The sequence below is a fragment of the Rickettsia asiatica genome (genome assembly GCF_007989425.1).
Classification (GTDB): Bacteria; Pseudomonadota; Alphaproteobacteria; order Rickettsiales; family Rickettsiaceae; genus Rickettsia; species Rickettsia helvetica.
Genome location: NZ_AP019563.1, coordinates 865,073 through 947,500 on the forward strand (window position 1 = coordinate 865,073; position 82,428 = coordinate 947,500).

Consider the following 82,428-nt stretch of genomic DNA (forward strand, 5'->3'; position numbering starts at 1 on the left):
AAGATACTTCATTTGATAAGGCTAAGACAAGCGGAATGAAAGGAGTGGATAATCCTAATTAAAGTTAGAATTATCATTTATATTAATTATGAGAATAATTAATAATAACTTTAGGATATTTAGAGGCTATTTTTAATAAAGATATAGAGGTTTACGTCTTCCTTGTTCCCATTCTTGTAATGTTCTTACATTAACTCCCATAAGTACAGCAAAAGCTGATTGAGAAAGATGTAAGTGTTTTCTGATATCTACTATATCTTCTTTTGTCTCTATTTTCTTTATGTGTCCTTTTCCTAATTTTATATCTTGAATCGATTGCAAAATTTCAGCTCCAATATCTCTTTTTGTGTTCATAAACCTAATTCTTCTTTTATTTTTTTTAAAACAGAAGCTAGGATATTTTCAGCTTCATTTTTTGCATATATGGTTAATAACCATATCTGTTCTTCTTTACTTTTATAATAATAAATTATACGGACACCGCTACGCTTTCCTTGTCCTTTAGTCATCCAGCATATTTTTCTAAGTCCACCAACTACCTATTATAACATCCCCTGATTTAGGATGTGGTGACAAGTGCCATTGAAAACTTGCATACTCATCATCTGTAAAATATGAACTCAACAATTTATTAAATAAAGGGGATTCTATATATTCCATATAAACATTATATGTCAGTGACGTATAATGTCAACAATATTCCTGCAAAAAACCATCTGTATATCTACTTTTGGTTGCTCTTTGAAGATTTTCCTTTATTAGTAGGAGTATTAGATGGTGTAAATGAATTATTATTTATAAAAGCAGTAGGGCTTTGTTTCTTCATTCTATTAATAATTTGTTGTTGTTTAAGATTATTTATCTTTTGTTTTCCGGCTATCCTTATAGATTTAGTAATTTTGGCAGTTTCTACAAATATTTCCTGAGGAGTTTGTAGCTGATCAATTTGCTCGTAATGTTTTTTAAGAAATTCTTCTTTTATCTTTGGTTTTACTCCTTTCAAATCAACATATGTTTTATATAACTTCTTTAATTTTGTTTTAGATTCTTCTATTTGTTTTTTGGAAGATTTTTGAGGAAGTAATTTAATCGCATTAACAAGACTACTACCTATTTCTTTTATAATATTAACTGCAGGAGAAGTTATTTTCTTTATTCCTTCATAAATTTTATTTAACCCGCTAGCAATAACATCTAATATTTTAGGCTCATATTCTTTAGATATAGGGGGTGTATCTTTAATAATATCCCTAGCTTCAGTTAGATTATTAGCTAAATGAAGTAATGCTTTTTTCTCCTCTAACTCAGTAGATCGATTAGCATATAAACTAGCTATATCTGCCTGAACATCTATAGTATCGGTAATTATTGATTTAGTATCATTAAAAGAAAGATCTAGAGGTGTCTTTTTTTGCGTTATAGGGCTGTCTTCTCTTAATTTATCTAGCCTATCGCGTATTGCTTGGTCTTTTTGATCATTGAGGTTTTTACTTTTTTGTTCTAGTTTAAGTTCAGATTGCATCTGCTCAATTAGATCGTCTACTTCATTACCGGATTTTTTTGTGGGGACATAAGGTCTATCTTGGAGCTTTGCAAACCTTTCTTCTAATTCTTCAAGTGTTGGAGGAGTGCCTTTAAGTTTTGCTAGTCTTTCTTCTAATTCTTTTATTATTTGATCGTCTTGCTTTTTCTTAGACATAATATACCTCTGTAATAATTCCTAGGCTCTGTGAAAGAAAATTAATAAGATTTTTGCAGTAATAGTTTTCCTATTTCAAAAAAATCTTATGATTTACAGCAAAAAATAGCAAAAATAGATTAATTTAATTTTCTTTCACAGAGCCTAGTTATTAATAACACAAACTACTAACTAAAATAAAGTATTTTTTAATATGAGTTAAGATAGTAGCTATTAATACATATTAGCTCTATGACCGATTTTTATAACAGCTACTGTTGATTTTTGAATAGATACACTATAGAATTACACGATAATTCCCAAACCTGTATCTATATAAATTTTTAACTCGCCTTTTAAAGGTTTACCGAGTTCTATAGGGTTTTGAGCAAGATATAATTCTACTTTATCAAGTATTTTTAAAGGGTAGGTAACTCGGCTAATTCTGCACGTGCCTTATTTTCCCATATAACTTTAAACATTTTTCTTTTTTAACCATTCCCTAACTTCGTCAGTAGTATAAGTTTTAAAATCAGGAGCATTAATTCTTTGTAAAGCAATTTTAGCATCTTCCATATCTTCTTGCATTTCCTGTAGATAATATTTAATTGCTTTACGTACTATATACCCTTTTGATCTGTCTAAGTTTTTTGCTGAGCATGCCAAACTATCATTTAGTTCATCCCTGTTTATGTTTCGATAAACTGTTATATTCTCTAAGAGCAGCATATTCTATATGTTCTATATTACTTTCTTTGCTAAACTTCTTTTTAATAAATCCAGCAAGCTTACTTAAATGATCTCTTGATATTCTAACATCCCAAATTTCTTGAACTTCAGGAGTCGAAGCTTTATAAGCATTAACAAAATCGTTACCTTATAAATCCTCAAGTCTTTTTATAGAGAGTAACAAATCTTTAATAGCCCCTTAGTAGGATGGTGTTGTACTAACGAATCAGAACATAACATATCAATATTATCAAGGATTCGTATACCAAACCTAACAAGAAACTTAGACATTTCTATATAGTCAAGTTCATTATCTAAATAATATCTAGCATCAAAAACATCATGCAAAGCAGTTCTTACTTCTATATCCTCAAATTCAGCATGCAGATCTGCCCCTCTTTTTAAGAAAAGCTTTGCAGCCTCAATATTATTCCATTGAACAGCAGAATGAAAAGGTGTTCTACTATCTTTAAAAGCTCTTTGATCCACGGTAAAAATATTGTTATCAAGTAAATAATTTATAACATTTAAAGCATCTCCTATTGCAGCCATATTAAGCAAATTTAATATTTCATCACGTTCGTGTATTACAAAAAATCCGGATTACCTCCATTTCTAATACACTGCTCTATTATAGGTAATAAACTCTCATTTCTAGCAGCTAAAACTACTATTCTTTCTAATGCATAATTTCCAAATATGTGTTGAGCTGCTAATATTTCTTCTTCTGACCAATTATTTTGTTCGCTACCTAATTTAACTAATAATATTTTTAGTTCTTCTAGCATAATTTTATCTTAACTGCATTACATCATATAGTTTATAAATACTTATCCAGCACATCAGACATGATTTTACGAGCTACGGGGGCGGCGGCTTTACTGCCCCCTCCGCCGTGATCAACAAAGACGGTGACGGAATAACGAGGATCGTGATAGGGAGCGAAGCCTAAGAACAAGGCATGATTACGCCTCTCCCAAGCAATAGAGTTGCGGCTTAAATCATCTTTAGCATTTAGTTTGCCTTGTACTTGAGATGTACCTGTTTTACCGGCGAGCTGCCTATTTTCGCCTAAAATTCTATTATAATATGCCGTACCGCCAGCAACATTCACGGTATTATACAAACTTTCTTGGATTATTTTGATATTTTCGGGCTTAATATTGACATTATAAAATTCCGGATCGTTTTTTAATATTCTAGGCGTATATAGCTTGCCGTTACTTGCAATAGCCGTAATAAACCTTGCAAGCTGCATCGGCGTTACCCCTAGAAATCCCTGTCCGATTGCTAAATTAAAACTATCCCCTATTGACCAAGAAAGCTTTAATTTTTTCTTTTTCCATTCTTTTGACGGTACAAACCCGCTATTTTCAGGAGCTAAATCAATACCGGTTTTTGAGCCGAATCCAAATTCTCTTGCAACTTCAAGAATTTTATCCAGACCTACTATTCTTGCTAATTCATACATATAAATATTACAGGAATGCTTTAAAGCAGACATCATATCTATCGTCCCGTGTCCGCTATGATTCCAACATCTAAAGCTATTAGTACCAAGAGCAGAGCTACCGTCACAAAAAACGGTTTTATTAGGGTTAATACCTACTTCAAGGGCTGCAAGTACGGTAATTATTTTAAAAACCGAACCTGGGGGATAAGAATTTTGTATTACCTTATTAATTAAAGGTTTATAGGGATTCCTCGTTAAATTCTGCCAATAATTTTCCGATAATTTACTGAAATTATTTGATTCAAAACCCGGTGTGGAAGCACAAATTAGTATGTTTCCGGTTCTAGTATCCATAACTATTGCCGAAGAACCTTTAGGATTTAAATATTGCTGTATATTTTGCTGAAGAGAAGCATCGATATTTAAATGCATGTCTTCCCCTGATTTAGTAGGGGTTCCTGTTATTTCTCTTACTTGTTTACCGTAAGCATTTACTTCAACTTTTTTATAACCGAATTCTCCTCGTAATTTGTTATCGTAATATTTTTCAATACCGGATTTACCGATATTAAAATCACTTAAACTATGTATATTTAACTCTTGCTTCTCTTGCTCATTTATTTGACCGAGATAACCGATTAAATGAGAAGTAGTGCTTGAAAAAGGATAAAACCTTAAATATCCTATATCAATAAATATCGAGGCCAATTTATGCTTTTGTTCTTCAATCATCGATACTTGCTGCCAATCAAGCTGATCAAGTATTATTAAAGGAGTGTGGCGACTAGATTTTTTAATTTTTTGCTTAATATAATTATATTTTTCCGGAGATAAATTTAAAATATTACTAATTATTTCTAATTCATCCCTATAATTATTATTAATGCTCCTATCTATTACTAGCTGATAACATGGTTTATTAGTAGCTAAAATATTGCCGTCTAAATCGTAAATCCTTCCTCTAGTCGGCGGCAGTACAACAAAATTAATACGATTTTTATCCGATAAAGTCTTATATTCTTCACTTTTAATAAGCTGTAAATAAAACATTCTCATTCCAAGCAGCGATAAAAATCCGAGTTTACCTAATCCGATTATAAAAGCCCTACGTGAAATCAACTCACCATGTAGTATTTTTTTATTTAGCATATTTCTTGAAATAATTCATAGGAGAATCAAGTATAAGACGAATTATATTATAAGAAAATATAGTTGTTAAAAATTGAAAGAAAATTATTAAATATCCGTCTGCTTCTAGCTTCTTGATTGTTACTAGTAAATATTTAAAATTCAATATAAATAAACAATAAACGCAAAAAATAATGAAATTTATTAAATAGTTTTTAGCTACAAAATATTTTGAAGATAATTTATAAATCATATATGCCGATAAAAAAACTAACGAATTTGTACCGATAGGCATACCGCTTATTTGATCTATCAATAGACCGAGAAAAAATATGCTAAAAATATTTAAGGAATATAACGACATAAAATAATAAATAAATATAATTTCCATCGCCGGAAAAATTCTGCTTTGAATATTTATTTTATAACTCACCAACGGAAATAATATTATAAAAAAACATAATAAAGCAACCAGCAATTTTAATATTATTTGTAAGCTATTTTTATATATTTCCTGTTTTAACTTTAACATAAATTATCTTATTTTTTGTCATTGCGAGCGACTGAAAGGAGTGTGGCAATCCAGGAAATAATTAAAAAAAAATGCTAAAAATTAGCATTTTTTACTGGATTGCTTCGTCAAAACTTACAGTTTTTCCTTGCAATGACGACTCGGTATACACCCAACAACCATATCCACTCGTGTACAAAATATAAATTAATTTTCTATTTTGTACAGTTTTAAAAATAGACTATCCGGCGAATGGGATATTATTTTTCTTGTATTATAACAGAATTTCCTTTATATTATCTTAATTAATTAAATTAGGTAAATTTATGAAATCAAATATACCTAAAGTAATAACTAATACTGAGCAGGCAAATGGAAACCCAATGAGGTTTAATATAGCTCTTAATACTAAGTAGATGTAAAATATAACGGGTTTGAGGTCTTAAGTTTATACTACTCCAACCCTTCCCCTTATATACGTTTTACTTCTACAAAGCATGCTGATAAATCATTGATTATAAAAAATTATAAAGAGTTTTCTACCTATAAACAACTATACATACAAGCTTACATAGTGCCTCAAGAGGGTGATAAAATAACTGTCCAAATATTTGAAGTAGGAAATAATACATTTTCTATAGATGAGGATTTTAATATAGAAATATTAGGTATTCCTACAAATTATTTGAATTAGGCTCTATTTAAAAGAACTTACAATAACTCACAATAGCTAGGATTACATCTTTTATCATCACCGCTAAGTTCCGACTCTTCTTGCTCATCGTGATTTGGGGGCGTAAGCGTAAATAGTTGTTTTGTTATAATGTTAGGTCTTTTTAACGTGGGATCAAAAGACGGAAGACGCCTGATAGCGGTAGTGTTAATAAGTTCATTCGTTGTATCTTCATTTTTTGACATAAAAACCTCCTTTTTAGCTTATATACTCGTCATTGCGAGGAAATTTACGGTAGTAAATTGACGAAGCAATCCAGTAATTTTTTCTGGATTGCCACGCAGCCTACACGGCTGCTTGCAATGACAAAATCTATAGTTATTAGGCAATATTTTTAATTTTCAACTTTCCTCTTCACTTTGTTCTATCGGTTCTAAACCATATAAAGATATCATACGTTCAAATACTCTACCGGCAGTAGGGGCAGCCGTCCAGCTTGCTGTTGCAAAGCCAAAGCTTTCTTTAGTCGGTTTTGGTTCATCAAATCTAATAAAAATAACATATTGCGGGTTAGATGCAGGCAGCATACCTAAAAACGATGAAGCTCTACTATTTTTTAGATATTTCTTTTTTCCCCCTGCACCTTGTGAAAGTTTTTCTGCCGTACCGGTCTTACCGCCGATAAGATAGCCTTTGACCTCTGCTCTTTTACCGTTACCTTCTTTTACTACCGATCTAAATAATTTCTTCATTTGGGTAGAGGTATTTTCACTAAAAACTTTTGTACCTATTACTTTTTCATCCTTTCTTTTTAATAAAGTAAGATCATATAAAATACCGCCGTTAACAACCGGTAACATTGCTCTAACAAAATGCAAAGGGCTAATCGAAATGCCGTAGCCGTACGACATAGTAACACTAGTTAACTCATTCCATCTTTTCTCAGAAGGAAATAACGGAGTACCTCGTTCAGGTAATTCTATTTGTAACTGATCTAATAGACCTAATTTCTTTAGGTATTTTTTAAAATTGCTTTTACCGACTTCAAGCATAATTTGACTTGTGCCGATATTTGAAGAATATAGAAAAATCTCAGGTACACTATGCCACCCTTGCCTTGGCGTATAATCCTTAAGCTGGAATCCTCCTACTTTCATATAGCTTATATCATAAGCATCATTCATATTTATTGCACCGGTATCAAAACCGACTGCCATAGTTAATGCCTTAAACACCGAACCCATTTCGTAAATGCCGAGACTTGCTATATTAAACAACTCTTCCGGTTTTGCTAAACTCGGATGATGAGGATCGAAATCAGGCTTATTTACTAATGCTAAAATCTCGCCGTTATTTGGATCGGCAATAATGCCTACTGCCCCTATAGCATTAAATTGCTTTAAAGTTTTATCAATCTCCTCACTTAAAATACTTTGCAGTCTTATATCAATCGATAATTTAAGTGGCTCTTTCTGTTTTCCAGGTTCATTTAATTCATGATCTGAATTAGTTAAATATTTATCGTAAGCGAGTTCTAATCCACTAAGCCCTACCGAATCTCTACCTACATAACCGACAACATGCGACAATAAATTAGAAAACGTATAAATTCGTTTCTGTTCTTCTTCAAATTCAAAACCAAGTAACCCAAGGCTAGTTATTTTTTCTTGCTGACTAGGTAATAAGTCTCTTTTTACCCATATAAAGCTTTTATTTGACTTAAGTTCTGCAAGTAATTTAGCTTTATTAATATCAGGTAGAATTTCTGCTAGCTTTTTTACGGAAGTTTCAGGATCAAGTACTATTTGTGGATTAGCAAATAATGATGCAGAAGGTAGGTTAACGGCTAATAAATTACCGTTTCGATCAACTATTTCTTTTCTAAATTGATTATTTTTTTTAAAAGAACTTTGGTTTTTATCGTAAACATTTGTAGCAACGATTATTAACCTGTAAGATAAAGTACAAAAAAGAAAAGAAAAGCCACAAATAACCATTAATAATCGGATTTTTGTATTCTTACTACAAATATTCCAAATTATCAGACTTTTAATTGTAGGTTTCATTTTTCCAAAATTTGTTTCATATATTATTTATGGTGTTTTAAGTGGGTAGTGATCCCGTCATTGCGAGGAAAGGCGAAGCCTTGACGCGGCAATCTCATAAAGCAGTATAAAATTCCTGAGATTGCCGCACGATCTTCGACCGCTCGCAATGATGATTAGATATCCACGCAACAAGGCCGACTTGACCACGGTATGACAATCACTTAACTCTACTCGAAACAGTCTGTATATACTTATTATTCGTAATTCTTTTGTAACGCCATTTACTACTCTTTGAAATACTAATATTATGATCAAATTTAATATTTTGATCGATATTTGGCACTAATGGATCTTTTATCATTTGATAAGATTTAACTGTTTCTAATGTTAAGTAAGCTGCTACAAGCTTTTTTAGTCTAGCCGGCGAAAGTAAATAAGCTTGCTCTGCTTTTAAAATATGAATATTATTATTCTCACTATTTATCTGTTTTACAACGCTACTTAATTGATAATCAAGAGTTGAGACTCGCTCCTTTATGCTAAACAAACTACATATTGCTATAATTGTTATCAATAATATTAAATAGTGAAACTTTCTTATACTCATAATTAATTACTCATATATCGCTTTTGCTGCTCGAAGTTTTGCTGATCTCGCTCTAATATTTAGCCCTACTTCTTTATCTGACGATGCTAGAGCTTTGTTAGTAATAATCTTAAGCCATTTATTTGGATCAATTGCCATATCATCTTTAGCATATTTTGATCTTGCTATCGGCTTTTCCGAATTTTCTTTAAAAAAATTCTTAACTATCCTGTCTTCTAAAGAGTGAAAAGACACCACAACTAAACGTCCATCTTTCTTTAATATATTTTTTACATTCGCTAAAAACCGCTCTAACTCCCCAAGCTCATCGTTTATATAAATCCTAATAGCTTGAAAGGTTTTAGTGGCAGGATCAATTTTGCTTTTTCTAAATCCTATACTACTCCTAACAATCTCGGCTAACTTGCTTGTACTATCAATTCTCGCCGTTTTTCTATATTCTACAATTCTCTTAGCAATTCTTCGTGAAAAGCTCTCATCACCGTATTTGTAAATTACATCGGCAAGCTCTTTTTCCTCTGCCATATTTACAAACTCCTCAGCACTAAGCCCCTGCCCACTCATACGCATATCGAGTGGTCCGTCATGCAAAAACGAAAATCCTCTATCTGCTATATCTAACTGCATTGATGAAACGCCTAAATCCAGCACTATCCCATCAATTTTTTTTTCCTTAAGCTTTGTAAAGCTATCCGCAAAATTCGTTTCTATAAAATCAAATCTCTCACCATAATTTTGCTTAATTTCTTCGGCTTTTTTAATCACGTTCGGATCACGATCCAAAGATGTGACATAACAGTAACAGCTTTCCAATATTGCTTTGCTATACCCTCCTGCTCCAAACGTACAATCTAAATAAGACTCACCGTCTTTTGGAGCTAAATTTGCTAGCATTTCATTTAGCATTACCGGTATATGAGATTGCAGCATCAATTCGCATTCCTTAGAGTTAAACGCTTTTCATGAGCGATTTTTTGAGCAGAATTTAAATATTTCTCAAAATTCTGCGGCTGCCAAATCTCAAAAATCACCCCCTTACCTACAAAACATGCCTGCTCTTCGATCCCTGCATGCTGCATTAAAGACTGCGGCAATATAACTCTTCCCTCTCCGTCAAACGAAAGCTGCACGGCTTCCCCAAATATTATAGTCTCAAACGCATCACGCTCTTCGGAATAAGGATCAAGCGTCTCGATCATCTGCCTTAATTTCTCGATATGCGAAATACCGCACACTTCTATACAATTATTCCTAATCGACGGATAAGCAATTACACCGTTAAATAGTTCTTTCCCTAGTACCGCACGGTAATTCGCCGGCACCGACACCCTACTCTTTTTATCAACACCATTTACATACTTAGATAAAAATACATTCATTGGGTTAATTTGGGATTTAATGGAAAATTATAGGATATTATAGGAATATAATGGAGTCAAGCGTTTTTAACAAGCATGGGTTAAATTATTAACTTGTGTCTTTATTGTCATACCATGGCTTGACCACGGTATCCAGTAAAACAACTTAAAATGTTAATAATTTTAGTATTTTAACTGGATACCGTGGTCAAGCCATGGTATGACATCGAATGCGTTTTTCGATCCATACAACAAAGTTATGCTTAGCAGGAATGACATAGAATAAAAACTGTCCGATACTATGCTCTTTCTTGCATATCTTAATTACAATAATTTAAAATAAAAAACATAAAACTTTAAAAAAAATATTGATTTGTTAATTTTTATTATGTTAAATCTAAACTAATTATTAATATTTTTTAATAATTAGTTTACTTTTAATATAAATAAAGGTTAATTATGCCGTAATTTGAATGTATAGCCACGATACTTAGATCACTCGGAAGTTATCAACCTAACTTTCCTTTACCTTATTTGTTTAATATTGGCGATAAGCTATTTACTTCTGTACCCTATCATGCATTTATGAAAGATAATACTACTAATACCCCCTTATAGATTTTGAAGAATGTGAAGACAACGCAAATTATAGAATTCATAACTGGGCAAGAATTTTAATGAGAAAATGTCCGGAGGAAGCTAAACACACCATTAATCTATAATAAAAGATGGACACAAAATAAGCTTTATATTTAATGATAGTTTTGAAATATTCTCAAATAATACGATTTCTATTTTCGGTGAGCTATACGATGTTATCGGAAATATAATAAAAGATTCAAATATACCGGCTTTTATAGGCTTTAATACTATTGAAGATTGTATTATTAATGCTAACTTTGAAACTAATTTAAGAAACTTTACTTCATATGCTTTAGGGCCAACAATACATACTGCCGGGTTTATGATGTTCGATAAAGAAGAATCAAATATGCCGTCCGGTGATTCTTCAATTACTTCAACATTTTTATCATTCACTAAAGACAGAGTAGTAACAATTTGTTGTGTAATTTTTGCTATATTAGCTATTTTAAAAATACAAGAATATTGTAAAAATAGTAAAAAAACTTTAGACCAAGCTAATGATAATACTTATACGCCGATGGAGCTATTAAGTAAAAAAGAAAATAAGTTTATAGAACATCAAGATAATATATATATAATCCTGATAAAGATATTTATGAAAAATATAGTACTACCATTTTAGGTTCTGCATCTGAAGTTTAAATTAATTATAGTATATTAAAAAATAATAACCTATAGTGAATGTCATTTAAAAACTTAACCTAATTTATGCTTAAAATACCTATAGATAATATTATTGTATTCATATATCTAATATCTATTCTACTCATTGGTATATATTACCGAGCTAAACATAGTAGTTTTAAGAACTATGCAAATGTCGAAAGTAAAGCGAAAAATAGTAAGCTGTTATTAATAGCTACGATATTTGCAAGCTCTGTCGGAGGTGCTACCACTTTCGGCATTATGGAAAAGGCTTTTTTAGGGCATGAATATTATGCTTACGCTCTTATACTTACAATACCTATAGATATATTAATTGCGATCTATATAGTGCCTTTAATTGCCAAACATTACGGAGCTGAAAGTATCGGTGACATCATGAGTACATATTATGGTAATATCGGTCGTGTTATCGGCGGTGTTAGCTCAGTCATTGTTTCAGTGGGATTTTTGGCTGCACAAATAAGCGTCAGTGGCTATATTTTCCAATATATCTTAGAAATAAATTATGTAAATGGGGTAATTTTAAGTTATAGTATAGTACTTATATATACTACAATAGGCGGTTTACAATCTATTGTTTTTACTAATTTACTACAATTTTTGGCGATGATAATCGCTATACCGACCATAACTTTTATCAGTTTAAATAAAATCGGTTTTGTAGATTTTATTAATAACCTACCTACGGAAAATGCAAATTTTGATCAGAGCAACCTACTTTCTTATACGATTACAGCAGCTTTAAGCTTTAGCGTCATGAATCTATATCCTACATTTATCCAAAGAGCTTTAATTAATAAAAATCCTACGCAAATAACTAAAGCAATATATGCAAAATCCGCTATATATTTTTTCTTCTTGATTTGCATTACTCTAAACGGTTTAATTGCTTATAAGCTTTATCCAAACCAACCATCAAATTTAGTATTACCTTATTTAATCAACCAAATCATCCCGACTTTAATTCAAGGGATAGTAATGAGCGGCCTCTTAGCTGCCGTTATGTCTACTGCTGATTCTGATTTAAATGTTACTTCTATAGCTATTGTTAAAGATATAATCAATCCTATTTTTAAGGTTAAAAATCAGCAAAAATTATTATTAATTGCCCGAATTATTAACGTTATAATAGGAAGTTTTGCGATAATTGTAGCCTTAAAATTTAGTAATGTAATTGATTTAGTAGTGTTCTTTACCGGTTTTTGGGGACCGGTAATATTAGTACCGTTAATAACAACGCTTTTCGATGTCAAAGTAGATAAAAGAATAATGGTCTTATCATCACTCGGCGGAGCAGCTACTTTCTTAATATGGGAATATTATTCTTTATACCTAAAATATTTCAACCTGAAAGGAGTTTTGATAGGAACAATCACTAGTCTGATAATATTTATTTTAGGACGAATCGTCATTGCAAGCGACTGCAAGGAGCGTGGCAATCTAGAAAAATAATAAAAAAATTCTGATTTATAGAATTTTTTACTGGATTGCATCGTTAATTACTTCGTAATTTTCCATAGCTCAGACGAAAAAAAATCGATTCATGCAACAAATACCTATCATTATGAGAAAGTTTCTAAATTAATGTTATATCTTATTCCCTTAAGTTCTCCAGTTTTATTAAATGCTTGAATTTCTATTAATTCTTGAAGATCTCTTGTGGTGGTAGCTTTAGAAGTTTTAGTAATATTTACATAATTTTTAGCACTTAAATAAATTTTTCTCTAAATCTAATATATGTAAGTTAGGCCAATCCTTATGCTGCCAATTCCATATCATGAGTTATAACAAGAGACTTTATATTTATACTCTATTCCAGGCTTAGTAGAAAGAATTCTTGAAGCTAGTAAAGAACCGTTAGAAGAACGTATTAGCCATGAAGCATTTTGGAAATCATGAAACTTAAATTACTAGATTCCTGCTTTTAGCGTTATTGTATAACTTCTATATCATTCCCGCACGGCATTGTTGCGTGGATCGAAAAACGCATTTGGTGTCATACTGTGGCTTGACCACAGTGTCCATAAAAGTAACTTAAAGTACTAAAATTTTAGTACTTTAAACTGGATCCTGCGATCAAGTCGCGGGATGACAGGGATAGAATCGATCCACACAACAATGCCACTTTTAGCTAAGAATGACATCAGTTATTATCTACTAACCTTATGCAACGTTCTAAAAATCATCTCGGCAAGTGACTTACTAATGCCGTTTACTTTAGCAAGCTCATCTATGGTTGCATCGCATACTGCTTTATATGAACCGAAATAATGCAGCAATGCTTTTTTACGAGTTTCACCTATGCCCTCTATATCGTCAAGGCTTGATATTTTTATAGCACGTGATCTACCTAGTCTATGATTCTTTATGGCAAAATTATGAGCTTCATCTCGTAAGATTTGTAAATATTTCATAATCGGCAAATTTTTATCCAAAGTAAATACTTCCTTACCTGTCATATGGAATTGTTCAAGACCGGCATTTCTATCTACTCCTTTCGACATACAAACAAAAGGAATATTCATTTCAAATTTATCCATTACCTCTTTAACAATGCCTAAATGCCCTCTACCACCGTCTATAATCATTAAGTTTGGCAATTTATGCGGCTCATTCTTAAGTCTAGTTAATCTTCGTGTTAAAACTTGCCGGAGCATTTCATAATCGTCACCTTTTATGTCATCTCCGCGGTTCTTTATGTCATCCCCGCGAAAGCGGGGATCCAGATTGTTTGTTAATGTACTGGATCCCGTGGTCAAGCCACGGGATGACAATGTAGAAGCAGGGGATGACAATGAGAAAACCCGATATTCCTTTTTATCAAAACCGGCTTTACCGGCAACTATCATAACGCCAACCACAAACTTACCTTGAATATGGCTATTATCATAAATCTCAATTCTTTCAGGAATTTCAGAAAGATCAAATAACTCTTTGATTTCAAGCATAATCTCTTGCTTTTTTGCAAATTTCTTCAAATATTGCTCTAGAGAGAATAAAGCATTTGTCTCGGCATGTTGCACTAATTTAGCCTTACCGCCTTTATTAGGTACTGTAATATTAAGCTGAAGTATATTGTTGATTTTCTTAATCACTTCTATGACATTCTCTTTATCATTAATTTCATGATTAATAATAATTTCTGCAGGCACTTGTTGTTTTTGATAAAATTGTAATAAAAAATATTCTAATACTTCTTCTTTGGTACTATTTTCGGTAGAAGTAGGAAAATAAGGAATATTACCGCATGCTTGCCCTGCCCTATATAAAAACACTTCTACGCAATAATGTCCGTTCTTTTCTACAATAGCGATTATATCTGCATCTTTAACAATATCTGAAACCCCAGCTTTAAGCTGCACATAACTAAGTGCTTTAATGCGATCTCTAATTTCTGCCGCCTCTTCAAAACGCATCTGACTACTTAGCTCTTCCATCTTTTTAGATAGGTTCTCTTGGAGTTCTTTAGTACGACCTTGTAAGAAATCTTTAACCTGAGTTACTAAATCTCTATAGTCTTCCTTGTTTATTTTACCTATGCAAGGAGCATAACAACGTTTTATTTCATATTGTAAGCAAGGGCGAGTACGTGAATTAAAGTAATTATCCGTGCAGGAACGTAATTTAAAAATTTTTTGTAGTTCGGTCAAAGTAGTATTAACTTCCGCACTTGAGGCAAAAGGACCAAAAAATTTTCCGTCATTTAGAGTTTTACCTCGATATTTTAGCAATTGCGGGAAATCATGATCTAAACGTAACTTGATGAAAGGAAAAGACTTGTCGTCCTTAAGAAGAATATTAAATTTCGGCTGACATTTCTTGATTAGCTGTGCTTCTAAAAGTAGTGCTTCAACTTCGGAATTAGTGATGCTATACTCTAAAAAACAAGTATTTGCAATCATCCGAAGCGTCTTATTATCTAAATCGCTTTTAATGTAATTAGTAAGGCGTTTCTTTAAATTTTTCGCTTTACCGACATAGATAACTTGCTTGTTAACGTCAAACATCCGATAAACCCCTGAACGTTCAGGAGCATCTATAAGTTTAGATTTAATTAAATCACTTCCGGTAATTGCTGGGGTCATATTTTATTTGTTCGTCATTGCGAGGAAAAACTGTAAGTTTTGACGAAGCAATCTTGTGCCAAAGTCCTGAGATTGCCACGCTCCTTTTTAGTCGCTCGCAATGATGTTTTTCCTAATTCCCCGCTGTATTATACGGATTGTCATTTGCTACTTTAACATCCACTATTTTTCGTGTATTGTCATCAAAGAAAAAGGTTATTTTAAACTCATCTCCTACATTTAAATCTACTTTTGGGTCATAAAGCATAATATGCATGCCACCGGGCTTAAAATCAACGTTAATATTACCGGCAATTGAAAATGGATAATCCACTTTTACCATTTTACTAATCCCTTGATCATTAATTGTTTGATGAATTTCTATTCCACTTATCTTATCTGAAGATATATTCACTAAATTATAACTCTTACTTCTACTATTTATTAATGTAAAATACATAGCAGAATTGCTAACTTTACCTTGTACATTTGTTGTAGGTCTTGCCCAAGGCTGTGCAAAGTTAACGGCTGCCTCTGCAGGTAATAGATCATCGGGCTGATCAGAAGAAGAATTTGTAGAATTAGGATTTTGAGCTGTTTGGTTATCAGCATAGCTTACTGCACAAATTAAAGTTATAAAACTAATTAATAATGTTTTTAGCATAATAATACCCTTGATAAATTAAAATACAAATATTAGCATAGATTAAATATAAATCTAGTTTTTTAAAAGATATTTTTTGTACATTGCTTGCGGAAATTTCTCTATTGCATAACGAACTGCGGTTCTTGGCATTTGTAAAGTATAGCGATCTAAAAAATCTATTAACTGTTTTTCATCTTTTTTTCCTGCTTCACGTAGCATCCAACCTACTGCTTTATGCATTAAATCATGTTTATCGTTTAAGAGTGATTTTGCTATTTCAAAAGTCGTATCTAATTTATTATTTTTGATAAAATACCAAGTAGCAACTATAGCTATTTGTCTTTCCCAAAGAATTTCCGATTTTGTTAATGTAAAAAGATAATCCTTTTCTTTATCCCATAAATAAGCTCCGATTATATGATGAGCTGACGCATCCACTAAATTCCAATTATTTACGTATTTTATATTGTTTAAATAAAAATTATAAAAAACTCTTTATCTTGTGCTTTCTGATATTGCATAATCAAAATAACTAACGCTAAAAACCTTTCTTCATTAAATTCTGAAGTAATAAGTCGGCTTAAATCCCCCACATCTAAATTATAATAACTTTTAGCTACCTTACGTAAAGTCGGCACGGTAACTCTCCAATAAACCGGTCATGCTCTCTATACTCTCCTTCCCTAGTTTTTAAAGAATAGCGTTCTACGTTCTACAGGAATAGTAGCCTTCTCAAGTAAAATATTTCTAATTTGTTGTAAATTTTCTCTCATGATCTATAAGCCATTTGTTACGATGTAATCCCCCGCCATATCCCCCAAGTTCACCATTGCTATTAATAATACGATGACAAGGAACAATTATTGCTAACTGATTCATACCGTTAGCATTTGCAACAGCTCTATAAGAAGTAGGTTTGCCTAAAGCTTTAACCTGATTTAAATAACTTCGTGTTTCACCGTAAGGTATATTAATTAATTCTTGCCAAGCCATTTTTTGAAATGGGCTTCCTAAAAGATGTATAGGCGTATTAAATTTTTGTAAAGTACCTTTAAAGTACAATTTAAGCTCCTCTTCAATCATTAAAATCGGTTCAGTACTTCCAGGAATAATAGCAGATTCCATCTTAATCCTTAGCATTTCAATTTCCCGCTCTAGACCTTTTCTATCAACAAATTCTAATAAGTAAAGTAATTTTTCATCGCTAATTACAATCATAGCATCAAGAGGCGTATCTAACCAAGCTGCTTTTAAAATATTTAAATGCCGATTAAATTTTGTTGGCGGGGTCCCTCCCATTATTTTAGAAAAAGCATCTCGAACACCGCTACTTGACTCATAATCCATATCAATTTGTGTATTAATTACCGATTCACCCATGCGAATTTGCTTCATCGCAATACCCATACGCCTTGCTCTTGCATATTCTACAAACGTCATACCGAAACGTTTTTTAAATTGACGACGTGCTGTAGAAGCATCTACTGATAGCTCATCAAAATCACTATCTTTCCATCGTTTAGCAGGATTAAGCTCAATAGCATTAACAAGAGTACGAACTAAATCCGAAACTTCGCAAGGATGAGAAAGAAGGCTTGCAACGCTGACAAGGTCTATATGAAGCATGCAAAGCTTCCTTAGCAGTTTTATAAAATTCACAATTTTCAAATTTAGGTTTCCGTGCAGGACAAGTCGGTCTACAAAATACTCCTATTGTTTTAACCGCTACAAAAAAGATATTTTCATATCTGTCATCTTTACTAATTAATGCCTGATAATATTCTTGTCTTTGAAGCTCATTAAACATATTAATTTATCCTATAATATAAATTTATAATTATATTATAGGAACTTTTTAAAACCCCTGTAACCGAAATTCAGGCATTGGTTTTTTATTTAATAATTCTGTCTCTCATGATCAATAAGCCATTTTTTACGATCTAGCCCTGAACCGTAACCGCCAAGCTCACCGTTATTATTGATGATGCGGTGACACGGAATAATTATAGCAAATTTATTTGCTCCGTTAGCATTTGCAACAGCTCTATAAGATCTTTCCATACCTATTAATTTAGCTTGAGTAAAGTAACTTCTTGTTTCACCGTAAGGTACATTCATTAGCTCTTGCCATACTAATTTTTGAAATTCGCTTCCTAAAAGATATATAGGAGTATTAAATTTTTGCAAAGTACCGCTAAAGTAAGATTTAAGCTCCTCTTCAATTGATAGAATCGGTCTAGTGCGATCTTCAGTAATAGCCGATTTTGTGTTAATCTTAAGTCTTTTCATTTTATGCTCTAATCCTTTACTTTCAGCAAAATCGAGCAAATAAAGCCTCTCTTCATCACTAATTGCCAGCATAGAACCAAGAGGCGTATCAAGCCAAGCGGATTTTAAACTCATTTTTTACCATAAATATAGTTTCTTAATATCATAGTATTTAATTACAATTCAGCTATTGATTTTTTTATTTAACAATCTTAATATTTCTTTAACCAACAATTTATAGGTTATAATTATGAAAAAAGCACATGTTTTTAAATATTCTCAGGTAATTAAAACGGATAGAATGGCAACTATAGCTCAAGTTAGCAAACACTCTTCTATAGATCCATAAAATGTTGGAACTATAGCTATAAATGAAGAAAAAGACGGTGGGGTAATAGATCAGTATAAAACCGGTAAAATCACTACCGAAGAATTTCATACAGAAATGAATGAATTAATTGAAAAAGCAGGCGGCACTCCTATTACAAATCTTGAAACATTTGATAAATGCTGGAATGCTATGTGCAAAGTAGAACATGAAAAGCTAACAGAGCTATATAATTTACAACAAACACATAAATTTCATATCTTATTGTAGGCGGTACAAACGAATTACAGCATAATTATATTCCGCAAGAAATACAAAAAGCTCCGATTAAACCTAATATTTCTTATACACTTTCATATGAACTCGATACATTAGATAAGAAAAAATTAGAACATTATACAGAAAATGTTTTAAAAGCACAAAATTATGAGCCGATATGGCACACTGATAATCAACATGAATATGAACAAAACGCTTTAGAAATATTAGGAAAATATTACGATAATTCGTCTATAGGCGAATAATTATTAAAATTTTTGGATTTTATACTAACGTATAGTTGTGGTGGAGGCTAGTGTATGATTTGCTATCCGCCCTATCTAAACGACTATACTTTTTTTATGCAGCAAGATTCACAAGCAGCATAAAAATTTAAAGGGTGGGGACAAGTTATCCCAGCTTTTCATTATATTATGGCACTATAACTTAATTAAGTTATTACTTTATTATTTTATCCTAAAGTCTCAACTTCCATTCCCCATTTTTCATTTTCTAAGTAAAAAGTAATATTATCCCTTATTTCAATAGGCAAATTCGATATATGTATCTTATCTTCACAAATCTTTTAGGTGTTAATTTTTTACATATTCTAGCAATAGTAAAAGGATGTATTTTAATGAAGTTATTCATTTGCTCTATTATAAATTCGGAGTTATCAACTTCTTGCTTTTATAAATGTTCTGCTAATAATTTCTTATTTAATATTCTATAAAATTTTGCGGCACTTATCATTTTAACAAAATTATTTATATTATCTTTACCTAAAAAAGATTCTTTTAAAAATAAAGCTAATTTCTCTGCTAAAATATTATTATATGAGATTTTTTCTTATATAAATTTTTTTACCTCTTCATGGGAATTTGTCAATGTATGATTAATAGCGTCATTGGACATTTTGTTAATAAGCAATTTACAAACTTTTTCTAAGCCTTTTTATCAACAGCCCAAGTTAAAGCTGTATTATCAATATAAACTTTGCTTAACTCTAGCATATCCATTTTAGCAATTAATTTCTGTGCTTCAGCTTCATTTTTTACGTATATTGCTTTTATTAACTCTTCATTTGAGGGTTGCAACCATTTTTTAAACATACTAATATCTTTATTAAATTCTATAAATTTTAATATTTTGTTAAAAATGAGCTATAGACAGAATCATAATAAGGAGTTTTAAGAATGCAATAGAAATTTAATTAGAAGTATAAATAAATGAATTGAGATTGATTTAAAGCAGAATCACTAGAAAGATTCAACATTATCTAACTTTTTTTGGACAGCAAAAAGTCCTTAGTTTATAATGTGTTCGCTGTTTGAGATATTTATAAATTGGAATAGAAATAAAGAATGGTGGAGATGAAGGGAATCGAACCCTTGACCCTCTGCGTGCAAAGCAGATGCTCTACCCCTGAGCTACATCCCCGATTGTGTAGAAGATATATTGTTTATAAGTAATTAAGATAAACTTTTAACTAGTCCCCAAGGTAATGGCTGACCATTGCTCCCTACGACTAAATCTCCGGAAGATTCATACTCGGCAGCTAGAAAAGAATTTTGAGCAGCAATAAGCTTTACCGGTTTGATTTTCTGACCGTTATGACAATATTCTTTAGCCTGTTCCCTAGAGGTCGGGTTATTTTTGGAAGCTGTTTTTGCTTTAGCTTTAGACATATACTATTAACTTTTTCTTAAACTTGTGAAGAATATAAAACTTTTTCCTAAACTTGTCAATAACTACCATGTCGATAAATAGACATTACCTAGAAAAAAGTGGTTTTGTTTTACACAAATTTTAAAAAATCCCTTATTGTCATTCCTGCTTTCGCAGGAATCCAGTAAAACATAGAAAAAATTTATTTTTTTATGTTTATTTTATCAAATATACCTTAATATCAAGGTTATTTTCTGGATTCCCGCCTCCACGGGAAGGCATTGTTGCGTGGATACCCAACCGTCATTGCGAGGAGCGAAGCGACGCGGCAATGACGGAAAAATCGATCCACGCAATAATGCCCCGCGGGAATGACATCCTGAACGTTCGTACACTATTAGAGTCAAGCTACAGAGTGACAGTAAAAAACCGAAGCTTAATAACAATCATTATTCTTCTGGTATTATTGTACTTTCACCGGCTAACGCTATTTTAAATTCTGCTATTTCTGATACTGTTTTTCCATCATATATACTAAACCCTACTCCTTTAAATTCTACTTTTGCATTGATATCGGCACCATATTAATAATAGCTTATATTTCATCATCTTGAATATTTTTCGAAGTATATCGAACGTTTTTAGCAACCGCATGTAAAGGCGTTTCTCCGGATTTTCTTTGATCAACTGTAAGCTCCTTTCTCAAGTATAATAGTTCTGCTACATTCAAGTGCTTACCGCTTCATATAAAGGTGATCCTAACCAAGCTCCTTCGTTACCGTTTACTGCAGCTCCTTTTGCTATTAGATATTCTGCTACTTTATAATGTCCATAACGTGCAGCTAAATTTAAAGGAGTGTCCTTAAAAATATTACTACACATATTAACATTTGCTTTTTTTTCTTCAACTAACCATGTAGCAACTTTTAGTGCATTGTTTGAAGATGTTGAAAATAATTCAGTAGTAGATACTGCCCGTAATTCATTTAAACCCTTTACTACGTCTACTTTATCAAAAGAGATAGCTTCTTTTAAAACATTTTCAAAACCATATCGATTTATATAAGACTTTGGCATCTTTCACTATACTATTTGACTTTAGCAATAGAGTTAAATTACGTTTTAATAGTTCTTTTATCATAATTTATAATTTGTGTTTCTTAAAGGTGATAAAGATCTTATTGTCATTCCTGCGAAAAGCTTGCTTGCGTGGATCAAAAAAAGTACTCGATGTCATACCGTGGCTTGACCATAGTATCCATAAATACAATTTAAAATACTAACGATTTTAGTATTTTTAACTGGATCCCGCGATCAAGTCGCGGGATGACAATTAGGAAACTGGTGGTCCACACAACAACACTTCGTTTTTAGCTAGGAATGACACTAAAGCCCTATTGATTAATTCTTGCCGTGCAGATTCTTTCGGTGATTTCTTTTAACTTTTCTACTCTATCAATTAAATATAAGAGCTATTCTTTAGTAATTTTATAGTTTTTATCATATCTTGCATCAATATAAGCTTTTTCAAGTAATTCAAAACATTCTTTTTGTTCAGCAGTGGTCTTAGGAAATACTTCCTATAATTCATTATCATAATTTCCTGCCATACTACCTAATTCTTGTAAATTATGTAATTTTGGTTTATAATTAGAAAAAACTAATAAAATAGTACTGTAAAAACTTTCCGTAGCTTGATGAAGATAAAAAGCACTATGTCTAAGGCTTTCTCTTTCTAAATTACTTTTGGAATCTATAAGAAATCCTGTCCCAAAATTAAACCATTCTTCATAGTAATCTTTAGCAATTTCTTTCATCTCACTCCAAGGTAAATCTTTAGCCTCGCTAAGTGTAAACTCACCGCTATCATATAAAAGAATACCTTCTTTTTTGATATCAGTATAAAAATAACGCCTTATCTCTAACTACCTATTTACTTCATCAATTGACTCTAGAATTATAGATATTAATGAATCATACGGGATAATTTGCTTAGGGTTTATTACTCCCGTTTTCTCTAACCTCTCATATATTTTATCTTCTAACCTGAAAGCAGTATGTCCTTTATATTTACCTTTCTTCAAAATTATCAAAATATCAGTATCGCTATGATAACCGTTAGGTAGATCACGTACCCAATCACCCCTAGCAAAAGAGCCGTACAAGATAATCATAGCAATTTTATCTTGTGCAATATCTAAAATCTGCTGCCCTATAAAGTTAAGCCTAGCTTGGATTTTTAGAGAACGTTCGGGTAAAGTGGTTTTCATCTATTCATTCGCACCATGACAATATTTATATTTCTTACCTGAACCACACGGGCATAGCTCATTACGGGATACCCTACCCCAGCTGGTAGGGTCTTCAGGATTCCTAGCTTTAGGATCAATGCGTGATACCAAAGGTTTAAGATCGGTCTTAATGCTACTTCCTGCATTATATTTACTAAATGCCGGATCTTCTCGACTTTCCCGCATATTTTTCTGAAGTTTTTTATGCTCCAGCGAAACATCTTCTTTTTGAACATGTTTTAAGTCGATATGGAAGTGATATACGGTTTGAATAAATAATTCTTTTAAATTGTTGAGCATTTGCTCAAATAAATTAAATGCTTCTCTTTTATACTCGCTAAGAGGGTCTTTTTGTGCATAAACTCGAAGAGATATGCCTTGTCTTAAGTGATCTAAGCTATATAAATGATCTTTCCAAACTTGATCAAGAGTAGTTAGTAAAATATATTTCACGGCATTATGCATTAACTCGCTACTATAGGCTTCTTCTTTTGATTTATATATATCATGAGCCATTTGTATAACGATTTTCGTGATTTCTTCTTCCGTTACATCATTTTTACTTACTAAATTATGATCAAATTTTATAGAAAAAATACGATGTAATTCTACGCTTAAATTCTCTATATCCCAATCTTCTCTATAAGATCCTGCCGGCATAAAAGTTAATACTATCTTTTTGGCGAGTTCCTCAGTAGTACTATTTAAGAAACCGTGACTATCTTTAGATTTAATAATTTCAGTACGTTGCTCATATATTATCTTACGTTGGTCATTCATTACATCATCAAAACGTAATAAATTTTTACGCATCTCGTAGTTATGTCCTTCCACTTTTTGCTGAGCTTTCTCAAGTGAACGACTAATCATCGGATGGTGGATAGCCTCTCCATCTTTCAATCCAAGTGTTCTAAGGACTCCTGATATACGATCTGATGCAAAAATACGCATTAAATCATCATCAAGCGATAGGAAAAATTTAGTCTTACCAGGATCACCTTGTCTACCTGATCTTCCTCTTAGCTGATTATCTATCCTACGGCTTTCATGCCTTTCCGTACCTACCACAAATAACCCGCCTACTTCAATAACCTGCTTCTTTTCTTCAGCAATTTGAGCTTTTATTTCAGCTATTTTAGCTTCATAATTATGATCTTTATCTAGCTGTTCTATTAACATTTCAGGATTACCGCCAAGCATAATATCAGTACCGCGTCCTGCCATGTTAGTTGCAATCGTTACTGCCTTAAACCTACCTGCTTGAGCAATAATAAAAGCTTCCTGCTCATGGAACTTAGCATTTAATACTTTATGAGGGATTTTTTCTTTATTTAAAACGCTTGAAAGTTCTTCTGACTTTTCTATGCTTATCGTACCGATAAGTATAGGCTGACCACGATCGTAACAATCTTTAATCAGTTTTAAGATAGCATCATATTTTTCTTTTTTACTACCGTAAATCTCGTCATCAAGATCAAGCCTTGTTACTTTATTATGGGTTGGAACTGCGACCACATCGAGATTATATATGTCTTTTAATTCTGGTGCTTCAGTCATAGCCGTACCGGTCATACCTGATAATTTAGGATAATTACGGAAATAATTTTGAAAAGTAATAGATGCTAAAGTTTGGTTTTCATTTTGAATTTTTACATTTTCTTTTGCTTCTAATGCTTGATGTAACCCTTCCGAATATCTACGTCCCTCCATTACACGACCGGTAAATTCATCTATAATCATTACTTTACCTTCACGCACCAAATAATCTACATCAACAGTAAACATATTATGAGCTCTTAATGCTTGGTTAACATAATGTACTAAAGTTAAATTCTCAAAATCATATAAACCGGTATCAGGTTTTATAATACTCTCTTTACTTAAAAGCGATTCTATATGCGTAATGCCTGATTCCGTTAAATTGATAGTTTTTAATTTTTCGTCTTTTTCAAAATCACTTGCATTAAGCAGACGTACAATTTTATCAATTTTACCGTATAATTCTGAATTATCATTAACCGGACCTGAGATAACTAACGGCGTTCTAGCTTCATCTATCAAGATCGAATCAACCTCATCGATGATAGCAAAATTAAAAGGACGAAGTACTCGCTCTTGCATGCTATACTTCATATTATCCCTTAAATAGTCAAAACCGAGTTCATTATTTATTGCATGGGTAATATCGGCATTATAGGCGGCTCGTTTTGCTTCATCAGGCATACCGGCAACAATACATCCAACCGATAAGCCTAAAAAGTTATAAATTTTACCCATTGAGGCAGAATCACGACTTGCCAAATAATCATTTACGGTTACAACATGCACTCCTTTTCCGGTCAAAGCATTTAAGTAAGCAGGAAGCGTTGCAACTAAGGTCTTACCCTCACCGGTACGCATTTCGGTAATCATGCCTCGATGTAATATAAGACCACCTATAAGCTGAACGTCAAAATGACGCATACCGCAAACTCTTCTAGCTGCTTCCCTAACTACTGCAAACGCCTCATATACTATATCGTCTAAAGTAGCTCCATTTTTAAGCTTTTCTTTAAACTCTACAGTTTTATTCTTCAACTCCTCGTCTGATAATTTTTGTATAGCAGGCTCAAGCGAGTTAATTTTTGTAATTTCGGAAAATAGTTTTTTTACAGTACGATCATTTGCAGTACCGAAAAGTTTTTTTAAAATAGAAAACATTAAAGTCCTTATGATATTTTTAGTATTTTAGTACTTAAATATAGGTATATTTTATAAAATTATCAAATGTTATAATTTTATTTAAATGAATAATTTTTTATTGAAAGGCATTTTTTTACTACAAAATATTTGTAAATTATTATTAATAAATAAAATATTCTCAAATAGCTGTTGACGGTTATATATTATTTTTATAAAATTTAAGCTTATGTTTAACACAATTATGAGTCATAAATGAAAAAATTATCTGTTATATTTTTATCAGTTAGCATGCTTTCCGGTATTGCTTTTGCCGATAAAGACAAAGTAGTTGCTATCTATAAAGGCGGTAAAGTAAAAGAATCGCAAATTATGAAAGAATTTAAGCCGCAGCTTAATCTTCAATCAGGTGAAACAATCAAAAATTTTGATGATTTTCCTCTGCAAGATCAGGAAAAATTAATAAAAATTTATGTTAATAATCTTTTGTTAAAAGAAGAAGTTGCTAAATCAAACATTACTTCATCTAAAGAATTCCAAGAAAAACTTGAAAATGCAAAAAATCAATTAGCTCAACAAGAATTACTAGCAAATTACATAAAATCTAACATTACAGATAAGATGTTTGATGACGAATATAATAAATATGTCGGTAATCTTAAAGGTAAAGAGCAAATAAAAGTTGCTCATATTTTAGTTAAATCCCAAAAAGAAGCTAATAATATAAAGACCAAATTAAGCAAAGGCGGAAACTTTACTAAGCTTGCAGAAGAGTTATCTCTTGATAAAGCTTCAGCTTCAAACGGCGGCGTTATCGGTTACATTCTACTAAATCAACCTGGGCAGTTAGTACCGGAATTTGAAAAGAAAGCTTTTACTTTAAAAGTAAATGAAGTTTCAACTCCTGTAAAAACCGATTTCGGTTGGCATATTATCAAAGTGCTTGAGAAAAAACCTGTGCCTATTCCAACAAAAGAAGAAGCAAAAGTAACTATTGATAATATATTAGCTGCAGAAATACTAAAGAAATATATTTCTGATTTAGAAGCTAAAGCTGATTTAAAAATCATGCTACCTAAAGCAGATAACAAAGCTGGATCGTAATTTATTTAATATTATTCACCTTTAATATCATTCCCGCGAAAGCGGGAATCTAGATTTTTTGTTGTCATCCCGCGACTTGATCGCGGGATTCAGTTTAAAATACTAATAATTATTAGTATTTTAAGTTGTTTCTGGATACCGTGGTCAAGCCACGGTATGACACCGAACGGGTTTTTCGAGCCATGCAACAACGCTTTCCCACCTACGCGGGAATGATATTATAACTACCCTCAATCACAACAAATGCTACACATACAGGATAATCATCAGAAAGAGAAAGGTGAATATTAAAAGGAGGAAGTTTGTTTGTATAGTTTGAGCTAACTTCTACTATAGGCTTACCTAAATCATTATTTAGTATAATAATATCTTTAAAATTTATACCTTGACCTATACCAACTCCAAAGGCTTTACTAATAGCTTCTTTGGCAGCAAAACGCTTTGCTAAAAACACGGCATAACCTGTCTTATCCAATAAACTAAGTTGTGCTAACTCCTTTGAAGTTAGAATTTTTTTAGCAAAAAGCTCTAAATACAAATGTAATATTTTTTCAATTCTAGGAATTTGTACTATATCAGTGCCGACACCTATAATCATTTACTTATCTTCAAAATCCTCACCGACCTCATCAATAAAGATTTGATCATCTAAATCAGAGTAATCGTCAGTTATACAAACCTCAGGTAAATATTCAAATTTTTCTTCTACCTCTTCTGATTCATCTTGATTAACAAACGGCTCTATCATAGTTTTTGTACGCAGACTGTTTATTAAGTCTTGTTCTAACTGTTCTACCGATACTTTTCCGGCAGCAATTCTACGTAATGAGATAACAGGAGGTTTATCACGCTTTTCTTTTTTGCTTTGACTAGTTTCTACTTTATAATTTAATAATTTAGCATATCTTGTTGCTAGCACAACAAGCCGAAACCTATCCGGTATAACTTTATTACAATCTTCTGCCGTAATTCTTGCCATAATTTTTCTCTATTTAAATTTTTTCAGTGTCATACTGTGGCTTGACCACGGTATCCAGAAAAACAATTTAAAATACTAATTAATTATTAGTATTTTAAGCTGAATCCTGCGATCAAGTCGCGGGATGACGAGGTCAAACCCCATAACACCAATTGACTTATTATACTCTTTTTATATCCGCACCACAATTACTTAATTTTTTTTCTAAATTTTGGAATCCACGATCTAAATGATATATTCTATGTAATATAGTTTCACTTCTAGCACTAAGTCCTGCTAAAATCAGCGATACCGAAGCTCTAAGGTCGCTTGCCATAACTTCCGCCCCCTTTAATTTTTCAACACCTCGGATGATAGCCTTATTACCTCGCACCACTATATCTGCACCCATCCTACATAACTCGGGTACATGCATAAAACGGTTTTCAAAAATATTCTCAGTAATCATTGAAACACCGTTACTAATCGTCATAAGACTCATGAATTGTGCTTGTAGATCCGTAGCAAAGCCAGGGTAAGGGTTTGTGTCCAAGTCTACGGAGTTTAGCTTATCAATATAAGTTACTTGCACTCCGTTATCGATCGGCACAACTTTTATACCGGTTTCAATGAGTTTTAAAGCTATATTTTCTATAATATGGTAATCTATTCCACAAATTTTTACGTCACCTTTAGTAATGGCTGCCGCAAACATATAAGTACCGGCTTCAATACGATCGGATAACACTCTATAGCCGGTGTTATTTAAAGAATCTCTGCCTCTAATTGTTATTTCACTAGTACCGATACCTGTAATATCTGCTCCCATTTTAATAAGACAATTACATAAATCAACTATTTCCGGCTCTCGAGCACAATTAAAAAGCAGTGTTTCGCCTTCTGCTAAAACGGCTGCAAGTATTGCATTAACCGTAGCACCGACGGAAACTTTATCAAAAACAAAATGAGTACCTATTAAACGTCCTTTACTTGAAGCATTAATATAGCCGCCTTCTATTTCAATTTCAGCTCCCATAGCTTTTAATACGGCAATATGCAAATCTACTTGTCTTGCTCCTATAGCACAACCGCCGGGCAGCGATACTTTTGCTTTACCGTATTTGGTAAGCAAAGGACCAAGCACCCAAATCGATGCTCTCATTTTACGGACTATTGCATAATCTGCGGTAAAGTTATTTATATTTCTGGTATTAGTTACAAGCTCAAATTCATCTTGGTGTTCTATTATTTCAATTTCTGCACCGTGACTTCTTAGCAAATCTTTCATAGTACTAACATCCGTTAACTTTGGAACATTAGTAATATGCAGTTTATCGGTAAGAATAGACGCTGCCATAATAGGTAGCACAGCATTTTTAGCACCGCTAATATTAATGCTACCTTTAAGAGGTTTACCACCGTGAATAATTAATTTTTGCATAAATTATTTTGATAAAATTGTAACGTCATTGCGAGGAAAAACTGATTAAATTGTCATCCCGCGGTCAAGCCACGGGATGACACCGATTATACTACACATCCAAATTTATACTACACATCCAAATTCACGACGTTTAAGGCATTCGCTTGGATAAATAATCTGCGAGGTTCAACAACGTCACCCATTAAAGTAGAGAAAATGCCCTCTGCTTCATCAATCTCTGCAACTCTTACCTGAAGCAAAGTTCTTTTTTCGGGGTCAAGAGTAGTTTCCCATAGCTGGTCGGAATTCATCTCACCAAGACCTTTAAAACGCTGAATATTTATACCTTTTTTACCGCATTCTATAATAGTATTTAATAACTGACTCGGCGTTAAAATATCGAATTCTTGACTTTTCATTATAAGCTTTAATTTCTTATCAAATATATCAAAAATCGTTAAAGCAAGCTTTGATATTTGTACAAACTCAAATGATTCCAACTGCTCTTTCAACAATATTTTACTTTCTTTTAAACCTCTGCTAAAACGGAAGAACTCTATTTTATTTTCATGTTTTAAAATTTCCCAATTAGTTTTATCAGGCGACTCTTCTAAGCTATTTAAAATATCTAAAGCTTTTTTAAGTCTTAAATCACTTGCGGACTCAAATATTTTATTATTAAGTAAATCATTAATCGCAAGAATTTCAGTAATTGAGCGGTTAAATTTTTTGCTAGCACGATCAAGTAAACTGTTAAACTTAACTACTTTATTAATTAGCTCTTCTAAATTATCACCCACTAACTGCTCTTTACCTTCTAGAATTAAGGTTGCATCATTAATAGTTGATTTTATCAAATAATCTTGCAAAGCTTGCTCATTCTTTAAATAAAGCTCGGCTGCTCCTTTCTTTACCTTATAAAGCGGTGGCTGAGCTATATATAGATAGCCTTTATTTATTAGCTCAGGCATATGACGATAGAAAAACGTGAGTAATAAAGTTCTAATGTGCGAGCCGTCAACATCAGCATCGGTCATAATAATAACTTTATGGTATCTAAGCTTTTCTAAAGAAAATTCTCGCTCAACACTAATTCCAAGAGCTGTAATTAACGTACCGATTTGGTCCGAGCCAAGCATTTTGTCAAACCTTGCACGCTCAACATTTAAAATTTTACCACGCAGAGGCAGTATAGCCTGAATTTTGCTATCCCTACCCTGCTTTGCAGTACCGCCCGCAGAGTCTCCCTCAACAATAAACAATTCTGAAATTGCTGGATCTTTTGCATGACAATCGGCAAGCTTACCGGGTAAGTTTGAGACTTCTAATGCTGATTTTCTTCGAGTCAGCTCCCTTGCTTTTCTAGCAGCTTCACGAGCATTTGCCGCTTCCATAATCTTAGCTATAATTGCCTTAGCTCCCGCCGGATGCTCTTCAAACCACTCAAGAACTTTTGTATATATGGCATTTTCAACAACCGGTCGTACTTCGGAGCTTACTAGCTTATCTTTTGTCTGAGAAGAAAATTTAGGATCAGGAACTTTAACGGAAAGCACGCAACATAAGCCTTCCCTAGTATCTTCACCGCTAAAGTCATTTTTAGCTTTTTTATTAAGACCCGTAGTATCAAGATAAGAGGTAATAACACGTGTTATCGCTGATTTAAAAGCACTAAGGTGAGTTCCGCCGTCACGCTGCCTAATATTATTAGTAAAGCATAAAATATTTTCGTGATAAGAATCGTTCCAATGCATCGCAAGCTCAAGACTGATACCGGATTCGGTATTATCGGCGTTAACTACTATATATGGATGGATAGCGTGCTTCGCTCTGTCTATATATTTTACATAAGCTTCTATACCGCCCGTATAATAAAACTCTGCTTCCTTAGCTTCTTCAAAGCGATTATCGACGAGTAAAATCTTTACGCCTGAATTTAAAAAAGCAAGCTCACGAAGACGATGCTCTATAGTGCCGAAATCAAATTCTATATTAGTAAACGTTTCTACAGACGGAAAAAAAGTAACTTCCGTACCTTTTTTGTCAATATTTTCTTTGACAACTGCAAGCGGAGCTTCCGTTATACCGTTATTAAATCTAATCAAATATTCCTTATTATTACGCCAAATACGCAGCTCAAGCCATTCAGAAAGAGCATTTACAACCGATACACCGACACCGTGTAGACCGCCTGAAACCTTATAAGAGTTCTGATCAAACTTACCGCCGGCGTGAAGTTGCGTCATAATAACTTCAGCTGCCGATATTCCTTCTTCTTCATGAATTTCAACGGGTATACCTCGCCCGTTATCAGATACGGTTACCGAACCGTTTTTATTTAATGTTACTCGTACTAGATCGCAATAACCGGCGAGCGACTCGTCGATAGCATTGTCGACTACTTCATAAATCATATGATGTAGACCCGACCCGTCTCCAACGTCCCCGATATACATTCCCGGTCTTTTTCTTACGGCTTCAAGACCTTTTAAAACCTTTATAGAATCAGCACCGTATGATGATTCGTTAAATTTTTCTTCAATTTCCGACATAATTCGACACAAATTTATTAACTTGTTGCTAGAAACAATAAAAATAACTATAACGTAACTTATTAAAATAGTAAAGTTTCTTGATTTAAAATTAGCGAGATAATAATGGATACATTAAAGTTAAAAAATATTTTCGATGTAATGGATGATTATGACGTGTTTTTATTTGATCTTTGGGGTGTAATAATCAAAGGGGGGCATACCTACCCGAATGTTGCACAAAATATTAATAAAATTATTGCACGGAAAAAAGTATATTTTGTTACTAATGCCCCACGAAATATTTTTTCACTACATCAAACAATTAAATCTTGGGGAATAAACGTGTTACCTGAAATGATCATTAGCTCAGGTGAAATAGCAGTGCAAATGATCCTAGAAAGTAAAGAACGATTCGGTATTGAAAAGCCGATAATATATCACTTAGGACATTTAGAAAATGATATAATAAATGGAATTCAATGTCCTATCACCGATGATATTAACAAAGCTAATATTTTCTTAATGACTATTTACAGAGACGAAAATGAAAATTTAGACTTAAACGAATTCGATGAATTATTTAAAATTGTTGTACAACGTAAAATGGTCAATATTTGTGCCAATCCTGACCTTGGAATAAATCAGCACGGTGTTTATAGATATTGTAGCGGCTATTATGCCAAAAAAATAAAGCAGCTTGGCGGAAAAGTAATTTATAGCGGTAAGCCGCATGCAGAAATATATAGCAAGATTTTTAAAGAATGTCATAATACCCCTAAGAATCGTATGTTAATGATTGGGGACACTTTTTACACCGATATACTTGCAGCGAATCGCCTCGGTATAGACTCTGCTCTAGTGTTAACCGGAAATTCTAGAGAATATCATATTGATTTTGATAATATTGATGAAAAACTGAATAGTTTAACGAAAACTGCTGTTAAGCAATCGATTATGCCTAATTTTGTGGTAAGTTTATCGTAACTAATTGTCATCCTGTGGTCAAACCAGCGTTGTTGCATGGATCAACTCCACCCTTATCATCCACTTGATCGCGGGATCCAGTTTAAAATACTAATAATTTTAGTATTGTTGATTGTTTTTCTGGATGCCCGTGGTCACAAGCCACAGCATGACATCAGAAAGAACTAGATTCCTGCTTAAGAAAGCGGGAATGACATCAAAAAAGAACTCTATTGATATTATCCTCATAATCTGCTATAGAGTAAAACTTAAGCGGTCGTGGCGAAATTGGTAGACGCGCAGCATTGAGGGTGCTGTTCTGTAAAAAGATTGGAAGTTCAAGTCTTCTCGACCGCACCATTCGCCGGTTTTTCACAAGGTCAAATTAGCGACCTCTTGCTGTAGGCTACTCTTTTCTTTGTTCTGAGATCATTGCTCTAAAATTTTTCTGTTTTAGCACTTCAGATTTTATATTTACTCCTAGCTTTTTTTTATTACCAAATGTCTGGGCTAATTGCATACTCCTGATAAATGAAAAGGAGTTGAAATAAAAACTATTGCTTATTTGGACTCTGTGATTTATATTGATTAGCAAATTGTACACCACCTTGCGTCAAACCTAGCTAAATCAGTTTTAAATAATTATAATAAACTATTAGGTAAATAGGTTATGCCTAATTTCAATATATTTAAAAGCATCTTACCTGATCATCACGATCAATTTGCTGAAATTTTTGATCAAATTAATGATCTGATCGAAGATCACAATTATGATGCTGCTGCAAACAGGCTGGCCAAGCTTCATTATGCCGATTTAGCGGATTTCTTAGATAATCTTAACAATAAAACATATAAAATAATTATTCCTTTATTACAGGATGAAATTAAGCCTGAAACGTTAGTATCATTAAATGCTTATAGTAAGCCTCTAATAATAGAAACTTTAGGCATAAAAAAATCTGCAGAATTAATCAATAAGCTAGTTATAGAAGATGCTATTGAAGTAGTAATTGATCTAGACGATGATATAAAAGACCTTATCCTAAGTAATCTCACTAAAGAAAAAAAACACCAAATTACCGTAGGTTGTACATATCCCGACAATACGGTAGGTAGAGTAATTGAGCGAGATTTTATTAATCTTCAAGAAGGATGGACGGTCGAGGAATCATTAAATTTTATCAAGAACGTAAAGAATGACTTTTATGCTGCAATCGTCACTGATAATAAATTACGCCCTATTGGTATTATTTCTCTTAGCACACTAATTAAAGGCAAAAAAAATGAATTAATAAAAGATTTGATGAGCAAAGATTTTAAGCTTGCAGATGCTTTTACCGACTTAAATGAACTAAGCTTCATTTTTAGACAATATGCTTTAACTATTGTACCGGTAGTAAATAAAAGCGGTAAGTTAGTAGGTAGCGTATCAATCGATAATATAATTTATATTATCGAAGAACAAGCCGGAAAAGATATATTATCATTAAGCGGGGTACATACTCAAGATACTTTCTTCAATGTATTTTATACCGTTAAACATCGTTTTCCTTGGCTCTTTGTTAATCTAATCACTGCCTGCATGACCTCACTTATCATTAACCATTTTAACGATACTATTGCAAAACTTGTAACGCTTGCAGCCACTATGCCTATTATAGCTTCAATGGGCGGAAATGCCGGAACACAAGCCATGACTGTTACGGTTAGAGCCCTTGCTAATAAAGATATTCATTATAATAATGTCAATAAAGTTATATTAAAAGAAATAGCCGTATCGGCTTTTAATGGTTTTGTACTCGCAATTATCGGAGCAGGACTTAGCTTTGTGATGTTGCTTGACTTAAATCTTAGCGTTATTTTTGCTATTGCAGTTATTTTAAATTTTTTAGTAGCCGGATTATTCGGCTCTGCTATTCCTATAATACTGCATTATTTTGATATAGACCCTGCTGCAGGCTCCGGCGTATTTCTAACAACCATAACCGATGCTTTAGGTTTCCTAACTTTCTTAAGCCTTGCTCATATTTTTTTAGTGTAAAATTTGGTGTTTATTCAAATAAAAATACATACACATTGCAGCAAACAGTAGCTATAGCTCCAAGACATTTACATATACCACAACTTGTATCCTGATTTTCAAAGTCAGTAATACTATTAATATTATTCTCATAAGATATATTATTATCTCTTTGCATATTCTGATTATTATTATTATTATTAATATTCGACTCTTTGAACAATAAATTTGCAACAGTAAGTATTAACTCACCCTGTGATGCAGTGAGATTAGTATTATTTAAGGAGCTAGCTTGTGCATACTCTTGTACTTCTAAACTATTACGGTTTGACATAGTTACATTTTGACTTTAGGATTAATATTTAAAATTATATAACAATAATCTTTAATCTGCAGCTATTTATTACTGCAATTTTTGGCATTTCCTCGAAACGGTTGATATCGTCATGAGCTAAGCGACTGCAAGGAGCGTGGCAATCCAGTAACATAATAAAAAAAATTCTGATTTACAGAATTTTTTACTGGATTGCTTCGTCAATTACTTCGTAATTTTCCTCGCAATGACGTAAACTTTTCAAATTATCAACTTTTTCTAGGCAATGCCCAATTTTTTAATTAATAGCCCACAAATTAATAATAAGATAAGAAATAACTTTTATGGAAGATTTAAGCTCTTGGAAAGAAAAGTTTGAAATTTGTGTTTATAGTAAAAAACTACTTGATAAACTCGAATATTTAAATACTAAAGTAGAAAATCCTATAGATATACTCGAAATCAAAAAAGGTATCTACTATGCCCGTAAATATCATGGTTCTCAAATGCGTCAATCCGGCGATCCTTATTATTCGCACCCGATTGAGGTAGCAATTATGCTTGCTGAATTTGTAGCTGAAGAAGCACCTAAGCTTCATAACGTTATTATGCTGCAAGCCGCTTTACTTCATGATACTATTGAAGACACTGAATTAACTGAAGAAGCAATTACCGAAATTTTTGGACCGGAAGTAGCAAAGCACATAGAAGGTCTAACTAGAATTAAATCTTACGGACAGATAAGTAGTGGAGAAAGCCTAAACTTATTAATTAAAGAGAAAAGATACAATATGGCATTAATAAAATTATTTGACCGAATTCATAATGTGCAAACTTTGGGAGTTAAATCACCTGAGAAAGCTAGAAAAATTATTGAAGAGACTTTAATAAATTTTCTTTTGGTCGCTGCTAATATAAATTATAAACTAGAACAAGAATTTGCTGAGTTATGCCTAAAAGTTTTTAATATCGAACTTGAAAGACAAAAAGCTTTTTCTAATAATAACTCTCTGCTTTCTCCTCTAACTTTATAAAATGATTTACTCCAAATGTATAACCAATTAGAATTGGAATAAAAGTAATTCGATAGTAGTTGAAATATTATTTAGTAAGATAGGGGATATAATAGCTATAATAGAAAAATTATTAATCTTACTTTAAGGACTTTTAAAGGATGTATTTTACAAACCAAATAAGTAACAATTATTGTACTTATTAATTCTATACCACAAACAATAAAATTTTGATGAATTACTTGAGCAGCACTGTAATCAAATGAGTTTTTTAGCATATTACCGCAATAAATATAAACAATATAAAACCATAACGGTGCTCCACAATGTATAAAAAAGAAAGCTATTGCTGTTGTTTTATTAATTTTTTCACTCCAAATAGGGCTTGATTTTAGCCGATTACTATCTATCCCCGCTTGTGCTACAGTTTTCTTTATTCATCTTTTTGCATCAATGAAATCCCGAAGTCTCCCTAAGATTTGTCCTTGCAACAGCACCAATTATAGCAATAGCTGCTCCAAACCAAAATGCAATACGCCAATCAAATCCAAAAGAAGTAACAAGTGTTCCTACTGCCAATGCTACAGTTGCACCTAAAGTTACAAAAACAACAAGCGAAGCCACCACCCAATAACGTTGAGGAATTTTTGTCATTTCGGTTAGATAAAGCTCGGCACCTACTACCTCTCCTATAGAGGACATCCCCTGAGCGATCCGACACGCAGTTACTACAAAAAGTTGCCGTAATACCAATTTCGGCATAAGTTTTTAAATTAGCCATTATAAGACAACAAAGCGACATTAAAAAAATTGTAATAATGACCGGCCTTATGACCTATAGTATCTCCTATCCAACCGAATATTAAAGCACCGATAGGTCTAAATACATATGTGGAATAATATGCAATGGCAGAATATAGAGAAGCAGCTCATGCATCAGCTTCAGGAAAAAGTAACTCGTTAAGAAGTACCGCCATGTGTACATAGAGCATGAGATCAAAATATTCAAGAAACGTACCTATCGATAGTAGCCCTATTGCTTCTTTTTGATTACGAGCTAAACTTTTTTGCTCTTTTGCGTAACTTAACACACTTTTTTACAGTTTAGTTAAAATTAATAAAAAACTATACTGTTTTATATAAAAATAAAAGTCAATTTAAAAAAATTAGATTTTATAGCATTGCTAACTAAAGACAGATGTCGTCATGAGCTAAGCGACTGAAAGGAGGGTGGCAATCCATAAAAATAATAAAAAAAAAATCCTAGTTTACAGAGTTTTTAACTAGATTGCTTAGTCAATTACTTTGTAATTTCCTTGCAATGACGTTAATTTATTAACCAATCTATCTTTATTTAGCAATGCCAATAAATTTCTAATTTAATACTTGCAATTTATCTTATAATTACTTATATTCAGATTCGCTTAGATTAAAAAGCACTAAGGTGTTTTATATGTAATTAATTTTGATCCCCTTAAACTTTTTACATTAAAACGCCGTTATTTTATTTAAGCGGGTGTAGCTCAGGGGTAGAGTGCTACCTTGCCAAGGTCGAAGTCGAGGGTTCGAATCCCTTCACCCGCTCCAGTTCCCTTTCATACTAAAAAATGTCATTCCCGTGGAAGCAGGACTTTGTTGTGTAGATCAGTTTTTTGTCATTGCGAGGAAATTACGAAGTAATTGACTAAGCAATCCAGTAAAAAATTCTGTAAATCAGAATTTTTTTATTATTTTACTAGATTGCCATGCTCCTTTCAGTCGCTCGCAATGACGACGTCTATCTTTGATACTAGCACAAACTTATACATTATTTATTTTACCCTTGCATAAAAACGTTTAGCTAGCTATTTTTATTTTATTAGACTTCATGCATAACCTATCTTATAAAGAGGAATTTGAAGGAAACACGGCACGCAGCACCGCAGCGTACAAAAAAGTACGTGAGGGGATATGCGAGTACTGGATTGACGTATAAATTACCTTTAGAAGGAGGTTATGCACGAAGTCTATTGCAATAATTAGGAAATTACATATGTCAGCAAGTACGCAAGATAATCAGGCAAATAATAACGATACTATAGAAATACAGGAAACTGAGGTAGTGCCTGTAGAAACAAATTCTCTACAATCGGGGTTAACAAGCTTAATACCAATGGTTTTAATTTTTGCCGTATTTTACTTCTTATTATTACGTCCACAAGAAAAACGCCGCAAAGAAAGAGAGAAATTAGTAAGTGAAGTTAAAAAAGGCGAAGAAGTTCTAACAAATAGTGGCATTTACGGTATTATAACTAAAGTAAGCGATAGCGATAATAATATTGAAGTCGAAATAGCCAAAGATGTACGTATTAAAGTTTTAAAAAGTGCTATTATTGATATAACTAGTCGTACAAAAGCAAGTAGCAGTAAAAAAGAAAATAACAAAAAAGATAAGAAGGTAAGCGGTGCAAAATCTTCCTAAGTGGAAAATTTTTCTTTCAATTATATGTACGGTTTTTGCGGTTATTTGTGCCTTACCTAATTTCATGCAGGTAAACTCTAAGTTTCTGCCTCATGATTCAGTAAATCTAGGGCTTGACCTTAGAGGAGGAGCTCATTTATTACTCGATGTTGATTTTGATACCTACTTAAATGATTCAATGGAAAATCTTGCCGACACTTTACGCAAAAATTTTCGTGAGGATAAAATTGGCTATAAAAATCTGTTAGTTAGACAAAATAGCATTCAATTAGAAGTAAGATCACCTGAGGAATTAAAGCCGTTAAAGAAAATAATTAATAAAATCGATCAGGAAATTATCACTGAAGTAAATGAAAATAAAATAAAACTAAGCTACAGTGAGTCTAGATTGAATGACTTACTTAACAAGATAGTAGACCAATCTATTGAGATCGTTCGCATGAGAGTTGATAGTACCGGCACTAAAGAGCCGACCCTACAGAAACAAGGCGATAAGCATATATTACTGCAAGTTCCCGGCGAAGAAAATCCTTCTTACTTGAAGAATATATTAGGGCAAACTGCAAAGCTAACTTTTCATTTAGTTGATGAAAATGCCAATATCGAAGAAGCGGTAAAAGGACATGTTCCGGTAGGTTCAATGCTAGTTAAGGGAGATAGCGAAAGTCATGGGGGGTATTATGTCGTTATAAAGAAAAAAGTTGTTTTAGGTGGGGATCAGCTTACAACCGCTTCAGCTTCTTTTGACCAAAATTCGCAAGCAGTAGTTGCTTTTTCTTTCAATAATTTAGGTAGTAAAATATTCGGTGAAATAACTAAAAATAATACCGGTAAACGTCTTGCTATAGTTTTAGACAATAAATTACTAAGTGCTCCAATGATAAATGGAGCAATTATGGGCGGCAGCGGTATAATAACAGGAAATTTTACCGTTGAGTCGGCAAATGAGCTTGCACTATTATTGCGAGCCGGTTCTCTCCCTGCTCCACTTAAAATTATTGAAGAGAGAAGTATAGGTCCAAATTTAGGAGCTGATTCTATAGAATCGGGAAAAAAAGCAGGACTTATAGGGTTTATAGCAGTGTGTATATTTATGGTTTGGTCTTATGGTGTACTTGGTTTATTTGCCAATATAGCCTTAAGCCTTGCATTGTTATATATTCTAGCTTTACTTTCACTTTTCCAAGCTACTTTAACTCTGCCGGGAATTGCAGGAATAATACTAACTATGGGTATGGCTGTTGATGCTAATGTATTGATTTACGAAAGAATTAAGGAGGAACTACATAAGGGAGTTTCTAATCTTTATGCTATTAGAACCGGTTTTGAATCTGCGTTTGCTACTATCCTTGATTCTAACTTAACTACTTTAATCGTTGCTTTTTTACTTTATATATTGGGAGTAGGTGTAATAAAAGGTTTTGCCGTTGCATTAACGATCGGGATCATATCCTCAATGTTTTCGGCGATTATCATTACTAAATTGTTAATAGATATTTGGGTAAAATATTTTAAACCTAAAAAGCTAGGTCTGGTGTAAGAACAATCAAGATGTCGTAATTTTGAACTTCTTGAAAGAAAAGAATTATACTCCTGTGAAATGAAGAGTTGATATACGAAGTTCAACTTGGAAAAGAGCAAGGAGTCTGTAAGCCGAGGACCGCAGCGTATAATAATACGTGAGGACTGGAGGACTTACAAAGACGACGTAGCCAATTTTTCAAGTTCAACGAGTATATATTATGAAAATGCAGTCAAATATTATAAAAATAATTATCGTAATTAGCTTATTAATAGGAGTAGGAGCATTATATTTGTTGTTATCTTTAAGAACGCCTGAAAAACCGCTTGCTGGTCAAGTTAATATCTATGAAGACAACGTAAAAATCGGCGGTGATTTTGAGCTAATAGATCAAAATGGAGAGATATTTAATAGTGATGAGTTGAAAGGCAACTTAAGCCTCATTTACTTTGGATTTACTAGTTGTCCTGATATATGCCCAACCTCTCTAAATAAAATGACGGAGATTGTAGAAATTTTAAATAAACATAAAATAGATATTCTACCTGTTTTTATCACTATTGACCCAAAACGTGACACTCCTATAGTACTTAAAGAATATCTAAAACATTTTCATCCGAAATTTATAGGTCTTACCGGTAACGAGCAGCAGATAAAAGATGTAACTAATAAATTCAAGGTTTTCTATGCTCGTGTAAATGGTGATGATGACGACCCAAACTATATGCTTGATCATTCATCTTTTACCTATTTAATCGATGCAAACGGAAAATATCTGAAACATTTCTACTTAGATTCTTCACCTAAGGAAATTATGGAGTTTTTGAAAGGCAATTAATGAGTAATTATATATTAGCTGCATATTTATTTACTTTTCTAGTTTTAACGATATTATTAATCGTAAGTTTTTTAAATTACAAGTCATTGAAAAATAAACAGAACTTTAATGCAAAAGAGAGTAAGAAATAGATTAATAACAATAATTATTTATTTCTGCTCAGCTGCTCTCGGAATTAGTATAATACTTTATAATTTAGAGAAAAATATAGTATTTTTTTTGCCGCCGTCAAAAATTAATGAAATAGAACAAAGCAAGGAGTTAAGAGTCGGTGGGCTTGTTAAAACAGACTCAATAAATAAAATTGCCGCTGATAAGATAAGTTTTATTATTACCGATAATATTAAGGATTTAGAGATATTATACCAAGGTGTACTTCCTGCTCTATTTCGTGAAGGACAAGGAATTATTGCCATCGGGCAATTATCGGACGGGAAATTTATAGCAAGACAATTGCTTGCAAAGCATGATGAGAATTATAGACCTCTGAAATAACAACGTCATTGCGAGGAGCGAAGCGACGCGGCAATCTAGTAAAATAGCCTGAGATCGCTTCGTCGAATTACGTTGTAATTCTTCTCGCAATGACGAAAAATAACTAAATCAACAAACCAAATAAATGAAAACATGTTTATAGATAAAATCAAAGCAAAAGCAAATAATGATGAAATAAACGTAATTATCGAAATTCCGATGAATAGCGGTCCAATCAAATACGAATTTGATAAAGAATCAGGAGCGGTTTTTGTTGATCGCTTTATGCAAACTACCATGAGCTATCCGTGTAATTACGGCTTTATTCCTCATACTCTTGCAAATGACGGTGATCCGGTAGACGTACTAGTCATATCCCATCACGCCGTAGTACCAGGTTCTGTTATTAAATGCCGAGCAGTCGGCATATTAATGATGGAAGACGAATCGGGACTCGACGAGAAAATAATCGCAGTACCAACCTCAAAGCTTGATATTACTTTCGATCATATTAAAGAGCTAGATGATTTATGTGACATGCTCAAGAAACGTATCGTTCATTTCTTTGAGCATTATAAAGATTTGGAAAAAGGTAAATGGGTTAAAGTTACCGGATGGGAAAATAAAGCAAAAGCAGATAGCTTGATTAATGAAGGAATAGACAGGGCAGGAGCATAGGTGTAGGGAAACTCTGTCATCCCGTGATTTATTCACGGGATCCAGTAAAACATATAAAAATAAATTTTTATATGTTTATTCTATCAAACTATGTACTGTCGGTAACAACGTTGAGGTTATTTTTCTGGATACCGTGGACAAGCCACGGTATGACAATGTAAAAATTTCCCAATCCACGTAACATCCCTATATGGAAATAACATTTATATAAAAAATAAACAGTGACCGACTTCTTGCAAACGTCAGCTAATAAAGAGGAATTTAAAGAAAACACGGAACGCAACACCGCAGCGTACACTTTAGTACGTGAGGATAAGGTATTAGGATTGACACATAAATTACCTTTAGAAGCAAGTTATGCAGGAAGTCGATTATTTCGTTCAGGGGTCGTAGTAGCTTTTTTTACACTAATTTCTCGCATATTCGGGCTTGTGCGTGAACAATTTATCGCATCATTATTCGGCTCTACGCCTATGGGCGATAGCATTAATGTTGCCTTTAAACTACCGAATCTATTTAGAAGAATCTTTGCAGAAGGGGCATTATCAAGCGTATTCATCCCTATTTACAATGAAAAAATACTTATTTCTAAGAAAGCCGCTAATAATTTTTCAGGTGAGGTTTTTACTCTTCTACTTCTGATATTAATAGTAATAATAGCATTAATGCAAATCTTCATGCCACAATTAATGCTGTTTATTGCTCCTGGATTTCACGGTAAAAAAGAACAGTTTGAGCTTACGGTATTTTTATGCCGAATTACTATACCATATTTGATATTTATATCCTTGACCGCCTTACTTGGCGGAATATTAAACTCCGTAAAGAAATTTGCAGCTTTTGCTTTTTCGCCGGTTATTTTAAGCGTATGCGTAATAATTTGCACTTTAATGTTAGATGATTACATGGAATCTATCATTTCAATCAGTCTATCTTTAATAATTGCCGGAATATTACAAGTTTCTTTTATGTTTATCTCCGTGAAAAGAGCGAATTTAAGTTTTCCGATAATTTTTAACCCAAGCGATCCCGATGTAAAAAAGCTTTTGATTAATATGGGACCCGCGACTATTAGCTCCGGCGTACAGCAATTAAACCTTTTCATATCCCAATCTATTGCTAGTTTTATTGAAGGTGCTATTTCTATATTATCTTATGCCGATCGGATTTACCAGTTTCCTTTGTCGATAATAGGTACTAGCTTCTCTACTATATTACTCCCTGAATTATCCAAAATTTATAAATCAAACGATATAGTAGCTGCAACAAAAGTACAAAATAATGCTATTAGAATGGGGTTATTATTATCATTACCTGCTACATTCGGTATTATAATTCTGTCTCATCCTATTATTAACATAATATATGAAAGAGGAGTTTTCACAAGCCAAGATACTACAAATACAGCCGAGGCTATTTCTGCATTTGCACTCGGACTTCCTGCTTTTATTTTGGCAAAAATTTTAACTCCTATTTTTTATGCTAACGGAGATACGAAAACACCGCTTAAAATAACCTTATTTTCGATAATAATTAATACCGGTATGAATTTACTACTAATGGATTCTTTGAAACATATCGGTATTGCTGTTGGTACATCTATTGCAGCATGGTATAATTTAGGTTTATTATATAGCTATACTACGAAACAAAATAAGCTTTACATAGAAGCTGGAATAAAGCTTTTCTGTGGTAAAATTTTGTTAAGCTGTACATTAATGTCTATTACAATTGCTTTAATAAAACATTATTATTTAGAATATTTTTATTCGGAATATTTACTAATTAAAGCTTGTACATTAGCTTATACAATTATAATCGGAGCTATAATATTTTTTAGCTCAGCATATTTACTAAAAACTGTTAATTATGGTAATAACAAGAAATAAGCACCAATCAAACTATCAGGATTTGTTAAAGACTTTAGCTATTATAGCCATGATCATTGATCATATTGGTTTATATCTATATCCTGAACTAACAATTATGCGGATCATAGGTCGAACCGCTATGCCGGTTTTCTGCTTTTTTGCCGGTTATAATTTCCATGATAAACCAAAAACTAGAATAATAATATGCGGTGTTTTACTACAAATATATACTACCGTATTGTTTAAACAGTTTATTACTACAAATATTATAATATCAATCTATTTAGGTCAATGGTATATTTATTATTTTCGCAATTCTGCAACTAGCTTTTTCTATAGCGGTTATTGTCATGTAATTATAATGGTAATATTGTGGTATATTAGCTGGGCTTTGATTGATTATGGGACTCTTGTAATTGCTATAATGATACTTGGATTTATTGCAAAACATGAGCAGGCAAATCTAAAACTTTGCTGTTTTATAGCAATTTTTGCTTCTTTCGTGCATTCGACTCTTTTTACTCTTGCAATTCCTTTCAGTAATTTTAATTTTTCAAATACTGAATTAATTTTAAATGTTACTTTCTTAACAATTACCTATATATTAATGATCATAAGCGATTACTCACAAAAAATAGCTATAAATCTAAAATGGATAAGTCGAAATGTTTTATATATTTACTGCATACAAATGATGATCTTACAATTCATATTCATCTATAAATACACATATGGTTTTAAAAGTTGGTAAGTAAACATTAATAATTAGTGACAGTGGTCCTAGATTAATATGATTTAGATAATATTGATATTACTTATATGGATTTGATAGATCATCTAATTTCGGATAATGAACAATATAAAGAGCAATTTAGAAAAAACAAACTATTTGAAATTAAGTTAGATAGTACCCTACGAAAAAATAAATTTCTTAAATATTTTCGGATTTGGTCAGACGAATTTCAAAAAATGGTATTAGCAAGAGTAGTGTTTTCTGAAATAAAAGAATTTAAACAACTTGCATGGGAGCATCTTACCGATGAATTTGGACATAATATAGAATTATCCCAAAATCTAGAAAATGGTGAAGAAACTACAGATTCTATTTTTGAGGCCTTAGGTTCTTTGGTTTACGCTAAAAATGATGACTCTTAGAGATAGTGAAAGAGCCGTCCTTGTCCATTTAGTAATAGAGTCTTGTGCTACTATATTTTATGAAAAATTAGGATCGATATTTTTTAATCATAAAGCAGCAAAACATTTCAAAACACATATGCATCTTGATCCTGAACATGAACAAATGGGAATAGATTTATTAAAACAAATAAATATTAATGATTCTTCTTTACTCACTATTCAAAAAAAAGCTGGGATATGATTGAAGCTCTGTTTACTAGACTTGCTGAAATCACACAGGATTAACTTTATCCTCGTAAAACCCGTTTTACAACATTCGGTTCTTTCTCATTTATTATTCTTTCCCTACTCTTCTCATCATCATTTTAATGCATTTTTATTATAAATAGCGAAAATACAAATTAATTAATTGACATTTAAATCCATTATATGTATAATACTAAAGCTTATTTATATGGTTAAGAATATTTAATATTTGAGCTATATGAATTATTAAATAATATTAAAGGATTAACTTATGTCAGCATACCGTATCATCCAAGGATATAAAAATTTTAAACAAATCTTACAAACATCAAACTTTAAGCAACCTAAAATCTTCAATAAATTTAACTCTGATAAAAAATTAAAGGCTATGGAAGAATTTTCTAACCTTATAGGGGTTAGTATAAATGAAGGTTTTCAAAATGCATTAAAACAATCTCAAGAAAAGACTGCACAACGCTTACTTTCATCCAAAAAATTTGATCATAATTATATAGATTCTAAAGGAAGTTCAGTTCTAAAGAATATAGTAGAATCACAAAACACTTCACTATTGAAAAATTACTTTAGTAAAGTAGAAGCAACCGGAGTCAAATTAGAAAATAGTAGCATTAGTGAAGCTTTTGATATTGCTCTAAAAGATAAAGCAGTTTTTAATACTTTTTTAAAAGGATTAGCAAAACTTAATGATCATGATCAATTACAAACTCAATCCTTAGATACTGTCTTTTGTCATACAGCAGAAGAACTTCCTACCGCTCCACCACAATACTCTGAGATTAATGATAGCTCACAATATCAAATAATTGGAGATGCTCAATACGTAAATTAAGAGTAGAAAAATAATACAATACTAATAGTTTTTAGTATTTTTAACTAGACCCCATGGACAAGCCATGGGGTGACAGTGAAAAACCAATGAACGCCCACTAGAAATAACATATTTAAACTAAACCAACTCGCTTACTTGCGTTTTGGCGAAGAGCTTTATCTGAAAGTCAACAAAATCCGCATTACCTTTTAAGCCTATCTCTGCAAATTTATGAGCTTTAAGTAATAGATCATAATCTTTAGCCAAGTTAGCAAAGAAAAACTCCATTTCACCGCTTTGTTTTACTCCTAAAATCTCACCGCTACCTCTAAGTTTTAAATCCTGCTCAGCGATATAAAACCCGTCATTAGTTTGTTTCATTATCTCAAACCTACCTCGTGCCACTTTACCAAGCCTTTTAGGGTTGTATAGCAATATGCAATATGACTGCAAAGAGCCTCGCCCTACTCTACCTCTAAGCTGATGAAGTTGAGCGAGACCAAACTGCTCAGCATTTTCAATAATTATCAAGGTGGCTTCAGGTATATCTATTCCGACTTCAATAACGGTTGTTGCAACTAATATCTTAATTTTGCCTTCCTTAAATTGCTTCATTATTTGGTCTTTCTGCTCATTCTTCATCTTACCGTGAATAATACCGGTATAATCTTGATAGATATTTTCGATAGAGTTAAAACGATTCATCACATCCATTAATGAACTATCCTCTTCCTCCTCTGTTGCCATCCCACGGCTCGACCGCGGGATCCAGTCAAAATTACTAGCATTACAAGTTGTTTTTTGGATACCGCGGTCGAGCCGCGGGATGACAACAGAGATTTTTCCTTGCTCTATTAATGGGCATATCCAATATACCCGCTCACCTACTACAAGCTTTTTGTTTATTGCTTCTATAATATGCTCTATCTTGTTAACGGACATGGTATTTGTAGCGATAGGTAAACGATTTTTCGGCTTACCCATTAGCTTTGAGATACTCATATCACCAAACATAGTAAGTGCAAGGCTTCGAGGAATCGGTGTTGCAGTCATAACTAATACATCAGGATTTGCTCCTTTATTTATTAAATTCAAACGCTGCTGCACTCCAAATCTATGCTGCTCATCGATCACTATATAGCCTAGCTTCTTAAAACTTACTTTTTCTTGAAATAACGCATGAGTACCGACTAATATATCAATCTCACCGTTTTCAAGTTGTATCATAATATTTTTACGAGCTGCCCCCAGTATCTTACCTGTAAGTAATGAGGCTCTTATATTAGTATTTTTTAAAGCTTTAACAAAAAACTCATAATGCTGATTGGCAAGCAAATCGGTTGGAGCCATAAGCGTTGCTTGAAATCCACTAGCTACCACATTTACCATCGTCAGCAGAGCTACCAAAGTTTTACCTGAGCCAACATCGCCTTGCAGTAATCTCATCATTTCTACTTTATCGCTTTGATCAAGCTCTATTTCTTCTATAACTTGCTTTTGATAAGAAGTTAACTCAAACCCTAGCTCATTTAATATATTTGTTTGAATACCCACCGCTTTAGGGTAAATATTACCTTGTCTTCTACTTATCTGTGTACGTACATTTAAAAGAGATATTTGATTAGCGATAAGTTCCTTGGCTGCTAGTTGTTTTTTGGCCGCCCCAGTGTCATCCCGCGGCTTTATTGTATTACTAGATTTTTCCGTTGTCATCCCGCGACTTGATCGCGGGATCCAGTTGTTGTTATGGATACCGTGGTCAAGCCACGGTATGACAGCCTCGCTTACATGCAACACCTTCAAACTCTGCAATATAACATTCAAATAATCCTTTACCTCTTTATCTTCCACTCCCTTACACTTCTCTTCAAATATATCTATTGCTTTTATGATATATGAATATAACTGCTTGTTACTAAGTAAGTATGTCAGGGAATAAATCGGCTCTATTTCTTTTGCAAGTTTAGGATTCGTAATAAATTCAGGATGCGAAATTTGTAAATAATGATCAAAGAATTGTACCTTTCCGCTGATAATATGAGAAGTACCAACTTTCAGCTTATTAAAAATAAACGGTGGGGGCTTATGAAAAAACACTAATAACAAAGAACCGGTATCATTACTAGCCGTAATCTTTAAAGGCTGATTACTTTTCTTTGGTAAATTAATGCTCTCAATTACAATTTCCGTTTGGATTATTTCACCGTCTCTAACTTCGGTTAAATTAGGCGATAATGTTTTATTTTGATAAGAAACGGGTAGATAAAATAATAAATCCCGAATATTATTAATACCAAGCCTTTTAAGAGCAGATACGGTATCTTCACGTATATTAATGAACATTTTTACAGAAGAGAATAAAAATTTTTCTAGAATAGTTAGCATATTATCGTCATATATCATTACTTTAATATCATGATTACATATATACTTTAAAATAAGTAGAGAGTTAATAAAAAAATAAGTGTCCTTATGTCATGCCTACGAAGGCATTGCCTGCGTGGATTGGATTTTTCGTCATTGCGAGGAAAAACTGTAAGTTTTGATGAAGCAATCTCGGGCTAAAATCTTGAGATTGCCACGCTCCTTTTAGTCGCTCGCAATGACGTTTTTTGCAATGCTTATAAATCTAATTTTAACCCTGTTCTAACTATAGCTGAAGATTTTAAAGGCATACCTTCTATAAATCCGGCTGTTTTGTAACCGCCTAAGCCGACTATCTTAAAGGTTTCATTTAAGATAAGCTCAAAAAATTAACTGCCCCAAGTCCACCTTGTTTACAGCTCTCTTTTAAAGGAGTAGCGGTTAACATTTTAGGCTGATTCCAAAATGCCGCTTCTAAACCTAAACCGACAAAATCGAATTCGATTAATTTATTTGCTTTAACTCCAACACCATAAGACTTAAATTTCTGATTTTTGCCGTAATTAATATTAACTTGAATATATTTGTTATCAACAACAAAATGGTTAACTAAACCACGCTCTAAACCGTATGGAGCAAGTATCGCTCTAGTCGCAGGTAAATATTTTATTTCTCCCAACTCAAACATTGGAATATTATTAAGATTAGTATTCATTATAAATGAATATCCTGAATAGAATAAAAACGGATTAAATAAATCTAAATAAGCATATGAACGAATTTTATTTTTAGTAATATAATTTTTACCGTATATGGAGTTAATCGCTGTTACATATGCATTTATATCATTACCGCTTTTATCTTTATCATTAAATTTAGTACTAAAGATATATCCTGCTTGATCTAGTCTTGTCCATAAATAACCTATACCGTAAGTAGGATTAATTTTGTTACTTGCCATATATCTATCTTTAATATTTTCAGATAACAAATAACTTGCTTGAATCCCCCCTGTATCTATAGCAATTTGCTTATGAACTTGCAAAGAATTAAAATCTTTAGCTTTAAAATATGTTGTACCATCAAAAGGATCTACCTCATATTTTGTTACTTTTAAGTCAAATTCTCTTGCTCTTGCTCCATTGACCTCCTATTTCATGATTACCTACCATAATCCAAGATGTAGCAGTAAATCTTGTAATATAACTTAAGATCTTCATAAGCTATATTATCTGAATCGGCAAATATAGCATCATCTAATTGACGGTAACCTTCAATCAATGACATAGCAGCATCGCTACTCGCTCTTGAGGACATATCTTTATCATAAGTAACTACATAGCTATAATTTTTTTAGAATTTTCTTGAATTGTTATATCGTCATCAATATTTGATGCAGTTGCTAATACTGATGATGAATATAAAAGACAAGTAGCAATAGTTAAATTTAATTTATTTCATTTCATAGTATTATTAATTTTTATTAATAATAAGTAGCCACAATATATACTATTTTAAATTTGTAAAATATTTTTTTAATATACCAAACGTAGGTATGTCCTTGACTTCTTTTGAAAATCCTCCTAATTTCTAAGAGTGTATCTGTAAATAAATTTAAGTGGTAATTAAATTCTTTTTTGCTGCAAATTATAAGATTTTTTTGAAATATGAATAATATCCTATCAAAAATCTTATTAATTTTCGCTATAAAAGCTCTTTAATTACCACTTAAATTTATTTATAGATACACTCTTAGATAATAGATATTAAATAATTTAAAATTTATGAATAAAATCTATCCTTCGGCTGAGGCTGCTCTTGAAGGACTTCTTTATGACGGCATGACTATAATGTCCGGTGGCTTTGGTTTATGCGGTATTCCTGAAAATTTAATAAATGCACTTCTTAAAAGCAATGTTCAGAATTTAACAATTATTAGCAATAATTGCGGTGTTGACAATTTCGGACTTGGATTACTTCTTCAAACTAAACAAATAAAAAAAATGATTTCTTCGTATGTCGGAGAAAATAAGATTTTTGAACAACAATATCTTGATAAAGTACTTGAGCTTGAATTAAACCCGCAATGAACTTTAGCTGAACGAATTAGAGCTGCTTGGCATGGGCATCCCTGCTTTTTATACTAAAACCGGTATTAGGTACAATCGTAGAGGAAGGTAAAGACACAAAGGAGTTTAACGGCGAGAAATATATAATGAAACTGCACTTCAAGCTGACCTTGCTATTATTAAAGGCTTTAAAGCCGATAAAAGCGGCAATATAATTTATAATAAAACAGCAAGAAACTTTAATGCAGTCATGGCAGGAGCAGCTAAAGTTACGGTTTGTGAAGTAGAGGAAATAGTTGAGGTAGGAGATCTAGAACCTGATAGTATTCACACACCTAATATTTTTATACAGCGATTAATGGTAGGTGAAAAATATGAGAAACATATTGAGCAATTAACTGTCAGGGAAAAATAAGATATGGCTTGGAGTAAAGAAGAAATTTATCAAATAACCGCAGAGGAACTTAAAGACGGGTTATATGTCAATCTTGGTATAGGTATGCCTACGCATGTAGCAAATTATATACCTAAAGGAGTGAACATAATATTTTAAAGCGAGAACGGTATGCTTGGTATGGGACCGTTTCCTTACGCAGGAGAGGAAAAGATCCTGATTTAATTAACGCCGGTAAGCAAACTATCACTGCTATTCCTGAAAGTAGCTATTTCAACAGTAGCTTTTCATTCGGCATGATCAGAGGTTCGCATATTGATTTAACTATTTTAGGGGCTATGCAAGTCTCACAAAAAGGCGATCTTGCCAACTGAACTATCCCAGGCAAAATGATTAAAGTAGCTATCGTATATTATAGTGGATATGGTCATACTGCAAAAGTAGCTGAAGAACTAAATAAGAGCATAAAAGAAGCAGGAGCAAATGTTTCTATTATACAAATAAATAAAGATAAACCTGATAATATCGATTGGGATTTATTAGACAATGCAGATGCTATCATTTTTGGAGTCCCAACCTATATGGGTAGTTTAGCAGGACCGTTTAAAACATTTATGGAGGCTACCTCAACTAGATGGGTGCCAACAAAAATGAAAAGATAAAATAGCTGCAGCTTTTACTAATTCTGCTTCTTATTCAGGTGATAAGTTATGCAGTATTCAGCAGCTATTTCACTTCGCTATGCAGCATTGCATGATTTGGGTTGGATAAGCTGAAGCTGCCCCGAATTTTGCCGATCATGAGATGCCTGCTCCCGATAAAATTAACCGCTTAGGTAGCTGGTCAGGACTTATGACTCAATCTAACCACAAATCCTCCCCTGATATTACTCCTACCAAAGGCGATCTTCTAACAGCTAATTTATTCGGTAAAAGAATAGTTGAAGTAATTAAGAAGTTTAGAGGATAAGTACGTATGGTGTTTTATGTCATTCCTGCTTTCGCGGGAATGACATAAAAGTCATGCAACAAAGCCCACTCAAAGAAATAACATCTTAATTAACCTATACCAAATGACGATTTTCGTGAATTTTTGCCACTTAAACCTTTTTGAACATGGGTACTCTTTATAGCATCTCGTTCTCCTTTAGTTTTTAGAACCTTTGATTTAGTACTAACATCACTCCAATTACCGCTATCGCTATCGCTTTCACTACCACTACTGCTGCTGCTACTATCACTCATCTCCATAGCGACTCTTCGTGCTAAAATTGATGCAATTTCATTAGGTTTGCTAACATTCTGAGCAGGCTTACTATGAGAATATGCAACCGGTTTCCCTGTATTAGGATCAAATTCAACTTTTTTTAGTTTGTGTTCACCTCTTATGGACTGCAGCAATAAATCTCTAGAATCTTGTGCCTTAACATCCGTTTTTTCAACTTTTCTTAGGTTTTTTGGTCCTACTATGTCTTTCATTAAATCAGAAGTATCTATAGAAGGATGTGGTTGATTTTCCAGTTTTTTAACCGTAGTAGCTTCTACAGGCTTAGATAATGTCTCAGTCTGAGCCGGAGCCATAGGCGGTGGTGGCGGAATGTTATTTTCCGGTAAAGGTGGTGGTGGCGGAATGTTATTTTCCGGTAAAGGTGGTGGTGGCGGAATGTTATTTTCCGGTAAAGGTGGTGGTGGCGGAATGTTATTTTCCGGTAAAGGTAGTGATGGCGGAATGTTATTTTCCGGTAAAGGTAGTGATGGCGGAATATCATTTTCCAAAGGTTTAGCTAGGGACGAATTTGCTAATATTGGTTCTTTTTTTGACGTCATGTGATTTGTAAGGTTACTTACTATCTTTTGCAACTTCTCATTGTCAGGTAACTTTGCAATTATATCATTAATATTTCTTTCTTTATTTTCAATTAATTCTTCAAATTTATGCTTCGTTTTATATAATTGTTCATCAATCTTGCTAATTGTTCTAGTATTACTTTCTTTGTTTTTTGCTAAAACCTGCTCACTATTATTTACAAAAACATTTTTAACATTTTGCCAAATGTTATTTAATTTTTCAAAAAATGTATAAGGTATTTCTTCCCTAATTTCAGCAACCTGTTTTTGTATTTTTTTAAGTTCTTTGATATTAGAATTTTCGGATATTAAATTTTGGATGTTTTGTTTTGTAGCATTTAAAGAATTATATTGTTTCTCTAGTTCTTCCGCATTAATGAATTGTAAGGAATTTGTCATATGTAGAGCTGAGAATCTTTCAGGTTCACTCTTATAACTAAAAAATACTTCTGATAATCTTTCTCTTTGATCTTTAGATAAATTTTTCTTTGTTAAATCCTCAAAATTTTTTTTGATTTCTTCTTGTAATGCTTGCTTTAAAGGTGCAGATTTTTCCGCTATATTATATATCTTATTATCAATATCTTTTAATACTTTATTATTATACTTTATTGCTTCATTTGTTAACTGTTCTTCACTTTTTATAAAAATATACTTTACATTAGAAACTGTTTTTATAAATCTTTTAAACCAATGCAGCGATCTGTTATGTTCTTTTTCTAGTACTTTAGTTTCATTTTGTATTTCGATTAAACCTTGCAGCTTCTTATTTTGTTCGCATAATTCGTTTACTTGGCCTAATATAGTATTTAAAGCATTATTTTCTTGTGCTAATAATTTATTTATATCTATTTCTTTAGCCATGTCATACACCTACTATAAATTAATATCGGTATTATAGTACATTTCTCGTACAAAAGCAAAGAGAAAGTTAATTTATGTTAATGTATTTTTGATAAATAAAAAGTAGATAGACGAAGTTTAATTTGAAAAAGAGCAAGGAGTCTATAAGTTAAGGAACGCAGCATATAATAATACGTGAGTATCCTTGAGCTTATAAGACGACGTAGCCAATTTTTCAAATTAAACGAGTATAGTTAACGTAATTTTAAGGATGATAAACCTATAAGAGCAAATATGACTGAAATAATCCAAAATCTTATTACAACTTTTGATTCTGCCCAGCCGTGTTTTTCAAAATGATGATGGAGCGGTGCCATTTTAAATATTCTTTTTCCTTTAGTAGCTTTAAAATAATACACCTGTAAAATTACGGATGCCGTTTCAATAACAAATAAGCCGCCGACTATGCTTAAGACTATTTCATGCTTAGTAATGACGCTAATAATACCAAGTACACCGCCAAGACTTAAACTACCGGTATCGCCCATAAAAACTTCTGCCGGTTGTGCATTAAACCACAAAAATCCAAGGCAGCTACCGACTAATCCCGCACATAACACCGTTAACTCTCCGGTATTCGGTATATAGGTTAGCTGTAAGTAGTTCGAGTAAATTAGATTTCCTACTAAATAACTTATTAAAGCAAAAGAACCGGCAGTAAAAGCAATAGGAACGGTAGCAAGCCCGTCAAGCCCATCCGTTAGATTCACAGCATTAGAAGAGCCGACTATAACAAATATAGCAAAAACTATATAAAAATAACCAAGATCTAAACTTAAATTTTTAAAAAACGGTACGTTAAGTAAATGGCTTGGATTTTTATCGGTATATTCTAGTATAACACATATGATTAAGCTAATAATTCCTTGCAGCAAAAGCTTACTTTTCCCTCTTACCCCATAATGGTTATTTTTAGTTACCTTAGCATAATCATCCATAAATCCTATAATACCGAAGCTAATAAAACCAAATAACGTAATCCAAATATATTTATTGGTTAAATCGGCAAGTAATAAAGTAGAGAGACAACTAGACAAAATAATCATAATGCCCCCCATAGTCGGAGTACCTGCTTTTATTTGATGTGATTCAGGTCCGTCCAAGCGTATAGGTTGGCCATTTTTTTGAAGAGATCGCAGAAATTTTATTAATATAGGACCTGTGATAAAGCTCAGGCTTAGAGTTATAATCATAGCAAGACCGCTACGAAAAGTAATATAGTGAAATAAATTAGCTATATGTGAATTATGGATGTGAGGAAGTAAAAGATTGTATAACATTTGTAGATTTAAATTAAAAAGTATATTTTGATGTTATTTATTGTTGCACGGATACCAAATCGTTATTGCGAGCGACTAAAAGGAGCATGGCAACCCAGTAAAAAATGCTAAAGATTAGCATTTTTTACTGGGTTGCTTCGTCAATTACTTCGTAATTTCCTCGCAATAATGGACAAACCAAGCCATGCAATATTAGAAATATCCTAGTGTATTTATTTATAATAATCAACAATCTTATCAAGTTTTACACCTCTTGACCCTTTTATTAGGATAAGCTCATTGCCTTCAAATAAATCCGTGATATGCGTAATTAATTCGTCAACATTTTTAAAGTATTTTTTAGCTATTTTGGAAGGTAGTAAATCATAAATATATTTAGTATTTGCTCCTACTAAATAGACCTTAGAACCACCAGCATCTAGTATATACGGTACTAGTTCCTCATGTAGCCGTTTAGAATCCCCCCCTAGCTCTAGCATATCGCCTATTATAGCGGTTTTATTCTCGGCAGGTACTTGTTTTAAATATTCTAATGCAGCTTTCATTGAAGCGGGACTTGCGTTATAGTAATCACAAATTACACGACAATTTTGTATATTGATAATTTCTCCTCTTCCTTTAGTAGGAGAAATATTTGCTAAGTGATTTGCAGCTATCTCTAGATCTTTACCTAATATATCGATAATTAAAAGTACACCAGTATAATTTTCAGTAAAATGCCCAGGAACAAAAGGTATAGTTACATCTAGGGTTTTATTATTTATCTTATACTTTAAATGAACTTGATCTTCTAGCTTCTCATATAAAATTAATTCAGCTGAAGCTTTAGATGATCTACCGAAACTATGTATATTGGTAATAGAAAGGTTTTTTAATATCGATAATATTTTGTTATAGCAATTAGTATCGGCATTAATAATGGCAATATCATTTTTGCTAAAATTTTCAAAAATCTCACATTTAGCTTCAGCTATCTCTTCAAGCGAGTTAAAAAATTCTAAATGAGCTTCCGAAATATTAGTAATCATAGCAATATTCGGCTTTAATATTTGAACTAATTCTCTTATTTCGCCTTTACGGTTCATACCAAACTCAAAAATAGCATATTCCGTATCATCAGGCATTGAAGCAAGATTAATAAGTAATCCCAAGTGATTATTGAAGTTATCTCGGCTAGCAAAAATTAGACCTCTTATATAACTTGCTTCTAACGGTAATTTGTATGTCAATCCGGTACTCATATCCTCACGTACTAAAGTGTACGCTGCGGTTCTGCGTTCCGTGTTTCCTTCAAATTCCTCTTTATTAGCTTCATTATATAAGAGGTCTAATGATTTATCGTTAGTCTCAGTTAGTAAGGTTTTTAAAGCTTCTTTAGTGGAGGTTTTACCGACACTACCGGTGATAGCTATGAATTTAGCTTTTGAATTCTCTCGTTTATATAAAGCCATTTTTTGTAGAACTTCAAAACAATCATCAACTAAAATAATTTTATCTTTATCCGTTATCTCTACTTGCTTACTAACAATTACGGTTGCCGCTCCTTTATCTATTGCATCTAAAACATAATCGTGGCCGTCTCTATTACCTTGAAGTGCTATAAATAAATCACCTTTTTTAACGTCTTTGGAATTAAATTGCACTTCATTACAATTGATAGAATTAGAGATTGTTATACCGAGAGCAGCACTTAAAGTTTTAGAGTTCCAGATCATATATAGTGTTTGTTAACTAATTTCTAAATTAGTTTTCAGAAATTCAGGTGCAAAATCTGCACCGTTAGGCCAAGTAATAGTGTGCAGTTCTTTATCTAGAGTGACCTTATTAAATAAGTTTTTATTTTGAAGAGGTTCAAATATTAAGCCTTTAAGATATTTATATAAATCAATATTTCCTTCTGTACCGTCATCAAAAGCTAGATGAATATAATAATCTTTAATATATTTCACTGATGTGACATGTAACATTTTCTTTACTCCAAGGAGGTAATAGGATTTAATGGGTTCACCATTTTGAGTTTTTTGCCAGTTAACTAGTAATTCTTCTTTATATAAATTAAGCCATTCTATAACCAGTTATAAAGCTCTTTTAGGAAATTTACCATCCATAACTTTACCTTCTAGTGAAACTATAATTTCATAATCACCATATTTGGCATGAAAATGAGGAGGATTATGATCGTGATAGTACATCATAATTACAATACCAAGAAAACGACTAATTACAGGCACATAGTTTCTTTTATAAATAGCCTTTAGTTTAGTACATTTCTATAATTATTTCAAGCTTCAAGCTCGTAAGAATACGGCATTGCCTAAAAAGAATTGCTGAGATAGCCAATACTTCGATGTCATTCCTAGCTAGAAGCAGGAATCCAGAAAAACCTACAAAAAACTTGTTTTTTTAGGTTTATTTGTCAACATTAAGAAGTTATTTTTTGGATTCCTGCTTCCGCGGGAATGACATCGAAAAAATACTCTTCCCTGCAACTTCAGCATCATCAAAAAATATTTTCTTATCGCCGATAATTTGGTAATTTTCATGACCTTTGCCAGCAATTAATAAGATATCGTCTTGTTTTAAATTATTTATACCATATTTAATAGCTTCTTCTCTATTTGCTATTTCAATATAATTTGCTTTATCTATACCGCTTATGATTTCAGCTCTAATAAGCTTTGGGTCTTCATTGCGTGGATTATCATCTGTAATTATGACATGATCAGCGAGTTTTGCGGCTATTTGCCCCATAAGACTTCTCTTTGTCTTATCACGATTACCGCCGCAGCCAAAAATTACGCTTAGCTTACTATCACGTAATTTAATATTTTTCAGCTCTGTTAAAGCTTTTTCAAGAGCATCCGGAGTATGGGCATAATCAACGAAAATATTAGTGTTGCTTATTCGCTGCATTCTGCCTTTTACCGGTTTAACTTCTACTAAAGAATCTATAACTTTATCAAAAGCAAAATCGGTATAATGCACACTAAGAGCAGTAATTAATAAATTACTAGCCTGAAAACTACCGATTATCGGCGTATGAAAATTATATTCTCTATTATTAAATGTAAAATTAATATCCTGTCCTTTTAAAGAACCGTTAATTTTAGTTATTTCTAAATCACCTTTTTTCCCAACGGTTATAAATTGAATATTATTGTTATGTAGGTAATCTTTAACAAACTCTATTTCTTCTATATCGGAATTCAATATTGCAAGACCTCCATGTAATAAATGATCAGTAAATAATTTCAGTTTGGCTAATAAATAATTTTCTTTTGTATGGTGATAATCTAGATGATCCTGACTAAAGCTAGTAAAACATGCGATATTTACTTTTGTTTCCCCAAGCCTTGCTTGGTCAAGACCATGGCTAGAAGCTTCAAAAGCTAAATATTTTATACTGTTTTCAGCTAAATTATGAGCAATTTTTCTAAAGCTTAAATAATCAAGTGTAGTCAACTCCGGTACATCATTTATAAGACTATCACAGCCAAAAATCTCTACACCTATCGTACCTATAGATGCGGCTTTTTCCCCAAGTAATGAATATGTTTGAGCTATATAGGATACTACCGAGCTTTTACCGTTAGTACCGGTTACGGCTATTAGATTCTTTGGTTTTTTAGGATAGAAGATTTCTATAGCTTCATATAAAGCTGCTTGTACATCCTTTACATAGATTATTTTATCTATAACAGTATTTTTTTCATTATCTGTAATTACTAATACTGCACCTTTGCTTAAAGCATCCTTAATAAAATCATTTCCATCGGTATTCTGTCCTTTAATCGTAAAAAAGGCATCATTCTTCTTAATGTTTTTAGAGTTGGTCGACAAACCTTTTACGTTATGTTGTTGGAATAATTGTTTTAAGTTATGGAGCATGTTTATTATGTTAAAAAAGTGTTATTGTCATTGCGAGGAAATTGCATAGCAATTGACGAAGCAATCCAGTAAAAAATTCTGATTTACAGAATTTTTTTATTATTTTTTCTGGATTGCCACGCAGTCTACGACTGCTCGCAATGACGGAGTAGGAATGACATCGAGTCTACACCTCCGATAAATTCCAAAGTAGTTGATTCGCCTCGGTAATCATATTTTTATCTACTAATTTCTTGATATATACTAATTTATTATCCGGTTTGATTTTTGCCTGATTAGAGTAAGTACTAACGAATTTTAAAATTTTATCAGTCATATCGGCATTTTTATAAAATTTAATCACAAACCCGTTATCTCCTGAATCTAAATTCTCAATATTTAACTTAAAGCATAATAGTTTTATTTTTACAATATCAAGTAAATTATTAAATTCAATCGGTAGCGAACCGAATCTATCAATCATCTCATCTTTAAATTTCTCTACTTCTATCTCATTACTTAAATTACCTATTCTTCTATATAGCCCAAGTTTAAGAGCCGAATCGGATACATAATTATCCGGAATAAAGACGGATAATCCCAAATTAATAGTCGGGATAAAGGGTTGTTCTGAAACAACCGGTTCATCTTTAAAAATAGCTATTTGTTCTTCCAGCATTTCTTGATAGAGTTCCGTACCTACTTCTTTAATTTGTCCTGATTGTTCTTCACCTATCAAATTACCGAAGCCTCGTAAATCCATATCATGGCTTGCAATAGTAAAACCTGAGCCTAAAGCACAACTATTTTGTATTATCTCTAAGCGTCTTAAGGAGTGCGATGTCATCTTTTTATGACTTGCTACCGTTAGATAAGCATAGCCTCGCATTTTACCTCGACCTATTCGACCACGCAATTGATATAGCTGACTAAGACCCAGCATATCAGCCTTATGTATGATCATGGTATTTGCCTCGGCTATATCAATTCCTGATTCTATAATAGTAGTTGAGACTAGTATATCGAATTTGCCGGCATAAAACTCGCTCATAACCTCATCAATTTTACTCGGAGTCATTTTTCCGTGAGCTATTTTATAGCTTAATTCCGGCATGATTTGTTTTAATTGTTTTTCGATATCCTCTATATCTTTAATTCTTGGAACTACATAAAAGCTTCTTCCGCCTCTAAAATGTTCGCGTAATAATGCATCTCTGATAATAACGGGATCAAACGGCATAACCGATGTACGAACTTCCAGCCTGTTTAGAGGCGGCGTTGCAATAATGCTAAGTTCTTTTAAACCGGTCATTGACATTTGCAAAGTTCGAGGAATCGGTGTTGCCGACATTGCAAGTACATGGGAAGAGGATTTTAGCGATTTAAGAAATTCTTTTTGACCGACACCGAAATGCTGTTCTTCATCGATTATTAACAATTTCAAATTAAAGAATTTTGTATTGTTATGTAATAAAGAATGAGTGCCTATTATTATATTTATTTTACCGCTTTCAAGTTCCGATCTTATAATCTTTGCTTCTTTAGAACTAACAACGCTAGATAATTGCTTGATATTTAAATCAAAACCCTTGAACCTTTCTATGAACCTTGAAAAATGTTGACTACATAAAATAGTTGTCGGTACAACTACGGCTACTTGAGGTAAATGTTCATTTAGAGATTTTGCTACCATAAAGACGGCACGCATTGCTACTTCAGTTTTACCAAACCCGACATCACCGCATATTAACCTATCCATTAACATACTGCTTCTTAGATCTTCTTTAATATCGTTTATAGCGGTTAACTGGTCTTCCGTTTCACTGAAAGGAAAATTAGCACAAAATTTATCATATTCTTCAAGGTCAAATTCAACGGAAGCACTGCTATTAAGTTTCCTTTTAGCTGCTATTTGTATTAAATGCAGTGCTATCTCTTTTATACGGTTTTTAAGTTTCGCCTTACTTCTTTGCCATGAGACGCTGCCAAGCTTATCAAGCTCCGCATTATCATTGCCGTATTTTTTTATTACCTCTATATTTTCAACGGGTATATATAATTTATCATTACCGGCATATAGAATCTTTAAGAAATCATGCAGTTTACCTTTGATTTCTAAAGCTTCCAGCTTTAAAAACTGCCCTATTCCATGATCTTTGTGTACTACAAACTCACCTTCAGCTAAATTATCAAGCTCCAGCAAGATATTTTTAAGCTTTTTGTTAGTGTTTGTAGAACTAGTTTTTTCTTCTAACAATTCGCTAGCGGTAATAAATAAATATTCTTTAGTATAAAAGCTTTGACTTAAAGGAATTATTCCGACATTTATTACTGAAGCCTTAGCTTCGTCTAATTTATTTATCTCATTATATTTATATTCATAATTTTGGGTGATGCTTTTAACTCTCTCAAGACCGCTTAAAGAAGCTGCACCTATCACAATTTTTCTAGAAGAATGGGCTTTAATAATCTCAAATAATTTATCGAAAACCGTTTTCTTTTCTATAAAACTTGCAGAACTAATATTTTCAATTAAGCTAGCTTGCTCAGAATTTTCATAACTAATCAATATATTGTTTTTTCGTTCTAGTAATTCCGTTATTTCAGAAACGGTAAAATATAAGCTAGTCAGTGAAAGAGTAGGATAGAAACTATTAAATTTAAGTTTATTTGTCTCTGACCTTGCTGAATAAAAATCGTTATAACTATGTTCAAACTCTAAAATGGCTTGTTTTGACAGATTATCGAATATGAAAATAGGATCGTTTAGATAATCTATTAAGTTAGAGCAGGAATCGTAAAATAACGGGAGCAATTGTTCATATCCCGAAAATTTTCTTCCCGATATTACCGCCTCATACAAAGGATTATCAGTATGATTAACTCCAAAACTTCGTAAGTAATTATTCTTAAAATTACCGATTGTTTCAGAGTTTAAAACTATCTCATTTGCAGGACTAATAACGAGTTCCGTACAAGATTTAGTCGAAATTTGCGTATCAATATCAAATTCTTTTATTGATTCAATATAATCCCAGCTAAAATTAATTCTATAAGCTTTAGGACCTGGCAATATTATATCAATTATTTCGCCTCTAACCGCAAATTCCCCGACATCGATGCTACTCGCATTTCTTGTAAAACTATTTTCTACTAGAAACATAGCAAGCTCATCCGTAGTAAATTTTATTTTAGGGGATAATTTCAAAAAATATTTAGAAAAAAAATCTTTCGGGGGTAATTTGTTTAATAAGTTAGCTGCATGAGTGATGAGTAATTTGCCATTACTATTATTTATTGTTAGCTTGGTTAATGTTTCTGCACGTCTAGATAAGATATTTGCATTTGGTGACGTATGATCATAAGGAATGGTATCATAGCTTGGAAAGTAATAAATATTTTCATTAGAAGAAAAAAATAAAACTTGCTTGTATAATTGCAACGCCTCTTCTTCATTACTTGCACTCAAGATAAAATCTTGCTTAAGATTCTTAGTAAAATTATCAATTGCAAAGAAAGATTTGGCAACCGCCGGAAATTTTTGTTGTAACATTCTATAGGAGTTTATATTTTTGCTATTTTGCGTAATTTATCAATTATTTCGGCATCTAGATAAGAAGGAGCAGAAGATTTATTATTAATCCAATTATAAAGATCATTATCATTTTGATCAAGTATTAAAGTATAGCCTTCAAGTTTTTTTTCATCCATTAAGGATAGGTACTTTTCGGCAAAGCTACCGAGTATATAATCCATTTCTCTGCAACCACGATTTTTACTACGGTAAAAAAGTTTCTTTTGTAAAGAGTTTTTATTTAATTTATTCATCTATAACATCTTGCAAAATTTTTTTATAATAATATTATTAAAATTATCAGATACCAAGATCATTTTAAAATGCTTTAATAATTTAAGCACTCTAATAAATCCATTCTACATGGGTAAAATTCTATTAACTTTTATTATCAATAACAGCAGAAAAACATAAATATGTCGGTTCAAAATATCTGTTCTACAAAAGCTTATGATATACTAATTTCAAATGATAATGCTTTTCTTGTAGATGTTAGAACTAGAGAAGAGTGGCAACAAGTGGGGATACCTCATTTAGATAATAAAAATAAGGTGATCTTTCTAAGTTGGCAATTAAATAAAGATTTTGAAGACAATTTTTTATCTATCATTAACGATAAAATCGATGCAATAATATTTTTTCTGTGCCGTTCGGATATAGATCGTTTATCGCAGCAAATTTTATAACTAATATGGGTTATAAAAATTGTTATAATATTAGTGACGGCTTTGAGGGAAATAATCAAGATAAAGGCTGGAAACAAAATAACTTACCGTGGCAGTTTTAAGTGAGTACTAATCAAATAATTTTAACGGATCAAGGTGATAATTATGTAAATGTCTGGAGTCACGTGGCTCAAGATCTTTACAATCATTACGGTGAAACTCTATATAATAGCTGGTTTAGTAAAGTCAATTTTATAGAATCTTCATTAAATACCGTTATTCTTTGTGCACCTACTAATTTTGTTAGAGATTGGATAAAATCCAAGTACTCTATGGTCATATTGCAACTATTTCAACATTATAATAATACCATTAAATCAATTGAAATAATTACTAAAGAGTTACCTGGAACAACCCAAACAGTTATAGAATTACCTACTAAGACTTTTGCCGATATCGGCAGCAGTGAACTTAATTCAGCAAATATCTTTTCAACCCTTGACGTACGTTTTACTTTCGATAATTTTGTGGTTGGAGCCCCAAATGAGCTAGCTTATGCAGCAGCAAGAGCAGTTGCGGAATCATCAGGTGCGGTTTCTGAGTCTAATCCGCTTTTTCTATATGGCGGCGTAGGGCTTGGTAAAACTCATTTAATGCATGCAATCGGTTGGTATATCAAGCAGAATAACCCAAACCGCAAAGTGATATACATGTCGGCAGAAAAATTTATGTATCAGTTTGTTAAAGCTCTGCGTAACAAAGAAGTAATCTCGTTTAAAGAGAAATTTCGCTCAGTTGATGTGTTAATGATTGATGATATTCAATTTATTTGCGGTAAAGATAGTACGCAGGAAGAATTTTTCCATACTTTTAATACATTGATTGATAATAACCGTCAAATGGTTATTTCTTGTGATAGGTCGCCTTCAGATTTAGATAATATTGAAGATCGGATAAAATCTCGTCTTGGATGGGGCTTAGTTGCCGATGTTCATAGCACTACTTATGAGCTGCGACTCGGCATTCTAGAATCTAAGATTGAGCAGATGAATGTTAAAATACCGAAAGACGTAATTGATTTTTTAGCATCTAAAATCGTTTCAAACGTTAGAGAACTTGAAGGAGCTTTAAATAAGGTGATTGCTCATTCTAATTTTACTTTAAAAGAAATTACACTCGAAAATACACAAAATATTTTAAGAGATTTATTACGTTCTAATGAAAGAATAATTACCGTTGAAGATATTCAGAAAAAGGTAGCTAGTCGTTATAATATTAAGTTATCCGATATGTCTTCGTCGCGGAGATTACGAGAAGTTGCAAGACCGCGTCAAATAGCCATGTATCTTAGTAAAGCATTAACGCTGAAAAGCCTTGCAGATATCGGTAAAAAATTCGGTAAAAAAGACCACACGACGGTTATGCATGCTATTAAGAAAGTAGAAGAATTACTGAAAAACGATATAGAATTACGCGAAGAGATTAATTTGCTAATGAAAATATTGCAGAACTAAATGTCATCCCGTGGTCAAGCTGACTTTGTTGCATGGCTCACTTCCACCTCTGTCATCCCGCGACTTGATCGCGGGATCCAGTTAAAAATACTAATAATATTAGTATTTTTAGTTGTTTTCTAGATACTATGGTCAAGCCACGGTATGACATTGAACGGGTTTTTCGATCCACGCAAGCAAGCCTTCGCAGGAATGACATAGATATATACCAAATGCTCTCAAAAAACAATTCAGTAAAAGAACTTTTTTCAAGATTATCCGGAAAATACCGGATTAATAGAATTATGATAATTATGGTTACGGTGAGGGGGTAGCATATTTCCTATCTGAAAGTTTAAATGAATTAATCTATAAAGAGGAATTGCAAATTCACTATAACGACTACGATTATCAAATCCACGCTAATAAAGAATATAGATATATTTTTAAGAATAATAATATTACAAAATATTTTATTGCTCCTGAAAATAGCTTATTTTATCAATTAAAATTTGTTGATACGGATAGTGTATACTCAAATGATTTGGAGAATTGGAATGTAAAACGAGGAGCGAGCACGCACAGCCTATACTTAATAGGTGAGCATGCGAGTCCTCCGAAGTTTTGCAAAAACAATTCTTCAAAGCAGAAGAGTATAAAAGCTGTAGGTAGTCACTTATGCGACAGCGATCAATATAATGCTACCTATATATTTTTAAATCCTGATTCTTTTACTCTTAGCTACCAAGTTCTAGGACCTCAAAAAGACTATAATATTAATACTGTTTTTGATCGTATATAGTATTAGTATGTTCTCCCATTAGTTTAAAATATTTTTTCATACTATCGTCTATAGCAGTTGTTTTTACATCCATATCAGTTGTTTCCAAAGCTTGATTACTATCATCATCATTTTCATTATATATATCTCTTTTTTTAGCAAGGGATAGTTTTAATCTCTTTCTAGACGAGCTAGGAGAAATAGTTTGATTAAATTTTAAGGTAATATCTTTTAATACTTGTTCTTCTACTGTCTTAGTACTTGTGATATATTCAGGTGCATCAATGTCATATCATTCTTTTATTTTATCACATAAAATTTGTAGAATTTCGGGTAATATTTTTTTGATTTCTTTCTTGCGAGATGCTTGTTTTTAAGCTAAAAACTCTTCAATATTTTTTAAGCTTCCAGTAAATTCACAATAAGTTATTTCAATTAAATCCTTTAACCCTTGAGGAAATTCCTTTTTTTCAAGAAGTTTAGTTTTTGTGAACTTTAAATTATGTTCTCCTGCTTTATAAACTAAAGCAGCTAAATTTTTATTTAGTGAATTTAGCAAATATGTAGGGCAATGTTCTAGTTTATTAACTTTTTCTAAAAAATGTTTGATGTCATTGATTTTGATATTATCTATATTTTTGTTTTTATAATTTTGTATTAAAGCTAAAGTATCAAATACCAGTGCTATATTTGCTAATTTATAATTATTTAATTTTTCACTAAGCCATTCTATTAATATATTACCTTCTTTGACCAGTAATCAGATTGCCGTTTTGTACATTTGTAGTGTCATAATCTATTGGACAGGAATTTGGTAACACATATTTATAGTTTTTAAGTATACCCCTTATTTGAGCAATAGTATGTGGTACAAACATAGGAAAAAACTCCTTATTGATAAAAATAGTATATTTTTATCAATAAGTTCTAGAAACATTGGAGCTGTAAATAAGGTTGTATTATTTCTATGTATCTCAACTATAAATAGCAAATGTGTCAACTTTTCAGCAAAGTAATTTAGTTTTCGTGGTAATTCTTCTATATTTTGCGTCGATTCTTTAGCATGTACAACTTCAAATATGCGTTTTATAATAGCACATTTATATTCGTGTTCTTGCTCAAATTTAGATAAAATTTCACCATATTTTCCTAAGCCCGGTACATCTGTTTGTACATTACCGGTTTTATAATGTACTATATGATTAATTGTAAAAGTTTCTTCTTTAGTATTTGTTATCTTACATATAGTAGATAAATCACTGTTTGTTTCTTCTAAAACCCGGTGCTTTAACTGATTTTTATTGTTCCTGCCAATCATTTCAGCAAAAGCTAAAAATCCTTTAGAATTATGTATTGTAAAAATGGGTTCTTACTTGTGCTTTTTAAGTTGATATTACTATTTTGCAATTCTTCTAATAATACTCTTTTGACATGATCAGCAGTAATATTCTTGTTTAAAGTAAATATCTTAGGAATAGAGCAATTTGGATTAAATACGAAATGCAATAGCTTTTGATAATCCGTATCATTGATATTTTCTTTGTTTTCATCTTTAAATAATTTATTAAAATGTTTATTAAAAACAGTTTTGATAATATTAAAATTTTCTTCATAATAATCATTATCTAAGGTTAATATTTCAGATTTAATTTTCTTATAAATATTTCTAATAGTAGAATATTTAAAAAATCTATCGGCTAAATTATGTAATATTAAACCGAGTCTAAGTTTTAATCCTTCAGAAGTACTTATATAATTAATATTTAGTATATTTCTAAGTAAAAAATCAAGATGTTGAGGCGAAGTACAATTTTATTTTATAGGTTAAATTTTATTAAGTTTATATAGATAAATTTATTGACAATTATTAACTTTTATTATATATTGCCGCACAATGTAAATCTTTACGGTATTGTTATGGCAGAAAAAATTGATAATGCAAAAACTAATAGAGTACTTGCACTTTCCGGCGGTGGAATTAAAGGTATATCCGAGTTAATGGTACTTATAGAAATCGAGGAGAGAACAGGAAAATCTATTTCTGAACTATTTCCTATTATTTCCGGTACTAGTGTCGGTGGTCTTATCGCTGCATTATTAACAATTCCGAAAGAACCAGGTTCAAAAGAAGCAAAATATAGTGCTAGAAAAGCCCTTGAGATATTTAAGTCGAGTGCAAGTGATATATTTCCTGATACTTCCTTAGGTTCAGTTAAGCAGTTATTTACTCATAAATATAGTCAGAAGCCTTTAAAAGAATTATTAGAAAAATATTTAGGCGATAATAGAATGGACAATACTACTTCCCGCCTTGTTATTCCAGTAAATGATTTGACTACTAACGGTGGAGAATTGGCAATTTTTGACAGCTTTCACGGTTATAGCCCTCATGTTAGGGTAAAAGACGTATTACTTGCAACAACAGCGGCACCTACATATTTTAAACCTATTATGGATCAAGCGGCCATGCAAGGATATGATTATGCTTCAGGTACTCCTTATGCATATGCAGATGGGGGACTCGATGCTAACAGACCGGCAAACGAAGTTTTAAAGTTGCTTAAAAAAGGTTATATACATAAAGAGCAAAATCATATACGCGAAGAGAAAACCCTCACACGTGAAGAGCAGAAAGAGATATTAGATAATACTATGGTTTGTGCATTCAATTTCAGTAATGACATCGAACCTACGAGTGCCATACCTAAAATCGGCTTTGACGGAGTAATAGGTTGGCTTGTGAAAGGAAAATTAGTAAGCAGACTTATGAACAATATGGAAAATTCTTCCACTATCGAGGTTAAAAATGATTTACCAGGAGAAGATGAATTTTTTGAAATAGGATTACCTATTACTAAAAAGACTGCAAGTTTAGATGATGCAAGTCCTAAAAATATTGAAAGATTAGAAGAAATAGGACGTAAATATGTGCAGGAGAATAACGAATTAATTCAAAAATTATGCGATAACTTGCTTGATAATTTACATAAAGAACAAGCGACTAATCAAACTGTAGATTTGATAGATGAAGGCTTTGAAGAAGAAGAGAATATAGAAAACAATAAAGAGGCAATTAATAAACCGATAGCTCAAGCTCTAGACTCTGATGATGAAGGTTTTGAAGAAGATACAGAGTATGAAAAAGAAGAATTATTAACCGGCATTAAGAAATTTTTCAATGCATTTAGTGAGCAGAATCCAACGTTAAAAAACGATATAGATAACTTTTTACAGAAAGCAGAAAATTATACATTAGAAAAAATTAAAGAGTGTATTGTCAGTTTTGAAAAAGCTAGTTTAAAATGGCAAAGCGAGCAGAATAACCTTGATGTATTTAGTAGCTGTAGTATGGAAGCCTTAAAAGAGGATATTACTCTTGAGGGTGAAGAGCATACAGATGATGTACCAGGTTATAATGAGATTGTAGCATAATATTCTTTTGCCTCCCTAATAAAGAGAGGAATTAAAAATTCTTAATGTCATTCCCGCGAAAGCGGGAATGACATTAAACGAGCCATGCAACAACGCCCACAGCTGCTCGCAATGACAACACCTGTTTTTAGTTAGGAATACTTGACTTTTTCTTATATAAAACCCAAATACAGTAAAACGAAATAGCAGAGCTAATACTTAAAACGAAGCAAAATTGCTTATCGTTTCGCTGTGTATTTTAGAAACCAAATAAGTTACAGCAACGATAACTACGTAGTATATTGCACCGAATATTGAGCCGGCCAGTACCTGTTACTTTAGCATCATCCTCCAGTGCATAACGAAGCGTCATAGGGATAAGTAGATTATGCCCAACCATATGAATCATCATCGGTGCAAATATCATAGCGATTGCAAGACTTTGATTAGCTGAAACAAATAACTTTTTTATCCTGTACGAGAATGACATCTATAAGCTAGGATAATAATACTTTAAGTATTTAAATATTAAACCTAAAATGTACTATATCCCCGTCCTGCATTTTATATTCTTTACCCTCTAAACGCATTTTGCCTACTTCCTTGGCTTTTGCTTCACTACCGAGATTTATATAATCTTCATAGCTGATAACTTCGGCTCTAATAAAGCCTTTTTCAAAGTCGGTGTGAATAATACCGGCGGCGGCAGGTGCAAGTGTACCGTCTTTAAAAGTCCAGCTATGAGCTTCTTTAGGACCTATGGTAAAAAAGCTTTTAAGGTTTAAGAGATTATACCCTTCTTTAATGACTTTACTAAGCCCTGTTTCATCTAAACCTATAAATTTTAAGAACTCTTCTTTTTCTTCCATGTTTTCAAGTAAAGCAATCTCAGCCTCTATTTTTGAAGAAATTACAACGCTTTTAGCATTTTCTTTCTTTGCTCTTTCTGCTACTAATTTTGTAAATTCATTACCGACAACGGCATCTTGTTCAAGTACGTTACATACATATAAAACGGGCTTAGAGGTAATTAACTGCAATTGCTTTAAATTATCAACTCCTAAAGCTTCATTTAATACTCTTGCAGGTTTACCGTCTGCCAGTACTTTATAAACCTCTTTTAACGGCTCTATCTGCTCTGCCATTGTTTTATCGCCTGACTTCAAGCGTTTTTCACTTGTTGCTAAACGCTTTTCAACCGATTCTATATCGGCAAGTATTAACTCCGTTTCAATAATCTCGAGGTCATGTAACGGATCGACTTTATTATGTACGTGCGTTATATCCTCATCTTCAAAGCAACGCAGTACGTGCAGTATTGCATCGACTTCCCTGATATGAGATAAGAATTTATTACCAAGCCCCTCCCCTTTACTTGCTCCTTTAACAAGCCCTGCAATGTCAACAAACTCAATATAAGACGGAATAATTTTACCGCTTCCGGCTAAATTTGCTAGTTTATGTAAACGCTCATCCGGCACTAAAACTTTGCTGCTATTAGGCTCAATAGTACAAAACGGATAATTAGCGGCATCCGCAGCCTGGCTTGTCGTTAAGGCATTAAATAACGTCGACTTACCGACATTCGGTAACCCAACAATTCCAAGTTTTAGTGTCATAAATTTTTCCGTAAATAATACATTATAGAATCTTTTTCGTAACCGTGCATAGCAAATTCAATTTTATACCCCAGTTTCTCATAAAACGGTTTTGCTTGGAAGTCCATAGTAACAAGATGAATAAAATTACAGCCTCGTTCACGTGCTAAATCCTCGGCCTTTTGCATTAGTAAAGTACCGTAATTTTGGTTTCTTATATTTTCATTAACAAAAAGTGAATCAATATAAAATCCCCCTCTAAGAACTCATACCGCTAATTCCTGCAACAAAATTTTTATCCTGATCTAAACAGGAAAATGAAAAAGATTCAATATCTCCTACTAACCCCTTTTTTTCTCTAGCATCTTTGTTCAAAGCCTCAATAATTATAGTTCTATGAGTTCTATCCATTTCATCAGCATAAACAATTTCAAAATCTTGCTTCATAAATTTTTCCTTTCTATGTCGTTCCCGCGTGGCATTATTGCGTGGATCGGTTTATCCGTCATTGCGAGGAAAATTACGAAGTAATTGACGAAGCAATCTCAGGAGTTTTTTATTATTTCCTGAGATTGCCACGCAGCCTACGGCTGCTCGCAATGACGATTTTGGTATACATTAAATGCCTCTAACTTATTTTCTAATATCAAACCAAAATTATTAGCTATTTTATCTATAGCTTGCAACGCTGTTTCATACTCCGGTTTAGAGAAATTATTAAGTACGTAATCTGCTATATCCTGATTATTTTGCGGTCTACCGACTCCAATTCTAATCCGGTTATAATTATTACCTATAACCTCATCAATCGACTTTAAACCGTTATGCCCACCGTTACCGCCACCCGTTTTAAATTTTATTCTACCTGTTTCTAAATCAATATCATCATGAATAACAAAGATTTTTGCGGGGTGGATATTATAATATGTTTTCACCGATATCACTGACTTACCGGATAAATTCATGTAAGTAGTAGGCTTTATAAAAATTATCTTTTGTCCACCCTTAGTATTTTCAGCAATCTCGCAATTGAATTTTTTCTTTGTACTAAATGATGAATTATATTGCTCTGCTATTTTCTCTATAGCAATAAAACCAATATTATGCCTCGTATATTGATACTCTTTTCCCAGATTACCAAGACCAATAACAAGAATCATAATAATTTACCTAAAATAAATGTGATGGAAAATTTTTGAAGAAATATGATTTGGAAGAAGTGTATGAACATTCAGAATGTCATTCCTGCGTATGCGGGAACCCAGTAAAACCTAAAAAAACTAGTTTTTTTAGGTTTATTTTGTCAATAATGTGTAGCAATATTAAGGCTATTTTCTGGATTCCCGCATACGCAGGAGTGACATAAAACGCGCTAACCAATAACGCCTACGACTCCTCGCAATGACGAAAAAACCAGCCCATGCAACGTCCTCTGCCGGAGCGATGTTACTTCCCTGCTTCAGCGGCTTGTTGTTCCCCTTCAGCTTCGGTTTTTGCTCCTCTACGTCCTATAATCGTTGCAAGAACAAATTCTTTTTTTGTAGCAAAACTACATCCTTTCGGTAATTCTATTTTTGAAGATTTTAGCGAAGTAGCAATAGGCATATTGGTAACGTCGATAGTTACGTTTCTTGGGATATTATTAACATCACATAATAAAGTCACTCTTCTTTTTACTATATTAAAATACCCGCCTCTTTTAACGCCCAAAGCTCTTTCTTTCCCTTCATATACTACAGGTACTTCCATTTTTTGGGTTTTTTCTTCTAAAAAGACAAAATCCACATGGCGTACTATATCCGTCACGGGATGCAACTCCACAGCTTTCGGTAATACTTTATATTGTTTCTTATCAATTGTTAAATTAATTAACTGAGAGATAAAAGCCGGCTTTCTATAATATTTAGTTATTTCCTTTTCTTCTAAAGAAATACTAACAGGTGTTTTACCCGCTCCGTAAATAATAGCCGGGACACGCCCTTCTCTTCTCAATGCTCTTGCTGCTCCCGTACCGAATTCCGTGCGGGATTTCGCTTCAAGTTCTAATATTTTACTCATTTCTCTAAATACTCTAGCTTTAAAATAGATTATAATAGTTGTAAGTAATAAAAAATTCAAGACATATTTGTAAAATACCCAATATACTTTACTCAATTCCCAAAAATTTGTGAGTTTGTAAAGATAACCTAGCACCGCTTTCTAGTACTAATTTTACTGCTAACTCATTATTTTCGTCATTAAGTCTTTGGTCGTTTTGATCCATAGGTTGAATAAAAACCGGTATATTATAAGCTATTTGTCCTACTTCCGGAATGAAACTATATTCCATAATATTTTTAGCAACGATAAATTTCACCGCACTAATTTTAGGCAGTAAATCTTCTCTTATTTTACTATAACCGTTTTTACCCGCTTTCGGCGAACAAATTATAGACACTTCATTTGGCAAAGAGCGATATAACGTACCGTTAGTCTCTATTTGGACTTTAAAATCCAGATCTAGTAACTTCCAGCATAATAATTCTATAGGTTGACGCATCGGCTCACCGCCGGTTATTACTACTAAATTAATTGATTTTTCATTTTTAGAATTTAATACCAAGCCTTCTACTTTATTTAAAATCTTATCTATATCTACTAACTCAAAATCCTCAAACTCCGTATCACAAAAATTACAAGCAAGATTACATCCCCCAAGCCTAATAAAGATCGCAGGGCAACCTACAAAAATGCCCTCCCCTTGTATAGTCTTAAAAATAGACTGTACCTCTAACTTAGTACCGTCACCGTTTAATATGCTTCTTTTAGGATTTTGTCCGAACATTTTCAGTACTAATATGTATTCAGCATCCCCATTATAGCAAATAGCTTAAAAAAATAATAGAGTTGTTTGCTCAATAAAAATTTAATCGAGTTCTACAATATTATTCATAGGTGCATCACCTAAAGGAGTTATCTCTAACTTATCATTTATAATAAAAGGCTGATAACTCTTTCCTGATTCTAATATTACTGATTCTGAATTTTTATTACATGTAAATTTAATATAAGGGCTAGTTTCAAACAATCCGAGCATTTCAGCATTTACTCCAACGCTGCTACCTTCAGGGATATGAAATTTAACCGCATCCCCATGTTTTATATTGAACTTGAAGTTAGTATCAGTAGGAGCTGCAAAAAAATTAGTGTTTTTCATAGAATTTTAATTTTAGATTGAATTTACACCTAGAATATGAATTTTTCTTAAAAAATCAATAACTAATTTAGTTTTAATTAAAAATTTATTTACTGATAGTATCTATGTTAAGGTGCGTATATAAGCCTTAAAAAAAAACTTGCAATAATTAATAAAAAAACTATTATCTAGGTTTCATCGGTAATATGGCTTTGGTATGCCTAAATATTACCGGCAAATCTAGAAATACCAAAATAAGGAAAAATTATGCCTAAATTAAAGACCAAATCCGCTGTAAAGAAGCGTTTTCAACTTACTGCTAGCGGCAAGGTTATTGCATCTCAAGCACGTAAAAACCACTTTAGACGTCGTCGTACTAAAGCTCAAATTCGTAACCTTAGAGGAACTACAATACTTTGTCCTCAAGACGGATATAATATTAAAAAATATTTTTTACCGTACGGTATAAATTAATTAATTAGGAGCTACAGCAATGACACGTGCAAAATCAGGAAAAATTGCCAAAAATCGACATAAAAAAATCCTCAAATTAGCCAAAGGCTATAGAGGTAGAGCTAATAGCTGTTTTAGAGTAGCTATTGAAAAAGTAGAAAAAGCCCTCCAGTATGCTTATAGAGATCGTAGAAACCGTAAGCGTGATTTTAGAGGCTTATGGATTCAAAGAATAAATGCAGCAGTAAGAGAACATGGGCTTGTTTACTCTCAATTTATGGGAGCTCTTAAAAAAGCAGAAATTGATATAGATCGTAAAGTACTTGCAGAACTTGCTGTCAATAACAGTGACGGATTCGCAAGTATCATAGAAAAAGCAAAAGCACATATTTAGTTTAATTATCATCCCGTGGTCAACCACGGGATCTCAGGACACAGGCTGTGATACAAGATCCTGTAAAGAGACCATGGGATGATATGTTTATAACAATTAATTTTTATTTTCGTTCGGTATAAATATTATGAAACGTACATTTCAACCTAGCAACTTAGTTAGAAAAAGAAGACATGGTTTTAGAACTAGAATGGCTACTCCATCCGGAAGAACAATCTTAAGAAGACGCCGTGCTAAAGGTAGACATAAATTATCTGCTTAAAATAATCTGACTTATCAAATTGTCTATTACCTCTTTAAAAAATCAAAAAGAATTTGAACTTATAAATAAGTTTGGGAAGAAGTTCCATGAAAGATATTTTATTTTGGTAATAGCAAAAACACTTCCTAAAATTTTCCTTGAATTAAAATATAATGTCTTTTTAGGGATCAAAGTTAGCAAAAAGCTAAATAAAAAAGCCATGATTCGCAATAAAATTAAAAGGCGTATACGACATCTAATTAGAATTATTGTTAGTGATTCTAGCTTCAAGGCTATAAAATTCGCAATGATTATTATTCCAAGAAAAGGATTTGCAGAGATAAACTTCTCACACTTGAATTATGAATTAAGTAAAATAATTCTAAGAAATATTTAGATTTTATTGAATGACTTGGCATTACCAGCGTGGATCAAAAAACGCATTCGGTGTCATACCGTGGCTTGACCACAGTATCCATAAAACAACTTAAAATACTAATAATTTTAATATTTTTAACTGGATCCCACTACAAGCTCGCAGGATGACACAAGAAGAATCGCACCATGTAACAACACCTGCAGTCGCTCGCAATGATGACTTGGGTATCCATGCAACGATGCCGAGCTTGTAGCAAAATTCAGACTTTATTTTTTATTACTTATGTTCCCTCTATCCCCTCTCCTAATACCGGTACTGCTTCTACTACAGTAAGTGTTGTATCTATAGTAGTTTCTTCAGACGTAATAGTATTTATAGTAGAATTATAATATTTTTTTACTAATTCAATAACTTCCAAATTATGCTTCTCTTCTGCCGTACAAATATTATAGCTGTTTACCTCTATATTAGGATGCTTAAGTACAATATCTAGAATTTCTAGATTGCCTTTTTTTATAACTGTATTAAGATTATAGAACTCTATTTTCGCAGTACTATGTTCAAGTACAGCTTTTAGAATATCTAAATCACCTTTCTCTATAGCCTTATTAAGATTATAGAACTCTATTTTCGCAGTACTATGTTCAAGTACAGCTTTTAGAATATCTAAATCACCTTTCTCTATAGCCTTATTAAGATTATATGATTCTATTTTTGTAGTACTATGTTCAAGTACAGCTTTTAGAATATCTAAATCACCTTTCTCTATAGCCTTATCAAGATTATATGATTCTATTTTTGTAGTACTATGTTCAAGTACAGCTTTTAGAATATCTAAATCACCTTTCTCTATAGCCTTATTAAGATTATATGATTCTATTTTTGTAGTACTATGTTCAAGTACAGCTTTTAGAATATCTAAATCACCTTTCTCTATAGCCTTATTAAGATTATATGATTCTATTTTTGTAGTACTATGTTCAAGTACAGCTTTTAGAATATCTAAATCACCTTTCTCTATAGCCTTATTAAGATTATAGGAATTTACTTTAGTATTACCATAATTAAGTAAACACATTAATAGTTTAGAATTCCCTTGCTCTATAGCGTCATCTATACTAGTATTAGTGTATAATCCTTTCTGATTTAACATAGTCTCTATCTTGCTTAGAGAAAATTTATTAAAATTATATGTTTCTAAGGTGAAAGCTCTACTAAATACTCTGATTAAGTCAGCGTATGTTAATCCTTTCGGCTTTGTTTCTATATTTAAGTTAAATATTTCGGGATATGATTCATGATATTCCGCATGAATATTTTTATAAAATTTTACAAAAGCTTCATATTCTTTATGTAGAAAAGCCGGCAACTCCTCGATGCTTTTCATATTTTTAATTTTATTAGCACTTAAAGAAAAACTATAAATTTGATCGTCTAATTTATAGCTTATACTAAAATCTGACGCTGCTAATAAATGAAAATTATCTCTTATATATTCAATCAGTGAAGAGTCATTTTTTGTTCTAGCATCGTAATTATTTTGAGCTAATAGTATAATATTTGCATCGCTGGCTTTATTATAAGTGCATAACACCATATTGCCCTGTATCCAATCTAAATGATGTTGAGCTGCACCTGAATGACAAGAAAATATGTGAACAATATTACATTGATTTTCAGTGGTATTATTTTGTATTTTATTAAGCAGTGTAATATCTAACATAGAAGTTGTACCTTCATCAGAAAATATACTCATTGATAAGTAAGAAGGCTCAGGCATAAAATATGATTTAATTTTTCCCCATAAACCTAAATTAGTAGGTTTATAGAAAAACTCTGATCCATGTGCATTTATAAAATATTCACTACCTGTACCTGAAGGTAAGTCAGCTAAGGTTTTTATTTCCTTGATATCAGGATTTTCATTTTTCATACTTATATCCGGGCCTTTAAGCAATATTTTTTGCATATTTACATCCTTATACAATTAACTTAGCTACCATATTCTATGGAATTACCACATAATATGGTAATCTTTAAAAAAGTCAAGATAGAGTTGATATTTTTATTAATAGCTGTTAAGTTTTTAATAAGGAAAAATCATATAAAACTATATATTATCAATAAAAATTTATAGTTAATAATTATAAATAATAGCATTAAAAATAAGACTATAAAGTAACCGGCGAAAAAGGATAAAAATAGAGTGTAGAAAGAACTTGCAATATTGTTTATTAAATCTCCGGATCAGTATTTCCCAATATTGTTATATCTGAATTACTATCCGTATTTTCTTCCATAAAATTTAAATTGAGTGCAATAGTGTTATTTAAAAGAATTTCAGAAGTTATTCCTTTGTGCATTACTGATTGACCATTATTTATATTTTCTATTATACCTTTTGAAACAATATTTGATCCTAGAGTTAGTATACCCTCGCCAGAGATATTTAAAGTACTGCCTGATCCTAGAGTTAGTAGACCAGCGATATTCAAAGACCTTCCTGCTTCTATAATTAAGGTGGCATCCGAATTGAATGAGATATTATTAAAAGTCACATCTGATGCTATAGTTAGGGTAGTACCAATGAATTTGATATTATGAGTATCCATAGAGTCTAAATGAATATCTAAACAATCTTCAACCTTTATTTCTTTTAAATAATTTTCTTGTGCCTCTTTTGACATTTCAAGTAACTCATTGTTAGAAATAGTCATTTTTTCTGCTAATTTATATAGATTTTTATCTTTTAAGAGATCTAATAAGAATTTTTTACTAGGTAACAACTGCAATAGTTCCTTATAAGTTATGGAATCAGAAAACCATTTTATTAACTTCCAATTTTCAAAAAAGAATTTTTTATCATTTTCTTCTGTTAGTGTTCTATAGAATTTTATCCGCTCATCATTTACCGTAAAATCATCGGATAATTTTTTGAGAGTTTCTTCTAACCTATCTAATATTGCTAAATCAAAAAAATCATTACTGTTATGTATTTGGTCACTATTAAGAGTAAGGATTGTACTATTTCCTGCTATTAATTCACATAACTTCTCTAACTCATTACCAACTACGTAATCAATATCTTTAAAACTAAGTTGCTTTTGTTTAAGTAATTTTTGAATATTTTCATTAAGAAGATAAGCTGCTTTTGTATCATTTATTGCTCCAAGTTCATTTATGCCTTTTTGCTTATCATCTTCATAATAATTATGGGCAATTTCAAATAATCTTCTTACTATAATTCTAGCTTCAATAATTCTATCTTCAGTTATATTATTTTCCCTGGAATAACTACTAGCTACTATCTCTAACAATGGATAGTTTGAAATAATAGATTCTATTTCTTCTGCACTTAACATTCCATCTTTAACTAATAAATGATCCTCCGTCTTTTCTATTGATGATTTAGGTCTTAACGCTTGTACCTCTGCACTTAATTGTTTATAACTGTCTATACTTTCCTTATCTTGTTTTTTCTTATAAGCATTTTCTATTTCTTTTTGCTTTAATTCATTACTCTTACTCCAGTTATAAGTCTCTTTTTCTTCTTCATTTTCAGGTTGACCATTTTTAATATGCTCTATTTTATTCTCTATTTCTACAATTTTTTCTTTTATAAATTTAGAAGACTAAATATATATATTGCTTGTAAAAATTCATCATCTACATTTTTATTTTTATCTTTAACATACTTCCTAAATTCTGATTTTAATCTAAAAAACTCTTTCATAACTTCAGCATTTTCAATAGGCATCGATAATTCAAGGTACTTTAAATTATTATAAATATACTGAAAATTTTCTTTTTGCTTTTCATAATCAAATAAAAATTCTGCTTTTATATACTCTTCAATAATATCAATAACACTTAATATAAAACTCGTCTTTTCTACTTCAAAATCTAATTCGCTCATATTTAAATCCTAATTATTATTAAATTGAAATTTAAGAAATTTTAACTTTTGGTAATATAATAATTAAGATAGTGTCAATGTCATATAGTCAATTCAATTGGATTTGCATACAATGAGCAAGGAGCGCGAAGCCTATAACTAGTAGGAGAGCGACGAGCAATGTAGTAGGCGAGTCCAAATCAATTGACTATAAAATACGGTCATTGATTTTTATGTAAAATTCTATCGAACTATTCTCAATAAAAACTTACAACCACTTTCGTTTCTTAAAATATTTATAGGTAATAATTGTAGATAATAGCATTAAGAATAAGGCTATAGGATAACCATACGGTGATTTAAGCTCAGGCATTACGGTAAAGTTCATGCCGTAAATACTGGCTATTAAAGTGGGTGGGAGAAAAAATATAGTAACCAATGAGAAAATTTTAATAATATTATTTTGTTCCATTGCAATCATACCGAGTGCTGCGTCTAGGGTTCTTGCAATCTCGCTAGATATAAATTGTGAAAAATTAATTATTGAGTCTACATCTCGAAGCAATGTATCTAATAGATCCTTAGATGCTTTATTTTGAGTTATTTGTGGAGATTTTAAAATATATTGAATAGCCATAGTTAAAGAAAATAAACACTCACGGCTTTTAGAAAGTAAATCACCTTTTCGACCTATTTTCTTTAATACATTGGTATGATCTATACGCAAATCATTAATGTTATTATCAAGTATTAAACGTCCATAATCATCAATATCCATACTAATCGACTGTACAATATTCGATAATCTTGTTACCATATTACGAAGTAATATAAATAAAATATTTTCTGCATTATGTTTGTTATTAAGCTGCTTAGCAAATTTATTTATACAGTCATTAAAGGGTATTAATTCTACGTAACGAACGGTTATAAGACAACCTTTATACAAAATAAATACTATAGAATGTGTTTCAGGCAATTCTTGCTCTTTATTAACGAGTTCCGTAATAGTTAGATATAACGCCTCATTTTCAACATATAACCTCTCGGAAATCTCAATTTGCGATATGTCCTTTAAAGTCGGTATTTCTATATTTAATGTATTTTTTACTATTACTTTTTCTTCATCGGTTATATTGAATAAATCAATCCATAATGTGGATTCATTAATAATATATTCTTCATTTTTTACTATAGAATTATTTTCCTTTAAATATGTAGTTATCATATAATCTCAAATATATTTTTGTAGAGATTAACAAACTTCAATCTTTAAAGCAACTTAAAGCTTTTATTCTCGTAGATGATTCCTATTATTTTCTAAATAACAAGTAATACACAATATAAAACCAACCAAAAAATCCATGAATGATAGCCCATAATATCGATTTGTTCACATTAAATGATATTACTATTACAAGTATTGTTCCAAGAGAAATACCACCGTATCCTAAATAATTCATATATTTTACCCTTAATATTTTTTAATATTATTGTAGGATATTTATTATATATTATTGCTTAAAAACTACTTTATGGGACTGTTAACAAAATAGCTTTAATTGATAATTAAAGCTATTTTTTAGCGAAAATTAATAAGATTTTTGAGAGATATATCCTATTTCAAAAAAATCTTATAATTTATAGCTAAAAAGAGCAAGGAATCCACAAGACGAGGAACAACAGCAGTTATTAAATGTTCAGCATCCGAGGACTTACAAAGACATTGCTGCCAATTTTTTAAGTTCTATCTGAATATATACGTTCCTTACAAAAGCAGAACTTTATATATTAATTATTTTTTTGTAGTAAGATTCCAAATTTTCTCTGCTTTGCTTCCAAGCCACCAAAAGCTTATTCCTAGAATTGTAAAAAATACTGCTTTATGAGTTGTATTCCAAAAATATTCAAAAAATCTTGTATATAAATTAATAAATAAAAAAGTAACTCCAAATCCTTTAGTTACCGAATTATCTTGTTTTAAACCGTGATAAATAGCTGCTCCGGACATTAAGGCAAATAATAAAGACCAATGAAATAATTCTATCGGCTTTACCGACTTTAAGTAATAATCTTCAGGGTCATAATTTCCAAATATTGATAATAACCACATTGTAATAAATGAATATAATAAACCAACTACAAGAGTTACTTGAGTAAAATGATTGAATTTTTTATTTTCTTCTAGTGCAAGAGCAGAGAATGTTAATATTCCTCCAAATAATATAAAACGTAATGGATAATTCATACCTAAGTAATATGCTCCCCATCCTGACATGTACCCGGTTTCTGCTCCCATCCAACTACCTATAAAGCAAAGCACCAAATTAAATTTGATTTAGAGAAATATCCTAATAGGGCATAAACAATAAAAGATACAAGCAATAAAATGGAAAAATGTCCACTCCCTGAATCAAATGCTTTTCCTAGTTGATAAATAGCATAAGCAGTGGTTAAGACCCCTAAAAATAATACTGCCCCATTGCTAAAAATTTTCTCTGGTTTTTGTTGCTGTCTTTTAAAACCAACAAAATAAATTATTCCCGATAAAGTTGATAAGGTAATAAATTTCAGCAGATACGGGCATTAAAAATATATTATAATAATTCGCGTAGATAACGATCAGACAAAATAGCATTAATAGCAATAACTATACATATTAAAGAAACCCAAAAAGAATATCTAGCTAATTTCTTCCAATCAAAATTTAATATTTCTATATCGTTTTTAAGTAATATAGTCGTATTATCATCAAGTAAACCGGTGTTATTCTATTCATTTAATGCTGAAAAAAGTATCTTTGCCTGTGATTTAGCAATTTTCATAAGTTAATCTAAATATCTCCCAAATTTTAATAGAAAGATATTATTAATATAAAAATATGTCAAGAATTACTAGATTCTGTGGATAAACTACCTTTAGAAGGAGGATATGCAAGAAGTCTATTTTTTTTATTTTGGCTATTCTTCATTTGCTTGCAGTATACTCCGAAGTAAAATGAAGAGTAGTATACTTCGACCCAACTTGGCATTGTTGCGTGGACCGGTAAAATCCACTGTGTCACCTAGTTCGCTTGCGCGCCCCCCCCGGGGGGTCCCATAAAAACAATTTAAAATACTAATAATATTAGTATTTTAAGCTGGATCCCACGCTACAAGCTTGCTGGGGGAGATGACAATGGAAAATCGATCCACGCAACAACATTACACAACTTAGAAAAGAGTAATCTAGCTGTAAGCTGAGGAGTGGCGGCAGTTATTAAACGTTTAGCATCCGAGGTCTTACAAAGACATTACCACCAATTTTTCAAATAAAATAGATTTCTTGCAAAATTAAACTTATAGAGAGGAATTTGAAGGAAACACGGAATGCAGAACCGCAGCGTAGTTAATCTACGTGAAGATTCGAGTACCGGATTGACGTACAAATTACCTCTAGAAGTTAATTTTGCAAGAAATCTAATGAGTATATAAGCAAATAAGTTTTGTTACTCATTACTTTAACTCTTTCTTTAGAAAAGATAGCATTGTTTTTGAAAAAAGATATAGGAAATTGAAGAAAGA

At 32.1% G+C, this 82,428-nt stretch carries 82 protein-coding genes, 3 tRNA genes and 14 pseudogenes (1 of these 99 running past the window's edge); 34 read left to right on the forward strand and 65 right to left on the reverse strand.

Translation table 11 applies throughout. From position 1 onward, the window contains the following. On the forward strand, positions 1–62 hold the final stretch of the coding sequence (locus RAS_RS05065; protein ID WP_147142929.1) for a pentapeptide repeat-containing protein. It extends 1,693 nt beyond the left edge of the window; only the last 62 of its 1,755 coding nucleotides appear in the window; its start codon lies beyond the left edge, outside the window; the stop codon is at positions 60–62. A 70-nt stretch (positions 63–132) separates the two neighbouring features. Here RAS_RS05065 and RAS_RS05070 read toward each other — a convergent pair whose 3' ends face one another. The 14 genes and pseudogenes from RAS_RS05070 to mraZ all read right to left on the reverse strand — a co-directional run bounded on the left by RAS_RS05070 (position 133) and on the right by mraZ (position 10,206). Beyond that, positions 133–354 carry a helix-turn-helix domain-containing protein gene (locus tag RAS_RS05070; RefSeq protein WP_232049155.1) on the reverse strand — a complete coding sequence of 74 codons (222 nt, stop codon included), beginning with the start codon at positions 352–354 and terminating at the stop codon, positions 133–135. Further along, positions 351–509: a hypothetical protein gene (locus tag RAS_RS09895; protein WP_232049156.1), complete on the reverse strand. Its 159-nt coding sequence runs from the start codon at positions 507–509 to the stop codon at positions 351–353. Before RAS_RS09895 ends, RAS_RS05070 begins: the two co-directional genes overlap by 4 nt. A 13-nt stretch (positions 510–522) precedes the next feature. Further along, on the reverse strand, positions 523–660 hold the full coding sequence (locus tag RAS_RS09900; protein WP_232049157.1) for a hypothetical protein: 138 nt from the start codon (positions 658–660) through the stop codon (positions 523–525). A gap of 64 nt (positions 661–724) precedes the next feature. Beyond that, positions 725–1,699 carry a hypothetical protein gene (locus RAS_RS05080; protein WP_147142932.1) on the reverse strand — a complete coding sequence of 325 codons (975 nt, stop codon included), beginning with the start codon at positions 1,697–1,699 and terminating at the stop codon, positions 725–727. 453 nt (positions 1,700–2,152) lie between these two features. After that, positions 2,153–2,407, reverse strand: coding sequence for a hypothetical protein (locus RAS_RS05085; RefSeq protein WP_147142935.1), 255 nt, complete (start codon positions 2,405–2,407; stop codon positions 2,153–2,155). A 168-nt stretch (positions 2,408–2,575) separates the two neighbouring features. Beyond that, positions 2,576–2,968, reverse strand: a complete 393-nt coding sequence (locus RAS_RS05090) for an ankyrin repeat domain-containing protein (protein ID WP_332094800.1) — start codon at positions 2,966–2,968, stop codon at positions 2,576–2,578. 26 nt (positions 2,969–2,994) lie between these two features. After that, on the reverse strand, positions 2,995–3,195 hold the full coding sequence (locus tag RAS_RS05095) for a hypothetical protein (protein WP_147142940.1): 201 nt from the start codon (positions 3,193–3,195) through the stop codon (positions 2,995–2,997). A gap of 32 nt (positions 3,196–3,227) precedes the next feature. Then, positions 3,228–5,009: a penicillin-binding protein 2 gene (gene mrdA, locus RAS_RS05100; RefSeq protein WP_147142945.1), complete on the reverse strand. Its 1,782-nt coding sequence runs from the start codon at positions 5,007–5,009 to the stop codon at positions 3,228–3,230. Continuing rightward, complete coding sequence (locus RAS_RS05105) at positions 4,999–5,520, reverse strand: hypothetical protein (protein WP_147142948.1); 522 nt, start codon at positions 5,518–5,520, stop codon at positions 4,999–5,001. Before RAS_RS05105 ends, mrdA begins: the two co-directional genes overlap by 11 nt. A 690-nt stretch (positions 5,521–6,210) precedes the next feature. Further along, on the reverse strand, positions 6,211–6,417 hold the full coding sequence (locus tag RAS_RS05115; RefSeq protein WP_147142954.1) for a hypothetical protein: 207 nt from the start codon (positions 6,415–6,417) through the stop codon (positions 6,211–6,213). 156 nt (positions 6,418–6,573) lie between these two features. Continuing rightward, a pseudogene (locus RAS_RS05120) lies at positions 6,574–8,258 on the reverse strand (peptidoglycan D,D-transpeptidase FtsI family protein). A gap of 179 nt (positions 8,259–8,437) precedes the next feature. Further along, positions 8,438–8,827 (reverse strand): cell division protein FtsL, encoded by a 390-nt coding sequence (ftsL, locus tag RAS_RS05125; protein ID WP_147142960.1) that lies wholly within the window; start codon positions 8,825–8,827, stop codon positions 8,438–8,440. 6 nt (positions 8,828–8,833) lie between these two features. Beyond that, a complete protein-coding gene (rsmH, locus tag RAS_RS05130) occupies positions 8,834–9,757 on the reverse strand; it encodes a 16S rRNA (cytosine(1402)-N(4))-methyltransferase RsmH (protein WP_147144073.1) in 924 nt (307 codons plus the stop codon). Further along, positions 9,757–10,206, reverse strand: coding sequence for a division/cell wall cluster transcriptional repressor MraZ (gene mraZ / locus RAS_RS05135; protein WP_010422069.1), 450 nt, complete (start codon positions 10,204–10,206; stop codon positions 9,757–9,759). Before mraZ ends, rsmH begins: the two co-directional genes overlap by 1 nt. 943 nt (positions 10,207–11,149) lie before the next feature. On the opposite strand from mraZ, the gene RAS_RS05140 reads away from it, so the two are divergent. Beyond that, positions 11,150–11,452: a hypothetical protein gene (locus RAS_RS05140; protein ID WP_147142963.1), complete on the forward strand. Its 303-nt coding sequence runs from the start codon at positions 11,150–11,152 to the stop codon at positions 11,450–11,452. A gap of 86 nt (positions 11,453–11,538) precedes the next feature. After that, entirely contained in the window at positions 11,539–12,948 is a 1,410-nt protein-coding gene (locus RAS_RS05145; RefSeq protein WP_147142966.1) for a sodium:solute symporter family protein, read from the forward strand. Between the two features lie 698 nt (positions 12,949–13,646). Here the strand turns inward: RAS_RS05145 and uvrC are convergent. The 9 genes and pseudogenes from uvrC to RAS_RS05190 all read right to left on the reverse strand — a co-directional run bounded on the left by uvrC (position 13,647) and on the right by RAS_RS05190 (position 18,609). Continuing rightward, positions 13,647–15,581, reverse strand: coding sequence for an excinuclease ABC subunit UvrC (gene uvrC / locus RAS_RS05160; RefSeq protein ID WP_147142969.1), 1,935 nt, complete (start codon positions 15,579–15,581; stop codon positions 13,647–13,649). A 112-nt stretch (positions 15,582–15,693) separates the two neighbouring features. Further along, positions 15,694–16,224 carry a copper chaperone PCu(A)C gene (locus RAS_RS05170; protein WP_147142972.1) on the reverse strand — a complete coding sequence of 177 codons (531 nt, stop codon included), beginning with the start codon at positions 16,222–16,224 and terminating at the stop codon, positions 15,694–15,696. Positions 16,225–16,278: 54 nt separating this feature from the next. After that, the gene (locus tag RAS_RS05175; RefSeq protein ID WP_269472984.1) at positions 16,279–16,644 is read right to left on the reverse strand and encodes a DNA alkylation repair protein; all 366 of its coding nucleotides are present in this window, start codon (positions 16,642–16,644) and stop codon (positions 16,279–16,281) included. A gap of 32 nt (positions 16,645–16,676) precedes the next feature. Further along, complete coding sequence (locus RAS_RS10490) at positions 16,677–16,799, reverse strand: hypothetical protein (protein ID WP_332094820.1); 123 nt, start codon at positions 16,797–16,799, stop codon at positions 16,677–16,679. Between the two features lie 12 nt (positions 16,800–16,811). After that, positions 16,812–16,979: pseudogene (locus RAS_RS10765) on the reverse strand (DNA alkylation repair protein); the annotation flags it as partial. Continuing rightward, positions 16,954–17,505 carry a methylated-DNA--[protein]-cysteine S-methyltransferase gene (locus RAS_RS09030; RefSeq protein ID WP_197734685.1) on the reverse strand — a complete coding sequence of 184 codons (552 nt, stop codon included), beginning with the start codon at positions 17,503–17,505 and terminating at the stop codon, positions 16,954–16,956. The pseudogene RAS_RS10765 and the gene RAS_RS09030, both read right to left, overlap by 26 nt. Positions 17,506–17,550: 45 nt before the next feature. Continuing rightward, positions 17,551–17,832: pseudogene (locus tag RAS_RS10770) on the reverse strand (helix-turn-helix domain-containing protein); the annotation flags it as partial. Continuing rightward, positions 17,750–18,013, reverse strand: a complete 264-nt coding sequence (locus RAS_RS09040; protein ID WP_232049158.1) for an Ada metal-binding domain-containing protein — start codon at positions 18,011–18,013, stop codon at positions 17,750–17,752. The pseudogene RAS_RS10770 and the gene RAS_RS09040, both read right to left, overlap by 83 nt. 89 nt (positions 18,014–18,102) lie before the next feature. Next, complete coding sequence (locus RAS_RS05190) at positions 18,103–18,609, reverse strand: methylated-DNA--[protein]-cysteine S-methyltransferase (protein WP_147142978.1); 507 nt, start codon at positions 18,607–18,609, stop codon at positions 18,103–18,105. 310 nt (positions 18,610–18,919) lie between these two features. Between RAS_RS05190 and RAS_RS08630 the strand changes: the two genes are divergently transcribed. Then, a complete protein-coding gene (locus RAS_RS08630) occupies positions 18,920–19,072 on the forward strand; it encodes a hypothetical protein (RefSeq protein ID WP_232049159.1) in 153 nt (50 codons plus the stop codon). Between the two features lie 932 nt (positions 19,073–20,004). On the opposite strand, the gene RAS_RS05200 is transcribed toward RAS_RS08630, so the two are convergent. The 7 genes from RAS_RS05200 to secA form a co-directional block, all read right to left on the reverse strand. Next, the gene (locus RAS_RS05200) at positions 20,005–20,172 is read right to left on the reverse strand and encodes a hypothetical protein (protein WP_172616135.1); all 168 of its coding nucleotides are present in this window, start codon (positions 20,170–20,172) and stop codon (positions 20,005–20,007) included. A 253-nt stretch (positions 20,173–20,425) separates the two neighbouring features. Beyond that, a tRNA-Ala gene (locus RAS_RS05205) sits at positions 20,426–20,500 on the reverse strand. A 32-nt stretch (positions 20,501–20,532) separates the two neighbouring features. Next, a complete protein-coding gene (locus RAS_RS05210) occupies positions 20,533–20,748 on the reverse strand; it encodes a hypothetical protein (protein ID WP_010422044.1) in 216 nt (71 codons plus the stop codon). Positions 20,749–21,454: 706 nt separating this feature from the next. Beyond that, positions 21,455–21,805, reverse strand: a complete 351-nt coding sequence (locus RAS_RS09910; protein ID WP_232049160.1) for an ankyrin repeat domain-containing protein — start codon at positions 21,803–21,805, stop codon at positions 21,455–21,457. A 503-nt stretch (positions 21,806–22,308) separates the two neighbouring features. Beyond that, positions 22,309–22,545 carry a HEPN domain-containing protein gene (locus RAS_RS09915; RefSeq protein ID WP_232049161.1) on the reverse strand — a complete coding sequence of 79 codons (237 nt, stop codon included), beginning with the start codon at positions 22,543–22,545 and terminating at the stop codon, positions 22,309–22,311. 108 nt (positions 22,546–22,653) lie between these two features. Further along, complete coding sequence (locus tag RAS_RS09920; RefSeq protein ID WP_232049162.1) at positions 22,654–22,998, reverse strand: nucleotidyltransferase domain-containing protein; 345 nt, start codon at positions 22,996–22,998, stop codon at positions 22,654–22,656. After that, positions 22,999–25,719, reverse strand: a complete 2,721-nt coding sequence (gene secA / locus RAS_RS05230; protein WP_147142984.1) for a preprotein translocase subunit SecA — start codon at positions 25,717–25,719, stop codon at positions 22,999–23,001. 234 nt (positions 25,720–25,953) lie between these two features. Here secA and RAS_RS05235 point away from each other — a divergent pair, with 234 nt between their 5' ends. Continuing rightward, positions 25,954–26,802 carry a foldase protein PrsA gene (locus tag RAS_RS05235; RefSeq protein ID WP_147142987.1) on the forward strand — a complete coding sequence of 283 codons (849 nt, stop codon included), beginning with the start codon at positions 25,954–25,956 and terminating at the stop codon, positions 26,800–26,802. Between the two features lie 92 nt (positions 26,803–26,894). On the opposite strand, the pseudogene RAS_RS11300 reads toward RAS_RS05235, so the two are convergent. From RAS_RS11300 to gyrB, 5 genes and pseudogenes are all read right to left on the reverse strand, one after another. Further along, positions 26,895–26,990: pseudogene (locus RAS_RS11300) on the reverse strand (permease); the annotation flags it as partial. Positions 26,991–27,004: 14 nt separating this feature from the next. Further along, complete coding sequence (gene acpS, locus RAS_RS05245; RefSeq protein ID WP_147142993.1) at positions 27,005–27,400, reverse strand: holo-ACP synthase; 396 nt, start codon at positions 27,398–27,400, stop codon at positions 27,005–27,007. Then, entirely contained in the window at positions 27,401–27,781 is a 381-nt protein-coding gene (rpoZ, locus tag RAS_RS05250; RefSeq protein ID WP_010422039.1) for a DNA-directed RNA polymerase subunit omega, read from the reverse strand. Positions 27,782–27,941: 160 nt separating this feature from the next. Next, on the reverse strand, positions 27,942–29,201 hold the full coding sequence (murA, locus tag RAS_RS05255) for a UDP-N-acetylglucosamine 1-carboxyvinyltransferase (RefSeq protein WP_147142996.1): 1,260 nt from the start codon (positions 29,199–29,201) through the stop codon (positions 27,942–27,944). 110 nt (positions 29,202–29,311) lie between these two features. Next, positions 29,312–31,735 (reverse strand): DNA topoisomerase (ATP-hydrolyzing) subunit B, encoded by a 2,424-nt coding sequence (gyrB, locus tag RAS_RS05260; protein ID WP_147142999.1) that lies wholly within the window; start codon positions 31,733–31,735, stop codon positions 29,312–29,314. Positions 31,736–31,840: 105 nt separating this feature from the next. Here gyrB and RAS_RS05265 point away from each other — a divergent pair, with 105 nt between their 5' ends. The 3 genes from RAS_RS05265 (at position 31,841) to mgtE (ending at position 34,721) form a co-directional block, all read left to right on the forward strand. Beyond that, positions 31,841–32,701, forward strand: a complete 861-nt coding sequence (locus RAS_RS05265; protein ID WP_147143002.1) for a TIGR01459 family HAD-type hydrolase — start codon at positions 31,841–31,843, stop codon at positions 32,699–32,701. Between the two features lie 252 nt (positions 32,702–32,953). Continuing rightward, positions 32,954–33,040, forward strand: a tRNA-Leu gene (locus RAS_RS05270). Positions 33,041–33,350: 310 nt separating this feature from the next. Beyond that, a complete protein-coding gene (mgtE, locus tag RAS_RS05275) occupies positions 33,351–34,721 on the forward strand; it encodes a magnesium transporter (RefSeq protein ID WP_147143005.1) in 1,371 nt (456 codons plus the stop codon). Positions 34,722–34,731: 10 nt separating this feature from the next. Here mgtE and RAS_RS05280 read toward each other — a convergent pair whose 3' ends face one another. Next, complete coding sequence (locus RAS_RS05280) at positions 34,732–35,034, reverse strand: hypothetical protein (protein ID WP_147143008.1); 303 nt, start codon at positions 35,032–35,034, stop codon at positions 34,732–34,734. 125 nt (positions 35,035–35,159) lie between these two features. Between RAS_RS05280 and RAS_RS05285 the strand changes: the two are divergent. Beyond that, positions 35,160–35,268: pseudogene (locus RAS_RS05285) on the forward strand (lytic transglycosylase domain-containing protein); the annotation flags it as partial. A gap of 89 nt (positions 35,269–35,357) precedes the next feature. Beyond that, the gene (locus RAS_RS05290) at positions 35,358–36,047 is read left to right on the forward strand and encodes an HD domain-containing protein (RefSeq protein WP_147143011.1); all 690 of its coding nucleotides are present in this window, start codon (positions 35,358–35,360) and stop codon (positions 36,045–36,047) included. A 429-nt stretch (positions 36,048–36,476) separates the two neighbouring features. Here RAS_RS05290 and RAS_RS09925 read toward each other — a convergent pair whose 3' ends face one another. Together RAS_RS09925 and RAS_RS08640 are read right to left on the reverse strand one after the other, a co-directional pair. Continuing rightward, entirely contained in the window at positions 36,477–36,728 is a 252-nt protein-coding gene (locus tag RAS_RS09925; protein WP_232049163.1) for a proline/betaine transporter, read from the reverse strand. 227 nt (positions 36,729–36,955) lie between these two features. After that, on the reverse strand, positions 36,956–37,117 hold the full coding sequence (locus RAS_RS08640; protein WP_010422020.1) for a hypothetical protein: 162 nt from the start codon (positions 37,115–37,117) through the stop codon (positions 36,956–36,958). A gap of 421 nt (positions 37,118–37,538) precedes the next feature. On the opposite strand from RAS_RS08640, the gene RAS_RS05315 reads away from it, so the two are divergent. The 11 genes and pseudogenes from RAS_RS05315 to RAS_RS05375 all read left to right on the forward strand — a co-directional run bounded on the left by RAS_RS05315 (position 37,539) and on the right by RAS_RS05375 (position 46,103). Then, positions 37,539–37,613: transfer RNA gene (locus RAS_RS05315), tRNA-Gly, on the forward strand. Between the two features lie 280 nt (positions 37,614–37,893). Next, positions 37,894–38,038: pseudogene (locus tag RAS_RS05320) on the forward strand (palindromic element RPE1 domain-containing protein); the annotation flags it as partial. A gap of 20 nt (positions 38,039–38,058) precedes the next feature. Further along, positions 38,059–38,487, forward strand: coding sequence for a preprotein translocase subunit YajC (gene yajC, locus RAS_RS05325; RefSeq protein ID WP_147143015.1), 429 nt, complete (start codon positions 38,059–38,061; stop codon positions 38,485–38,487). Next, positions 38,471–40,027, forward strand: a complete 1,557-nt coding sequence (secD, locus tag RAS_RS05330) for a protein translocase subunit SecD (RefSeq protein WP_147143017.1) — start codon at positions 38,471–38,473, stop codon at positions 40,025–40,027. Before yajC ends, secD begins: the two co-directional genes overlap by 17 nt. A 202-nt stretch (positions 40,028–40,229) precedes the next feature. Further along, on the forward strand, positions 40,230–40,847 hold the full coding sequence (locus RAS_RS05340) for an SCO family protein (protein WP_147143023.1): 618 nt from the start codon (positions 40,230–40,232) through the stop codon (positions 40,845–40,847). 108 nt (positions 40,848–40,955) lie between these two features. Next, on the forward strand, positions 40,956–41,342 hold the full coding sequence (gene ccmE, locus RAS_RS05350) for a cytochrome c maturation protein CcmE (RefSeq protein ID WP_147143026.1): 387 nt from the start codon (positions 40,956–40,958) through the stop codon (positions 41,340–41,342). A 132-nt stretch (positions 41,343–41,474) separates the two neighbouring features. Further along, on the forward strand, positions 41,475–41,999 hold the full coding sequence (gene ppa / locus RAS_RS05355; protein ID WP_147143029.1) for an inorganic diphosphatase: 525 nt from the start codon (positions 41,475–41,477) through the stop codon (positions 41,997–41,999). Between the two features lie 326 nt (positions 42,000–42,325). Further along, complete coding sequence (gene murJ, locus RAS_RS05360) at positions 42,326–43,888, forward strand: murein biosynthesis integral membrane protein MurJ (RefSeq protein ID WP_410524594.1); 1,563 nt, start codon at positions 42,326–42,328, stop codon at positions 43,886–43,888. Beyond that, entirely contained in the window at positions 43,869–44,621 is a 753-nt protein-coding gene (locus RAS_RS05365) for a TraX family protein (protein WP_147143035.1), read from the forward strand. The genes murJ and RAS_RS05365 overlap by 20 nt, the downstream gene beginning before the upstream one ends. Before the next feature lie 68 nt (positions 44,622–44,689). Next, positions 44,690–45,292, forward strand: a pseudogene (locus RAS_RS05370) (hypothetical protein). 232 nt (positions 45,293–45,524) lie between these two features. Next, complete coding sequence (locus RAS_RS05375; RefSeq protein WP_147143038.1) at positions 45,525–46,103, forward strand: hypothetical protein; 579 nt, start codon at positions 45,525–45,527, stop codon at positions 46,101–46,103. Positions 46,104–46,220: 117 nt separating this feature from the next. Here the strand turns inward: RAS_RS05375 and RAS_RS05380 are convergent, their stop codons facing one another. From RAS_RS05380 to RAS_RS09930, 3 genes are all read right to left on the reverse strand, one after another. After that, a complete protein-coding gene (locus tag RAS_RS05380) occupies positions 46,221–48,467 on the reverse strand; it encodes an ATP-dependent DNA helicase RecG (RefSeq protein WP_147144076.1) in 2,247 nt (748 codons plus the stop codon). 349 nt (positions 48,468–48,816) lie between these two features. After that, positions 48,817–49,491 (reverse strand): hypothetical protein, encoded by a 675-nt coding sequence (locus RAS_RS05390; protein ID WP_232049164.1) that lies wholly within the window; start codon positions 49,489–49,491, stop codon positions 48,817–48,819. A 116-nt stretch (positions 49,492–49,607) separates the two neighbouring features. Next, positions 49,608–49,763 carry a hypothetical protein gene (locus tag RAS_RS09930; RefSeq protein WP_232049165.1) on the reverse strand — a complete coding sequence of 52 codons (156 nt, stop codon included), beginning with the start codon at positions 49,761–49,763 and terminating at the stop codon, positions 49,608–49,610. Between the two features lie 467 nt (positions 49,764–50,230). On the opposite strand from RAS_RS09930, the pseudogene RAS_RS09935 reads away from it, so the two are divergent. From RAS_RS09935 to RAS_RS08645, 3 genes and pseudogenes are all read left to right on the forward strand, one after another. After that, a pseudogene (locus RAS_RS09935) lies at positions 50,231–50,930 on the forward strand (CoA transferase subunit A). Between the two features lie 3 nt (positions 50,931–50,933). Beyond that, a pseudogene (locus tag RAS_RS11115) lies at positions 50,934–51,571 on the forward strand (CoA-transferase). Between the two features lie 142 nt (positions 51,572–51,713). Continuing rightward, positions 51,714–51,878 carry a hypothetical protein gene (locus RAS_RS08645; protein WP_172616136.1) on the forward strand — a complete coding sequence of 55 codons (165 nt, stop codon included), beginning with the start codon at positions 51,714–51,716 and terminating at the stop codon, positions 51,876–51,878. An 89-nt stretch (positions 51,879–51,967) separates the two neighbouring features. On the opposite strand, the gene RAS_RS05420 is transcribed toward RAS_RS08645, so the two are convergent. The 9 genes and pseudogenes from RAS_RS05420 to RAS_RS05455 all read right to left on the reverse strand — a co-directional run bounded on the left by RAS_RS05420 (position 51,968) and on the right by RAS_RS05455 (position 62,634). Then, a complete protein-coding gene (locus RAS_RS05420; RefSeq protein WP_147143046.1) occupies positions 51,968–53,620 on the reverse strand; it encodes an Arp2/3 complex-activating protein rickA in 1,653 nt (550 codons plus the stop codon). 233 nt (positions 53,621–53,853) lie between these two features. Further along, a complete protein-coding gene (mraY, locus tag RAS_RS05425; protein WP_147143049.1) occupies positions 53,854–54,939 on the reverse strand; it encodes a phospho-N-acetylmuramoyl-pentapeptide-transferase in 1,086 nt (361 codons plus the stop codon). 212 nt (positions 54,940–55,151) lie between these two features. Continuing rightward, positions 55,152–56,654 (reverse strand): UDP-N-acetylmuramoyl-tripeptide--D-alanyl-D-alanine ligase, encoded by a 1,503-nt coding sequence (gene murF, locus RAS_RS05430; protein ID WP_147143052.1) that lies wholly within the window; start codon positions 56,652–56,654, stop codon positions 55,152–55,154. Positions 56,655–56,666: 12 nt separating this feature from the next. Further along, complete coding sequence (locus RAS_RS05435) at positions 56,667–56,906, reverse strand: DUF2442 domain-containing protein (protein ID WP_147143054.1); 240 nt, start codon at positions 56,904–56,906, stop codon at positions 56,667–56,669. Between the two features lie 108 nt (positions 56,907–57,014). Further along, complete coding sequence (locus RAS_RS05440) at positions 57,015–57,170, reverse strand: DUF4160 domain-containing protein (RefSeq protein ID WP_147143057.1); 156 nt, start codon at positions 57,168–57,170, stop codon at positions 57,015–57,017. A 199-nt stretch (positions 57,171–57,369) separates the two neighbouring features. After that, positions 57,370–58,827 (reverse strand): UDP-N-acetylmuramoyl-L-alanyl-D-glutamate--2,6-diaminopimelate ligase, encoded by a 1,458-nt coding sequence (locus RAS_RS05445; RefSeq protein WP_147143060.1) that lies wholly within the window; start codon positions 58,825–58,827, stop codon positions 57,370–57,372. Between the two features lie 11 nt (positions 58,828–58,838). Continuing rightward, a pseudogene (locus RAS_RS09940) lies at positions 58,839–58,969 on the reverse strand (zinc ABC transporter substrate-binding protein); the annotation flags it as partial. A gap of 24 nt (positions 58,970–58,993) precedes the next feature. Further along, the gene (gene mfd / locus RAS_RS05450) at positions 58,994–62,359 is read right to left on the reverse strand and encodes a transcription-repair coupling factor (protein ID WP_147143063.1); all 3,366 of its coding nucleotides are present in this window, start codon (positions 62,357–62,359) and stop codon (positions 58,994–58,996) included. An 11-nt stretch (positions 62,360–62,370) separates the two neighbouring features. After that, positions 62,371–62,634 carry an FAD assembly factor SdhE gene (locus tag RAS_RS05455; protein WP_010421957.1) on the reverse strand — a complete coding sequence of 88 codons (264 nt, stop codon included), beginning with the start codon at positions 62,632–62,634 and terminating at the stop codon, positions 62,371–62,373. A gap of 162 nt (positions 62,635–62,796) precedes the next feature. Here RAS_RS05455 and RAS_RS05460 point away from each other — a divergent pair. The 3 genes and pseudogenes from RAS_RS05460 (at position 62,797) to RAS_RS08650 (ending at position 65,340) form a co-directional block, all read left to right on the forward strand. Further along, positions 62,797–63,167 (forward strand): annotated as a pseudogene (locus RAS_RS05460) (rhodanese-like domain-containing protein). Next, positions 63,168–64,559: a chromosomal replication initiator protein DnaA gene (dnaA, locus tag RAS_RS05470; RefSeq protein ID WP_147143069.1), complete on the forward strand. Its 1,392-nt coding sequence runs from the start codon at positions 63,168–63,170 to the stop codon at positions 64,557–64,559. A 361-nt stretch (positions 64,560–64,920) separates the two neighbouring features. Further along, a complete protein-coding gene (locus tag RAS_RS08650; RefSeq protein WP_197734690.1) occupies positions 64,921–65,340 on the forward strand; it encodes a DUF6314 family protein in 420 nt (139 codons plus the stop codon). 352 nt (positions 65,341–65,692) lie between these two features. On the opposite strand, the gene RAS_RS05490 is transcribed toward RAS_RS08650, so the two are convergent. Then, positions 65,693–65,878: a hypothetical protein gene (locus tag RAS_RS05490; protein ID WP_232049167.1), complete on the reverse strand. Its 186-nt coding sequence runs from the start codon at positions 65,876–65,878 to the stop codon at positions 65,693–65,695. 288 nt (positions 65,879–66,166) lie between these two features. Further along, on the reverse strand, positions 66,167–66,637 hold the full coding sequence (locus RAS_RS09945) for a hypothetical protein (protein WP_232049168.1): 471 nt from the start codon (positions 66,635–66,637) through the stop codon (positions 66,167–66,169). A gap of 599 nt (positions 66,638–67,236) precedes the next feature. Between RAS_RS09945 and RAS_RS05505 the strand changes: the two genes are divergently transcribed. After that, positions 67,237–68,751, forward strand: a complete 1,515-nt coding sequence (locus RAS_RS05505; protein WP_172616137.1) for a patatin-like phospholipase family protein — start codon at positions 67,237–67,239, stop codon at positions 68,749–68,751. Positions 68,752–68,878: 127 nt separating this feature from the next. Here RAS_RS05505 and RAS_RS09950 read toward each other — a convergent pair. The 8 genes and pseudogenes from RAS_RS09950 to RAS_RS05545 all read right to left on the reverse strand — a co-directional run. Then, a pseudogene (locus RAS_RS09950) lies at positions 68,879–69,169 on the reverse strand (Bcr/CflA family multidrug efflux MFS transporter); the annotation flags it as partial. A gap of 82 nt (positions 69,170–69,251) precedes the next feature. Beyond that, positions 69,252–70,349 (reverse strand): redox-regulated ATPase YchF, encoded by a 1,098-nt coding sequence (ychF, locus tag RAS_RS05515; RefSeq protein ID WP_147143072.1) that lies wholly within the window; start codon positions 70,347–70,349, stop codon positions 69,252–69,254. Further along, positions 70,346–70,546 carry a GNAT family N-acetyltransferase gene (locus RAS_RS05520; RefSeq protein WP_232049367.1) on the reverse strand — a complete coding sequence of 67 codons (201 nt, stop codon included), beginning with the start codon at positions 70,544–70,546 and terminating at the stop codon, positions 70,346–70,348. Before RAS_RS05520 ends, ychF begins: the two co-directional genes overlap by 4 nt. Continuing rightward, a pseudogene (locus tag RAS_RS05525) lies at positions 70,543–70,775 on the reverse strand (acetyltransferase). The gene RAS_RS05520 and the pseudogene RAS_RS05525 overlap by 4 nt, the downstream one beginning before the upstream one ends. Positions 70,776–70,912: 137 nt before the next feature. Continuing rightward, complete coding sequence (gene pth / locus RAS_RS05530) at positions 70,913–71,488, reverse strand: aminoacyl-tRNA hydrolase (RefSeq protein WP_147143078.1); 576 nt, start codon at positions 71,486–71,488, stop codon at positions 70,913–70,915. A gap of 286 nt (positions 71,489–71,774) precedes the next feature. Further along, positions 71,775–72,386, reverse strand: coding sequence for a 50S ribosomal protein L25/general stress protein Ctc (locus RAS_RS05535; RefSeq protein WP_147143081.1), 612 nt, complete (start codon positions 72,384–72,386; stop codon positions 71,775–71,777). Between the two features lie 88 nt (positions 72,387–72,474). Next, positions 72,475–73,152: a 7-carboxy-7-deazaguanine synthase QueE gene (locus tag RAS_RS05540; protein ID WP_010421922.1), complete on the reverse strand. Its 678-nt coding sequence runs from the start codon at positions 73,150–73,152 to the stop codon at positions 72,475–72,477. A gap of 81 nt (positions 73,153–73,233) precedes the next feature. Next, complete coding sequence (locus tag RAS_RS05545; protein ID WP_147143085.1) at positions 73,234–73,524, reverse strand: hypothetical protein; 291 nt, start codon at positions 73,522–73,524, stop codon at positions 73,234–73,236. Positions 73,525–73,770: 246 nt separating this feature from the next. On the opposite strand from RAS_RS05545, the gene rpmI reads away from it, so the two are divergent. The 4 genes from rpmI to rnpA all read left to right on the forward strand — a co-directional run bounded on the left by rpmI (position 73,771) and on the right by rnpA (position 74,988). After that, positions 73,771–73,977 carry a 50S ribosomal protein L35 gene (rpmI, locus tag RAS_RS05550; protein WP_010421919.1) on the forward strand — a complete coding sequence of 69 codons (207 nt, stop codon included), beginning with the start codon at positions 73,771–73,773 and terminating at the stop codon, positions 73,975–73,977. A gap of 19 nt (positions 73,978–73,996) precedes the next feature. Beyond that, the gene (rplT, locus tag RAS_RS05555) at positions 73,997–74,350 is read left to right on the forward strand and encodes a 50S ribosomal protein L20 (RefSeq protein WP_010421917.1); all 354 of its coding nucleotides are present in this window, start codon (positions 73,997–73,999) and stop codon (positions 74,348–74,350) included. 127 nt (positions 74,351–74,477) lie between these two features. Continuing rightward, a complete protein-coding gene (gene rpmH, locus RAS_RS05560) occupies positions 74,478–74,612 on the forward strand; it encodes a 50S ribosomal protein L34 (RefSeq protein WP_010421915.1) in 135 nt (44 codons plus the stop codon). Between the two features lie 19 nt (positions 74,613–74,631). Then, on the forward strand, positions 74,632–74,988 hold the full coding sequence (gene rnpA / locus RAS_RS05565) for a ribonuclease P protein component (RefSeq protein ID WP_147143087.1): 357 nt from the start codon (positions 74,632–74,634) through the stop codon (positions 74,986–74,988). A 262-nt stretch (positions 74,989–75,250) separates the two neighbouring features. On the opposite strand, the gene RAS_RS05575 is transcribed toward rnpA, so the two are convergent. The 3 genes from RAS_RS05575 to RAS_RS05590 form a co-directional block, all read right to left on the reverse strand. Further along, positions 75,251–76,939, reverse strand: a complete 1,689-nt coding sequence (locus tag RAS_RS05575; protein ID WP_147143090.1) for a hypothetical protein — start codon at positions 76,937–76,939, stop codon at positions 75,251–75,253. 265 nt (positions 76,940–77,204) lie between these two features. Continuing rightward, on the reverse strand, positions 77,205–78,332 hold the full coding sequence (locus tag RAS_RS11130) for a hypothetical protein (RefSeq protein ID WP_232049169.1): 1,128 nt from the start codon (positions 78,330–78,332) through the stop codon (positions 77,205–77,207). A 254-nt stretch (positions 78,333–78,586) separates the two neighbouring features. Further along, the gene (locus tag RAS_RS05590) at positions 78,587–78,886 is read right to left on the reverse strand and encodes a hypothetical protein (protein ID WP_232049170.1); all 300 of its coding nucleotides are present in this window, start codon (positions 78,884–78,886) and stop codon (positions 78,587–78,589) included. 84 nt (positions 78,887–78,970) lie between these two features. Here RAS_RS05590 and RAS_RS11135 point away from each other — a divergent pair. Next, positions 78,971–79,086 (forward strand): annotated as a pseudogene (locus RAS_RS11135) (palindromic element RPE2 domain-containing protein); the annotation flags it as partial. Positions 79,087–79,133: 47 nt separating this feature from the next. On the opposite strand, the gene RAS_RS05600 reads toward RAS_RS11135, so the two are convergent. Next, the gene (locus RAS_RS05600; protein WP_147143093.1) at positions 79,134–80,093 is read right to left on the reverse strand and encodes a magnesium transporter CorA family protein; all 960 of its coding nucleotides are present in this window, start codon (positions 80,091–80,093) and stop codon (positions 79,134–79,136) included. Positions 80,094–80,660: 567 nt separating this feature from the next. Continuing rightward, positions 80,661–81,164 carry a hypothetical protein gene (locus RAS_RS05605; protein WP_232049171.1) on the reverse strand — a complete coding sequence of 168 codons (504 nt, stop codon included), beginning with the start codon at positions 81,162–81,164 and terminating at the stop codon, positions 80,661–80,663. 1,069 nt (positions 81,165–82,233) lie between these two features. Here RAS_RS05605 and RAS_RS05615 point away from each other — a divergent pair. Continuing rightward, positions 82,234–82,338, forward strand: coding sequence for a palindromic element RPE1 domain-containing protein (locus RAS_RS05615; RefSeq protein WP_172616138.1), 105 nt, complete (start codon positions 82,234–82,236; stop codon positions 82,336–82,338). Positions 82,339–82,428: the final 90 nt, after the last annotated feature.

Bases quoted from the DNA above. Each gene is read 5' to 3' on its own strand.
- RAS_RS05070 (WP_232049155.1), bottom strand. From the start codon at position 354: ATGAACACAAAAAGAGATATTGGAGCTGAAATTTTGCAATCGATTCAA.
- mraZ (WP_010422069.1), bottom strand. From the start codon at position 10,206: ATGAATGTATTTTTATCTAAGTATGTAAATGGTGTTGATAAAAAGAGT.
- ychF (WP_147143072.1), bottom strand. From the start codon at position 70,349: ATGACACTAAAACTTGGAATTGTTGGGTTACCGAATGTCGGTAAGTCG.
- pth (WP_147143078.1), bottom strand. From the start codon at position 71,488: ATGATTCTTGTTATTGGTCTTGGTAATCTGGGAAAAGAGTATCAATAT.
- RAS_RS05420 (WP_147143046.1), bottom strand. From the start codon at position 53,620: ATGGCTAAAGAAATAGATATAAATAAATTATTAGCACAAGAAAATAAT.
- RAS_RS05590 (WP_232049170.1), bottom strand. From the start codon at position 78,886: ATGAGCGAATTAGATTTTGAAGTAGAAAAGACGAGTTTTATATTAAGT.
- RAS_RS05080 (WP_147142932.1), bottom strand. From the start codon at position 1,699: ATGTCTAAGAAAAAGCAAGACGATCAAATAATAAAAGAATTAGAAGAA.
- RAS_RS05545 (WP_147143085.1), bottom strand. From the start codon at position 73,524: ATGAAAAACACTAATTTTTTTGCAGCTCCTACTGATACTAACTTCAAG.
- mfd (WP_147143063.1), bottom strand. From the start codon at position 62,359: ATGTTACAACAAAAATTTCCGGCGGTTGCCAAATCTTTCTTTGCAATT.
- rpmH (WP_010421915.1), top strand. From the start codon at position 74,478: ATGAAACGTACATTTCAACCTAGCAACTTAGTTAGAAAAAGAAGACAT.
- RAS_RS05085 (WP_147142935.1), bottom strand. From the start codon at position 2,407: ATGCTGCTCTTAGAGAATATAACAGTTTATCGAAACATAAACAGGGAT.
- gyrB (WP_147142999.1), bottom strand. From the start codon at position 31,735: ATGTCGGAAATTGAAGAAAAATTTAACGAATCATCATACGGTGCTGAT.
- RAS_RS09900 (WP_232049157.1), bottom strand. From the start codon at position 660: ATGGAATATATAGAATCCCCTTTATTTAATAAATTGTTGAGTTCATAT.
- RAS_RS09040 (WP_232049158.1), bottom strand. From the start codon at position 18,013: ATGTTTAATGAGCTTCAAAGACAAGAATATTATCAGGCATTAATTAGT.
- acpS (WP_147142993.1), bottom strand. From the start codon at position 27,400: ATGATTATAGGTGTCGGCACTGATATAGTACAAATTCCTAGAATTGAA.
- RAS_RS11130 (WP_232049169.1), bottom strand. From the start codon at position 78,332: ATGTTAAGTGCAGAAGAAATAGAATCTATTATTTCAAACTATCCATTG.
- RAS_RS05170 (WP_147142972.1), bottom strand. From the start codon at position 16,224: ATGCTAAAAACATTATTAATTAGTTTTATAACTTTAATTTGTGCAGTA.
- RAS_RS05210 (WP_010422044.1), bottom strand. From the start codon at position 20,748: ATGTCTAAAGCTAAAGCAAAAACAGCTTCCAAAAATAACCCGACCTCT.
- RAS_RS05235 (WP_147142987.1), top strand. From the start codon at position 25,954: ATGAAAAAATTATCTGTTATATTTTTATCAGTTAGCATGCTTTCCGGT.
- RAS_RS05140 (WP_147142963.1), top strand. From the start codon at position 11,150: ATGATGTTCGATAAAGAAGAATCAAATATGCCGTCCGGTGATTCTTCA.
- RAS_RS05505 (WP_172616137.1), top strand. From the start codon at position 67,237: ATGGCAGAAAAAATTGATAATGCAAAAACTAATAGAGTACTTGCACTT.
- RAS_RS05575 (WP_147143090.1), bottom strand. From the start codon at position 76,939: ATGCAAAAAATATTGCTTAAAGGCCCGGATATAAGTATGAAAAATGAA.
- RAS_RS05365 (WP_147143035.1), top strand. From the start codon at position 43,869: ATGGTAATAACAAGAAATAAGCACCAATCAAACTATCAGGATTTGTTA.
- mgtE (WP_147143005.1), top strand. From the start codon at position 33,351: ATGCCTAATTTCAATATATTTAAAAGCATCTTACCTGATCATCACGAT.
- RAS_RS05190 (WP_147142978.1), bottom strand. From the start codon at position 18,609: ATGAGTTTAAAATCCGCTTGGCTTGATACGCCTCTTGGTTCTATGCTG.
- RAS_RS05115 (WP_147142954.1), bottom strand. From the start codon at position 6,417: ATGTCAAAAAATGAAGATACAACGAATGAACTTATTAACACTACCGCT.
- RAS_RS05540 (WP_010421922.1), bottom strand. From the start codon at position 73,152: ATGTTCGGACAAAATCCTAAAAGAAGCATATTAAACGGTGACGGTACT.
- RAS_RS08645 (WP_172616136.1), top strand. From the start codon at position 51,714: ATGCCTGCTCCCGATAAAATTAACCGCTTAGGTAGCTGGTCAGGACTT.
- RAS_RS05615 (WP_172616138.1), top strand. From the start codon at position 82,234: ATGCAGAACCGCAGCGTAGTTAATCTACGTGAAGATTCGAGTACCGGA.
- RAS_RS05375 (WP_147143038.1), top strand. From the start codon at position 45,525: ATGTCAGCATACCGTATCATCCAAGGATATAAAAATTTTAAACAAATC.
- RAS_RS05445 (WP_147143060.1), bottom strand. From the start codon at position 58,827: ATGCTCCATAACTTAAAACAATTATTCCAACAACATAACGTAAAAGGT.
- rpmI (WP_010421919.1), top strand. From the start codon at position 73,771: ATGCCTAAATTAAAGACCAAATCCGCTGTAAAGAAGCGTTTTCAACTT.
- rpoZ (WP_010422039.1), bottom strand. From the start codon at position 27,781: ATGGCAAGAATTACGGCAGAAGATTGTAATAAAGTTATACCGGATAGG.
- yajC (WP_147143015.1), top strand. From the start codon at position 38,059: ATGTCAGCAAGTACGCAAGATAATCAGGCAAATAATAACGATACTATA.
- RAS_RS05095 (WP_147142940.1), bottom strand. From the start codon at position 3,195: ATGCTAGAAGAACTAAAAATATTATTAGTTAAATTAGGTAGCGAACAA.
- rplT (WP_010421917.1), top strand. From the start codon at position 73,997: ATGACACGTGCAAAATCAGGAAAAATTGCCAAAAATCGACATAAAAAA.
- RAS_RS05280 (WP_147143008.1), bottom strand. From the start codon at position 35,034: ATGTCAAACCGTAATAGTTTAGAAGTACAAGAGTATGCACAAGCTAGC.
- RAS_RS05105 (WP_147142948.1), bottom strand. From the start codon at position 5,520: ATGTTAAAGTTAAAACAGGAAATATATAAAAATAGCTTACAAATAATA.
- murF (WP_147143052.1), bottom strand. From the start codon at position 56,654: ATGATCTGGAACTCTAAAACTTTAAGTGCTGCTCTCGGTATAACAATC.
- murA (WP_147142996.1), bottom strand. From the start codon at position 29,201: ATGCAAAAATTAATTATTCACGGTGGTAAACCTCTTAAAGGTAGCATT.
- RAS_RS08630 (WP_232049159.1), top strand. From the start codon at position 18,920: ATGAATGAATTAATTGAAAAAGCAGGCGGCACTCCTATTACAAATCTT.
- mraY (WP_147143049.1), bottom strand. From the start codon at position 54,939: ATGTTATACAATCTTTTACTTCCTCACATCCATAATTCACATATAGCT.
- RAS_RS09030 (WP_197734685.1), bottom strand. From the start codon at position 17,505: ATGGGAGGGACCCCGCCAACAAAATTTAATCGGCATTTAAATATTTTA.
- RAS_RS09920 (WP_232049162.1), bottom strand. From the start codon at position 22,998: ATGAAAACCACTTTACCCGAACGTTCTCTAAAAATCCAAGCTAGGCTT.
- secA (WP_147142984.1), bottom strand. From the start codon at position 25,719: ATGTTTTCTATTTTAAAAAAACTTTTCGGTACTGCAAATGATCGTACT.
- uvrC (WP_147142969.1), bottom strand. From the start codon at position 15,581: ATGACCCCAGCAATTACCGGAAGTGATTTAATTAAATCTAAACTTATA.
- RAS_RS05145 (WP_147142966.1), top strand. From the start codon at position 11,539: ATGCTTAAAATACCTATAGATAATATTATTGTATTCATATATCTAATA.
- ccmE (WP_147143026.1), top strand. From the start codon at position 40,956: ATGCAAAAGAGAGTAAGAAATAGATTAATAACAATAATTATTTATTTC.
- RAS_RS09930 (WP_232049165.1), bottom strand. From the start codon at position 49,763: ATGTCCTCAAGAGCGAGTAGCGATGCTGCTATGTCATTGATTGAAGGT.
- RAS_RS05600 (WP_147143093.1), bottom strand. From the start codon at position 80,093: ATGATAACTACATATTTAAAGGAAAATAATTCTATAGTAAAAAATGAA.
- RAS_RS09895 (WP_232049156.1), bottom strand. From the start codon at position 509: ATGACTAAAGGACAAGGAAAGCGTAGCGGTGTCCGTATAATTTATTAT.
- RAS_RS05435 (WP_147143054.1), bottom strand. From the start codon at position 56,906: ATGTTACATGTCACATCAGTGAAATATATTAAAGATTATTATATTCAT.
- ppa (WP_147143029.1), top strand. From the start codon at position 41,475: ATGTTTATAGATAAAATCAAAGCAAAAGCAAATAATGATGAAATAAAC.
- ftsL (WP_147142960.1), bottom strand. From the start codon at position 8,827: ATGAGTATAAGAAAGTTTCACTATTTAATATTATTGATAACAATTATA.
- RAS_RS09945 (WP_232049168.1), bottom strand. From the start codon at position 66,637: ATGATTGGCAGGAACAATAAAAATCAGTTAAAGCACCGGGTTTTAGAA.
- RAS_RS05535 (WP_147143081.1), bottom strand. From the start codon at position 72,386: ATGAGTAAAATATTAGAACTTGAAGCGAAATCCCGCACGGAATTCGGT.
- RAS_RS09910 (WP_232049160.1), bottom strand. From the start codon at position 21,805: ATGCCAAAGTCTTATATAAATCGATATGGTTTTGAAAATGTTTTAAAA.
- mrdA (WP_147142945.1), bottom strand. From the start codon at position 5,009: ATGCTAAATAAAAAAATACTACATGGTGAGTTGATTTCACGTAGGGCT.
- RAS_RS05605 (WP_232049171.1), bottom strand. From the start codon at position 81,164: ATGGGAGCAGAAACCGGGTACATGTCAGGATGGGGAGCATATTACTTA.
- RAS_RS09915 (WP_232049161.1), bottom strand. From the start codon at position 22,545: ATGAAAGAAATTGCTAAAGATTACTATGAAGAATGGTTTAATTTTGGG.
- rsmH (WP_147144073.1), bottom strand. From the start codon at position 9,757: ATGCTGCAATCTCATATACCGGTAATGCTAAATGAAATGCTAGCAAAT.
- RAS_RS09925 (WP_232049163.1), bottom strand. From the start codon at position 36,728: ATGTCCTCTATAGGAGAGGTAGTAGGTGCCGAGCTTTATCTAACCGAA.
- RAS_RS05265 (WP_147143002.1), top strand. From the start codon at position 31,841: ATGGATACATTAAAGTTAAAAAATATTTTCGATGTAATGGATGATTAT.
- RAS_RS05340 (WP_147143023.1), top strand. From the start codon at position 40,230: ATGAAAATGCAGTCAAATATTATAAAAATAATTATCGTAATTAGCTTA.
- RAS_RS05200 (WP_172616135.1), bottom strand. From the start codon at position 20,172: ATGTTTAAAAAATGGTTGCAACCCTCAAATGAAGAGTTAATAAAAGCA.
- RAS_RS05290 (WP_147143011.1), top strand. From the start codon at position 35,358: ATGGAAGATTTAAGCTCTTGGAAAGAAAAGTTTGAAATTTGTGTTTAT.
- RAS_RS05380 (WP_147144076.1), bottom strand. From the start codon at position 48,467: ATGCTAACTATTCTAGAAAAATTTTTATTCTCTTCTGTAAAAATGTTC.
- RAS_RS05455 (WP_010421957.1), bottom strand. From the start codon at position 62,634: ATGAATAAATTAAATAAAAACTCTTTACAAAAGAAACTTTTTTACCGT.